81 protein-coding genes, 2 tRNA genes, 1 pseudogene and 1 riboswitch are annotated in these 84,678 nt (G+C 69.9%); of the genes and pseudogenes, 38 read left to right on the top strand and 46 right to left on the bottom strand.

Translation table 11 applies throughout. From position 1 onward, the window contains the following. Positions 1-408: 408 nt before the first annotated feature. The 6 genes from ABZX61_RS34185 to ABZX61_RS34160 all read right to left on the bottom strand — a co-directional run bounded on the left by ABZX61_RS34185 (position 409) and on the right by ABZX61_RS34160 (position 8,574). Positions 409-2,973: a valine--tRNA ligase gene (locus ABZX61_RS34185; RefSeq protein WP_355200217.1), complete on the bottom strand. Its 2,565-nt coding sequence runs from the start codon at positions 2,971-2,973 to the stop codon at positions 409-411. An 80-nt stretch (positions 2,974-3,053) separates the two neighbouring features. Then, positions 3,054-4,337, bottom strand: a complete 1,284-nt coding sequence (gene clpX / locus ABZX61_RS34180) for an ATP-dependent Clp protease ATP-binding subunit ClpX (RefSeq protein ID WP_185067261.1) — start codon at positions 4,335-4,337, stop codon at positions 3,054-3,056. A 186-nt stretch (positions 4,338-4,523) separates the two neighbouring features. Next, positions 4,524-5,147 carry an ATP-dependent Clp protease proteolytic subunit gene (locus tag ABZX61_RS34175; RefSeq protein WP_192786903.1) on the bottom strand — a complete coding sequence of 208 codons (624 nt, stop codon included), beginning with the start codon at positions 5,145-5,147 and terminating at the stop codon, positions 4,524-4,526. Between the two features lie 14 nt (positions 5,148-5,161). After that, a complete protein-coding gene (locus ABZX61_RS34170) occupies positions 5,162-5,794 on the bottom strand; it encodes an ATP-dependent Clp protease proteolytic subunit (protein WP_185078200.1) in 633 nt (210 codons plus the stop codon). A 321-nt stretch (positions 5,795-6,115) separates the two neighbouring features. Beyond that, a complete protein-coding gene (gene tig, locus ABZX61_RS34165) occupies positions 6,116-7,507 on the bottom strand; it encodes a trigger factor (RefSeq protein ID WP_350731471.1) in 1,392 nt (463 codons plus the stop codon). A 200-nt stretch (positions 7,508-7,707) separates the two neighbouring features. Continuing rightward, positions 7,708-8,574, bottom strand: coding sequence for a helix-turn-helix transcriptional regulator (locus ABZX61_RS34160; protein WP_350731473.1), 867 nt, complete (start codon positions 8,572-8,574; stop codon positions 7,708-7,710). 233 nt (positions 8,575-8,807) lie between these two features. On the opposite strand from ABZX61_RS34160, the gene ABZX61_RS34155 reads away from it, so the two are divergent. Then, on the top strand, positions 8,808-9,284 hold the full coding sequence (locus ABZX61_RS34155; protein WP_350731475.1) for an ATP-binding protein: 477 nt from the start codon (positions 8,808-8,810) through the stop codon (positions 9,282-9,284). Between the two features lie 10 nt (positions 9,285-9,294). Here ABZX61_RS34155 and ABZX61_RS34150 read toward each other — a convergent pair whose 3' ends face one another. The 7 genes from ABZX61_RS34150 to ABZX61_RS34120 form a co-directional block, all read right to left on the bottom strand. Then, on the bottom strand, positions 9,295-9,795 hold the full coding sequence (locus tag ABZX61_RS34150) for a DinB family protein (protein WP_355200216.1): 501 nt from the start codon (positions 9,793-9,795) through the stop codon (positions 9,295-9,297). 20 nt (positions 9,796-9,815) lie between these two features. Next, complete coding sequence (locus tag ABZX61_RS34145; protein ID WP_355200215.1) at positions 9,816-10,772, bottom strand: hypothetical protein; 957 nt, start codon at positions 10,770-10,772, stop codon at positions 9,816-9,818. A 5-nt stretch (positions 10,773-10,777) separates the two neighbouring features. Continuing rightward, positions 10,778-10,919, bottom strand: a riboswitch (cyclic di-AMP (ydaO/yuaA leader). A gap of 65 nt (positions 10,920-10,984) precedes the next feature. Next, complete coding sequence (galT, locus tag ABZX61_RS34140) at positions 10,985-12,064, bottom strand: galactose-1-phosphate uridylyltransferase (RefSeq protein WP_355200214.1); 1,080 nt, start codon at positions 12,062-12,064, stop codon at positions 10,985-10,987. After that, positions 12,061-12,837: a DeoR/GlpR family DNA-binding transcription regulator gene (locus ABZX61_RS34135; RefSeq protein ID WP_350731483.1), complete on the bottom strand. Its 777-nt coding sequence runs from the start codon at positions 12,835-12,837 to the stop codon at positions 12,061-12,063. The genes galT and ABZX61_RS34135 overlap by 4 nt, the downstream gene beginning before the upstream one ends. Positions 12,838-13,095: 258 nt before the next feature. Next, positions 13,096-14,406, bottom strand: coding sequence for a TrpB-like pyridoxal phosphate-dependent enzyme (locus tag ABZX61_RS34130; RefSeq protein WP_355200213.1), 1,311 nt, complete (start codon positions 14,404-14,406; stop codon positions 13,096-13,098). Positions 14,407-14,444: 38 nt separating this feature from the next. Then, a complete protein-coding gene (locus ABZX61_RS34125; protein ID WP_355200212.1) occupies positions 14,445-15,071 on the bottom strand; it encodes a uridine kinase in 627 nt (208 codons plus the stop codon). Positions 15,072-15,073: 2 nt separating this feature from the next. Next, positions 15,074-15,655: a hypothetical protein gene (locus ABZX61_RS34120; RefSeq protein ID WP_355200211.1), complete on the bottom strand. Its 582-nt coding sequence runs from the start codon at positions 15,653-15,655 to the stop codon at positions 15,074-15,076. Between the two features lie 357 nt (positions 15,656-16,012). On the opposite strand from ABZX61_RS34120, the gene ABZX61_RS34115 reads away from it, so the two are divergent. Beyond that, entirely contained in the window at positions 16,013-16,348 is a 336-nt protein-coding gene (locus ABZX61_RS34115) for a hypothetical protein (RefSeq protein ID WP_355200210.1), read from the top strand. Here ABZX61_RS34115 and ABZX61_RS34110 read toward each other — a convergent pair. Further along, a tRNA-Gly gene (locus ABZX61_RS34110) sits at positions 16,313-16,386 on the bottom strand. The two genes, ABZX61_RS34115 and ABZX61_RS34110, sit on opposite strands and share 36 nt — an antisense overlap. Positions 16,387-16,475: 89 nt before the next feature. Between ABZX61_RS34110 and ABZX61_RS34105 the strand changes: the two genes are divergently transcribed. Beyond that, positions 16,476-16,552, top strand: a tRNA-Pro gene (locus ABZX61_RS34105). Positions 16,553-16,816: 264 nt separating this feature from the next. On the opposite strand, the gene ABZX61_RS34100 is transcribed toward ABZX61_RS34105, so the two are convergent. From ABZX61_RS34100 to ABZX61_RS34090, 3 genes are all read right to left on the bottom strand, one after another. Next, positions 16,817-17,263 carry a serine hydrolase gene (locus ABZX61_RS34100; protein WP_355200227.1) on the bottom strand — a complete coding sequence of 149 codons (447 nt, stop codon included), beginning with the start codon at positions 17,261-17,263 and terminating at the stop codon, positions 16,817-16,819. Positions 17,264-17,404: 141 nt separating this feature from the next. Continuing rightward, a complete protein-coding gene (locus tag ABZX61_RS34095; protein ID WP_355200209.1) occupies positions 17,405-17,755 on the bottom strand; it encodes an MmcQ/YjbR family DNA-binding protein in 351 nt (116 codons plus the stop codon). 10 nt (positions 17,756-17,765) lie between these two features. Further along, positions 17,766-19,070: a M50 family metallopeptidase gene (locus tag ABZX61_RS34090; protein WP_355200208.1), complete on the bottom strand. Its 1,305-nt coding sequence runs from the start codon at positions 19,068-19,070 to the stop codon at positions 17,766-17,768. 156 nt (positions 19,071-19,226) lie between these two features. On the opposite strand from ABZX61_RS34090, the gene ABZX61_RS34085 reads away from it, so the two are divergent. After that, positions 19,227-19,823 carry a response regulator transcription factor gene (locus tag ABZX61_RS34085; protein ID WP_355200207.1) on the top strand — a complete coding sequence of 199 codons (597 nt, stop codon included), beginning with the start codon at positions 19,227-19,229 and terminating at the stop codon, positions 19,821-19,823. A 117-nt stretch (positions 19,824-19,940) separates the two neighbouring features. On the opposite strand, the gene ABZX61_RS34080 is transcribed toward ABZX61_RS34085, so the two are convergent. Continuing rightward, entirely contained in the window at positions 19,941-21,056 is a 1,116-nt protein-coding gene (locus ABZX61_RS34080; protein ID WP_355200206.1) for a PP2C family protein-serine/threonine phosphatase, read from the bottom strand. Between the two features lie 118 nt (positions 21,057-21,174). Between ABZX61_RS34080 and ABZX61_RS34075 the strand changes: the two genes are divergently transcribed. Together ABZX61_RS34075 and ABZX61_RS34070 are read left to right on the top strand one after the other, a co-directional pair. Then, positions 21,175-22,404 carry a GNAT family N-acetyltransferase gene (locus ABZX61_RS34075; protein WP_350731501.1) on the top strand — a complete coding sequence of 410 codons (1,230 nt, stop codon included), beginning with the start codon at positions 21,175-21,177 and terminating at the stop codon, positions 22,402-22,404. Between the two features lie 24 nt (positions 22,405-22,428). Beyond that, entirely contained in the window at positions 22,429-22,575 is a 147-nt protein-coding gene (locus ABZX61_RS34070; RefSeq protein ID WP_350731502.1) for a hypothetical protein, read from the top strand. Here the strand turns inward: ABZX61_RS34070 and ABZX61_RS34065 are convergent. Continuing rightward, the gene (locus ABZX61_RS34065) at positions 22,572-23,039 is read right to left on the bottom strand and encodes a ribose-5-phosphate isomerase (RefSeq protein ID WP_350731504.1); all 468 of its coding nucleotides are present in this window, start codon (positions 23,037-23,039) and stop codon (positions 22,572-22,574) included. The two genes, ABZX61_RS34070 and ABZX61_RS34065, sit on opposite strands and share 4 nt — an antisense overlap. A 91-nt stretch (positions 23,040-23,130) precedes the next feature. On the opposite strand from ABZX61_RS34065, the gene def reads away from it, so the two are divergent. Beyond that, positions 23,131-23,616: a peptide deformylase gene (gene def / locus ABZX61_RS34060; protein WP_192786922.1), complete on the top strand. Its 486-nt coding sequence runs from the start codon at positions 23,131-23,133 to the stop codon at positions 23,614-23,616. Positions 23,617-23,625: 9 nt separating this feature from the next. Further along, entirely contained in the window at positions 23,626-24,357 is a 732-nt protein-coding gene (locus ABZX61_RS34055; protein ID WP_355200205.1) for an SDR family oxidoreductase, read from the top strand. Positions 24,358-24,568: 211 nt separating this feature from the next. On the opposite strand, the gene ABZX61_RS34050 is transcribed toward ABZX61_RS34055, so the two are convergent. Both ABZX61_RS34050 and ABZX61_RS34045 read right to left on the bottom strand, forming a co-directional pair. Next, positions 24,569-25,972, bottom strand: a complete 1,404-nt coding sequence (locus ABZX61_RS34050) for an aldehyde dehydrogenase family protein (RefSeq protein ID WP_355200204.1) — start codon at positions 25,970-25,972, stop codon at positions 24,569-24,571. A gap of 127 nt (positions 25,973-26,099) precedes the next feature. Continuing rightward, positions 26,100-26,600 carry a disulfide bond formation protein DsbA gene (locus ABZX61_RS34045; protein WP_355200203.1) on the bottom strand — a complete coding sequence of 167 codons (501 nt, stop codon included), beginning with the start codon at positions 26,598-26,600 and terminating at the stop codon, positions 26,100-26,102. Between the two features lie 210 nt (positions 26,601-26,810). Here ABZX61_RS34045 and pepN point away from each other — a divergent pair, with 210 nt between their 5' ends. The 9 genes from pepN (at position 26,811) to ABZX61_RS34000 (ending at position 39,425) form a co-directional block, all read left to right on the top strand. Next, on the top strand, positions 26,811-29,375 hold the full coding sequence (gene pepN / locus ABZX61_RS34040; RefSeq protein ID WP_355200202.1) for an aminopeptidase N: 2,565 nt from the start codon (positions 26,811-26,813) through the stop codon (positions 29,373-29,375). 127 nt (positions 29,376-29,502) lie between these two features. Then, positions 29,503-30,702 (top strand): ROK family transcriptional regulator, encoded by a 1,200-nt coding sequence (locus tag ABZX61_RS34035; RefSeq protein WP_355200201.1) that lies wholly within the window; start codon positions 29,503-29,505, stop codon positions 30,700-30,702. After that, on the top strand, positions 30,699-31,595 hold the full coding sequence (locus ABZX61_RS34030) for a sugar ABC transporter permease (protein ID WP_355200200.1): 897 nt from the start codon (positions 30,699-30,701) through the stop codon (positions 31,593-31,595). Before ABZX61_RS34035 ends, ABZX61_RS34030 begins: the two co-directional genes overlap by 4 nt. 103 nt (positions 31,596-31,698) lie before the next feature. Continuing rightward, on the top strand, positions 31,699-32,457 hold the full coding sequence (locus tag ABZX61_RS34025) for a carbohydrate ABC transporter permease (protein ID WP_355200199.1): 759 nt from the start codon (positions 31,699-31,701) through the stop codon (positions 32,455-32,457). Positions 32,458-32,469: 12 nt separating this feature from the next. Then, positions 32,470-33,726, top strand: coding sequence for a sugar ABC transporter substrate-binding protein (locus tag ABZX61_RS34020; protein WP_355200198.1), 1,257 nt, complete (start codon positions 32,470-32,472; stop codon positions 33,724-33,726). Positions 33,727-33,744: 18 nt separating this feature from the next. After that, positions 33,745-34,887, top strand: coding sequence for a glycoside hydrolase family 15 protein (locus ABZX61_RS34015; protein WP_355200197.1), 1,143 nt, complete (start codon positions 33,745-33,747; stop codon positions 34,885-34,887). Then, the gene (locus ABZX61_RS34010) at positions 34,884-37,124 is read left to right on the top strand and encodes a TIM-barrel domain-containing protein (protein ID WP_355200196.1); all 2,241 of its coding nucleotides are present in this window, start codon (positions 34,884-34,886) and stop codon (positions 37,122-37,124) included. The genes ABZX61_RS34015 and ABZX61_RS34010 overlap by 4 nt, the downstream gene beginning before the upstream one ends. A gap of 10 nt (positions 37,125-37,134) precedes the next feature. Next, complete coding sequence (locus tag ABZX61_RS34005) at positions 37,135-38,424, top strand: protein kinase (protein ID WP_355200195.1); 1,290 nt, start codon at positions 37,135-37,137, stop codon at positions 38,422-38,424. Positions 38,425-38,474: 50 nt separating this feature from the next. Next, entirely contained in the window at positions 38,475-39,425 is a 951-nt protein-coding gene (locus ABZX61_RS34000; protein WP_355200194.1) for a hypothetical protein, read from the top strand. On the opposite strand, the gene ABZX61_RS33995 is transcribed toward ABZX61_RS34000, so the two are convergent. Both ABZX61_RS33995 and ABZX61_RS33990 read right to left on the bottom strand, forming a co-directional pair. Further along, the gene (locus ABZX61_RS33995; protein WP_350731525.1) at positions 39,422-39,784 is read right to left on the bottom strand and encodes a DUF5130 family protein; all 363 of its coding nucleotides are present in this window, start codon (positions 39,782-39,784) and stop codon (positions 39,422-39,424) included. The two genes, ABZX61_RS34000 and ABZX61_RS33995, sit on opposite strands and share 4 nt — an antisense overlap. Before the next feature lie 7 nt (positions 39,785-39,791). Continuing rightward, positions 39,792-40,082 (bottom strand): hypothetical protein, encoded by a 291-nt coding sequence (locus ABZX61_RS33990; RefSeq protein WP_355200193.1) that lies wholly within the window; start codon positions 40,080-40,082, stop codon positions 39,792-39,794. A gap of 256 nt (positions 40,083-40,338) precedes the next feature. Between ABZX61_RS33990 and ABZX61_RS33985 the strand changes: the two genes are divergently transcribed. Continuing rightward, positions 40,339-41,115, top strand: a complete 777-nt coding sequence (locus tag ABZX61_RS33985) for a nuclease-related domain-containing protein (protein ID WP_355200192.1) — start codon at positions 40,339-40,341, stop codon at positions 41,113-41,115. 49 nt (positions 41,116-41,164) lie between these two features. Here ABZX61_RS33985 and ABZX61_RS33980 read toward each other — a convergent pair whose 3' ends face one another. Then, positions 41,165-41,896, bottom strand: coding sequence for a TetR/AcrR family transcriptional regulator (locus ABZX61_RS33980; protein WP_355200191.1), 732 nt, complete (start codon positions 41,894-41,896; stop codon positions 41,165-41,167). Between the two features lie 96 nt (positions 41,897-41,992). Between ABZX61_RS33980 and ABZX61_RS33975 the strand changes: the two genes are divergently transcribed. Further along, positions 41,993-42,775, top strand: a complete 783-nt coding sequence (locus ABZX61_RS33975; RefSeq protein WP_355200190.1) for a thioesterase family protein — start codon at positions 41,993-41,995, stop codon at positions 42,773-42,775. On the opposite strand, the gene ABZX61_RS33970 is transcribed toward ABZX61_RS33975, so the two are convergent. Then, complete coding sequence (locus tag ABZX61_RS33970; protein WP_355200189.1) at positions 42,772-45,468, bottom strand: ABC transporter substrate-binding protein; 2,697 nt, start codon at positions 45,466-45,468, stop codon at positions 42,772-42,774. The genes ABZX61_RS33975 and ABZX61_RS33970 overlap by 4 nt on opposite strands. Before the next feature lie 145 nt (positions 45,469-45,613). Here ABZX61_RS33970 and ilvD point away from each other — a divergent pair, with 145 nt between their 5' ends. The 3 genes from ilvD (at position 45,614) to ABZX61_RS33955 (ending at position 48,983) form a co-directional block, all read left to right on the top strand. Further along, positions 45,614-47,452 (top strand): dihydroxy-acid dehydratase, encoded by a 1,839-nt coding sequence (gene ilvD, locus ABZX61_RS33965; protein ID WP_355200188.1) that lies wholly within the window; start codon positions 45,614-45,616, stop codon positions 47,450-47,452. A gap of 93 nt (positions 47,453-47,545) precedes the next feature. Beyond that, the gene (locus ABZX61_RS33960; protein WP_350731538.1) at positions 47,546-48,040 is read left to right on the top strand and encodes a WYL domain-containing protein; all 495 of its coding nucleotides are present in this window, start codon (positions 47,546-47,548) and stop codon (positions 48,038-48,040) included. Between the two features lie 67 nt (positions 48,041-48,107). Continuing rightward, positions 48,108-48,983 carry a serine hydrolase gene (locus ABZX61_RS33955; protein ID WP_355200187.1) on the top strand — a complete coding sequence of 292 codons (876 nt, stop codon included), beginning with the start codon at positions 48,108-48,110 and terminating at the stop codon, positions 48,981-48,983. A gap of 26 nt (positions 48,984-49,009) precedes the next feature. Here ABZX61_RS33955 and ABZX61_RS33950 read toward each other — a convergent pair whose 3' ends face one another. Genes ABZX61_RS33950 through ABZX61_RS33940 form a run of 3 tightly spaced genes read right to left on the bottom strand, consistent with a single transcriptional unit; the run spans position 49,010 to position 50,618 of the window. Continuing rightward, positions 49,010-49,213, bottom strand: coding sequence for a zinc ribbon domain-containing protein (locus ABZX61_RS33950; RefSeq protein WP_355200186.1), 204 nt, complete (start codon positions 49,211-49,213; stop codon positions 49,010-49,012). A gap of 26 nt (positions 49,214-49,239) precedes the next feature. Next, complete coding sequence (locus tag ABZX61_RS33945) at positions 49,240-50,064, bottom strand: GNAT family N-acetyltransferase (RefSeq protein WP_355200185.1); 825 nt, start codon at positions 50,062-50,064, stop codon at positions 49,240-49,242. 47 nt (positions 50,065-50,111) lie between these two features. Next, positions 50,112-50,618 (bottom strand): HNH endonuclease, encoded by a 507-nt coding sequence (locus tag ABZX61_RS33940; RefSeq protein WP_350731891.1) that lies wholly within the window; start codon positions 50,616-50,618, stop codon positions 50,112-50,114. A 285-nt stretch (positions 50,619-50,903) separates the two neighbouring features. On the opposite strand from ABZX61_RS33940, the gene ABZX61_RS33935 reads away from it, so the two are divergent. Further along, entirely contained in the window at positions 50,904-52,961 is a 2,058-nt protein-coding gene (locus ABZX61_RS33935; RefSeq protein WP_355200184.1) for a prolyl oligopeptidase family serine peptidase, read from the top strand. Positions 52,962-53,059: 98 nt separating this feature from the next. On the opposite strand, the gene ABZX61_RS33930 is transcribed toward ABZX61_RS33935, so the two are convergent. After that, positions 53,060-53,653: a helix-turn-helix domain-containing protein gene (locus ABZX61_RS33930; RefSeq protein ID WP_350731547.1), complete on the bottom strand. Its 594-nt coding sequence runs from the start codon at positions 53,651-53,653 to the stop codon at positions 53,060-53,062. Between the two features lie 80 nt (positions 53,654-53,733). Between ABZX61_RS33930 and ABZX61_RS33925 the strand changes: the two genes are divergently transcribed. Next, positions 53,734-54,711 (top strand): NADP-dependent oxidoreductase, encoded by a 978-nt coding sequence (locus ABZX61_RS33925; RefSeq protein WP_355200183.1) that lies wholly within the window; start codon positions 53,734-53,736, stop codon positions 54,709-54,711. On the opposite strand, the gene purU is transcribed toward ABZX61_RS33925, so the two are convergent. Beyond that, entirely contained in the window at positions 54,712-55,566 is an 855-nt protein-coding gene (gene purU, locus ABZX61_RS33920) for a formyltetrahydrofolate deformylase (protein WP_350731551.1), read from the bottom strand. A 194-nt stretch (positions 55,567-55,760) separates the two neighbouring features. Between purU and ABZX61_RS33915 the strand changes: the two genes are divergently transcribed. After that, the gene (locus ABZX61_RS33915; protein ID WP_355200182.1) at positions 55,761-56,711 is read left to right on the top strand and encodes an inorganic phosphate transporter; all 951 of its coding nucleotides are present in this window, start codon (positions 55,761-55,763) and stop codon (positions 56,709-56,711) included. Positions 56,712-56,792: 81 nt separating this feature from the next. Next, positions 56,793-57,425, top strand: a complete 633-nt coding sequence (locus tag ABZX61_RS33910; RefSeq protein WP_350731555.1) for a DUF47 family protein — start codon at positions 56,793-56,795, stop codon at positions 57,423-57,425. Here ABZX61_RS33910 and ABZX61_RS33905 read toward each other — a convergent pair. Both ABZX61_RS33905 and ABZX61_RS33900 read right to left on the bottom strand, forming a co-directional pair. Continuing rightward, a complete protein-coding gene (locus tag ABZX61_RS33905) occupies positions 57,422-58,375 on the bottom strand; it encodes an SDR family NAD(P)-dependent oxidoreductase (RefSeq protein ID WP_355200181.1) in 954 nt (317 codons plus the stop codon). The genes ABZX61_RS33910 and ABZX61_RS33905 overlap by 4 nt on opposite strands. A 53-nt stretch (positions 58,376-58,428) precedes the next feature. After that, positions 58,429-59,316 (bottom strand): TIGR03620 family F420-dependent LLM class oxidoreductase, encoded by an 888-nt coding sequence (locus ABZX61_RS33900; RefSeq protein ID WP_355200180.1) that lies wholly within the window; start codon positions 59,314-59,316, stop codon positions 58,429-58,431. Positions 59,317-59,349: 33 nt separating this feature from the next. On the opposite strand from ABZX61_RS33900, the gene ABZX61_RS33895 reads away from it, so the two are divergent. Further along, a complete protein-coding gene (locus tag ABZX61_RS33895; RefSeq protein WP_350731560.1) occupies positions 59,350-59,706 on the top strand; it encodes an ArsR family transcriptional regulator in 357 nt (118 codons plus the stop codon). A 10-nt stretch (positions 59,707-59,716) separates the two neighbouring features. Next, entirely contained in the window at positions 59,717-60,172 is a 456-nt protein-coding gene (locus tag ABZX61_RS33890; RefSeq protein ID WP_355200179.1) for an NUDIX domain-containing protein, read from the top strand. Between the two features lie 7 nt (positions 60,173-60,179). Here ABZX61_RS33890 and ABZX61_RS33885 read toward each other — a convergent pair whose 3' ends face one another. From ABZX61_RS33885 to ABZX61_RS33855, 7 genes are all read right to left on the bottom strand, one after another. Then, a complete protein-coding gene (locus ABZX61_RS33885; protein WP_355200178.1) occupies positions 60,180-60,920 on the bottom strand; it encodes an MBL fold metallo-hydrolase in 741 nt (246 codons plus the stop codon). Positions 60,921-60,986: 66 nt separating this feature from the next. Next, the gene (locus ABZX61_RS33880; protein WP_355200177.1) at positions 60,987-61,778 is read right to left on the bottom strand and encodes a hypothetical protein; all 792 of its coding nucleotides are present in this window, start codon (positions 61,776-61,778) and stop codon (positions 60,987-60,989) included. Positions 61,779-61,898: 120 nt separating this feature from the next. Next, the gene (locus tag ABZX61_RS33875; protein WP_355200176.1) at positions 61,899-62,351 is read right to left on the bottom strand and encodes a hypothetical protein; all 453 of its coding nucleotides are present in this window, start codon (positions 62,349-62,351) and stop codon (positions 61,899-61,901) included. Between the two features lie 31 nt (positions 62,352-62,382). Next, positions 62,383-64,014, bottom strand: a complete 1,632-nt coding sequence (locus tag ABZX61_RS33870; RefSeq protein WP_355200175.1) for a tetratricopeptide repeat protein — start codon at positions 64,012-64,014, stop codon at positions 62,383-62,385. Between the two features lie 276 nt (positions 64,015-64,290). Beyond that, positions 64,291-65,514: a DMT family transporter gene (locus ABZX61_RS33865; protein ID WP_355200174.1), complete on the bottom strand. Its 1,224-nt coding sequence runs from the start codon at positions 65,512-65,514 to the stop codon at positions 64,291-64,293. Between the two features lie 297 nt (positions 65,515-65,811). Further along, positions 65,812-66,300 carry a GNAT family N-acetyltransferase gene (locus ABZX61_RS33860; RefSeq protein WP_355200173.1) on the bottom strand — a complete coding sequence of 163 codons (489 nt, stop codon included), beginning with the start codon at positions 66,298-66,300 and terminating at the stop codon, positions 65,812-65,814. Continuing rightward, a complete protein-coding gene (locus tag ABZX61_RS33855; RefSeq protein WP_355200172.1) occupies positions 66,297-67,838 on the bottom strand; it encodes an XRE family transcriptional regulator in 1,542 nt (513 codons plus the stop codon). Before ABZX61_RS33855 ends, ABZX61_RS33860 begins: the two co-directional genes overlap by 4 nt. A 276-nt stretch (positions 67,839-68,114) precedes the next feature. On the opposite strand from ABZX61_RS33855, the gene ABZX61_RS33850 reads away from it, so the two are divergent. The 4 genes from ABZX61_RS33850 to ABZX61_RS33835 all read left to right on the top strand — a co-directional run bounded on the left by ABZX61_RS33850 (position 68,115) and on the right by ABZX61_RS33835 (position 71,724). Beyond that, entirely contained in the window at positions 68,115-68,399 is a 285-nt protein-coding gene (locus ABZX61_RS33850) for a hypothetical protein (RefSeq protein ID WP_355200171.1), read from the top strand. A gap of 575 nt (positions 68,400-68,974) precedes the next feature. Beyond that, positions 68,975-69,808, top strand: a complete 834-nt coding sequence (locus ABZX61_RS33845; protein ID WP_350731581.1) for a mechanosensitive ion channel family protein — start codon at positions 68,975-68,977, stop codon at positions 69,806-69,808. Positions 69,809-69,817: 9 nt separating this feature from the next. After that, on the top strand, positions 69,818-70,198 hold the full coding sequence (locus ABZX61_RS33840) for a globin (protein WP_355200170.1): 381 nt from the start codon (positions 69,818-69,820) through the stop codon (positions 70,196-70,198). A 17-nt stretch (positions 70,199-70,215) separates the two neighbouring features. After that, entirely contained in the window at positions 70,216-71,724 is a 1,509-nt protein-coding gene (locus ABZX61_RS33835; RefSeq protein ID WP_355200169.1) for a glycoside hydrolase family 13 protein, read from the top strand. A 16-nt stretch (positions 71,725-71,740) separates the two neighbouring features. Here the strand turns inward: ABZX61_RS33835 and ABZX61_RS33830 are convergent, their stop codons facing one another. Further along, entirely contained in the window at positions 71,741-72,907 is a 1,167-nt protein-coding gene (locus ABZX61_RS33830) for an MFS transporter (RefSeq protein ID WP_355200168.1), read from the bottom strand. Continuing rightward, positions 72,904-73,275 (bottom strand): thioesterase family protein, encoded by a 372-nt coding sequence (locus ABZX61_RS33825; RefSeq protein ID WP_350731589.1) that lies wholly within the window; start codon positions 73,273-73,275, stop codon positions 72,904-72,906. Before ABZX61_RS33825 ends, ABZX61_RS33830 begins: the two co-directional genes overlap by 4 nt. Before the next feature lie 715 nt (positions 73,276-73,990). On the opposite strand from ABZX61_RS33825, the gene ABZX61_RS33820 reads away from it, so the two are divergent. Continuing rightward, positions 73,991-74,242, top strand: coding sequence for an SCO4226 family nickel-binding protein (locus tag ABZX61_RS33820; protein ID WP_350731592.1), 252 nt, complete (start codon positions 73,991-73,993; stop codon positions 74,240-74,242). Positions 74,243-74,387: 145 nt separating this feature from the next. On the opposite strand, the gene ABZX61_RS33815 is transcribed toward ABZX61_RS33820, so the two are convergent. Both ABZX61_RS33815 and ABZX61_RS33810 read right to left on the bottom strand, forming a co-directional pair. After that, positions 74,388-74,657 (bottom strand): hypothetical protein, encoded by a 270-nt coding sequence (locus tag ABZX61_RS33815; RefSeq protein ID WP_355200167.1) that lies wholly within the window; start codon positions 74,655-74,657, stop codon positions 74,388-74,390. A gap of 211 nt (positions 74,658-74,868) precedes the next feature. After that, a pseudogene (locus tag ABZX61_RS33810) lies at positions 74,869-75,003 on the bottom strand (acyl-CoA dehydrogenase); the annotation flags it as partial. A gap of 118 nt (positions 75,004-75,121) precedes the next feature. Between ABZX61_RS33810 and ABZX61_RS33805 the strand changes: the two are divergent. Continuing rightward, positions 75,122-75,733, top strand: coding sequence for a TetR/AcrR family transcriptional regulator (locus tag ABZX61_RS33805; protein ID WP_355200166.1), 612 nt, complete (start codon positions 75,122-75,124; stop codon positions 75,731-75,733). A gap of 151 nt (positions 75,734-75,884) precedes the next feature. Here the strand turns inward: ABZX61_RS33805 and ABZX61_RS33800 are convergent, their stop codons facing one another. Beyond that, positions 75,885-76,397: a VOC family protein gene (locus ABZX61_RS33800; RefSeq protein ID WP_355200165.1), complete on the bottom strand. Its 513-nt coding sequence runs from the start codon at positions 76,395-76,397 to the stop codon at positions 75,885-75,887. 162 nt (positions 76,398-76,559) lie between these two features. On the opposite strand from ABZX61_RS33800, the gene ABZX61_RS33795 reads away from it, so the two are divergent. From ABZX61_RS33795 to ABZX61_RS33785, 3 genes are read left to right on the top strand one after another with little or no spacing between them, the layout of a single operon-like run. Continuing rightward, positions 76,560-77,876, top strand: coding sequence for an MFS transporter (locus ABZX61_RS33795; RefSeq protein ID WP_355200164.1), 1,317 nt, complete (start codon positions 76,560-76,562; stop codon positions 77,874-77,876). Next, the gene (locus tag ABZX61_RS33790; protein ID WP_355200163.1) at positions 77,873-78,820 is read left to right on the top strand and encodes a ribonucleotide-diphosphate reductase subunit beta; all 948 of its coding nucleotides are present in this window, start codon (positions 77,873-77,875) and stop codon (positions 78,818-78,820) included. The genes ABZX61_RS33795 and ABZX61_RS33790 overlap by 4 nt, the downstream gene beginning before the upstream one ends. Before the next feature lie 3 nt (positions 78,821-78,823). Then, on the top strand, positions 78,824-79,234 hold the full coding sequence (locus tag ABZX61_RS33785; RefSeq protein WP_355200162.1) for a hypothetical protein: 411 nt from the start codon (positions 78,824-78,826) through the stop codon (positions 79,232-79,234). A gap of 404 nt (positions 79,235-79,638) precedes the next feature. Here ABZX61_RS33785 and ettA read toward each other — a convergent pair whose 3' ends face one another. After that, on the bottom strand, positions 79,639-81,303 hold the full coding sequence (ettA, locus tag ABZX61_RS33780; protein ID WP_350731606.1) for an energy-dependent translational throttle protein EttA: 1,665 nt from the start codon (positions 81,301-81,303) through the stop codon (positions 79,639-79,641). Between the two features lie 549 nt (positions 81,304-81,852). Here ettA and ABZX61_RS33775 point away from each other — a divergent pair. Next, entirely contained in the window at positions 81,853-82,053 is a 201-nt protein-coding gene (locus ABZX61_RS33775) for a hypothetical protein (protein WP_355200161.1), read from the top strand. Positions 82,054-82,269: 216 nt separating this feature from the next. On the opposite strand, the gene ABZX61_RS33770 is transcribed toward ABZX61_RS33775, so the two are convergent. Beyond that, positions 82,270-83,421, bottom strand: coding sequence for a GGDEF domain-containing protein (locus ABZX61_RS33770; RefSeq protein ID WP_355200160.1), 1,152 nt, complete (start codon positions 83,419-83,421; stop codon positions 82,270-82,272). Between the last annotated feature and the right edge of the window lie 1,257 nt (positions 83,422-84,678).

The following is an 84,678-nucleotide window of genomic DNA, read 5'->3' as shown; positions in this document are numbered from 1 at the left end:
CAAGCAATTTCCGTCATAAATGACGGGGATATGCATGTGTATCTCATGCACTGGCTTTTAACACACTGTTGAGTTCTCAAGAAACGGACGCGTACATCCCCACCAAGATCTTGGTTAGACCCTAGCGCGGAGGCGCACATTTCATTTCCTTCAGTCTAGCAGATCCGGACGATCCTTGTCAAACCGCCCGATCCGGTAGCTTCCGGACTTGCCTCTCTTCGAGGCAACCCTGCTAACTTACTCCAACTTTCGGCGCTTGTCCAACCGTGCGGCTGGACCCGCCCGAAAACCGGGGGTAGATCAGAAGGGGTGTCAGGGCAACCGCCCTACGTTGAAAACTGTAGCAGCCCCGACGGCGTCGAAGGTCCATCTTCGGTAACGAATGGACCTTCCCCGCGTTCGTATGGTTCAAACCCCGAGCCCGGCGAGCTGTGCCTCGAGCCGCGCGATGTCCGCGGCGGCCTGCTCGGCACGGCTCCTGACCTTGGTGACCACGTCTTCCGGCGCCTTGGCCATGAACTGCTCGTTGCCCAGCTTGGCGGCCACCTGCGCGGCCTCCTTGCGGGCGACCGCCAGGTCCTTCTCCAGGCGCTTGCGCTCGGCCACGACGTCGATGGCGCCCGCAGTGTCGATCTCCACGGTCACCCCGCCCACCGTGAAGCTCGCCGTGGCGCTGAACGACTCCGCCGGCTCCGTGAGGCGCAGCAGCGACCGGATCGCGCTCTCCTGGCCGACGAGCGCAGTGCCCGCCAGCCCGAGCCGGGCTGCGACCTTCTGGCCCGGCTTGAGCCCTTGATCCGAGCGGAACCTGCGGACCTCCGTCACCAGCTCCTGCAACGCTCCGATCTCCGCCTCTGCCGAGGCGTCGGTGAAGCGGGTGTCGACCTCCGGCCACGGGGCCGCCACGATCGACTCGCCGCCCGTCACGGCCCGCCAGAGCTCCTCGGTCACGAACGGCACGAGCGGATGCATCAGCCGCAGCAACGCGTCGAGCACGTGGCCGAGCACCAGCCGCGTGTGTTCGAGCCCTTCGCCGAGCTGGATCTTGGCCAGCTCCAGGTACCAGTCGCAGACCTCGTCCCACGCGAAGTGGTAGAGCAGGTCGGAGGCCTTGGCGAACTCGTAGTCCTCGAAGGCCGCGTCGGCGGTCGCCACCACGGACTGCAGGCGCGACAGGATCCACCGGTCGGCCGCCGTCAGCTCGGCCCCTTCCAGCGATCCGACGGCCGCGCCGTTCATCAGGGCGAACCTGGTGGCGTTCCAGATCTTGTTGCAGAAGTTACGGGACCCGGCCGCCCACTCCTCGCTCACCGCGACGTCGGCGCCGGGGTTGGCCCCGCGCAGCAGGGTGAAGCGGGTGGCGTCGGCGCCGAAGCGTTCGATCCAGTCGAGCGGATCGACCACGTTGCCGAACGACTTGGACATCTTCTTGCCGTACTGGTCGCGGACCATGCCGTGCAGCGCGACCACGCGGAACGGCGGCTCGCCGTCCATGGCGTAGAGCCCGAACATCATCATCCTGGCCACCCAGAAGAACAGGATGTCGTATCCGGTGACCAGCACGGAGGTCGGGTAGAAGCGCTGCAGCTCGGGCGTCGTGTCCGGCCAGCCGAGCGTCGAGAACGGCCACAGCGCCGAGGAGAACCACGTGTCGAGGACGTCGGAGTCCTGCGTGTAGCCGGCGGGCGGCTCCTCGTCCGGGCCCACGCACACGACCTCGCCGTCCGGCCCGTACCAGACCGGAATGCGGTGCCCCCACCAGAGCTGCCGGGAGATGCACCAGTCGTGCATGTCGTCGACCCAGTCGAAGTAGCGCTTGGCCAGCTCCGGCGGGTGGATGCGGGTGCGGCCGTCGCGGACGGCGTCGCCCGCCTCCTTGGCCAGCGGCCCGACGTTGACGAACCACTGCAGCGACAGCCTGGGCTCGACCACGGTCTTGCAGCGCGAGCAGTGGCCGACCGAGTGGAGATAGGGGCGCTTCTCGGCGACGATGCGGCCCTCGGCGCGCAGCGCGGCGACGACGGCGGGCCTGGCCTCGAAGCGGTCGAGCCCCAGGAAGGGCCCGTGCGCGGTGATGACACCGCGCTCGTCCATGACGGTGATCGACGGCAGGGAGTGACGCCGTCCGATCTCGAAGTCGTTGGGGTCGTGGGCGGGGGTCACCTTGACCGCGCCGGTGCCGAAGGCAGGGTCGACGTGCTCGTCGGCGACCACGGGGATCATCCGCCCGGTGAGCGGCAGCTCCACCATCGTGCCGACCAGGTGCGCGTACCGCTCGTCAGAGGGGTGGACGGCCACGGCCGTGTCGCCGAGCATCGTCTCGGCGCGCGTGGTGGCCACCACGATCTCGTCGGAGTAGCGGATCGAGACCAGCTCGCCCTCGTCCTCGCTGTGCTCCACCTCGATGTCGGAGAGCGCGGTCAGGCAGCGCGGGCACCAGTTGATGATCCGCTCGGCGCGGTAGATCAGCCCGTCGTCGAACAGCTTCTTGAAGATCGTCTGCACGGCCCGGGAGAGCCCGGTGTCCATCGTGAACCGCTCGCGCGACCAGTCGACACCGTCGCCGAGCTTGCGCATCTGGCCGAGGATCCGGCCGCCGGACTCCTCCTTCCACTCCCAGACCCGCTCGACGAACGCCTCGCGCCCGAGGTCGTGCCGCGACTTGCCCTCCTTGGCCAGCTCGCGCTCGACGACGTTCTGGGTGGCGATGCCGGCGTGGTCCATGCCCGGCAGCCAGAGGGTCTCGCGCCCCTGCATGCGGGCGCGCCTCGTCAGCGCGTCCTGGATGGAGTGGTCGAGCGCGTGGCCGATGTGCAGGACGCCCGTCACGTTGGGCGGGGGCAGGACGATGCTGTACGGCACGCGCGAGCTGCCCGGGTCGGCGGTGAAGTACCCCTGGGATACCCAGCGCTCATAGCTCCGGGTCTCGACGTCGGCCGGGGTGTACTGGGTGGGCAGCTCTGGCGTTGTCACGGTGACCAATTCTAAGGAGGTGGGAAAGCAAAACGCCCCAGGGATCGACTCCGCCGGGGCGCTTGCCGTGGTTAAAGGGATCAGGCCGACTTTTCCCGCGGCGTGCGCTGCTGCTTGGCGGCAAGCTGGTCGCGGGGTACGAGCGTCGGGATGGCGTGTTCGAGGACGGACTCGCGGGTGATGACGACGCGGGCCACGTCTTGGCGCGACGGCACTTCGTACATCACCGACTGGAGCACTTCCTCCAGGATCGCGCGCAGCCCGCGGGCGCCGGTGCCGCGCAGGATGGCCTGGTCGGCGATGGCCTCGAGGGCGCCGTCGGTGAACTCCAGCTCCACCCCGTCGAGCTCGAGCAGCTTGCGGTACTGCTTGACCAGCGCGTTGCGCGGCTCGGTGAGGATCTGGATGAGCGCCTCGCGGTCGAGGTTGTGCACCGAGGTGATGACCGGCAGACGCCCGACGAACTCGGGGATCATGCCGAACTTCAGCAGGTCCTCGGGCATCACGTCGCCGAAGATGTCGGCCGTGTCGACCTCTTCCTTCGAGCGGATGATGGCGTTGAAGCCGATGCCCTTCTTGCCGATGCGCGACTCGATGATCTTTTCCAGACCGGCGAACGCGCCGCCACAGATGAACAGCACGTTGGTGGTGTCGATCTGGATGAACTCCTGGTGCGGGTGCTTGCGGCCGCCCTGCGGGGGCACGCTCGCCGTGGTGCCCTCCAGGATCTTCAGCAGCGCCTGCTGCACGCCCTCACCGGAGACGTCGCGCGTGATCGACGGGTTTTCGCTCTTACGAGCGATCTTGTCGACCTCGTCGATGTAGATGATGCCGGTCTCGGCCTTCTTGACGTCGTAGTCGGCGGCCTGGATGAGCTTGAGGAGGATGTTCTCCACATCCTCGCCGACGTATCCCGCTTCGGTGAGCGCGGTGGCGTCGGCGATGGCGAACGGCACGTTGAGCATCTTCGCCAGGGTCTGCGCCAGCAGCGTCTTGCCCGAACCGGTCGGCCCGAGCAGCAGGATGTTGCTCTTGGCCAGCTCGAGGCCGTCGTCTCTGCCCCGGTCACCCGACTGCACCCGCTTGTAGTGGTTGTAGACCGCCACCGAGAGGGCCTTCTTCGCCTTGTCCTGACCGATGACGTAGGCGTCGAGGAACTCGTAGATCTCCCTCGGCTTGGGCAGGTTGTCCCACTTGAGCTCGGAGGACTCCGAGAGCTCCTCCTCGATGATCTCGTTGCAGAGATCGATGCACTCATCGCAGATGTAGACGCCTGGACCGGCAATGAGCTTCTTGACTTGCTTCTGACTCTTTCCACAGAAAGAGCACTTCAGCAGGTCTCCCCCGTCGCCGATGCGTGCCACCCCAGATACTCCTTTGCGTGGGACCGCCCTGCTCCTGCGAGAGCAGTGTCTCCGGACATCCTCCGGACTTGGCCGAACCGCTCAGGTTTCGACGTTACCGTCTTCTGGGCCCTCAGTGAGCCCCCTAGCGGCGAGTCGCACCGGAACGTGCCCTATTGGGCAGCGCTCCGGTGCGTCACGTCCCGTCTAGGAAGCCACGGCCTGAGCGCGCTTCTTCCTGGACGGGATGATGTCATCGATCAGACCATACGCCTTTGCCTCGTCCGCGTTGAGAATTTTGTCGCGTTCGATGTCCTTGCGGACTTGGGCGGCGGTCTTCCCGGAGTGCCTCGCCACGATGTCCTCGAGGAGGTTTCGCATGCGAAGGATCTCGCGGGCCTGGATCTCGATGTCACTGCCCTGGCCGCCACCCTCGGTGGACGGCTGGTGGATCAGCACCCGGGCGTTGGGCAGCGCGAATCGCTTACCCGGGGTGCCGCCGGCCAGCAGCACGGCCGCGGCCGAGGCTGCCTGGCCCAGGCAGACGGTCTGGATCTCCGGCCGGACGAACTGCATCGTGTCGTAGATCGCCGTCATGGCGGTGAAGGAGCCACCCGGCGAGTTGATGTAGATGCTGATGTCACGGTCGGGGTCGAGCGATTCCAGCGTCAGCAGCTGGGCCATCACGTCGTTGGCCGACGCGTCGTCGATCTGCACTCCGAGGAAGATGATGCGGTCCTCGAAGAGCTTGTTGTACGGGTTCATCTCCTTCACGCCATATGACGTGCGCTCGACGAAGGAGGGGAGAACGTAGCGGCTCTGGATGTTCACTTCTCTGCTCCCCCTTAGGAGACCGGGCCCTGTGAGGGCACCTGCCGCGCACTGCGGACCACGTGGTCGATGAAGCCGTAATCCTTGGCTTCCTCGGCCGTGAACCAGCGGTCGCGGTCGGAATCGGCCTCGATCTGCTCCAGCGGCTGGCCCGTGTGGTGGGCGATCCGCTCGGCCAGTGTCTTCTTCACATAGAGCATCTGCTCGGCCTGGATGGCGATGTCGGCCGCGGTGCCGCCGATGCCTCCGGACGGCTGGTGCATCATGACCCGGGCGTGGGGCAGGCCATATCGCTTGCCCTTGGTGCCCGCGGTGAGCAAGAACTGCCCCATCGAAGCGGCCATGCCCATCACAACCGTGGAAACGTCGTTCGGTACGTATTCCATCATGTCGTAGATGGCCATGCCAGCGCTCACCGAGCCACCCGGCGAGTTGATGTAGAGCGTGATGTCACGGTCGGGGTCGTCGGCCGCGAGCAGCAGGAGTTCGGCGCAGATGCGGTTGGCGATCTCGTCGTTGACCTCCTGCCCGAGCACGATGATGCGCTCACGCAGCAGGCGCTGGTAAAGCTGGTCCTCAAGCCGGAAGGACGAGCCGTTCTCACGGCCTCGCGACTCAGGCTGATAGAAGGTCGGCGGGCTGGTCACAGCGTCACCTTCCGATGCGTCGTAATCGATTGGCTTTGCTTGTGACCTTAACGCGCGCCGCGCACAGCTCATGCCCGGTCCCCGTACTGTTCGCTGACGGCGCAGGTTCAGCACGCCCTCCTGCGGCGTGGCTCCCTGAAGCGCCACGCACGGCCTGCCGGCCGCGGGTCCGGCACCCAGAGGCCCGCCGAAGCCCTCCGGGTGCCCACGAGCCTTCTGAGGGCCTTACACGGCCTGCACGTCTTCTCCGGGAGCTCCCCCGGAAAGGCCGAAGCCCCCGAACCGGACGGTTCGGGGGCTTCGGAAAGAGCGGGAAGGCGGTTACGCCTCGGACTTCTCCCCGGCGGGCTCGTCCTCGGCGGCGGCCTCTTCCTCCACGACCTCCTGGCCGTTGATCTCGGCGTAGATCGCCTTGAGGTCCACCTCGTTGCCGTCGGTGTCGACGACCTTGGCGGCGTCGCCGAGCACCGACTTGGCCTTGTCGCGCACGATCTCGACCATGGCCAGCGTGAGCTGGTCGTTGTCGGCGAGGTGCTTGGCCAGCTCGTTGGGCTGCACGCCCATCTCCATGGCGCGGCGCACGACGAAGTTGGTCAGCTCCTGCTCGGAGACGCCCAGCTCCTCGGCCTTGACGATCTTGTCGAGCACGAAGCCGACCTTGATCGCGCGGGCGGAGTTGGTGTCGAACTCGGCGAAGCGCTCCTCCTCCGTCGTCTGGTAGAGACGGAAGAAGGCGTCGCGGCTCAGGCCGCTCTCGGCGATCTGGTGGTCGAGGTTGTGCTTGCGGGCGTCGACCTCGGCCTTGAGGGCGCTGTCCGGGAGCGGGATGTCGATCTGCTCCAGCAGCGTGTCGAGGGCCTTCTCGCGGGACTGCACGACCTGGTCGATCAGCTTGTTGCGGCGGGCCTGCTCGCGAATGCTGGTCTTGAGCTCGTCGAGCGTGTCGAACTCGCTGGCGAGCTGGGCGAACTCGTCGTCGAGCTCGGGCAGGACCTTCTCCTTGACCGACTTGACGTTGATGATCACGTCGGCCTCGTCGCCGGCGTTCTCGCCGCCGACGAGCTCGGTCTTGAAGCTCTTCTCCTCGCCCGCGGACATGCCCTCGAGCGCGGCGTCGAGGCCCTGGAGCACGGAGCCGGCGCCGACCTCGTAGGAGACCTCGCTGGCCTGCTGCTCCTCGATGTTGTCGCCGTCGATCTCGGCGCGCAGGTCCATGACGACGAAGTCGCCGTTGGCGGCCGCGCGCTCGACGCCGGTCAGCGTCGCGAAACGCTGGCGCAGGGAGTCGAGCTGGGCGTCGACGTCCTCGTCGGAGACCTCGGCGGAGTCGACCGTGACCTCGAGGCCCTGGTAGTCGGGCACCTCGAAGTTGGGCCGGATGTCGACCTCGGCGGTGAACTCGATCTGCTCGCCGTCCTCGATCTTCGTGACCTCGATGTCGGGCTGCGCGACCGGGAACACGTCGACCTCGTCGACGGCCTTGCCGTACAGCTTGGGCACCGCGTCGTTGAGGGTCTCCTCCAGCACTACCGCCCGGCCGAAGCGCTGCTCGATGATGCGGGCCGGAACCTTGCCAGGCCGGAACCCGGGGACGCGCACCTGCTGCGCGACCTTCTTGTACGCCGCATCCATGCTCGGGCGCAGCTCGTCGAACGGCACCTCGACAGTGAGCTTGACCCGGGTCGGGCTGAGCTCCTCGACAGCGGTCTTCACGGAATGGTCTCCTTGATCAAGCTACGAGTGATCGCGGGCGCGTCCATCGGTAACGGCACACGCGCCGCGCCCACATGTGCGGTGTTGGGCATGCTCCGCTACGGCGGGATCCAACGCCGATGGCCAGTCTAGGGCAGATGCGTACCCAACAACGACGTCCGCGCCGTCACAAGTCGCCCGCGATCATCCGTTACCGTCCGTCAGAACTCGTCCGCGATCGTCCGCAACAGCTCGACCGTCTCGTCCGGAGTGGTGCTCACGGCGCAGAGGCGCTCCATCACCTCGGTGTATCGGTCCACGTCTTCACGCTTGTCGAGGTAGAGCGCGCTCGCCAACTGCTCGACGTACACGACGTCGGGCAGATCGGTGTCGGGGAAGCGCAGGACGCTGAACGCCCCGCCTTCCGCGCTGTGCCCGCCGAAGCTGAACGGCATGATCTGAATAGTGATTTTGGGCTGGCGCATCAGGTCGATGAGGTGCTCGATCTGGGCCCGCATCACCTCGACGCCGCCGATGGGGCGTCGTAGGGCGGCCTCGTCGATCACGGCCCAGAACACTGGCCCGTCCGGCCTGTCGAACATCCGCTGGCGCTCCAGCCGGAGATCCACTCTTCTGGAGATCTCCTCGGCCCCGATTCCCGCCGATCCGGCGGTCACGACGGCCCTTGCGTACTCCTTGGTCTGCAGCAGTCCTGGCACGAACTGGACTTCGTAGGTCCTGATCCTGGCGGCGGCCTCTTCAAGGCCGACGTACGCCTGGAACCACGTGGGCAGGACATCGTTGAACCGGTGCCACCAACCAGGCTCGTTGGCGGTGGCGACCAGGTCGAGTACGGCGGAGCGGGCCTGCTTGTCGATGACCCCGTAGAGGGTCAGCAGGTCCGCCACGTCCCGTTCTTTGAACCCCACTCGGCCCAGCTCCATGCGGCTGATCTTGGATTCGGAGCCACGGATGAGATGGCCCGCCTCCTCACGAGTGACGTTCTTCGCTTCCCTGAGCTTGCGCAGCTGGGAGCCCAGGAGGATGCGCAGCGCCGTCGGTCCGGAACCCGGCTGGTTCTGCGTCACTTTGCCTCCTATCAAGGTCCGCACACACAGTGACACCACATTGCCGGGTATGACAAGGTCTCAACCCCGTGTCCGATTAGCAGAGTTATGCCCCAAAACGCCGCTTGCTACTGCACAATGCAAGTGCACGTGCATTTGGGTCTTGCAGGTGCAGCGATCGTGACCCATGATGGCTTAGTGCATATTGGGCCAAACATGCACTAAGTCGGACTGAACGGGGAGGTATCGGCAGCATGGTGGAGGATCCTCTGGCCACTGCCGATGCATTGCAAATCACCCGTGACGTGGGCTTCGACCACCTGCTGATGGGCGGCAAGCCGTACACGACCTCGTGCCCGTTGCCCTTTCAGGCCGACTCCGTGAAGACGGCCAGGGACGTGACCCGCTCGACCCTGAGGGGCTGGGGCCTGCACGAACTCAGCGACGACGCCGCGCTGGTGGTGTCGGAGCTCGTGACCAACGCGGTGCGCTACGCGATGTACGCGGCGGGACGGCGGGAGATCGAGCTCTTGCTGATGCGCGTACAGCCGCACGTGCTGCTGGCGGTGGCCGACCCCAGCGACGAGGTGCCGCGCCCCAAGGAGCCGGACTTCATCTCGGAGAACGGGCGCGGCCTCTACATCGTCGAGACCTACAGCCAGTGCTGGGGCTGGGACCCGCTGGCCCGCGGCGGCAAGGCCGTGTGGGCGCTGTTCCGCACCGAGCCCTGATCGGCCCCGGTCACTCTCCGGTCACCCCGTCGATGCGCTCGCGCAGCAGATCCGCGTGACCGTTGTGCCGCGCGTACTCCTCGATCATGTGGATGAGGATCCAGCGATGGGTGCATTCCTGGCCTCTGTGGTCACCGACGGCGTCCAGCGGCCTGGCGTCCGAGATGGCGCGGGCGCGCTCGACCTCCTCTTCCCACGTGGCGAAGGCCTCCTTGACCGAGGCGGCGTCCACTTCCTTGAAGTCGGCGTCGTTGTCGCGGTCCTTGTCCCACAGCTTGGGGAGGTCCTCGCCGTTCAGCACGCGGCGGAACCAGGATCGTTCGACGTTCGCCAGGTGCCGGACCAGGCCGAGCAGGGACATGGTCGAGGGTGAGACGGAGCGCAGGCGCAGCTGATCGTCCGACAGGCCCGCGCACTTGACGGCGAGGGTGCCGCGGTGCCATTCGAGCCAGTTGTTCAGCGTGGTCCGCTCGTCGCCGGTGAGAGCGGGCGGGATTCGGGTGTCAGTCATGATGTCCGACCTTATCCAGCTCAGTACATCGAGATGTGGACGTGGTCGTAGTGGTTCTCGGTGACGCTGCCGCGGTCCGACATGGCCCGCCAGCCCGAGCCCATGTTGATGCGCTGCTTCCAGATCACGTACTTGACGCCGAGCTTGCCCTTGTTCTTGAGCGCCCAGTCCGCGATGCGGTCGCCCAGGGCGTTGTTGATGGCCGCGGGCATCGTCCCGCCGGTGCTCATCATGAAGTCGCAGGCCCGCCCGAGCGGGTGCTCGCCGCTGGAGCCCGAGCGGAAGCAGCCCACCGTGTACGGCAGCTTGAAGTTCTTGCCCAGCTCCGCCTTCATCAGCCGCGTACGGGCCGTGATGTTGTCCGAGCCCGAGGGCAGTTCCGGTGCCCAGCTCCCGTCGGACTTGCGGCCGGGACCGAGCGGCACGAGGTCCTGGAGCTTCTTCTTGATGTCGTCGATGATGTCCTCGGCCTCGGAACGCTGTTCGGTCACGTCCTTGGCGTCCACGCCGATCTGGGTGGCCAGCGCGGCGGCCTCGTCGGAGGCCTTCTTCTTGTCGTCGCGGGCCTTGGCCACCCCCTGGACGAGGGCCTGCTGCTCGGCCGTCAGCTGTTCGAGCAGGGCGGCGCCGCCGCCGTTCTGGACCATCAGGACGGAGGGCAGCGACGGGTCGTGGTTCTGGTAGCGCATCCTGGCGAGGTCGCCGACCCGCTGCTCGGCGGCGGCCAGCGTCGTCTCCGCGGCCGCCAGCCGCTCCTTGGCCGCCTTGGCGGCGGCCTGCGCCTTGGCCAGCTCGACGCGCTTGAGGTTGTACTTCTCGATGAGCTTGTCGATCTTGCTGTTGAGCTGCTTGAGCTGGGCGCGGAGCTCGGCCTCCGACGGCTTGGGGGCCGCCGAGGCCGCGGTCGCCGGCAGGAGGGCGACGGCTGCGGCGGCGACGAGGCCGATGGCAAGAGTCGCGGGGGACGGAGCCGCCACGTGGATGTTCCTCTCCCTCTGCCGGCCGGGTTAGCTGACGGGTTCGGGCTGGGAGCTGCGTGCCCTACCACCGAAGTGGATTCACCCCAGGTGCGGATGGGTCCCCGGCTCCCGGGCGACTCGCCCGGGATTAGGCGTGTGCCTGCTGTTACGGCCAGGCACAAAAGGGATGTTAGTGGTAGATCACGAGTAACGCGACCCCCATTAGAAATCTAATAGTGATCTACCTGTGATCGAAGCATCCGCGCGGCCTCCTCCGGCAGCACGTCGTTCACGAACGCCCCCATGGCGGACTCCGACCCGGCCAGGTACTTGAGCTTGCCCGGCGCCCGCCTGATGCTGAACAGCTCCAGGTGCAGGTAGCCGAGCTCGCGGTCCTGCCGCACGGGCGCCTGGTGCCAGGCCGAGATGTACGGCATCACCACGCCGAACAGGTCGTCGAAGGCCCGCAGCACCGAGGTGTACAGGGGCGCGAACGCCGACCGCTCCTCCTCCGTCAGCGCCGCCAGATCGGGCACCTGCCGGTGCGGGTAGATGTGCACCTCGTACGGCCACCGCGCGGCGGCCGGCACGAACGCCGTCCACAACTCGTTGGAGGCCACCACGCGCGTCCCCGCGGCCCGCTCGGCGGCCAGCACGTCGGCGAACAGGTTCCCCTTCGAGTAGCGCCTGGCGGCGGCGAGCTGGAGCCTGGTCCTGGGCGTGACGTACGGGTAGGCGTAGATCTGGCCGTGCGGGTGGGCCAGCGTGATGCCGATCTCCTCGCCCCGGTTCTCGAAGCAGAACACCTGCTCCACGCCCTCGATCCCGGACAGCTCGGCCGTCCGGTCGGCCCACGCCTCCATGACCAGCTCCACCTGGCCGTCGGAGAGCTGGGAGAACGACGACGAATGCTCAGAGGTGAAGCAGACCACCTCGCACCGCCCCACTCCCGGCCGGACCTCACTCAGGCCCCCCACGTCTGTATAAGTCCCGAAATTGGTGGAGAAGGAGGGGAATCGGTTCTCGAACACCACCACGTCGTAGTCGTACGCCGGGATCTCCGACGAGCGCGTGTCCGACGACGGGCACAGCGGGCACTCGCTCGCCGAGCCGGTCGGCTGGAACGTGCGCGTCTGCCGGTGCCCCGCCATCGCGATCCACTCCTCGGTCAGCGGGTCGTAGCGCAGCTCGGAGGCCACCGGCCGGGGGTCGAGCACCCGCCGGTCGATCGCGCTCCGGTCGGCGTCGTCCCGCTGATCGAAGTAGATCAGCTCACGGCCGTCGGCCAGATGGGTGATGGTGCGCTTCACGAGCCCTCCGCGATGATCAGTTCTCCGGCCCGTTCGGCCAGCTCCATGCGTGCGTCCTCAGGCAGCCCCGCGTCGCTGACGACCACGTCGGCCTCGGTCAGCTCGGCGATGGTGCTGATGCCGACCGTGTTCCACTTCGTGTGGTCGGCGGGGATGACCAGCCGGTTGGCGGCCGCCACCAGCTCCCTGTCGGTCTCCGATTCCAGCAGGTTGGGGGTGGTGAACCCGGCCCGCACGCTCATCCCGTGCACGCCGAGGAACAGCGTGTCCACGTGCAGGCGGCGGATCGCGGCCACGGCCACCGGGCCCACCAGCGCGTCGGACGGCGTGCGCACGCCGCCGGTCAGCACGACCGTGCGGTCGGAACGCGGGTTGCGGTGGAAGACCTCGGCGACGGGGATCGAATTGGTGATCACTGTCAGCTCGGGGACGGCGATCAGGTGGCGGGCCAGCGCCCACGTGGTGGTGCCCGCCGAGAGCGCCACGGCCGTGCCCGGGCGGACGAGGCCGGCCGCGCGGCGCGCGATGGCCTCCTTCTCCTGCTGCTGGCGGGCCGACTTGGCGGTGAAGCCCGGCTCCTCGGTGGAGCCGGGGCCGAGGGCGGTGGCGCCGCCGTGCACCTTCTCCAGCAACCCGCGCTCGGCCAGCACCTCGAGGTCCCGACGGATGGTCATGTCGGATACGCCCAGCTCGCGGACCAGGTCCGCGACCCGGACGCCGCCGTTGCTGCGCACGCGTTCGAGGATCGTCTGCTGACGCTGCTGTGCGAGCACGCCCGCTCCTTCCAACAGATTCCACCAAATTATGACACGGAATTGTTGGGGAATGTTAGTTCGCGTGCTGCGCTTGCGCTGGTCAGCACGGGCGGGGAGGCTCGTGGCGTAGCCGATCATTGGCCCGATCACCGGAGGCGAGCTTATGGCCAGGCGCTCACGCAAGGGCAAGGCACGCAAGAAGAAGAAGGCGAACCACGGCAAGCGCCCCACGGCGCGCTGACCGGGTGGCCGCCTCTTTCGGCGGCCACCCCGCTTTCAGCCCGGCAGCTCGGTCAGGGCCTGCTCGATGCGGTCCTGCGGCAGCGTGTAGTCCTCCAGGTGCCCGGCCAGGTAGCGGTCGTACGCGCTCAGGTCGAAGTGGCCGTGGCCGCAGAGCGCGGTCAGGATCACCTTCTCCTCGCCGCTCTCCTTGCACCGCAGGGCCTCGGCGATCGTCTCCGCGAGCGCGTGCGTGGGCTCCGGGGCGGGCACGATGCCCTCGGTCCTGGCAAAGCGGACACCCGCCTCGAAACACTCGCTCTGGGCGCGGGTGACCGCCTCGAACAGGCCCAGCTCGTACATGTGCGACAGCAGCGGCGACATGCCGTGGTAGCGCAGGCCGCCCGCGTGGATCGGGTCGGGGATGAACGCGTGCCCCAGCGTGTGCATCTTGAGCAGCGGCGTGAGGCCCGCGGTGTCGCCGAAGTCGTAGGCGTACACGCCGCGCGTGAACGACGGGCAGGCGGCCGGCTCGACCGCCCTGAACACGGTCCGTATCCGCCCGGCCAGCTTCTCGCGCAGGAACGGGAAGGTGAGGCCGGCGAAGTTCGAACCGCCGCCGGTGCAGCCGATGACCAGGTCCGGCATCTCGGGCAGCTGTTCCAGTGCCTCCTCGCCGATCACGGTCTGGTGCAGGAGCACGTGGTTGAGTACCGAGCCGAGCGCGTACCGGGCGTCGGGCGTGGCGGCGGCCACCTCGACGGCCTCGCTGATCGCGATGCCCAGGCTGCCGGGCGAGTCCGGGTCGTCCGCCAGCACCTTGCTGCCCGAGCCGGTGATGGGTGACGGGCTGGCGTGGACGGTGGCGCCGTACACCTGCATGAGAGAGCGGCGGTACGGCTTCTGGTCGTACGAGGCGCGCACCATCCAGATCTGGCATTCGAGGTCGAACTGGGAGCAGGCGAACGCCAGGGCCGACCCCCACTGCCCGGCGCCCGTCTCGGTGGTCAGCAGCCGCACGCCTTCGCGGGCGTTGTAGTACGCCTGGGGTACGGCCGTGTTCGCCTTGTGCGACCCGGCGGGCGAGACCCCCTCGTACTTGTAGTAGATCCTGGCCGGCGTATCGAGGGCCTTCTCGAGCCGGCGCGCCCGGATCAGCGGCGTCGGCCGCCAGAGCCGGTAGACGTCGAGCACCTCTTGCGGGATCGGGACGAACCGCTCACCGCTCACCTCCTGGCCGATCAGCTCCATCGGGAAGAGCGGCGCCAGGTCGTCGGGCCCCACGGGCTCGCGCGTCGCCGGGTGCAGCGGCGGCGGAGGCGGGGCGGGCAGGTCGGGAACGATGTTGTACCAGTGACTGGGGATCATCGCCCCAGTCTGCGCCGCTCACGTTCCGTGTTCCAGCATCACGCGTCGCGGGTCATGACGGCGAGTCTGCGGGGATGATCGGCCCTGACCACGACGTCGGCCGCCCGCTGGGGGCGGGCCTCACGCTCGTAGCGCTCGTACGCGGGCAGCCGCCACCGCTCGTCCTCAGGAGTCCCGCGCTCCAGCGCCCCCGCCGACAGCCACACGTGCACGCTCACCTCGAACGCCAGCCCCCGTCCCAGCAGCAGCGTCCCGTCCACGATCAGCACGCCGCCCGGGGGCAGCTCCTCGTACGGCACCCGGTACGCCCGGTCGACGCGGCTGTCCCAGAGCCGCGGCAGCACCCGCCCCGAGCCGCCCTCGTCCAAGGGCTCCAGCACTTCCCTCCGGAGCGCCTTGACGTCGAGCCAGTCCTCGTAGAAGGCGTCCGGATCGGTCCTGCCGTGCTCCAGCCGCAGGGACGCGGGCCGCAGGAAGTCGTCCGCCGACACGCGCAGCACGGGCCGCCCGCGCAACCGGAGCGGGGCGACGAGCTCGTCCGCCAGTGTCCCGGGACGCGCCGCCGCGGCCCCGTCCACGGCCATCCGCACCCACCCCGGCCGTCCGGCGACCCGTTCGGCCAGCTCCTCGACGAGGCCATCACGGGAGATCGCTCGTGCGCGCATGCCTACGATCGCAGGCCCGCCACGAACCGGTCCATCTCCGCGGTCACGTCCCTGAGGATCTCGACCGATCGGACCGGGTCCTCGAAGGCCTCCAAGCCGTGATCGGCGCCGGGGACCTCCAGGTACGGGTGGCCCAGCCCACGCGCGGCCTCCCCGTCCCAGAGCTTGTCGGCGCTCCCGCCCACCAGCAGCGTGGGCGCCCCGGCGCGGCGTAGCGCCTCGACAACGGCCTCATGCCTGAGTAGCGGGGTGAGCCAGATCGCGGGCAGCCCCCGCTCGGCGGCCAGCGGCGCGGCGAACGTGCCGAGCGACTTGCCGACCAGGAGCAGGCGCTCGGCCCGCTCACCGTCGAGGGCCTGCCTGGCCTGCTCCATGACCCAGCCGGCCAGCTCCCCCGCGTCCTGGGTCGCCGGCGACTGCCACCAGACCTCCCGCACGGACCAGCCGTGCCGCCTGAGGACCGCGCCGGCGAAGTGGAGGAGGGGACGGGCGGGCACGTAGCCCCTTCCGGGAAGCAGCACGGCCACCCGATCAGGATCGCCGTCGTGCCGCGTCGCAGCTCCGAAGATCCTTTCTGGCACCATCCCCCAAGGATAGGCACAGACGCGAAGGGCGGGACGGCTTCAGATCTTCACCTGCACATCCAGCCGTCGTCCACGTCGGCCAGGGTGTCTCGCACGGACGCCGGCAGTTCGAAGGTCCCCGGACCGTCCAGGTACGGCGAGTCCGTGGCGATGCCCTTCGCGTGGACCCCATCGAAGACCGGCCGACCTGGCAGGACGGGGAGCCTCCGTGTGCCCGAGGTCCGGCCGCACCGTCGCCGCCTCGCGGTCCGCGGCTCGCTCCTTGTGCCCCCCTCTCACCGGCACGGCGATCAGCCACGTTTCCGAATCGTCGATCGCCCTCACGCACGTACGCCGGCCGGCCATGCAGTGGCGATCGTGAGGGCCGCAGCTGTGGGGCGGCGCGGCAAGATGACCCTCTACTGCTATGTCTGCCTGGGGCAAAAGCGAGCCGGCGAGCTGATGACCCGTATGGGGCGCTCCTCCACGCGAGCGGCGCTGATCTACCAGCACGCGACGCAGGATCGTGACCAGGCCATCGCGCAGGCGCTCGGCAAGGCGCTGAAGGGGGCACGGAAGGAGCACGGGAAAAAGACGACGGGCACGGAAGATCAAGAAGAAGTAGTCCAGATCACGAAGGCCAGGTCGCCTCATGGGGCTGACCTGGCCTTTCGCCTTTGGAGCGGACGACGGGAATCGAACCCGCGTAGCTAGTTTGGAAGACTAGGGCTCTACCATTGAGCTACGTCCGCGCGAACCGGTCGAACTCTGGTCTAGACTTCATCCGGTCGTTAGGGCGTAAGCGTACCGGAGTCCCGGAGCGCATGCGCACTCGGCTAAGCGGGGCGTGGCGCAGCTTGGCAGCGCGCTTGCTTTGGGAGCAAGAAGTCGCAGGTTCAAATCCTGTCGCCCCGACCAGCTCAGAAGGCCCTCTCCGATGTGGAGCGGGCCTTCTGCTTGACTGTCGCTCCCACGAAGTGCCGAAGACCCGCTCCACGGCCCCGGGACACACTCCCGCCGAGAGCCGCAGGCGGGCGCCAGGCAGGTGCACGCGATGCCAAGTGGCCGTAGATCAGCGGCTCCTTGCCCGCCCGGCGGCCATAGCGCGCTCGAACCTCCTCGGAGGTGAAGGCCGGCCAGCCGCCGTCAGCCCGGCTTCGAGACGTACGGGCATGATCGCTCTCATGAAGCTACCCGCGCCGGATCCGGGACTGACAGCCCGACCTGGGTGAGCAGGACTCCGGTGAGCTGGTTGGCCGGGTCGGCGTAGACGGTGGTGCCCGTTCCGCCGTCCCAGCCGAACCGGCCGATGGGCGCGTAGTCGCCACGGTAGGTGCGCATCGCCATCCCGAAACCCCAGCCACCCTGCTGCCCTTGGCCGAACGACACACGGACGTTGTTGCCGGCCAGGGCGGTTCGGGCGGCTTCCTGCGCGGGCGTGAGGCAGTTGCCGGTCATCAGCTGGACGGCGGGCCGGGACAGGATCCGTTCGCTGCCGTGCATCCCGCCATTGAGCAGCATCCGGAAGTAGGCGTGGTAGTCGTCGACGGTGGAGACCACATCATTGGCGGCCGACCGGAACTCCCGAGGTTGGCTGTAGCGTCCCCCCTTGGCCCCGTCCCATACGATGAACTTTCCTGGCTGCGGATCGGGTACGTAGCCGGTCGATCTTGTCGGCGGGCACGTGGAAGCCGGTGTCCTTCATGCCCAGCGGAACGAGGGGTGTGGGCCACCTCCACCACGGAGATGGCCTTCGGCGTTTCACGCCGGTCAGGGCATGCGGGCGATCAGCGACTTCGGGGCGATCTGGCGGTAGGCGTCGGCGACGATCTCCGCGACCTCCGTCCAGTCCACCTCCACGTCCAGGTAGACCCCCAGCCACCCCCGGTGCCCCACGTACGGCGGGCGGAAGAAGCGGTCCGGGTCCTCGGCCACGAGCTCCCCCTGCGTCCCGGGAGGCGCGGCGCACCAGAAGGCGAGCCGGTCGTCGTGGTGGTGGTCGGCGAACATCACGAACGTCTTCTTTCCACGGACGAACCAGGTCGGCTCCCCGTGGCTGGGCCGTTCGGTGACCTCCGGCAGCGCGAGGCAGAGGGCGCGCAGCCGTTCCAGGGCGTCCATGGCGGGGGCGTCAGCCGGTCAGCGTGAGCGGGTTGACCAGGTCGGCGTAGACCAGCAGGCCAGCCATGATCATCATGGCGAACGCGATCACGTACGTCAGCGGCAGCACCTTGGCGATGTCCACGTAGGCCGGCTCCGGCCGCCGCATGACCTTGGCGTAGGCCCGCTTGATGCCCTCCCACAGCCCGCCGGCGATGTGGCCGCCGTCGAGCGGCAGCAGCGGGATGAGGTTGAACATGCCGATCGCCAGGTTGAACCCGGCCAGCAGGTTGACGAAGAAGGCGACCTTGTTCGTGTTGGACAGGTCGGAGGCGAGGATCTCGCCGCCCAAGCGGCCCGCGCCGACCACGCCCACCGGACCCTCGGGGTCGCGTTCCTCGCCCGAGAAGGCCGCCTGCCAGACGCCGACCATCTTCTGCGGCAGGTTGACGATCGAGCCCGCCACCCGGCCCATCAGCCCGCCCATGTAGCCGGGGACCTGGCCGATGCTCTGCTGCTGCATGACCTCCGTGGGCCGGACGCCGAGATAGCCCACGTTCTTGTCGATCTTCTTCGGGTCCTGCGGGTTGGGCCGGTCCTGGGCGATGAGCGTGACGTTGAGGGTCATGGGCTTGCCGTCGCGGACGATGCCGAGCGCGACCGGGCCGGCGCCGTGGGAGCGGATCAGGCGGGTGGCGTCATCCCAGGAGGCGATCTTCTGGCCGTCGAGGGAGACCATGCGGTCGCCGGCCTTCATGCCCGCCTGGGCGGCCGGGCTGGGCTTGTCGGTGGGCTTGCACGTGTTGCGGTGCTCCGAGATCGGGATCACGCACGTTTCGGTTCCGGGCGACACGATCGGGGCCAAGGCGGGCAGGCCGATGCCGACCAGCAGGACGCTGAAGAAGACGAACGCGAGCACGAAGTTCATCGCCGGGCCGCCGGACATGATGATGACCTTCTGCCACCACTTCTTCCGGTAGAAGACCCGGTCCTCGTCGCCGGGGAGCACCTCCTCCTGCGCCGCTTCGCGCGCGGAGTCGATGAGGCCCTGGAACGGCCCGGTCGAGGCGCTCCTGAGCTTGGTCGGGTCGTCACCGGGGCGCGGCGGCAGCATGCCGATCATGCGGATGTAGCCGCCGAACGGGATCCACTTGATGCCGTACTCGGTCTCGCCCTTGCGCCGTGACCAGGCGGTCGAGCCGAAGCCGACCATGTACTGGGTCACCTTGACGCCAAAGATCTTGGCCGGCACGAGATGTCCTATCTCGTGCAACGCGATGGAGAACATCAGCCCGAGGAGAAAGAGGATGATCCCCACGATGTAGAGCCAGTTCATCTATGCGCGCTCCGTAGCCGACGACAGGGGTGGACGAACCGTCCGACAGCCCCAGGGTAGTCGAACAACCCCCGCTCCACGGCTTGCGTGCCATTTAGAGAGGATTGACAGTCCGCTATCAAACAATCACTCTGGGTGACGATGGAGGGGGTCGTCTTGATTCAGATTCTGATCGCCGAGCACCTGCCCTTGGTCCGCCGCGGACTGCTCGCCACCCTGGAGGCCGAGCCTGATCTGCGCGTCGTCGCCGAGGTCGGCTGCCCCGAGGCGGCGGTGCGGGCGGCGCTGGCGCACGGGCCCGACGTGGCGGTCGTCGACCTCGACCTGCCGGGGCTGCCGGTGGCCGTCCAGCTCGCCGAGCTGGCGCCGCGCTGCGGGGTGCTGATGCTGTCGGCCCGCCCCAACCCCGGGCAGGTGCGCAAGGCGCTGGCGGGGCCCGCGCTGGGGTTCATGAGCCTGTGCGTGGGGCCGGAGCGCCTCGCCGAGGGAGTGCGCCAGGTCGCGGAGGGCGGCCGGGCCATCGAGGCGGAGCTGGCCGTGGCCGCGCTCCAATGCGCGACGAACCCGCTGACCCGCCGGGAGCTCGACGTGCTGCGGATCGCCGCGGGCGGCGCGCGTTCCACGGAGATCGCCGACCAGCTCTTCCTGTCGGTGGGCACTGTGCGTAACCATCTGTCGCGGATCATGTGCAAGACGGGCGCCCGCAACCGTCTCGACGCCGTACGCATCGCGAGCGACTCCGGGTGGATCTGAGACGGGTCCGGCGGAGCCGCGCCGCTCCCCCGGGCCCGAACCCCTAGAGGATCTCAGCAGCGCGAGGACGCCGCCAGTGAGCACGATCACGACCGCCCCGTGTGAAACGTCACCGATCTAGGGCCGCCAGATCAGCACCAGCGCGCAGTCGTCGTTGTGGCCCGAGGACATGGCGTTGACCAGGGCTCTGGCGCCGTCGCGGAAACCGGACGGCAGCAGCCGCTCCGCCTCCCCGAGCAGCCGGTCGAGCCCGGCGTCGATGTCGCGGCCCGGCTGCTCGATCAGTCCGTCGGTGTAGAGCAGCAGCGCGTCACCCTTGCGCAGGGTGCCGCTGTCGGGCTCGCAGTGCAGGTCGGGGACGACGCCGAGCACGACGCCCTTGGCCGTGGCCACCTGCCAGTTTCCGGTGCCCGCGTCGAACTTCACCACCGGCGGATGACCGGCCGAGGTGATCGTGTAGTCGCCGGTCTCGAGGTCGAGGCGTACGTGCACCGCGGTCACGAAGCCCTCGTCGCCCCGCTGCCGGTGCAGGTAGGTGTTGCACGCGGGCAGGAAGTCCTCGACCGAGCCGAGCAGCCCGCCGAACGTGCCCGACAGCAGCAGCGCCCTGGTGCCCGCGTCGACCCCCTTGCCCGACACGTCGACCAGCGCGATCTCCACGGAGTTGCCGTCGCGCATGGAGACCAGGAAGTCACCGCCGAACGAGGACCCGCCCGCCTGCTTGAGCACGACCTTGCCGCCCCAGTCTTTCGGCAGCGCGGGCAGCTCGCCCTGGCTCCTGAGCCGGTCGCGCAGCTCCAGCAGCATCGCGTCGCCGCGCAGCCCCTGGACACCCAGCGTGCCCCTGGTGCGCGCCATCAGCACGGCCAGCACAGTGGTGAACCCGATCGTCACCATGAGCCCCAGCCCGACGCGGCCCACGCCCAGCGTGATCGCGATGTAGCCGAGCGCGGCTCCGACCCCCACCAGCAGTTTGACCAGGCTGCGCAGCCGGAGCTGGAGCCCGCCGATCAGGGTGACCAGGATGAGCAACGACGGCGAGAAGAATTCGGTCGAAACCTTCGCCGCCAGGAACCCGATGACGAGCGCGAGCGTGGTCAGCGCGACGAGCAGGTTGCGGTCGCGGGCCAGCGGGCCACGCCGGACGAACCGCACGGCAGCCACCAGAAACGGCACCCGCACCAAGACCGCGCGGACCCGTGGCGGGATCAGCGGCGCCGGACGGGTACTCATGATGGGCCTGACTGTATCGGTCTGACCCGTGTTTGGGCAGCCCACTTGACCAAGGCCTTGATCATTAAGCACGTATATTGGGTGGCCGTCCCCCTTTGCCCGCTCCTACCGTGGACAGATGACGTATCCGATCCGTCCGATTGACGAGTCCGAGTGGCCGGTCTATTTCCCGGTCCTCGAAGAAGCGTTCGGCTGGACTCCGCACCCCCAGCAACGGGAACGGTTCAAGGCGGAGACCGAGTTCGATCGCACGCTGGCTGCCTTTGACGGCGATGTCATCGCGGGCACCACCGCCGTCCTGAGCCTCACCATGACCGTCCCCGGCGGCCGGCTCCCCGTCGCGGGCGTGACGAGCGTCAGCGTGCTCCCCTCGCACCGCCGCCGCGGCATCCTGTCCGCGCTGATGCGCAGGCAACTCGCCGACATCCGCGAGCGCGGCGAGAGCGTCGCCGCGCTCTATGCCTCCGAGGCGGCCATCTACGGCCGGTACGGATACGGCAGGGCCTCGCACGAGCTGTCGTTCCGCATCAACAAGGCCGGCTCCGCGTTCGTCGGGAACGCCCCCGTGGACCCGTCGCTCAGGCTCAGGGTGGCCACGCCCGCCGACGTCCGCGCCGACCTGGAGCAGGTGTTCGCCTCCGTCGCGACCCGCCGCCCGGGTCGCTATGACCGCCAGTCGCACAACTGGGACGCGGTGCTGGCCGACGAGGAGTTCGACCAGCGCGGCAACGGGCCGCTGCGCTCGGTGCTCGCCGAGGACGACGACGGCGTGCGCGGCTATGCGCTGTTCCGGATCAAGGGGTCCTGGGACGCCAACGGCATCCCCGACGGGGAGCTGAAGCTGCAGGAACTGGAGGCGACCGACCCGGCGGCCTACGCCCTGCTCTGGCGCAACATCCTCGACCGCGACCTCGTCTCCAAGATCGAGGCGGGCGGCAGGCCGGTGGACGACCCGCTGATCGCGCTGATCGCCGACCAGCGCCAGCTCCGCGCGACCTGGGCGGACGAGCTGTGGGTACGCGTGGTCGAGGTCGACAAGGCACTCACCTCGCGCGCCTACTCGGCAGCGGTGGACGTGGTGATCGAGGTCGAGGACGACGTGTGCCCGTGGAACGCCGGGCGCTGGCGGCTCACCGCCGACCCGACCGGCGCCGAGTGCAAGCCGGTCGAGGACGAGCCGGACATGACGCTGCCGGTGGCCGCGCTGGGCTCGGCCTACATGGGCGACGGCCTGCTCGTGGAGTCGCTGGAGGCGGGCCTGCTGCGCGAGCACTCAAGCGGCTCGGTACGCGCGCTGGCCACCGCGATGTCGTGGAGCCCGAAACCGTGGTGCGGCCTCGTCTTCTGATGAGCCTGGCGTAAGGTCGAAGGCATGGCATTGCAGAGCCTGCAGATCACCGCGACCATCGCCATGCGTGCCCGCGACGTGTCGAAACCGTCGAAGGAGCAGCAGGAGGCCGCCGACCGGCGGCCTCTGCGCGACGAGATGCCCAAACGCGACGTCAAGCGCAAGGGCTAGGGCAGCGAGGGCAGCTGACCGATCGTCTCGTACGTGGTCAGTTGCGCGATGCGCCTGCTGTGGCGCTCGCTGCCGGTGAACACCGTGGTCAGGAAGACTTCCACGAACCTGGTGGCGTCCTCCGTGGAGTGCATGCGCGCGCCGAGGCTGACCACGTTGGCGTTGTTGTGCTCGCGGGCCAGGCCGGCCGTCTCCTCACTCCAGGCCAGCGCGGCGCGGATGCCGCGTACCTTGTTGGCGGCGATCTGCTCGCCGTTGCCCGAGCCTCCGATGACCACCCCCAGGCTGCCGGGGTCGCCCGCGACGCCCTCGGCCGCGCGCAGCACGAACGCGGGATAGTCGTCCTCGGCGTCGTAGACGAAGGGACCGCAGTCGGTGACCTCGTGACCGTGGTCTTTCAGCCAGGACACGAGGTGGTTCTTGAGCTCATAGCCGGCATGGTCGGCACCGATGTAGACACGCACCCGCCCAGTCTTCCACAGCCCCCGCGAATGAGCCTCGCTGGCTAGAGTAAGGACCTCTACCGTTGTCCAGTCCTTACGAAAGTAGATGTCCATGCGTGAGATCCGTGTCATCGGCGATCCGGTCCTGCGCACGCCCGCCGATCCCGTGACGGATTTCGACCGCGAGCTGCGCCGGCTGATCGACGAGATGTTCCAGGCGATGTACGCGGTCAACGGCGTGGGCCTGGCCGGCCCGCAGATCGGCGTGTCGCGCCGGCTGTTCGTGTACGACATCGCCGGGCGCAAGGGTCACGTGCTCAACCCGGTGCTGACCGTCGACGACCCGGAGGAGGTGACGGACGAGGAGGGCTGCCTGTCCGTGCCCGACCGGCAGACGCGGCTGCCGATCTACGCCCCGGTGGCGCGGGCCGCGGGCGTGACCGTCGAGGGGATCGACAGGCTCCAGCGTCCGGTACGGATCAAGGCCCGCGGCTCGCTCGCGCGCTGCTTCCAGCACGAGACCGAGCACCTCGACGGCAAGCTGTACGTCGATCGCCTGCCGCGAAACGAAGCCCGCAAGATCATGCTCCGAGCATAGGTTGGGCGCATGAGCATACTTTCCGGGAAAGGCGCGTTGGTCACAGGAGGATCCAGGGGAATCGGCAAGGCCATCGTGGAGCGGCTGACCGCCGACGGGGCAGAGGTCGTCTTCTGCTACGAGCGCTCGACCGAGGCCGCGGAGCAGGTCGCCAAGGAGACGGGCGCGCACGCCGTACAGGCCGATCTGGGCAGCAAGGAGGATCTGGCGCGGCTGTTCGACGAGGCCGGGTCGCGGCTGCCCGGGCTCGACATCCTGGTCAACAACGCCGCCGCCGTGCTCGGGCAGAAGCCCATGGCGGAGATCACGGATGAGGAGTACGAGCGGGTGTTCGCGGTCAACACCCGGTCGGTCTACCTGGCCATGCAGTGGGCCGCGCGGGTGATGCGCGACGGCGGGCGCATCATCAACATCTCCACGCTCAACACGCAGGTGCCCGCTCCCGCTCTGACGCTCTACTGCGGCAGCAAGGGGGCCGTCGAGCAGTTCGCCAAGGTGGCGGCGCGGGAGCTGGGCGGGCGCGGGATCACCGTCAACGTGGTCTCGTCCGGCGCCACCGACACGGACATGCTACGGGGGACCAACCCGCCGGAGGCGCTGGAGCAGACGGCGGCGATGACGGCGCTGGGACGGCTCGGGCAGCCCGGCGACATCGCCTCCGTGGTCGCCTTCCTGGCGGGGCCCGACTCGCGCTGGATCACCGGCCAGAACCTCAACGCCACGGGCGGCCTGCTGGTCTGACCCACCTCTCTTCCCGTCGGCGCCGCCCCTCACCCACGCAACCGGGGGGCGGCGCCCCTCATGGATGCCACACCCGGCGCGGCTCTCGGAGCGCGCCTTCACGGCGGTGTGGTTGGCCGGGCGGAAGTGCAGGGTCGCCGGGGCGTTCGTCGGGCCGCGGGCCGTGGGCAGCCCCACGACCCGATGGGCCGACGGAGCCGCCGGCACGGCGTTACAGCTGCATCGCCTTGGTCTCGAGGTATTCCTCCAGGCCCTGCTCCCCCAGCTCCCGCCCCACCCCCGACTGCTTGTAGCCGCCGAAAGGCGCCAGCGGGTTGAAGCGGCCGCCGTTGATGGCCACCTGCCCCGTGCGCAGCCGCCGGGCGACGGCGATCGCGCGGTCCTCGGTGGCCGCCCAGACCGCTCCGGCCAGGCCGTATTTCGTGTCGTTGGCGATCGCGACGGCCTTGTCCTCGCTCGTGTACGGGATCAGCGACAGCACCGGGCCGAAGATCTCCTCCTGCTCGATCGTCATCCCCGGCTCCACCGCCGCGAACACGGTGGGCTCCACGTAGTAGCCCCGATCGAAGGGCCGCTCGGTGCCGCCGGCCACCAGCCGGGCGCCTTCCTCCTGGCCCCGGTTGATGTAGCGGACCACGCGGTCGCGCTGGGTGGCGGAGACCAGCGGGCCGATCTTGGTGGACTCGTCGAAGGGATCGCCGACGGTGTAACCGCGCGCCGCCTCGACGGCCAGGCGGACGGCCTCGTCGTACTGGTCGCGGTGGACGATCATGCGGGTCCACGCCGAGCAGGTCTGGCCGGCGTTGACGAAGCAGTTGGCGACGCCGACCTTGACGGCCAGCGCCAGATCGGCGTCGGGGAGGATGATGTTCGCCGACTTGCCCCCGAGCTCGAGCGCGACCCGCTTGACGGACTCGGCGGCGAGCGCGGCCACCCTGCGCCCGGCGGCGGTCGAGCCGGTGAAGGAGACCATGTCCACCTCGGGGTGGGCGGCCATGGCCTCGCCGACGACCGGGCCGCGCCCGCTGACCAGGTTGAACACGCCCGGCGGCAGGCCCACCTCGGCGAAGATCTCCGCCAGCGCGTACGCCGCCAGCGGCGCCACCTCGCTCGGCTTGAGCACCACGGTGCAGCCGGCGGCCAGCGCGGGGGCCACCTTGCAGATGATCTGGTGCAGCGGATAGTTCCACGGCGTGATCGCGGCGACCACCCCGATGGGCTCCTTGACCACCATCGAGTTGCCGACGCGCGACTCGCGGGGGTGGGTCTCGGCGAGCTGCGCGTAGGAGGACAGCACGGTCGCCGGCATGAGCGTCTGCACCCTGCGCGCGAAGCCCAGCGGTGCGCCCATGTCGGTGGCGATCGTCTTGGCGATCTCCTCGGAGCGCTGCTTCAGCAGCTCGGCGGCGTCGCCGAGCAGCTTGCCGCGCTCCGAGGCGGCCGTTTCGGACCAGCCGGGGAAGGCCTTTCGAGCGGCGCCCGCGGCCGACTCGACGTCGTCGGGAGATCCCGCGGGCACGCGGTCGATGATCTCTTCCGTGGCCGGGTTGACGACGTCGATCGGCTCGTCCGACGCAGAAGCGGTCCAGGAGCCGCCGATGTACAGCTGACGCATAGCCACCATCCTGTCAGGAGCTCAGGTGGCGGTGAGAGGCTTGTCCTGATGCAGGGATAAGTCTTCTACACCGCAAGCAGCGTTCTTCCGCCAGCGTACGATGATTGACCCCTGTAAAATGAGAGAGTTAGTCGAATTCGGGGCGCCTGGTCCGACTGCGCTTCAGCTCGAAGAAATCCTCGAAGGACGTGACGGCGAGCACGCCGTCCCAGAGCCGGCCCGCGTCCTCACCCCTGATGATCTTGGTGATCACCGGTCCGAAGAAGGCGTTGGCGCCGACCCGGATGACCGGGGTGCCGACCTCCTGGCCGACGAGGTCGATGCCCTCGTTGTGGGAGGTGCGGATGGCCTCGTCCCATTCGTCGGAGTCGACGGCCTCGATGAGCTCCTTCTCGAGCCCCGTGGCCTCGAGCGCGCTCTCGATGACCTCGCGCAGGCGCTCCGGCTCCCTACCCAGGCCCTGGTTGTGCAGGCGGGTGCCGAGCTCGGTGTAGAGCGGGCCGAGGATCTGCTCGCCGTGCTTGGCGGCCGCGGCGGCGACGACCCGGACAGTGCCCCTGGCCCGCTCGGTCGACTTGCGGTACTCATCCGGGATGTCCTTGTCCACGTTGAGCACGTAGAGGGACATGATGCGCCAGCGAGGCTCGATGGGACGGACCTTCTCAACTTCGAGAAGCCATCGTGACGTGACCCATGCGAAGGGACAGGCAGGATCGAACCACAGATCCACGGGAATCTTTTCGCTCATGTGGACCCGTAACCTGAGGTGGATCGGGTCCTATTCCCAGCGTGGCACGATACGGACAAAGTTCGATGAAGTGGTGAAAAGGAGCGCAACTTGGCAGGCAATCTGACCCGGGACGAGGCTCGTGAGCGCGCCCGGTTGATGAAGGTCGAGTCGTACGAGGTCGCACTCGACCTGACCGAGGGAGAGGAGCGCTTCGAGAGCGTCACCACAGTCCGTTTCACCAGCGCCCGGCCGGGCGCGTCCACCTTCATCGACCTGCACGGCGCCCACGTGCGCAAGGTGACGCTCAACGGCGAGGACCTCGACGTGTCCGCCTACGACGAGGAGAAGGGCCGCTTCCCGCTCCCGTCGCTGGCCGCGGCCAACGAGCTGCGCGTGGACGCCGACTGCAGCTACATGCGCACCGGCGAGGGCCTGCACCGCTTCGTCGACCCGGTGGACAAGAAGGTCTACCTGCACAGCCAGTTCGAGACGGCCGACGCGCACCGCATGTACGCCTGTTTCGACCAGCCCGACCTCAAGGCCACCTTCCAGCTCACCGTGCTGGCCCCGGCCGACTGGGAGGTCGTCTCCAACGCGGCCGCCTCGGCGGTCGAGGAGCTGCCGGAGCAGGGCGGCAGGCACGGGGCGGTGGCCCCGGCCAGGCGGTGGGAGTTCCCGCCCACGGCGGCCATCTCGACGTACATCACCGCGCTGGTGGCAGGGCCGTACCACAAGGTGACCTCGGAGCACGACGGCATCCCGCTGGGGATCTACTGCCGGGCCTCGCTGGCCGAGCACCTCGACGCCGACAACATCCTCGAGGTCACCCGGCAGGGCTTCGACTTCTTCCACAAGGTGTTCGGGGTCCGCTACCCGTTCGGGAAGTACGACCAGTGCTTCGTGCCCGAGTTCAACGCCGGGGCCATGGAGAACGCGGGCTGCGTGACGTTCCTGGAGGACTACGTCTTCCGCTCCCGGGTCACCGACGCGGTGGTCGAGCGGCGCGCCGAGACGATCCTGCACGAGATGGCGCACATGTGGTTCGGCGACCTGGTCACCATGCGCTGGTGGGACGACCTGTGGCTGAACGAGTCGTTCGCCACCTACATGTCCGTCCTGGCCCAGGCCGAGGCCACCAGGTGGGGCAAGGGCGCGTGGACCACGTTCGCGAACGTGGAGAAGGCCTGGGCCTACCGCCAGGACCAGCTCCCCTCGACCCACCCCATCGCCGCGGACATCCCGGACATGCAGGCGGTCGAGGTCAACTTCGACGGCATCACGTACGCCAAGGGCGCCTCGGTGCTCAAGCAGCTCGTGGCCTACGTCGGCCTGGACAACTTCCTGGCCGGCGTACGCGACTACTTCGCCGAGCACGCCTGGGGCAACACCGAGCTGAAGGACCTGCTCAGCGCCCTGGAGCGGACCTCGGGCCGCGACCTTTCGTCCTGGTCGAAGGAGTGGCTGGAGACGTCCTGGGTCAACACGCTGCGCCCGGAGTTCGAGGTGTCCGACGGGCGGTTCACCGGCTTCGAGGTGCTGCAGGAGGCGCCCGCGGAGCACCCGACGCTGCGTTCGCACCGGGTCGCGGTCGGCCTCTACTCGCTGGTGGACGGCGAGCTGAAGCGGACCAAGCGGGTCGAGCTGGACGTGGTCGGCCCCCGTACGAGCGTGGCCCAGCTGGTCGGCGAGGAGCAGCCGGACCTGGTGCTGCTCAACGACGACGACCTCACCTACGCCAAGATCCGCCTCGACGACCGCTCGATGCGGACGCTGGTCGACGGCGGCATCGCGGCGTTCACCGAGTCGCTGCCGCGCGCCCTGTGCTGGTCGGCGGCCTGGGACATGACCCGTGACGGCGAGATGGCCACGCGTGACTACGTCAGGCTGGTCGTCTCGGGCGCCGGCACGCTCAAGGACATCACGGTCCTGCAGGCGGTGCTGCGCCAGGCGCGCATGGCCGTCCAGCAGTACGCCGACCCGGCCTGGCAGGCCGAGGGCCTGGCGCTGCTGGCCGCGGAGCTGCGCAAGCAGCTCGGCCAGGCCGCGGGGGGCTCCGACCACCAGCTCGCGTTCCTGCAGGCGTTCGCGCCGGTGGCCACCTCCGACGCGGACCTCGACCTGCTGCAGCGCATCCTCGACGGCTCCGAGGTGCCCGAGGGCCTGAGCGTGGACGCCGACCTGCGCTGGTCGCTCGTGCACGCGCTGGTCGCCGGCGGCCGGCTGGGCGAGGCCGACATCGACGCCGAGCTCGAGCGGGACCCTACTGCCACGGGTGAGCGGTCGGCGGCGCAGTGCCGGGCCGCGATCCCGACGGCCGAGGCCAAGGCCGCCGCCTGGGAGCGGGTCGTGGGCGGCAAGCTGGCCAACCACATCGCCCGTACGACGATCTCCGGGTTCCAGGACCCGCACCACACCGAGCTGCTGGCGCCGTACCGGGAGAAGTACTTCGCCGAGGTGGGGCGGATCTACCGGGAGTGGACGTTCGACCAGGCGTCGACGTTCGCGGTGGGGTGCTTCCCCGCGCTGCTCATCGAGCCGGAGACGGTGCGGGCCGCGCAGGACTACCTGGAGGCCGAGCAGCCGCCGCAGGCGCTGCGGCGGCTGATCCTGGAGGGCGCCGACGGCGTCAGCCGGGCGCTGCGCAACCGGGAGAAGGACGCCGCGTCCGCCTGACGCGCCGTTTCACGGAGGACCCCTGCCACCGGCGGGGGTCCTTTCGCGTGTCCGAGGGTTGACAGGCACGCGAACCAGGGGGGATATTTCGGGACTAACTTTACTTCTGAAGAAAGTCCCTCATCGCATGGTAAGCACCGATCGCGGAGACCTCACCCGGACGGCGATCCTCGCCCTGCTGGGCACGGTCGGGCCGCTCAGCCGCAGCGAGATCGCGCGCCGGCTCGACCTCAGCCCGGCCACCGTCACGCAGCTCACGCGGGAGCTCATGGGGCACGGGATGCTCGAGGAGCTCGATCTGACGCCGTCGCGCGGCGGGCGGCCCGCCGTGCGGCTGGGGCTGGTCGGGAGCGCGGGGCGGGCGCTGGGTGTCAAGGTGACGGCCGAGCACCTGGTGCTCGTCGACGTGCGGCTCGACGGGGAGGTGCTCGGCTCGTGGGAGCGGCCCTTCGACCCGTCCGCGCCCGACGCGCTCGACTCGCTGGCGGGGGCGATCTCGTCCGTGGTGGCGGAGAGCTCGGCCGATGAGCGGACGCCGCCGCTGCTCGGGATCGGGGTCGGGGTGCCGGGCAGCGTGGACGACCAGGCGGCCGGGACGGTGAACGCCCCCACGCTCGGGTGGCGGGCCATGGCGGTGGGCGGCTGGCTGCGGCGCCGGCTCGAACTGCCGGTGCTCGTGGAGAACGACGTGAACGCGCTGGCGGCGGCCGAGCGGCTGTACGGGCGGGGGCGTACGCACCGGGACTTCCTCGTGGTGACGATCGGGCGCGGCGTGGGCGCGGCGATCGTGGCGGACGGGCGGGTGTACCGGGGGGCGCGCGGCGGCGCGGGCGAGTTCGGCCACCTGCCGGTGGACCCCGGCGGGCCGGTGTGCGGCTGCGGGGCCCGGGGCTGCCTGGAGGCGTACGTCGGCGCCGCCGGACTGCTCGCCGCGGCCCGGGCCAAGAACGTCCATCTCGATCTGCCGGCGCTCGGCCGGGCCGCCGCCGGGGGCGACGCGGCGGCGCGGGAGGTGTTCGCCGAGGCCGGGGCCATCCTGGGGCGGGCCACCGCCGGGCTCATCAACGTCGTCGATCCCGAGGTCGTGGTGGTGCTCGGCGAGGGGACGGCCGACTGGCCGCTCTGGCGGGCGAGCTTCGACACGGCACTCAGGGCGCAGCTCTACCCGGGCCGGCGCGACATCTCCGTCGAGGTGGAGAGCTGGGACGACACGAGCTGGGCCCAGGGCGCGGCGGCCCTGGTGCTGGCCACCCCGTTCGACGCGGCGGGGGCGGCGGGCGAGCAGGGCCGCCTGGTGCGGGCCCGCCTGATCGGGGCGACGCCGTGACCCCCATCCAGGGCCCGCCCAGGAAGGGCTGGCGGTACGGGGTCACCGTCGCCGTGTTCCTGCTCCCCAGCCTCGTCCCCCTGACCCTCTACACGCTCATCCCGATGCTGGGCTCGTTATGGACGAGCCTGCACGAGTGGGACCTCATCACCGACATGCGCTGGGTCGGCCTGGACAACTACGCCGAGCTGATCGGCGACCCCGAGACCCGGGCGGCCTTCCTGCACACGCTCTCCTTCATCGCCGGCTATCTGCCGCTCGTCTACGTCGGCGGGCTGGGCCTGGCCGTGCTGCTGAACCGGGCGATGCGGGGCCGGAGCCTGCTGCGCGGCATCTACTTCCTGCCGGTGATCACGAGCTGGGTGGTCGTCGCGCTGATGTGGAAGTGGCTGCTCAACCCCGCCAGCGGCGTCGTGAACTGGGCGCTCGGCCTGCTCGGGATCAGCGGCCCCGGCTGGTGGACCGACCCGGACTGGGCGATGCCGTCGATCATCCTGGCCTCGGCCTGGAAGGACCTGGGCTTCGTGATGATCATCCTGCTGGCCGGACTGCAGGCGATCCCCCGCGAGTACCAGGAGGCCGCCATGGTGGACGGCGCGTCGGCCTGGCGCAGGTTCCGGCACATCACGCTGCCGCTGCTGTCGCCCTCGACGTTCTTCGTGGTCGTGATCTCACTGATCAACGGCTTCCAGGTCTTCGACCAGGTCAAGATCATGACCGGCGGCGGTCCCGGGGGCGCGACGCAGGTGGTGGTGTCGCAGATCTACGACCTGACCTTCAGGTACGGCAGGGCGGGTGCGGCCTCGGCGCTGTCCTGGCTGCTGTTCGCCGTGGTGCTGCTGGTGACCGTCGTGCAGATCCGAGGCCAGAAGCGGTGGGTGACCTATGGGTAGCCGAGGATGGATCCGCAGCGAAGCGAGGACATCCATCCGAGTCCGCCGAGCGGAGCTCGGCCAGATAGCACGCTACCTGCTGGTCGGGCTGGGTGCGCTGGCGATGTTGTTCCCGTTCGCGTGGGCGGTGATCACCTCCGTCACGCCCGGTGACGCGGTGCTGGCCGTGCCGCCCGACTTCACGCCCGGGGGCGCGAGCCTCGACGCGTACGGCAAGCTGCTGGAGACGTTGCCGTTCTGGCGCATCGTGCTCAACAGCGCCTGGATCGGCGCCGCCTCCACCGCGCTGCAGCTCGTCACGAGCGCGATGGCGGCCTACGCGTTCGCCCGGCTGCCGTTCCCGGGCAGGGGCGCGCTGTTCGCGGTCTATCTCGCGACGCTGATGATGCCGCTGCCGGTGCTGGTCGTGCCGCTGTTCATCGAGATGCGCACGTTCAACCTGGTCGACACGTATTTCGCGCTGCTCGCGCCGACGATCGCCTCGGCGTTCGGGGTGTTCCTGCTGCGGCAGGCGGTCAATCAGGTGCCGCGGGAGTTCGACGAGGCGGCGGTGCTGGACGGCGCCGGACATTTCAGGATCTTTCTGTACGTGGTGCTGCCGCTGATCCGCCCGGCACTGGCCACGTTCGCGATCTTCGGCTTCATGGCCAGCTGGAACAGCTACCTCTGGCCGCTGATCATCATCAAGTCGCCCGAGTTCATGACCCTCCCCCTGGGCCTGGCCACGCTGCACGGCCAGTTCACCACCGAATGGGACGTGGTCATGGCGGGCTCGGTGGTCAGCGTCGTACCGATCCTCATCCTCTACGTCTTCGCGCAGAAGCACGTCATCGCCAGCGTCGCGCAGAGCGGGCTCAAGTAAAGGAATCCCCCCATGTCCAGATATTTCCTCATCGTCGCGGCGGCCACGGCGCTGCTCGCCTCCGCCTGCTCCCAGGGCTCGGCCACGAAGGCCACGACCGGCGCGGACGGCAGGGTGACCCTGCGGTACTTCACCTTCTCGGCGGCCCCCGACCACGTCAAAGACCTGGACAAGATCGAGAAGGCCTTCGAGAAGGAGAACCCGAAGGTGGACGTGGTCGTCGAGACCGCGCCCTTCGACCAGTACTTCACCAAGCTCCAGACCAGCATCGCGGGCGGCACCGCGCCGGACACCTTCGAGCTCAACTACGAGAACTTCGTCACCTACGCCAGTGCCGGCTCCCTGCTCGACCTCGGCGGCGTGGCGGGCGACGGCGACACCTCGGTCTACGCCCAGGAGTCGCTCAACGCGTTCAAGCGCGACGGCAAGCAGTACGCCCTGCCCGCGTCGTTCTCGACGGTCGTGCTCTTCTACAACAAGGACCTGTTCGAGAAGGCCGGGGTCGCCCCACCGACGGCGGACTGGACGTGGGCCGACGAGCAGGCCGCGGCCGCGAAGCTGACGGACCGGAAGAAGGGCGTGTACGGCGACTTCCAGCCGGTGCAGTTCTTCGAGTTCTACAAGACGCTCAAGCAGGCGGGCGGCGAGTTCCTGTCGGCCGACGGGAAGAAGGCGGCCTTCGACAGCCCGCAGGGCGTCAAGGCGGCGCAGTGGCTGGTCTCCAAGGTGGGGAAGACCATGCCGACCGAGGCGGAGATCGGCGGCACCGCCGACTACGACACGAACCTCTTCAAGTCCGGCAAGCTCGCCATGTGGCACAACGGCATCTGGCAGTTCGCGGGGCTGAAGGACGTGCCGTTCGCGTGGGACGTGGTCGTCGAGCCCGGTGACGCCGCCAAGGCCAGCGCGGTCTTCCACAACGCGGTCGCCGCCTCCGCCACCACGAAGCACGCCAAGGAGGCGTGGGCGTGGGCCCGCTTCCTGTCCTCGTCGGACACCGCGGCCACCACGCGCGTCGAGTCCTCCTGGGAGCTGCCGCCGGTCGCCGACCAGCAGGTGCTCGCCGGCTACCTCAAGGACCCGAAGCCGGCCAACCGGCAGGCCGTGTTCGACTCGCTCAAGTCCATCGCGCTGCCGCCGGTCATCAAGCGGCAGCAGGAGATGCAGGACGCGGTGACCAAGCAGCTCGGCGAGGCCGCGGCCGGGCGCAAGCCGGTGGCGGACGCGCTCAAGGCCGCCGCCGCCGACGTGAACGCCCTGCTCGGCTGATCATTAGGAGAGTTCTCGTTGTCCCTCGTCGCGCACAGCCTCGACGTGATCAAGAGGTTGCAGTCCCCCACCGGGGCCTATCCGGCCTCGCCCACCTTCTCCGCCTACCGCGGCTACTCGTGGCTGCGGGACGGGGCCTTCATCGCCGAGGGGGTGAGCAGGCACGGCGACGTGGCCGGGGCGGACGCCTTCCACGCCTGGTGCGCCCGCACGGTCGGCGACCGGGCGGGCCAGGTGGACGCGCTGGTCTCGCGGGCCGCCCGGGGCGAGGCCGTACCGGTCGCGGAGATGTTGCCGACCCGCTTCACCCTCGACGGGGTGGACGGGGCCGACGACTGGTGGGACTTCCAGCTCGACGGGTACGGGACGTGGCTCTGGGCGCTGCGCGAGCACGCCGCGCGGCACGGCAGGGCGGTCCCCGGGGTCGAGAAGGGGGTCAGGGCGACCGTCCGGTACCTGACGGCGTTCTGGCACCTGCCCTGCTACGACTGGTGGGAGGAGCACGTCGAGCAGCGGCACGTGGCCACGCTCGGCGCGATCCACGCGGGCCTGCGGGCCGCCGCCGCGCTCGGCGTGCTGAGCGCGGCGGAGGAGGCGTCGGCCGCCGAGGCGGTCGAGGGCATCGCGGCGCTGGTGGAACGCGACGGCCTCATCCAGGACGGGTCCGTCGCGGCGCCGGTGGAGCGGGACGGCCTCACCCGGGACGGGTCCGGCCCGCCGCGGCTGCGGAAGTGGCTCGGCGGCGACGCCGTGGACGCGAGCCTGCTCGCGTGCGTGGAGCCGTTCGGCCTCTACCCGGCCACGCACCCCGTCGGGGCGGCCACGGTCGCCGAGGTGGAGCGCGTGCTCGCCAGGGACGGCGGGGTGTACCGCTACCTCGCCGACACCTTCTACGGCGGGGGCCGGTGGGTGCTGCTGGCCGGTTTCCTCGGCTGGAACCACGCCCGGGCGGGACGCCCCGCCGAGGCCCGGCGTTACCTGGACTGGATGGCCGCCCAGGCCACCCCCGGCGGTGACCTGCCCGAGCAGGTGTCCGACCTGCTGCTGGCGCCCGGGCGGCGGCAGGAGTGGCTCGACCGCTGGGGGCCCGTGGCCACGCCGCTGCTGTGGTCGCACGGCATGTACCTGATCCTCGCCGACGAACTGGGAGTACACGCATGATCCGGCATCGGCCGCACGGCTCCGGGCACCCGTACGCCGAGACCGAGGACCAGCGCGTCCCGGCCAGACCCGTGGACGGGGAGCCGGTGGAGCTGCGGGTGCGGGCCTCGGCGAACGTGACCGGCGTGGTGTGCGAGTGGGCCGCCGACGGCGCGCCGCCGATCGAGCTCCCTCTGACCAGGAGCGACGGCGGTACGCGGGCCGGCGCGGGCGTGGACGGCGGCCATCTCGCCGCCGCCCAGACCAGGGCCACGCGGGCCGCCGCCGGGTCGTGGGCCGTGCGGACGCCCGCGCTGCGGGCCGGGCACCGCTACGCCTACCGCTTCCGCGCCACGGCCGCCGGCGGCGGGACCCGTACCGGCAGGTGGTTCGAGGTGTCGGCGGCGAGCTGGTCGGACGACGGCGGGAAGCTCGACGTCACCGGCGCCGACCGGATCGTCCCGGGGAGCGTGCGGTGGCTGTCGGACGGTGACGGGCCGCTGCGGGTGCGCTTCGAGCTGGAGCTGGGGCCGGAGGAGCACGTCGTGGGGTTCGGCGAGCGGTTCGACTCCGTGGACCAGCGCGGACGCGAGCTCGACGCGGTCGTCTTCGAGCAGTACAAGGCGCAGGGGCGGCACGGCCGCACCTACCTGCCGATGCCGTTCGCGATGGTCGTGGGCGGGCCCGCGAGCTGGGGCTGGCACGTGCGGACCTCGCGGCGCACCTGGTACGACGTGGGAGCCTCGACGCCCGGCCGGGTGCGGGTGGAGGCCGAGGTGGGCCGGGACGGCGAGCTGGGCGTGCGCTTCCACGACGGCGCCGCGCCCGCCGACGTCCTGCGCGGCTTCCTCGACGACGTCGGGCGGCCCACGGAGCTGCCGCCGTGGGTGTTCCGGCTGTGGGCCAGCGGCAACGAGTGGAACACGCAGGAGCGGGTGCTGGCCGAGATGGACCGCCACCGCGAGCACGGCATCCCCGTCGGCGCGCTGGTCATCGAGGCGTGGAGCGACGAGAGCACGTTCACGGCGTTCAGGGGGGCCGAGTACGAGCCCTCCCAGGAGCCGCACCGCCTGGCCGACTACACCTTCCCGCCCGACGGGCCCTGGCCCGACCCCAAGGGCATGGTGGACGAGCTGCACCGCAGGGACATCAAGGTGCTGCTCTGGCAGATCCCGCTGCAGAAGACGCGCCCCCACCCGCGGCACCAGGCCGCCGTGGACGCCGGGCAGCTCGTCGAGCGCGGGTACGGCGTGCGCGAGCCCGACGGCCGCCCCTACCGCAACCGGGGCTGGTGGTTCCCGCTCGCGCTCATGCCCGACCTGTCCTCCCAGGAGGTACGCGACTGGTGGACGGCCAAGCGCCGCTACCTGGTCGAGGAGGTGGGCGTCGACGGCTTCAAGACGGACGGCGGCGAGCACGCCTGGGGCCACGACCTGCGCTACGCCGACGGGCGCGACGGCGCGGCGGGCAACGGGCTGTTCCCCGTCCACTACGCGCGTGCCTTCGGCGACCTGCTGCGGTCGTGCGGCAAGGCGCCGGTGACGTTCAGCCGGGCCGGGTTCGCCGGGTCGCAGCCGCACGGCGCGTTCTGGGCCGGGGACGAGGACTCCACGTGGGAGGCGTTCAGGTCCTCGATCAGGGCCGGGATCACGGCCTCCGCCTGCGGGATCGTCTACTGGGGCTGGGACCTGGCCGGCTTCTCCGGCGAGGTGCCGGAGGCGGAGCTGTATTTGCGGGCGGCGGGGGCGGCGGCGTTCATGCCGATCATGCAGTACCACTCGGAGTTCAACCACCACCGCGCGCCCCTAAGGGATCGCACGCCGTGGAACGTCGCCGCCCGGACCGGGGACGAGCGGGTGATCCCGGTGTTCCGGCGGCTGGCCGAGCTGCGCGAGCGGCTGGTGCCGTACCTGGTGGAGCAGGCCCGTACGGCGGTCGGCGGCGGCGCGCCGCTCATGCGCGGCCTGTTCTTCGACCACCCGCGCGACCCGCGGGTCTGGCGCCACCCTCTGCAGTACAAGCTCGGGGACGCGCTCCTCGTGGCCCCCGTGACCGAACCCGGCATTTCAGAAATTTCGGTCTACCTTCCGGACGGCGACTGGATCGACGTCTGGACCGGGCGCGACCTGGCGGGCGGCCGGGAGGTGACACTGCCCGCCAGCCTCGATCACCCGCCCGTCACCTGCGCGAAGGAGCACTGGACACGCCTCGCGGAAGTGTTCACCGACTTGCCAAAAGCACGCCGGACACGATGTTAGCCTCGGTAGCGTGCTAGGGGCCGGGACCACTCTCAATGATCGCTACGTGCTCGCCGACCGCCTCGGCGGCGGTGGCATGGGCGAGGTGTGGCGTGCCGACGACACGGTTCTCGGGCGCGCGGTGGCGGTCAAGGTGCTCATGCCCGCGTTGTCGGAAAGCCCGGCGTTCATCCAGCGCTTCCAGAACGAGGCCCGCGCCATGGCCACGCTCCGGCACCCCGGCGTGGTCGACGTCTACGACTACGGCATCTGCGAGGTCGAGGGCCGCCAGGTCAGCTTCCTGGTGATGGAATATGTGCGCGGCGAGTCGCTCGACCGCGTCCTGCGGCGCGGCCCGCTCGGCGCCGAGGCCACCATGCGGCTGATCGCGGAGGTCGGCGACGCGCTGGCCGCCGCGCACGCGCAGGGCATCGTCCACCGCGACGTCAAGCCCGCCAACCTCATGATCAGGACCGACGGCGGCGTGGTGCTCACCGACTTCGGCATCGCCCACTCGGCCTCGGCCGGCCATCTGACGGCCACGGGAACGATGCTCTGCTCGGCCGGCTACTGCGCCCCCGAGCTGGCCACGGCCAGCGACGTGACGCCCTCGGTCGACGTCTACGCCCTGGGCGTGGTGGCGTACGAGTGCCTGACGGGAGAGCTCCCGTTCCAAGGCGACACACCCGTACAGATCATCTTCAAGCACCTCAACGCCCCCATCCCGCAGCTGCCTCACGACGTGCCTCCCGGGCCGCGCCAGGTGGTGGCGCGGGCGCTGGAGAAGACGCCCGACCGGCGCTGGCCGTCGGCCGCCGTGCTGGCGGAGGCCGCGCGCAAGGCGATGGACGCCCCAGACCGGCCGCTCGACCGGCCGCTCGTGCCGCGCCGCCACCGCACACTGCGGGCGGTGCTGACCGCGGCCGTCGCGGTGGTCGTCTCGGGGGTGGTGGCGGGGTCCGTCTGGCTGCGCCCGGCCGGCCCGGCGACCACCGTCGACGAGGTGTCGCCCACCGTGGACGCCACCTCGGTCACCGCCACCCCGCCCACGCCGAGCACCAGGAGGCCGTCCACGCCTCCGGCCAGGCGCGCGCCGACCCCCAAGCCGACGGCGACCGGCAGCGTGACGCACGTGCCGAGCCCCAGCGCCTCGGTCTCCGCCACCCCGACCGTGACGCCCACCCCCTCGCCGACCACCTCGGAGCCCGAGCCCACGGCGGAGCCGACCACGGCCGGTCCGGAGGAGCCCCCGACCGCCGATCCCACGATCAGCCACTCTTCCGGCGAGATCCAGTGCATCCGCTCCCCTTGCCCGGGATGACGGTCTTTTGCGTGTCCTCAGCCGCTCGCCGATCGTGAGAGAGTCGTCGGGTGGACTCGACTCGTGACCTGCTCGTCGCCCTGGCCCGCCGCTATGCCTTCGCCGATCTCGGCGCGCTCGCGCCGGCCGCGGAGATCGCCGAGGTCTGCGAGTTCGGTCACCGGTTGCTCTCGCTCGACGCCGAGGACTTCGCGGCCGAGGCGAAGGGCGTCCCGGCCGACCTGCGGCGGCGCGCCCGGGCCTGTCACATGCCGCAGACGCCGCGCGAGCAGCCGCGTGGGGCGCTGGAGTCGCTGCGGCCCGCGTACGGCCTGCTGCTCGAGGTGATCGCCGCACGGTGGCACCGGCGCGAGCTGAGCCCGATGATCGCCGCGGTCCACATCGCCAGCGAATACCTGCCGCTGCTGGCCTTCGAGCCCCAGCTCGGCCACGCCGGCGACCCGGCCCGCTGGCCCGAGGGGCTGAGCGCGCCGGGCAGCCGTTTCGGCGTGATCGGCGACCGGGAGTGCGACCACACCAAGTCCGAGCAGTCCGCCACCAACCGGACGCTGCGGGTGTCCCTGGAGCCGGGCGAGGGCTGGCGCGCGTACTTCGACCGGCAGCACAGCCAGGTCGCCGGGGCGCTCGCCGTCTGCGTCGCCACCTGCCGCAACCCCTGCACGGCCATGGACTGGATCGCGCCCGAGCCACGCGCCGACCTGCATGTCCGGGCCCGCACGGCGCTCACCTTCGCCGACACCCCCCTCGTCCGGCTGCGGCACGCAGCCCCGGTGGGGCACGGGTTCGGGGTGCCGTCGCCCGAGGAGGTGCTCGACGCGTGGGAGCGCAGCCGCGCCGCCCTCGACAAGAACCCCGTCGGGGCCGCGGCCATGCAGGACGACGGGTTCCCGCTGCCCGGGCTGCCCTCGCTGTTCTCGGCCGTCGCGACCGCGCCCATCGAGCCCGCGACGCTGCTGAGCGGGGTCAGCGAGCACATCGTCGACCTGCTCCAACGCCTCTAGCGGCGGGCGGTGGCCTGCTCCCCCAGGGCGCCGATGCCGTAGAGGAGGCCGCCCACCAGATCGCCCACGCTGAACGCGGTCGCCATCGACATCGCCGTGAGCCGGCAGGAGCCGTCCGTCAGTCGCCTGCGGGCGTTCTCGCCCGTCACGATCTCCAGCGCGCGGCCCTTCAGATCGACGAGGAGCACCACGGCGTCGCCGGCCTCCTCGCCCAGGGCCGCGTGCAGGCGTTCGGCGAAGTGGCGGCGCGAGCCCACCGGATCCCCCAGGAACACCCCGAACCGCAGCCCGCTGCGCCGCTCGGCGGTGTGCAGGGCGCGCCTGACGTCGTCGGCCTGTGCGGCCGTCAGTCCTCGCATCGTCACATCACCATCCCGCAGAAGCCCCGCCGAGGTGTCCGCCGGGCTCGGCCGTCTCGGCGGCGGCCACCCAGTCGCGCTCCGGGACGTCCGCCCAGTGCGCCACCCGGTCGGCCAGCACCAGGTCCGAGGTGCTCACGCCACGCTCGCTCCTGGACGGGCCGCCCAGCCACACCGGGCCGGACTCCACCCGGCGCTGCGTGCTGCGCCCCGGCAGCAGGACCAGCAGGCTGATCACGATGAACAGCCCGAACGACACCCCGATGAGAAAGAGCAGAATCTCGCCTGCGCTGTGCACACCTTGAACGTAATCCCGATGTGAGCAGCGGGCCAGACCCCACCTGGGAGTGTCCACCAGGTAAGATCTTTTTTGAGACGACATCTCTAGAGAAGAACGTAGAACATACCCCGAAAACATGCGTGGAACACGATGAGCTGGGCCATAAAACTATGGACAGGGCAACACTAGGAATCGTTCCGATCTCCGAGCTACGGTGAGTTACGTGGACTCCGACATCCAGCGTGAAGACGGTCACAATGCGTCACCAATCTGGGTGAACGACCGGCCAGAGAGCGAGCAGACCGCTGCCGCGAAGCCTTCGGCGCCCACCTCCACGTACGCGCCCGTCGAGCGCGCGTCCGTGCGTAGCCTGCTGCAACAACCGCAGTTCCACCGCCTGCGCAACCGCGCGCTGGTGGGGATCGGCGTCGCGGTGGTGGTGGGCTTCCTCGTGAGCGACTGGCGGCTGGGCGTGACCGCGGGTGTGATCGCGGCCGTCGCCGAGGCGGTCTATCGCTCGCGATCCCATTCGTCCGTGCCCGCCTGGCGGCGCACATCCGTGGCGGAGCGCCGCACCGAGGCGCAGCTGCGCAAGCTCGAACGCAGCGGCTATCGCACGCTCCACGCCAGGGCGATCCCCAACAGCGAGGCCCAGATCGACCATCTCGTGGTGGGCCCGACCGGCGTGTACGCGGTCGACTCCGAAAAGTGGGACAAGCGGCTCCCGGTGCGGGTGCAGATGGGCAAGAAGCTCTTCCACGGCCCCTTCGACAAGAAGGCCCGCCTCACCGAGGCGAAGTGGGAGGCGTCGCAGGCCAGCGAGCTGATCACCGAGTCGTTCGGCCGCGAGGTCTCGGTCGTGCCCTCGCTCGCCATCTACGGCCCGCCGGTGCCGTGGAAGATCATGACCATCCGCGGCGTGGACGTCTACCAGGGCGACCGCGCACGCAAGTGGATCACCAAGCGGGAGCGGGCCCTGACCGACGGCGAGATCGACCGGATCTTCGACATCGCCGCCCAGGTCCTGCCCGCCCGCTACGGCGAAGACTAGGCCCCGGCCCGGGCATACCCGTTCGATATGGCGGGGTCCGGGCCGACGGTCATTCCCCAGCCCCGCCGGGCTCGTCCCCGCGGGGCTTCTCCACGCCTGAGGCCACGCCCGAGGCCAGGCGCGCGCCGAAGTCGTCCAGGGCCACGGCCAGGTCCGCGCTCGGCGGGAGCGTCTGTGGCAGGCGCGAGTACAGCGCGGTGCCGAACCCGGCGACGCGGACGATGTGGTCGATGAGCGCCTCCCTGTCGCGCGGCCACGGGAACGACGGCTGGGCGATCAGCAGCGAGACGCAGCCGTGCACGGCCGACCACATGCCCAGCGCGAGCTCCTCGGGGTCGCCCTCCAGCACCCGTGTCTCCACGCAGGCCGAGACCGCGTCGACCATGTGACGGAAGCACTCGGCGGCGGCCGGCGGCACGCCCGGCCCGGCCGTGGCCCGCATCATCAGCACCCGGTACTGCACCGGATGTTCCAGGGCGAAGCGGGCGTAGGCGCGCCCGCACCTGCCCAGGGCGAGGAACGGGTCGCCGCCCAGGTTCTCCCTGAACATCCGGCCGAACTCGCCCCAGACCCGCATGCAGACCGCCTCGACCAGCGCCTCCTTGTCGGCGAAGTGCAGGTAGACGGAGGGCGTGGAGACGCCGGCCCGCAGGGCGACCGCGCGTAGCGTGAGCGCGTCCTCGCTGCCGGACTCGGCCAGCAGGTCCTCGGCGGCCCGCAGGATCTCCTCGCGCAGCAGCGCTCCCTCTCCGCGCCTGGCGCGTACGCGTCTGGTGGTCATGGGTCTCAGGTTGACGCCGTCAGGTTAACGATGTCAATCTGAGACCCTGGGGAAGGGATTTACTGAAAAATGGGGAATTTTAGCGAAGCGACCGCCTTGACCGATCGCGGCGAAGGCGAGTTCGGGGCCGTGCTGGACGCCCAGTGGAGCGTCGGCAACCGGCTGCACGGCGGCTACCTGCTGGCCGTGCTCGCCAGGGCCGCCTGTGAGAGCCCGGCGGGCGCGAGCCACCCGCACGTGACGGCTGTCAGCGGCTCCTTCATCGAGCCGCCCGAGCCCGGCGAGGCCGTGGCCCGGGTGGAGACGCTGCGGGTCGGCAGGAGCGTGGCCCAGGTCAGGGCCGCGCTGGTGCAGGAGGGCCGCATCCGCGTCGAGTCGCACATCACACTCGGCCTGCTGGACGACACCGGCCCCTGGTGGTCGTCGCAGGAGCCGGTCGAGCTGCCGCCCGAGGAGAACTGCTTCCTCGCTCCCACCGACCCGCCTGGCACGGACCTCACGGTGCCGCTGATGGCCGTGGTCGAGGAGCGCATCGTCCCCGAGCACCTGTCCTTCGCGTTCGGCGCCCCCACCCGGGCCGGCGTCATCGCGAGCTGGCAGCGACTGGCGGACGGCTCCGACTGGGACCCGCTGAGCCTGCTGGTGGCGCTCGACCCGGTGCCGCCGGTGTCGTTCGACCTGGGCCTGTCCGGGTGGGTGCCGACGATCCAGCTCTCGGCGTACATCCGCAGGCTGCCCGCTCCCGGCCCGATCAGGGTGCGGCTGGCGGCCACGGACGTCGGCGGCGACCGGATGGACGAGGTTGCCCACGTCTGGGACGACAAGGGCCGCCTGGTGGCCCAGGCGACCCAGCTCGCCGCCGTACGGCTGCCGTCCTAGCGGTAGATCTCCGGGACCGAGGCGCACCACGGAAAGATCTCGCTCCGGCTGGAACGGGTGACGTCGCCGCACAGGCCGACCTGGGTCGGCCGCTCGGCCCCCTTGGCGTGCAGGATCAGCACCGCCTTGTCGAGGGGGTACTGCCGGGGTGAGTCCGCGCCGAAGTCGAGCGCGCCCGTGGCGCCCTCGATGGCGTGCCCGCTCTGGTCGGGCGTGTAGAGCGTGCCGAGCTGGCGCCAGACGGTGTACGAGTTCACCGGCACGCGGTGCCGCTCCCTGCCGAGCCGCCGGATGGCGGTGATCATCGTCTCCGTGGCGTCGTAGGCCAGGGCGGCGTGCCCGTCCAGCGTCCGCCCCGGCCCCGGCTCCTCGCACTCGAAGGGGAACGTGGCGAACAGGGCCGCGTAGAAGTCGTGCCGCTGCGGCTCGCCGCACTTGTTCGGCGCGGCGGCGAACGACTCGTAGTAGTAGCCCACGCCGCTGACGGCCGACCTGATGCGCACGTCCGCGGCGTACCTGGTGACGTCGTCGCCGCCGAGGATGGTCGGCGGCGCGTCCGCGCACTTGTCGGCCACCCCCTTCACGAACTCGGCGAAGTCGGGAATCCCGCGCCCGGCGAAGTACACCAGCCCGTCGAACCCGCACGCCGACACCCCCGCGTTCCTGGGGTCCCCCGCGTAGGGGTCGTCGCTGCGGTCGTCGGGGCCCGGCTTGGCCCCTCCGACGGGCGTGAACCTGAGCCCCTCCACCGCGAACCCGCGCTCCTCCATCCGGGCGATGACCCGGGCCTTGAGGTTGGAGGCGTAGTAGTCGGTCACGTCGTGCGAGTAGTAGACCCGGGCCCGCCGCTTCACCTCGCCCTTCTTGACCAGCGAGTCGGCGAAGGCGGCTGCCATCCACGCCTGGCGGGAGTTCTGCGGGGCGACCTGGAAGTAGAACGGCGACTCGTTCACGAGGCGGTCGGCCGACAGCGTCGAGGCCACCATGGGCAGCCCGGCCTTGCCCAGCTCCTGGATGGCCGCGACGGTCTCCTGGCGGCTCTGGTCCAGGCCCACCACGCCCACGATGGGCGCCTCCTCGTCGCGGTAGCGCAGCAGCAGCCGGGCGATGCTCGAGCCGTGCTCCATCCTGCCGCCCGCGTTCGCCAGGAGGATGCGGACCAGCGGCTCGCTGGCGCCGGCGGAGTTGTTCTGCCGCTTCTGCGCGATGGCGACGCCCGCCAGGCCCTCGCGGGCGGCGGCCAGCGTGTCCCGGTCCGTGGAGGTGAGCGCCGCGAGGTAGGCGATCGTCACGTACGGCCGGTCGCCGCCCTCGTGCAGCTTCGCGGCCCGCTCGTTCTCCTGCTGGAGCACGGCCTGGACCTGCCGCATCTCGGTGTTGCCCGGCGAGAACAGGTAGTCGGGCTCGGCCACGCCCACGCACTCGGTGCCGGCCAGCTGCCTGCCGCTCTCCGTCCACGGCGTCCACAGGCCGGTCGCGCAGGCGTTGCGGTGCCAGGCGGCGGTCTGGCCCGCGTACGCGCCGACGGCGCCCGCCAGGGCCATCCAGAACAGCGCGATGGCCGTCCAGGACGACCACCACGGCGCCACGCGGGCGAGCGGCACGAAGGCGGGGTCGGCGACGTCGTACCTGGTGAGGTCGGCGGGCACGGGCGGCGCCGAGATGGTGAGCGGCGTGTCCAGCACCCGCCGCCACGTGTCGCGGTCCTCGGCCGTGACCAGCTCGCGGCGCCAGCGGATGAGCCGCCACACCGAATCCTCGTCGTCCTCCAGGAGCACGGCGTCCGGCGTGTAGGAGACCACCACGACCGGATCGAACCTGCCGAGGTCCGCGCGCCGCTCCTCGACGAGCTCGACGAGCGCCTCGCCGTGCTCGTTGAGCAGCAGGAGCGGGTAGAAGACGTGGCCCGCGCCCCGCACGTGCAGCGGGGAGCGCCGGTACTGCCCGCTCAGGTCGTCCATGAACGCGCGCAGCAGCAGCCGCGCGACGCCCGGCTCGTCGGCCGGGTCCAGGTCGGCCAGCAGGGCGGCGACGCCGGGCGCCTTGGAGCCGTCGTCCGACAGCGCGCGCCGCAGCCAGCGGAACCGCCCGCCGAGTCCGGGCACGCGCCCGCTGAGCCGCAGGTCGTGCACGAAGCCGGGTAACAGCTTGAGCAGCAGGTTGAGCGGGAACGGGACGTGTTCGGCGCCCCTGCCCGCGGTGTCGACGCCCCACCCCCAGTTGCGGTCGGACTCGCGCAGCACGCGGCGGGCCTGGTCCTCCTTGCCGTGCGACTCGGCCAGCCGCTCGACGATCTGGGCGGTCAGCTGATAGCGGGGGAAGCGCAGCCTCGTGCCGCGCAGGGCGGACACGATCCGGGAGAGGATCTTCGGCACCCCTTCGCCCGGCTGGATGTCGGGGCGGGCCCGCGGGATCCCCCGCGAGATGACGGGCGTGGCCTGCCTGTCCTGCGGCGCCAGGATCTCCGGCCAGGCGCCCGCCTCGCTCAGCTGGACCAGCGGGATGCCCATCCGGTCGACGTGCTGCTTCTTGTCCTCTTCCCCTCGCCACCTGGCCAGCCGTGGCTGCCTGGCCACGTGCGGCGAGTCCTGCACCCCCTCGCCCCTGGCCGGTCTGCGGCACAGGCGGTCTATGGTGTGGATGAAGTTGCCGACCCTGGCGGGGTCGTCGAGCATGACTGCCCCGTTGCTCATCTGATCTCTGTAACACGAGTCCGGGTGCGGACGGCTGCTTTTCGGGCTCGATCCGGTAACCAACCGTCCGATGTGTGGACACGTGTCTCAGTTGCCGGGCAGTGGCCGTAACATGTGAAGACTCGCTAGCGATGGGAGATGCCCAATGCCCGCCCTCAGGTCACGTACAGTCACCCACGGCAGGAACATGGCCGGTGCCCGGGCCCTGCTCCGGGCGACCGGCGTAGCCGGGAGCGACTTCGGCAAGCCGATCATCGCGGTGGCCAACAGCTACACCCAGTTCGTGCCGGGTCACGTGCATCTCAAGGACGTCGGCGAGGTGGTGTCGGCCGCGATCCGGGAGGCCGGGGCGATCCCGCGGGAGTTCAACACGATCGCCGTGGACGACGGCATCGCGATGGGCCACGGCGGCATGCTCTACTCGCTCCCGTCGCGCGAGCTGATCGCCGACTCCGTCGAGTACATGGTCAACGCGCACTGCGCGGACGCGCTGATCTGCGTCTCCAACTGTGACAAGATCACGCCGGGCATGCTGCTGGCCGCGTTCAGGCTGAACATTCCGACGATCTTCGTCTCCGGCGGGCCCATGGAGGCCGGCAAGATCTCCGGCAAGAAGCTCGACCTCATCGACCCGATGATCGCCGCCGCCGACGACTCCGTCTCCGACGCCGCGCTGCTGGAGATGGAGGAGAGCGCCTGCCCGACCTGCGGCTCGTGCTCCGGCATGTTCACCGCCAACTCCATGAACTGCCTGGCCGAGGCCATCGGCCTCGCGCTGCCCGGCAACGGCACGATCCTGGCCACGCACAAGGCGCGCAAGAAGCTGTTCGAGGACGCGGGCCGCCAGCTCGTGGAGATCACCCGCCGCTACTACGAGGACGACGACGCGTCGGTGCTGCCGCGCTCGATCGCCACCCGCGACGCGTTCGAGAACGCCATGACGCTCGACGTCGCGATGGGCGGCTCGACCAACACGATCCTGCACATCCTGGCCGCCGCGCGCGAGGCCGGCGTCGACTTCGGGCTCAAGGAGATCAACGAGATCTCGCTGCGGGTGCCGTGCGTCTGCAAGGTCGCCCCGGCCACGAACAAGTACCACATCGAGGACGTCCACCGCGCCGGCGGCATCCCCGGCATCCTGGGCGAGCTCGACCGGGCCGGGCTGCTGCACCGCGACGTGCCCACCGTGAACGGCGGCTCGCTGGCCGACATGCTGACCGCCTGGGACGCGAAGTCGCCGACGGTGCTGCCCGAGGCCGTCGAGCTCTGGCACGCGGCCCCCGGCAACGTGCGCACGGTCAAGCCCTACTCGCAGGACAACCGCTGGGACGACCTCGACCTCGACCGCGCGGCCGGGTGCATCCGCGACCTGGAGCACGCCTACACCGCGGACGGCGGCCTGGCCGTCCTCTACGGCAACATCTCGCGCGACGGCGCGGTGGTGAAGACGGCCGGCGTGGACGAGTCGATCTGGAAGTTCAGCGGGCCCGCGGTGGTGTTCGAGTCGCAGGACGACGCGGTCGAGGGCATCCTCGGCGGGCGCGTCAAGGAGGGCGACGTGGTGGTCATCCGCTACGAGGGCCCCAAGGGCGGTCCCGGCATGCAGGAGATGCTCTACCCGACGTCCTTCCTCAAGGGCAGGGGGCTCGGCAAGGCCTGCGCGCTGGTCACCGACGGCCGCTTCTCCGGCGGCACCTCCGGCCTGTCCATCGGCCACGCCTCGCCCGAGGCCGCCGAGGGCGGCGCGATCGCGCTGGTCGAGGACGGTGACATCATCGACATCGACATCCCCGGCCGGTCGATGGAGCTGCGGGTGCCCGAGGCCGAGCTGGCCGCGCGGCGCGAGCGGCTCCTGGCCGACCTGGGCGGATACCGGCCGCGCGACCGCAACCGGCCGGTGAGCGCGGCCCTGCAGGCGTACGCGGCGATGACCACGTCCGCCTCCACGGGCGCCTCGCGCGACCTGTCCCAGCTGTCGCGGTGATGCAGTAAGAGAGACCTGTGCGGTAGGTGACAAGGACCTTGCCTGCCGCACAGGTTTTCGAAAAATGTCGGTCGTCATCTCTAATATTGGGGTATGACGACAGTCGTGAAGCACGATACTCGCCCGCTGACGACCGCCGAGATCGCCGCCCTCGCCCTCTCCCTCGCTCACCTCGGATCGGGCCCGCAGGCCGTCACCGCACGGCGTGGCCTGCAACACGCACTCGAGCACCTGGAGCTCGACGACGACGTCATCGCCACCACGCTCACGACCCTGACCGAGCCGCTGCCCGTCGAGGTCGCCTCCAGAGCCAGGCTCATGGCGGACGCCATCACCAGCCGTCTCATGATCCGCCTCCACTACCGCGACGCCTCCGGCATCATCACCTCGCGCGACGTCGAGCCGGTGACGTGCCTGGTCCACCGCGAATACTGGTATCTGGTCGGCGTGTGCAGGATGCGCCGGGGGATCAGGGCGTTCCGGTTCGACCGGATCATCGCGGTCGAACCCACGCTCACGCCGTCCCGTCCGCACCTGGCCGACCGGTTCCTCCCGTTCCAGCGCCGCAAGCGCCCCAGGGCCGCCTAGGAAACTGACCGGCGTTTGACCTTCCGCGCCCCCGGCCTTTGGGGTGGCGGCTGGCAGGCTCCCGCACATGCGCGTTCGGGGGATCTCGCTCGTCGTTGCCCTGCTGGCCGTGGCCGGCTGTGCAAACCCGTCAACCGTCGTCCCGCCTCAGGCCGCCTCCTTCGGGCAGCCGGGCGGGGTGGTCGTCGAGAGCGTGCTGCCTGTTGCCGCGCGGCGCGCTCTCGACCGCACGCTGGACCAGTATCTGCGCGAACGCCCCGGGCGCGCGGCGCTGGCCGTCTATGACCGCACGACCGGCGCCAGGTATTCCTACCGCGAGCGCACGCCGTTCGTGCTGGCGAGCGTGGCGAAGGTGGACATCCTGCTGGCGTTCCTGCTGGGCAAGCAGGGCGAGCTGAGCGCGTACGAGCGCACGCTCACCTCCAAGATGATCCGCGAGAGCGACAACGACTGCGCTCACGAGCTCTACCTGACGGTCGGCGGCCAGAAGGGGCTCACCAGGGTCCTGCGCCGGCTCGGCGTCGAGCAGACCTGGCCGGGGCCCGGGCTGTACTGGGGAACGACCCGCAGCCGGCCGTCCGACCAGATCAAGGTGCTGGAGTGGCTCACGGACCCCGCGGGGCCGCTGCCGGCCTCCGACCGGCGCTACGCGCTGAAGCTCATGTCGTCCGTGGAGCCGTCGCAGGCGTGGGGGGTCAGCTCGGCCGGGGGCGACGTGGCGCTCAAGAACGGCTGGCTGCCCGTGGACGCGCACGACGGGCTGTGGACGATCAACAGCGTGGGCCGGCTCGGCGTGGACGGGCACGACGTGCTCATCGCGGTGCTGTCAGAACGCAGCCCGACCATGGAGACGGGGATCGCCACGGTCGAGCGGCTCGCCAAGCTGGCGGTGGAGGAGCTGACGCGTTCGCAGGCGACCTTCACCGCCGCCCAGGTGTTCTAGGCCGTCACAGGCCGTCACAGGCCGTTCTAGGAGCAGCACCCTCCGCCGCAGCAGCCGCCCCCGCTCGCCTTCGGAGCGGCCGCGCCGCCCGTCATCGACACCGTGGACAGCAGCTTCACCGTGTCGTCGTGGCCGTCGGGGCAGGTGGCCGGGTCGTCGGAGGCCGACATGGGACGGGAGACCTCGAACGTGGAGCCGCAGGCGCGGCAGCGGAAGTCGTAACGCGGCATGGCCTAAGCGTAGCCGCAGATCCCTGCTAGCTGCGATGGCCCGCTGAACGCGGGCCATCGTAGGTCATGTGCTCGTAGTCGGACACGGGCACGTAGCCGATCGACTGGTAGACGGCGTTGCTCGTCGGGTTGCCGAGGTCGGTGAAGAGCACCACCTGGTCGCAGCGCTCGGCCAGGCCGACCTGGCTGGCGTACGCGGTGACCGCGGCGCCGTAGCCGTTCCTGCGGCACGACGGCGGCGTGTAGACGGGCCCGATGCGGCAGACCCCGCCGACCGCCGGGGAGAGCGCGGCCAGCGAGACCGGCGCCCCACCCGCCTCCCACACGAACAGCTCGCGGGCCGCCAGCCGCCGCGCGACCGACTCGACCACGTCGTCGCCCATGCCCATCCGCACCTCTTCGGCGAACGCCTGGTACCAGCTGACCAGCAGCGGGAAGTCGGCGGGGGCGGCGAGCCTGCCGCGTCCGGGCGTGCCGGGGACGGCGAGCGCCCCCAAGCGGTAGAGCCGCTCGGGCACCAGCCGGCCAGGCTCCCCCAGCAGCCGCTTGACCTCGGAGGTCAGCTCCACCCTGCCCACGACCTCGGCGGGGTCGCCGAGCGCGGCCAGGAGCGGCTCGACGGCCTCCAGGGGCATGTCGGCGAGCCCGACCGGGTGCGGCGGGGTGTGGAAGACCGCGCCCCGAACCTCGCCGTCGACCGTCCACCAGCCGAACCGGGGACCCTTCGCGGGCATGCCGGCGCGCAGGTTGGCGAGGACGGTCAACGCGACCGTGTTGCGCACCGGGTCGCCGAGCAGGAAGGGCTCGGCGACCGCGGCGTACTCCTCAACATCTGAGGTGAAGGTCCACATGCCTGCTCATGGTGTCAGGCGGTGGCCACCCCTCACAAAGCGATATCTCAGGCCGCGGCCTCGAGGTAAGGCGCCCATTGGGGGTCTCCGATCAGCGACGCGCCGATGAGCCTCCAGTGAGCGCCCCGTGGCACCGCGGGGCTGAAGCGCAGCGTCCACCCCAGCTCCTCCAGGTACTTGTCGGCCTTCCTGTGGTTGCACGTGGTGCAGGAGGCGACACAGTTTTCCCAGGTGTGGGTGCCGCCCCGGGACCGCGGGATGACGTGGTCGATGGTCTCGGCCCGCTGCCCGCAGTAGGCGCAGCGGTAGTCGTCGCGCCTCATGAGGGCGGCCCTGGTCAGCGGGATGCGGGACCGGTAGGGGATGCGGACATATCTTCGCAGCCTGATCACCGAAGGGACGTCGAGCGTGTGGCTGGCGGAGCGCAGCACGGCGCCCCTGCCGTCGCGGTGGACGACGTCGGCCTTCTCCCGCAGCACCAGCACGACGGCCCGGTGCAGGGAAAGGGTGGTCAGCGGTTCGTAGGTGGCATTCAGCAGCAGGACCTGGCGCATCATGGAGCCTCTCCCTGCTGCGCGCGTATCAAAGGGGACATGCCGTGGCATGTCCCGACTGTCGGCCCCTCCTGGGGCACTTGTGCTTCCGTCACGTGGACCTCCGCCGGACGGTCCAGCGGATGGTCACCACGGCACCGTCCTGTCACCAAGTCTGGCGTTTGCACCCCGGTCCCCGCCACCCCAAATATCCTCCAACCGGAATGGACCAGAGGGACACACGTTACGTTTTATGCCCGCTTCACCAGCGCTTTACGCATGTCCTTTGGCAGTAGGGTTCCCAGCATGAAGCTGGAGCCGTACCCGACCGCACGCCGCGAAGCCACCGTCGACACCCTGCACGGCACGCCCGTGCCAGATCCTTATCGATGGCTGGAGGATCCCGACAGTCCCGAGACGAAGGGGTGGCTGCTGGAGCAGGCCGAGCTGTTCAGCAGGGGCAGCGGGCCGCAGCGGTTCAAGAGCCGCATCGCCGAGCTGCTCAGGTCCGGCTCGGTCGGCGCGCCGGCGTGGCGCGGTGGCCGCCACTTCTTCAGCCGCCGCACGCCCGACCAGGAGCACGCCGTCTACTACGTCGTCGAGCCCGACGGGACCGAGCGGGCGCTGATCGACCCGATGGAGATCGACCCGTCGGGGTTGACCACGCTCGACGCCGTGCAGCCCGACAAGGAGGGGCGCCTGCTGGCGTACCAGATCTCCGTGGGCGGCAACGAGGAGTCGATCCTCTACGTCATGGACGTCACCACGGGCGAGCGCGTCGAGGGGCCGATCGACCGCTGCCGCTACTCCCCCATCGCGTGGCTGCCCGGCGGGGAGGCGTACTTCTACGTCCGCAGGCTGCCCAGCACCGAGGTCCCGGAGAACGAGACGCAGTTCCACCGCCGCGTCTACCTGCACCGCGTCGGCACCTCCACCGAGGACGACGTGATGATCTTCGGCCAGGGGCTGAAGATGACCAACTACTACGGCGTCTCGGTCTCGCGTGACGGCCGCTGGCTGCAGGTCTCGGCGCACGAGGGCACCGCGCCGCGCAACGACCTCTGGGTGGCCGACCTGGCCGCGTCCCCGGCCGACCGGCCGGACCTGCGGGTCGTGCAGGAGGGCGTGGACGCGCAGGCGGGGCTGGTGTTCGGCCGCGACGGCAGGCTCTACGTCCACACCGACCGCGACGCGTCCAGGGCCCGGGTGTGCGTCACCGACCCGGCCGAGCCGGGCTTCGAGACCTGGCGCGACCTCATCCCCGAGGACCCCGAGGCGGTGCTGAACGACTTCGCGATCCTCGACGACCTGGAGCGCCCGGTCATCCTGGTGGGCTGGACCCGCCACGCGATCAGCGAGATCACCGTCCACGACCTGGAGACCGGCGAGCGCGTCGGCGAGGTGCCCACGCCCGGGCTCGGCTCCGTCGGAAGCCTCTCCGAGCGCCCCGAGGGCGGCTACGAGGCGTGGTTCGCCTACACCGACAACACCAGGCCGCCCTCCGTCCAGCGCTACGACGCCAGGACGGGCGAGACCACGCTCTGGGCCGCCTCCCCGGGCGCGGTCGAGGTGCCCCCGGTGCGCACCTCGCAGGTGGTGTACCAGTCCAAGGACGGCACCGACGTCCGCATGCTGATCATCTCCCCCGCCGACGACACGCCCGGGCCGCGCCCCACCATCCTGTACGGCTACGGCGGCTTCGGCCTGTCGATGACCCCCGGATACTCCGCGTCGATCCTGACCTGGGTCGAGGCCGGCGGGGTCTACGCCATCGCCAACCTGCGCGGCGGCGGCGAGGAGGGCGAGGAGTGGCACCGCGCGGGCATGCTCGGCAACAAGCAGAACGTGTTCGACGACTTCCACGCGGCGGCCGAGCACCTCATCGCCACCGGCGTGACCACGCCCGAGCAGCTCGGCATCTCCGGCGGCTCCAACGGCGGCCTGCTGGTGGGCGCCGCGCTGACGCAGCGGCCCGAGCTGTACGCGGCCGTGGTCTGCTCGGCGCCGCTGCTCGACATGGTCAGGTACGAGCAGTTCGGGCTCGGCGCCACCTGGAACGTCGAGTACGGCACCGTCGAGGACCCCGAGCAGTTCGGCTGGCTGCTGGGCTACTCGCCCTATCACCACGTCCAGGAGTCGGTGAACTACCCCGCCACGCTCTTCACCGTCTTCCAGTCCGACACGCGCGTGCACCCGCTGCACGCGTGGAAGCTGTGCGCGGCGCTGCAGCACTCCTCGACCGGCGACCGCCCGGTGCTGCTGCGCAACGAGACCGAGGTCGGGCACGGCGCCCGGTCGGTGAGCAGGTCCGTCGATCTGTCGGCCGACACGCTCACCTTCCTCGCCCGGCACACCGGTCTGTAGCCTCGACGGCATGAGCGCGCTGGGGCCGGCCATGGTCGAGGCCGCCCCGGCGCCGGGCCGCAGCCCTGCGTGACGCCTGCCGCGAGCGCCGGGCGGCCTCAGCCGGGGGTCAGGGAGTCGGGGGCCGGGACGGGCAGCGGATGGGCACCCTCGGGACGCAGCCCGTCGAAGATCATGCTCAGGTAGCGCCGCCAGAGCCCCGGAACCGCGTCGCCCAGCGGGGCCACCGCCTGGCAGGCGGCATTGATCAGCAGCACGACGTCGTGCCCCGTGACGTCGTGCCGTACGAACCCGTCGCGGCAGGCCCGGTCCGTGAGCGACCGGGCGACCGCCACCAGCCGATCGCTCGCGGCCCTGATCTGCGGATCCTCGCGCATGGCCGGGGTGAACGCCTGGCAGAACGAGCGCAGCTCGACCCCGGCGGCCATGAACTCCAGCAGCGCCGCCCCGGAGTCCGCCCCCTCGCGCAGCGCCTCTCCCCTGGCCACCAGCGACTCCAGCTGGTCGCTGAAGATCGCGGCCATGAGCTGCTCCTTGGTGGCGAAGTGCCGGAACACGGTGCCCTTGCCGATCCCGGCCCGCGCCGCGATGCGCGCGATCGAGACCTCCGTGCCGCGCTCCGCGAACTCGGCCGCCGCCGCGTCGAGCAGCAACCGCCTGTTACGCACCGCGTCCGCCCGCACATTCGCCACATCAGGACCCTACCGTAACCGGACCGCGCGGTCATATTATGCTCAACCTGACCGAGCGGTCCGTTTAGTTGGAGGTTCCCATGAAGGCACTGGTGGCGAGGGGCTACGGCGGGGTGGAGGTCCTGGAGGTGGCGGACGTACCCGTCCCGCTGCCGGGCCCCGGCCAGATCCAGGTCCGCGTCGCGGCGGCCGGGCTCAACCCCGCCGACATCCGGCTCGTGAGCGGGGTGTTCAGAGAGATGGCCCCGCTGGAGTTCCCGCACGTCCTCGGCAGCGACTTCGCCGGCACGGTCACGGCCGTCGGGCCGGACGTGGCCCGATTCTCCTCGGGTGATGAAATATTCGGACTCGGCCTGGCGCGGGCCGCCGGGAGCATGGCGAGCCTGACGTCCTCGCCGCCGTCGTTCACGACGGGCACGATGGCCGAGTACGCGATCTTCGACGCCGACACGCCCGCCCTCGTGCACCGGCCGACCGGCCTTCCCGTCGAGCACGCCGCCGCCCTGCCCATCGCCGCCCTGACCGCCCTTCCGCTGCTCCGCGCGGGGACCTTCGCGCCCGGCACGAAGGCGCTGGTCATCGGGGCGGCCGGCGGGGTGGGCGGAGCCGTCGTGCCGCTACTGGCGGACCGGGGCGTACACGTGATCGCCACCGCGATCCCGTCGGACGAGAGCTACGTACGCGGTCTGGGAGCCGCGGAGACGATCGACCACAGCTCCGCGGACACCGCCGCCGAGACCCTGCGCCGCCACCCCGGCGGCGTCGACGCCCTGGTCAACCTGGTGCTCCCCGGCCCGGCCCTGGCCGAGCCGGCACGGGTCGTCCGTCCGGGAGGGCCGCTGCTGACCGTCGCCTTCCCCAGCCCCGACCCGTCCACCGGCTTCAAGACCGTCTACACCCACGCCCGTCCCGGCGATCTGGACGAGGTGGCCGCCCTCGCGGTGAAAGGCACGCTGCCTTCCACCGTCAGCCGCCGCTACCCGCTGGCCGAGGCGGCGCGGGCCTACCGGGATCTGGTCCACGACCACGTGCGGGGCAAGCTGGTGATCACCGGGTAGCTAGCGCGGGAAGACGATCGTCTTGTGCCCGTCCAGCAGGACCCGCTGCTCGGCGTGCCACTTGACCGCCCTGGCCAGGGCCAGGCACTCTACGTCGCGGCCGATCGCCACGAGGTCCTCCGGAGAGTGGCTGTGGTTGACCCGGGCCACCTCCTGCTCGATGATCGGCCCCTCGTCCAGGTCGGAGGTCACGTAGTGGGCCGTGGCGCCGATCAGCTTGACGCCGCGGTTGTGGGCCTGGTGGTACGGCTTGGCGCCCTTGAACGACGGCAGGAACGAGTGGTGGATGTTGATCGCCCGCCCGGCCAGCTTCTCGCACAGCTCGCCCGAGAGCACCTGCATGTAGCGGGCCAGCACCACCAGGTCCGCCTGGTAGTGCTCCACCAGCGCCAGCACCTCGGTCTCCTGCCTCGCCTTGGTCTCGGGGGTGACCGGCAGGTGGTGGTAGTCGATCCCGTTGGACTGGGTGAGCGGCCGCAGGTCGGGATGGTTGGAGACGACCGCGACGATCTCGATGTCCAGGGCCTTGGACCGGACGCGGTAGAGCAGGTCGTTCAGGCAGTGGTCGAACTTGCTGACCATGATCAGCACGCGCGGCTTCCTGGCCACGTCGCGCACCTTGAACTCCATGGCGAAGTCCGGCGCGAGCGTCGCGAAGGCGCCGTTGAGCTCGTCCTCGCCCAACGGCCCCGCGAACTGGACACGCATGAAGAAGCGCTGCCCGGCCCGGTCGCCGAACTGCTGGCTCTCGATGATGTTGCATCCGTGCCGGGCCAGCAGGCCGGAGACGGCGGCCACCACACCGGGCCGGTCGGGGCAGGACAGCGTCAGGATGTATTCGGCGGGGCTGGTCATGCCTTCACTCTCGCGGGCGTGGGATCGGCGGTCACCGCAGGGCTGATCCTGGCCGGTGACCATCACAGAGAGTACCCGACACACGTTACGCGTCCGATCGTCCATCATCCATGCGATCCCGGGTAGTTAAGGGGGAACGCGGATTCGGGAGGGGCAACCCCGGGTTGTCTCGCGGCTTGGATGGAGCGCGGTCCTTGGACGTCGCCGTACTGATCGTGGTCGCCGGCCTCTTCGCCGTCGTTTCCGGGGTCAACGACGGGGGCGCCCTCCTCGCCACCGGGCTGAAGCTGCCCTCGGTGCGCCCGGCCACCGGCGTCCTCGTGCTCGTGGTGCTGACGGCGGTGGTCCCGCTGGTCACGCATCAGGTGGCGGTGACGTTCACGACCAGGCTGGCCTCGTTCCACGCGCCGGGCGGCAGGATCGCGATGACCGTCGCGGTGATCTCGGCGCTGGCCGTGGTGACCGCGCTCAGCATGAAGGGCCTGCCGACCAGCCTCACGCTCGCCGTCGTGGGCGGGCTCACCGGTGCGGGGCTGGGCTGGGGGCTGCCGGTGTCGCCGGGCTCGGTGCTGCTGGTGCTGGCGTTCGGGGTGGCGGCGCCCTTCGTGGGCGGGCTGCTGGGCTGGGTGCTCGTCCGGGTGCTCCTGATCACGATCACGGCCCGCGGGCTGCGGCGCTGGCACCAGGTGGGGTTCCTCCTGCAGAGCCTCGCCTACGCCGCCAACGACGGGCAGAAGATGCTGGCCGTATTCATGATCATGTTCGGCTTCTCGGGCGCGCTGCTCCCGTACACGTCGCTGGTGGCCGTCCTCTTCGGGCTCGGCACCATGTACGGGCTCCCCAAGGCGGGCCGCACGCTGGGCCGCGAGCTCATCGCCTCCCGGCCTCCGCACGGAGTCGCGGCCGAGCTGGCCGCGGGCACGGCGGTGATCGCCTGCGCGGCCGTGGGCATGCCGGTGAGCATGACCCAGGCCATCGCCGGCGGGCTCATCGGCGCGGGCGTGGCACGGGGCGGCGGCCGCGTCCGCTGGTACGCCACCGGCAAGATCGTCGCGGCCTGGCTCCTGACGCTGCCGGCCGGCGCCCTGCTGGGCGCGGGGCTGGCGGCGCTGGTGAAGGCGATCGCGAGGGTTGAACTCGCATGAAGGGACGGCGAACGTGCAGCACTCTTCGAGGGCGGCTCCGCCCATGACGCGCCGCCCCGGCTCCGCGAAGGCGGCCGGACCATGAAGCGGCTGCGGCGGATCCGCAACCTCATGACCGGCCGCATGGACAGCGCGCTCACGGAGGCCCTGCTCGGCCAGCTCCGGGCCACCAAGGAAGGCGCGTGGCTGGCGATGGCCATGATCGGGGGCGAGGTGGGCAGGACGGGCGCGCACGAGCAGATGCGCTCGATCGAGCACATAGGCGACGAGGAACGCGCCTGCCTCGTCGAGGAGCTCAAAACGGCCCTGGTCACCCCGATCGACCCGGAGGACCTGTTCCGGCTGTCCCGCGCCATCGACGACGTGCTGGACTCCTTGCGGGACTTCGTCCGCGAGTCCCACCTCTACCGAGTCCCCGACCAGATCCGCTTCACTCCCCTGCTCGACCAGGTCATCGTCGGCATCGAAGCGCTGGAGAACGCGGTCCGCGACCTCGCCTCCCGCCCCTCCGCCGTGGTCCAGGACGCGCTGGAGGCGAAGAAGGTGGGCGGGTCGATCCGGCGGATGTACCAGTACGAGATCTCGCGCATCTTCTCGGGCGAGGTGACCGCGGAGGCGCTGAAGAGGCGGGAGCTGGTACGCCGCCTCGAGATCGTCGGAGTCGCCATCGGCGATGCCGCGGACGCCATCGCCGACGGCGCCATGAAGCGCTAGCCGAAGGCGTTGACCCCGGTCAGCTCGGCGGACAGCGCCCACAGCCGGGCGGCCTGCTCCGGGTCGATCGCATAGTCGCGCACCCCGGGCCCGACGGCCTCCGTGGTCGGCTCGGCGAGGTCGCAGTCTTCACAGTAGACGCCGCCCATGCCCGCCAGCTGCGGCGAGGTGGCCGCCCACACCTGGGTGGCCGCGCCCTGCTCGGGGGTCTTGAACATGGGGTCCAGGGCGTTGCCCTCCTCGTCGATCCACCCCGCGGCGACCATCTCCTCCTTGCGGAGGTGGCGCTGCAGCGGCGTGAGGATAGCGCCCGGGTGCAGCGCGAACGCCCGCACCCCCGCGTCCCGGCCGAGCGCGTCGAGCTGGACGGCGAACAGGACGTTGGCGGTCTTCGCCTGCCCGTAGGCCTGCCACTTGTCGTAGCCCCGCTCGAACTGGACGTCGTCCCACCGGATGCCCGCATGCCGGTGCCCGGCGGACGAAACGGACACGACCCGTCCCCGGCCCTGGGCGACGGCCGGCCAGAGGCGGTTGACCAGCGCGTAGTGGCCCAGGTGGTTCGTGGCGAACTGCGCCTCCCACCCGGGGCCCACCCTCGTCTCCGGGCACGCCATGATCCCGGCGCTGTCGATGACGATCTCGACGCTGCGGCCGGTGGCCAGGAAGCGCTCGGCGAACTGCCGTACGCTCTCCAGATCGGCGAGGTCGAGCTCGTCCACCTCGACCCCGCCGATGCCCCCGACCGCCTCCTCGGCGGCCTGGCGACGGCGCGCGGGCACCACGACGTGCGCTCCGGCTCGGGCGAGCGCCCGCGTGGTCTCCAGGCCGATGCCCGAGTAGCCGCCGGTGACGATCGCCAGCTTTCCTGAGAGATCGATCCCGTGGAGCACGTCGTCCGCGGTGCTCCTGGCCCCGAATCCCGACCCGATCTTGTGTTGCGGCGTTGTCATGCGACTCACGCTACGAGTTGGAGCCCACTCGAGGTCAAACGCTCCGACGGGCGTTACAGGCCGAGGGGCTGGGTGAGGTCGGTCAGCTGGGTCAGGGCGTGGGCGAGGTCCGGGACGTCCGGGGAGAGGGGCTGGATGACGACGTGGTCGGCCCCCGCGTCCAGGTGGGCGCGCACGCGCTTGGTGATGGCGTCGGCGTTGCCCCAGGCCACGATGGCGTCCGCGAGGCGGTTGCTGCCGCCGTCGGCGAAGTCGTCGTCCGTGAAGCCCAGCGTGCGCAGGTTGTTGAGGTAGTTGGGCAGCGTCAGGTAGTAGGACATGTGGGCGCGGGCGATCTCGCGGGCGCGGGCCGGGTCGGACTCCAGGACGACCGCCTGCTCGGGGATCAGGAGCGGGCCCTGGCCGAGGATCCGGCGGGCCTGCGCGGTGTGCTCCGGCGGCACGAAGTAGCTGTGGGCGCCGTCCGCCAGGTCCCTGGAGAGCTCCAGCATCTTGGGCCTCAGCGCGGCGAGGACCCTGGGAGCCGGGACCGGGGGCTCGGGCAGCGTCCGGCCGGCCTGGTCCATGGCCTCCAGGTAGGTGCGCATCGCGGCCAGGGGCTTGGCGTAGTCGTGGCCGCGGCCGGTGACCAGCGGGGCATGGCTGACCCCTATGCCCAGCAGGAACCGGTCGGGAAAGGCGTCGCCCAGCGCGGCCGCGCCCGCGGCCATGGCCGTGGCGTCGCGCACCCAGATATTGGCGATGCCGGTGCCGACCGCGATGCGCCGGGTGGCCGCCAGCAGGACGGCGGACATGACGAGCGGCTCCTTGCTGCTCTTGCCCTCGTTGACCCAGAGCGAGCCGTAGCCCAGCGACTCGATCGTGGCCGCCGCACGACGCGCCTCCTCGGCGGGAGCCGTGCCGATCATGGGATGCCACACTCCGACGCGCCCGATGTCCACGGCCGCTCCCCTCGCATAGAATGTTCGATCGAGATGGAACACTACAACAATGTTCGATCGCAGTCGAACAGGACGCGCGGTCTGACGCACACATCCCCGATCGAGGTCTCGCTGCAGGCCGCCCTCGACGCTCTGGGCGATCCGATCCGGCGCCGCATCGTGCGGGAGCTGGCGGACGTCCCCGACTGGACGCGCGCCTGCGGCACGTTCTCCCACCTGCCGGTGGCCAAGTCCACGCTCAGCCACCACTTCTCGGTGTTACGCAACGTGGGGCTGCTGGAGCAGCGCGACGAAGGCGCCCGGCGGCTCAACCGCCTGCGCCAGGAGGAGTTCGATCATCGCTTCCCCGGCTTGCTGGGGCTCGTGCTGGAGGAGGAGCGGCAGGAGTAACGTCGGGCTGGTGGGTGCCATAGAGGGGCAAGCGGGCATCAGCGACCGGCCTGCGGCTCGGGTCGTCTGCCTGGATCGCGACAGCAGGGTGCTGCTCATGCACTGGTACGACCCCGTCAGCCGCATGGACATCTGGGAGCCGCCCGGCGGCGGGATCGACCCCGGCGAGACGGCGCTGGAGGCGGCCAGGCGCGAGCTGGGCGAGGAGACCGGGCTGCCGGGCTCGGCGGTGCGGGAGCGGTTCGTCGAGGTCGAGCGCGACTTCTCATGGCTGGGAGTGCGGTATGTGAAGACCGAGCCGTTCTTCCTGGCCACCTTCGAGGAGGCGCGGCCGGAGGTGGATCCCGGGGAGCTCACCGAGGAGGAGCGAGTGGCCTACCGTGGCTACGCCTGGGCCGAGGAGCTGCCCGGCAACGTGGAGCCGCCCGAGCTGGCGAAGGTGATCGAGCGGCTCACGGCGCGGTGAGGCGTCATCACAGGTCCAGCGTGATGCCCTCGGAGGCGACCTCCAGCGTGCCGTCATAGGACTTCGCGGCGGCCAGCAGCGCGAGCCCCGGGGACGTGTCGGGCCACAGGTGGGTGAGGAGCAGGCGGCCCACACCCGCCGAGGCCGCGGTGCGGCCCGCGTCCAGGGCGCTGGACAGGTAAGGCGCGTCCTCTTCGGGGATCCGTTCCGGATAGGTCGCTTCGGCCACCAGCAGGTCCGCTCCCTCCGCCAGCACCGCCAGCTCGGGGGACGGCCCCGTGTCACCGGTGTAGGCGATCACGTGATCTCCGGCGCTCAGCCGCAGGCCGGCGTTGGGCACGTGGTGCGGCAGGTCGAACACGTCCAGGCGGAACGGACCGATCTCGTACGGCACGCCGGGCGCCAGATCGCGCGTCACGAAGCTGCCCGCCAGCATGCGCGGCTTGTCCAGCGCCAGGACGGCGTCCAGCGCGCCCGGCGGCGCGTACACCGGCAGGGCGGGAGCGGGGACGTCGGCGAGGGCGCGGGCGCGCAGCAGCGGGTTGAGGTCGGCACAGTGGTCGGGGTGGCCGTGGGTGACCAGCACCGCGTCCACCTCGTCGGCCCGCATGCGCCCGAGGAGCCTCGGCAGCGTGGCATAGCCGGGATCGACGAGGACGCGGAACCCCTCGGCCTCCACCACGTACCCGCTGCACGCCTGCCCCGCCGCAGGCCAAGCCCCACATCCGCCCAAAACAGTAAATTTCACACTAACCCCAGACAAAATAGGAAAAGTCGGCAAAGATCCAGGACGCGAGCGGGAGCGCGCGGGCTCTCACACGTGGGGGCCGTCGCGGAAATGGCCGAGTTCGTCGAGCGTCGTCACCAGGAGCCCGCGTAGCAGCCGCCCCGCCACCTTCTCGTGATCGGGCTCCACGGGCACGCCCTTGCCGACCTTCTCGACGTACGCCTCGCGCTCCCGCAGGTCGGTGTACGGCAGCGCGGTCATCCCCACGGCCACCGCGACCCGGGTGCCGCCCCGGGGCAGCACGGCCACGGTGTGCGTACGCAGGCAGGTCTCGTCAGGAGCGCCGTACCAGCCGCTCTTGACCCCGGCCCCGGGCGAGCGGATCGCCTCCCGGACCCCGAACGCCTGCGACGCGCTGACCTGCCGCATCCACGCCAGGATGGTCTCCGCGACCGGGTCGCCGGCTACGGCGGCCTGGGCGAGCACCGCGTACGCGATGGCGACCTCGTCGGCCGCCACCTCGACGGAGCCGAACCGCGAGGGGTCGCCGTTGGGCGGCGACCAGGCGATGCCGGTGCGGCTGCGGAGGTCGTCGAGGATGACCCGGGGGCCGACGGCCAGCCAGAGGTTGAGCGTGTCGGCGTTGGAGGACACGACCACGGCGGGCTCGGCGTGCCGCCGCCACCGTTCGGCGTCGGGGATGTGGGCCGCGCTCACCCATGCGTACAGGGGCTTGAGCAGCGAGGCGCAGCGCAGCCGCGCCAGCCCCACGGTGACGCCCACCGTGCGGGCGGGCGGCCCGCCGTAGCCGCGTCTGATGCCCGCGGCCTGGACGCTGGCGCTGTCATCGAGGTCTTTGAGCAGGTCGTTGAAGCCCACGCCCCCACCGTAGACCTACGAAGGGCTCCCCCAGCGGCCTTCGTACCACTCCGTGCTCGGCGGGTCGCCGGGCAGCTCGGTCGCCCCCGGCGCGCGCAGGCCGTCGAGCGCGATGGTCAGCTAGGCGCCGAACCGCGCCCACGACACGACGAGCGCGGCCGGCACCAGCGCGACCACCCCCAGCGCGGTCGCCACCTTCCATCGCCGCGCCACCCCCGGCTCCGTCACGAACGCCGCCACGGCCCCTGCCCCGGCGAAGACCGCCCCGACCGTGACAGCGTGCGCGAGCGAGGACGTCCACGACGGCAGCGCCTCGCCGACGAGCCTGAACACCACCAGCACCCCGCCCGCCACCAGCGCCACCCGCCGCCCCGGCCGTACGTCCACCCGCTCCAGCGCGAGCGCGGACCCGGCGATCAGGGCCAGCGTGATCACCACCACGACGCCGACGGCGGGTGCCAGGCACCCCCAGTCCTCGCAGCCGATGCCCACCCAGGCCAGGCGCACGCTGGCCCACCACAACACCCCCAGGGCGGCGCACACCGCGGCCGCCCGCCCCATTCGCCCCCGCATCACCCAATAATCCCATCGCGACAGGCGGTCGTCAGGAGAGGCGATCGGCCCGCCGCTCGTCCGCGTCGGCCTCGGCGGCACGGCCGAGCGCGCGCAGGGCGACGGCCCGGTTGGTGTACAGGTCGGGCTCGGGCTGCAGCTCGATGGCCCGGCTCAGGTCCTCGACCGCCCCCTCCAGGTCCCCGGCGGCGTACCGCAGCACCCCCCGGTTCCCCCAGGCGGCGGCGAGCCCGGGCGCGCGCTCCACCGCGCGGTCCAGCGCCTCCCCCGCCGCCGCCAGCCGTCCCGCCGCCGTCTCCAGCTGCCCCAGCACCGTGAGCAGGTGGGGGTTGCCCGGCTCCAGGACCAGCCCGGCCACGACGTCGGCCAGGGCCTCCTCGTCCCGGCCCGCCGCGGCCAGCAGCCCGGCCCGGTTGATGTACGCGTCCAGGTAGGACGGGTCCAGCTCGATCACCCGTCCCAGGTCGGCCAGCGCCTCCTCGGTGTCACCCCGCACGGTGTGCAGCTCCGCCCGGTTGTAGTACGCCTCGGGCAGCGGCGGCCCGGCCCGCATGGCCCGTTCGAAGTCGGCCAGCGCCTCCTCGTGCCGCCCGAGCCTGAACAGCAGGTTCCCCCGCTCCAGGTAGTAGTCGGGAAAGGCCGGGTCCAGCGCGATCGCGGCCGCGTAGTCCTCCATCGCCTCCTTGACGTGACCGAGCGCGGCCAGCAGTTGGGCCCGGTTGGCCAGCAGCACCATGCGGTGCAGCGGATGCCGCTCCCGCAGCTCTCGCGCCAGCTCGACGGCCGACTCGACCAGCGACAGCGCCGCGCCCGGCCGGCCGTGCCGCAGCTCGATCAGCGCCAGGCCGTTGAGGTCGAAGCCCAGCTTGAACGCCCGGTCCAAGGGCTCCGGCAGCAGGGTGGAGATGGCGATGGCCTCGTTGATCCAGCGCCGGGCCCGGCCCAGGTCACGGCGTGCGGGGTCGGGGTGGCGGGCGTCGAGCATGGCGGTGCCGTACGCGCTGGCGGCGTGCATCGCCGGATCCTGGCTGGCCGCGCGCACCCCGTCCCAGATCGCCTGGGCGTCGTCGGTGCGGCCGAGGCCGCCCAGCGCGGTCGCGGTGCGCTGCGCGAAGCGCCACCAGTGCTCGCCGCCCGGCTCGGTGCGCGCCATGCCGCGCTCCCCCAACTCGACGGCGGCGTGCAGGAATCCGTCGCGCATGCACCGGTCCACCAGGGTCCAGAGCTCGTCCGCGCTCCGGGTGTCGGGCGGCGGGTCGGGGCCGCCGGAGTACAGCATGATCGTGAGGAGGTCCGGCGGGATCCGCCGCATCATGACGTCCAGCAGTTCGGTGTCCGTCGGGTCGGCCTCGGCGCCGTTGCACACGGCGATCGCCCGCCCGGGGCGTACGGCGTCCCTGATGAACTCGGCCAGCCCGTTGGCCAGCCGCAGCGTACGGCGGGGCGCGGGCACGAGGATGCGCTCGTCCTCAGGCAGCCCGGCGTCGATCGTGGCCCGCCGGAGCGGCACGAGGGGGGCCAGTTCGGGCGCGGCGGCACGGATCTCGATGTCGTGCGCCGCCACCAGGTCCCCGTCCCGTTCCAGAGCCTGCGGCACCAGGTGACGCAGCAGGGCGGCGGCGACAGTGTAGGGGCCGCGCGGCCGGCGATGTCCGTCGATCAACGGTGTCAGCAGCCGGGCGGCCCCCCATTGAGCGGGCGCTTCGCCCTCAACTCTGAGATGGGACCTTGCCTCGGTCACCCCTTGTGAAGGACGCTGGAGGTCCCCGCCAGCCTCGCGGTTCCAGGCTTGCGGACAATGATGCGCTTCATGACATACCTCTCCCACTGGGGCTATTTTCCCATTATTAGTGCGCCCCGCCGAATATCAAGATTTATGGTGAATAAGTGGGAGGTTACACCGCAAAAAAGCGGTTGCCTTTTGATTGACACCAGTACGCTATTGGGACCGAAACCAACGTGGGAGGGCTTTCGTCCGAGCCTGCTCGGCTTCCTCCATCAGATCACACAGGCACCGGCCGAGCAGGGTGACCGACCGGCAGCACCCCGGCCCCGGCAGATTCCTCGCCCGGACGATGACCGTGGCCCGCTCGATCAGCCGCTCCAGGCTGGGCTCCCCGCCGCCCTTGAGCGAGCGCGTGTGCCAGGGGCACGTCTCAGCGTTCACACAGGCTCCTCTGTCGAGATACGGCGTCTGGCTGCCGCCGAGCGGCAGCGGATCCTCACGTTTGATCCTCAGGTCGGCCAGCGTCCTGGCCGCCCGTGCGGCGACGATGAGGAGGGCGTGGTTGGCGCGGGGGCGCTCCTTTCCCAGCGCGGCGGTTCTCGCGGGAAGCGCGAGCAGCATCGCGCCGGCCATCAACCCCCCGCCGACGACCATGCCCCAGCCGATCGGCTCGTGGAACCAGATCACCGAGATCGCGGCCACCCAGAGCGGCTGCGACGACATGAGGATCGCGCTCGGCACGGCCGTGACGTGCGCCTGGCCGTACGAGCGGGCCAGGAACCCCAGCGCGCACGACACCACGGCCAGGTGCCCCAGGATCAGCCAGTCGGACCCTCCCGACGGCAGCACGACCCCGTCGCGGACGGCGACGACCCCGGTGAGCAGCCCGATGGTGAACAGCTGGATCACCGTCAGCGCGTACGCGTGGAAGGTCTCACCCCGCTTGGACAACTGCGCCAGCAGCAGCGTGTGGCCGGAGTAGAGGGCGGCGGCGGACAGCGTGACCCCGAGCGCCAGCACCGAGACCTCGTGGTCCTCCATCCCCCTCAGCAGCGTGAACACGGTCATCCCGGCCAGCGCGAGCACCACCCCCGCCCAGATCCGGCGCGGCACTTTCACCTTGAACAGGACGAGCGCCAGGATCGGCGTGATCACCACGCTGCAGCCGACGGCGAAGCCCGACAGCGAGGACGGCAGGCCGTGCAGCGCGACGGCCTGACCGGCCTGACCGATCCCGAACATGACCCCGAGAACGACCCCGTAGATCCAGGTCCTGCGCGGCAGCCCCCGAAAGCAGCGCGGCCTGATGACGAGGAGGGTGAGCGCGGCGATCAGGTAGCGCTCGGCGAGCAGATCCTCCACCGGCAACCGGTGGATGAGGTCCTTCATCAGCGGGAACGCCGACCCCCAAGCGGCGCTGACGAACAACAGAAGCACGGCTCCCAGGAGGGGTCGGGGAGCGGGCACGACTGCCATGGCAAAAGCATCTCACTACTATTCGCAGCCACTGATGTACAGGGAGCAGCCGGTGAGGTTCCTCTACACCTCGGTGTTAAGAGCCTCACCCGCGGGTTTGTACATCCATACCGCGGACGCCAGAACCGGCGTCGTCGCGTACTGCGGGTGACGGAAGGAATGTCGGCGGTGAAGTCACGCCGGGAGCCCGGGGAAGATCACCGGGGAGGGGAGGAAGCGGCCCCAGGAGGGGTTGGGTGGGGCCGTACGCCGGGAGCCTCAGAGCTCGATGACCGCCGGAGGGGCCAGGCGTTTTTCGAGGTAGACGACAGTGTGGTCGCCGACTCGCTGTCTGGAGAGCTCGCGCCATCCCTCTCGATCGTAGAGCGCCAGGGCGGCCTCCTGGTTGAGCGTGGTGTCGCCTCTGACGCGTTCGAAGCCGAGCTCCACCGCGCGCCGTTCGAGTGCGAGCAGCATGGCCGCACCGTAACCGCGCCGCTGGAACTCCGGGTGCACTCTCAGCCGGCACATCTCGGCCGTGGCCGTGTCGACGGGTTTCAGCCCGCCCATCGCGACGACCCGCCTGTCCACCTCGCCGACCAGGAAGTCACCGCCGCAGCCCAGGTAGATCTCCTGGATGCGCGGGAAGTCGTCGTCGTAGTAGACGCCGTCGCCCGGCACCAGTCCCACCTCGGCGAGGGAGATCCGGTGGAGTGCGAGGATGGTGTCGAGATCTGACCACCTGTAGCGCCGGATCTCCACGTTCATGCACCGCCGCCTTTCGTCGGGACCCTCGGCCGGCGCAGTTCGGCCCTGTACTCCTCGAGTTTCGAGTTGTTCGCGTCACGGGCCATGATCGCCTGTTCGAGCGCCAGGGCGGGACGCATGATGAAATCGGTCATGTACTCGTCGCCGAGCATCCGCAGCGCCCTGGTGCCGATGTCCAGCGCGGAGTCGAGCTCCCCGTCGATCATGCGGCACTGGGCCTGGTCGAGCCTGATCAGCGTCTGGTCGAGGATGTGGTCCTCGTACTTCTCCAGCGCCTGGTCGAGCACCACCTCGGCCTCCAGGGTCTGGCCGAGCTTGGTGAGCACGTCACCCTGGTAGAAGTAGAGCTGCTTCTCGGTGTAGCCGAAGGCCATGTCCGCCTGGTGCTCGGGCCGCATGTGGGAGAAGGCGTTCCTGGCCCTGGCCAGCGCGCGTTTCGCCTGGTCGACGATCTCCTTCTTGTTCTCGGCGCCCGAGAGCATGGCCAGCGCCCGCGCCTCGACGACCGGTGCCATGGCCTGCGCGGGACAGGGCATGGTGCCGGCCAGGTCGCGGCTCTTCTTCGCCAGGTTGAGCGCCTCCCGGGCGTCCCCGAAGTAGAGCGGGACGAGCGACTCGCGGGCGGTGATCCACGCGCGCAGGGCGCGGTCGCCCGTCTCGTCGGCCGCGGTGCGTCCGGTCCTGAAGAAGGAGCGGGCCAGCCGGTGGTCACCGAGATTGATCATGATCATGCCGCTCAGCCCCGCCAGCTGGGCCGCCATCCGCAGAAGGCGGTCGTGCAGGTCGATGGGCTGACGGTGGGTCAGCGCCGCGCGTACGGCGCTCATCTCGAGCATCACGTCGCACAGCAGGCGCAGCGGGGCCGTCGTCGTGTACTGGCGGCCGAAGCTCTGCGTGGCCTCTTCCCACTGGTCGAGCATCGCCGCCGACACCGTGGCCGCGACGAGCGTCTCGTCCATCCGGCGCCTGATGCCCTCGCACGCGCCGAGCACCGGCCCGTCGAGCTCGGTGGCGGCGCTGGTCCCGGGGTTGAGCAGGTTGAGCATGGTGCGCCGGAGGATGTTCTCGTCGGCCTCTGTCTCGGGCTCCGGGGGCGACCCGGTCTCACGCTCCGCCTGCGCTAACGGCCGCTCGGTGCTGTCTCCCAGCAGCACGCCCGGCGTGCGGTGCCCGTGGCCGCAGATGCACGGCCCGTCGAAACCGAGCTCCAGCGGCTCCACCCGATAGACCGTGCACAGGTAGTGCATGTATTCGGGTCCTGGGCGCTTGAGCCCGCTCTCGTAGGCCGACAGCAGGGTCTCTCCGATGCCGGGCATCGCCTTGTTGTCACGCTCGAACAGGGCTCTGATCTGCTCGATGACATCCGCCAGCGCGATGCCGTAGGAAAGACGGTGGGATTTGACGCGGCTGGTGCCGAATTGCGGAGTGCACTGCTCATGGATCTCGTCAGCTATCTGGGCCGAAGTGCGCCCGGCGGCCAGGCCCTTGGCTCTGATCCGCCTGGCGATCTCCGTTTCCCTGTGCTGCCTGCCGGACATCCCGGCCCCTCTCGCGCGTGTCTCGACCGGTCCATATCTGGTGACTCAGCGTAGCGTCCATGTAGCTGTGCGCCTACCCAAGAGTGTGAACCAATGTCGCCAGCTTGAAAACGCCCGGCATCAAGCCTACGGATAAGGATCGTCCTCCGAGGGACTGTTTCTTACATCCCACGAGGGAGAAGCAACTCCCCGTGACCGGGGAAGCGGCATTGCGCCCGCCCTTGACATGAGCCATGTTTGGCCCACCAGCCGATTCCCAAAAGGAGGGGACGAAAGGTGGGGGACGACAACTTCGAGCATCTGAAGCGTCTCGTATCCGAACTCGACGCTCACGGGTTGCTCGCGAGAGTGGTCCAGACCCAGGGCGGGCGCATGTTCGCACGGGTCATCAACCCGAACGCGACCAGCCTGTCGGAGAACGTCACCTGTCGGTCGACGAGCGCATCGGATGTACCGGACTGGTGGTACTGCTGGTCCTGGGGTGAACGGATGCACAAGGCCGACGACCCGGCTGGAGCGGCCACGAAGGTCGCACGCGTACTGGCCGCCGTGGGCGAGTGACAAAGCGGTGACCCGGGTGGAGCGCAGCCACCACGGCTCACCGCACCCACGGCGGCGTCAACGGAGCCGGCGGGGTGGCCGGTGCGGAGGGACTCCCGTATGCCGGAGCCCTTGGTCGCCCCGCCGGTTCCGGCCCAGGCACGGTCTCGCATGCCGTGCCTGTCCACAGCCACCCGCCCGGTCTTCCCTGGCGGGTGTTCGGGGGATCCCTCCCGGAACCGGCACGGGACACGCTTCCGGGTGCGCGTCCCGTTACGAGCCGTCCGTCATCGGAGCGTCCGCTCTCTCCCTCCGCGGCCCAGAGAGCAGGCGTCCCCGTCTTCCCCGGCGTGATGTGACGGCGGGCGGTCCGGTCGGCGGTATTTTGGATCGAATCGGTCCAAAGCAGCCGACCGAACCGCTTCCGGAGGGGGATCTACCCAGTGTTACTGCTGGTGACAGCGTCGCAACCACCCGCTTCTCAGTTGGACTTCGAGAAGTTGACCCAGCAAATGGCTGGGAGCTGCGAGAACGACCCGGCGGGCATTTGCTCTACCCTTGTCGGGATGTTCCAGAATGCGACCTGGGCGCCCTTGGTGGCTAGTCTGATCACAATCGTCCTGATCCTCGTGCTCGCGATCGTGCTTCGCAAAGTCGCGCACCGGGTCATCACGAGAGTGGTCAACCGCGCGGCCACGGGTGGTTCGATAACCAGCAGGTTCCGCAAGAACGCGGTGCCCGACAGCATCGACGCGCTGCTGCACGAGCGCCGCAAGCAGCGCGCCGAGACCATGGGCTCGGTGCTCAAACACGTCGCCTCGATCGTCATCCTCGGCACCGCGGTGCTGACCGTGCTCGATCGGCTGACGATCCCGATCGCACCCCTGCTCACCAGCGTCGGCATCCTCGGCGTGGCCATCGGCTTCGGCGCCCAGGAGCTGGTCAAGGACTTCATCGCGGGCATGTTCATGCTGCTCGAAGACCAGTACGGCGTGGGCGACGTGATCGACGCGGGCGCCGCGGTCGGCACGGTCGAAGCGGTGACCCTGCGCGTCACCAGGCTGCGCGACGTCGACGGCCGCGTCTGGTACGTCCGCAACGGCACCATCACCCGGGTCGGCAACGAGTCGCAGGGCTGGTCGCGGGCCTTCATGGACGTCCCGGTGGCCTACGACGCGGACATCATGTCCGTCCGGGTGCTCCTGGAGCACGTGGCCGAGGAGATCTGGGCCGACGGCGAGTTCCGCGAGACCAAGATCGTGGAGCAGCCGCAGGTGTACGGCGTCGAGCAGATGTCCGACAGCTCGCTGGTGTTCCGCATCAGCGCCAGGACCCTGCCCTCGGCGCAGGCCGAGGTGTCCAGGGAGCTCAGGTTCCGGGTCAAGTCCGCACTCGACTCCGCCGGCATCCCCATGGTCGCCACCGCATAGGCTGAGAACGTGAGTGAGACCTCCTTCTACGACGCCGTCGGGGGCGACGAGACCTTCCGGCGCCTCGTGCACCGTTTCTACGAGGGCGTCGCGGAAGACCCGTTGCTGCGGCCGCTCTACCCGGAGTCCGATTTCGAGGGCGCCGAAGAGCGGCTGCGGGGCTTCCTGATCCAGTACTGGGGCGGGCCCAACACCTACAGCCAGCAGCGCGGCCACCCGAGGCTGCGCATGCGGCACATGCCGTTCGTGATCGGCGAGCCGGAGCGGGACGCCTGGCTGCGGCACATGCGTGACGCGGTCGACTCGCTCGACCTGCCGGAAGAGCTGGGGACCAGGCTCTGGGACTATCTGGTCTACGCGGCCCACAGCCTGGTGAACTCCCCGACATAGCGGGCATGACACGCCACATGGATATCCCCTGGTGGCGTGATGCCATCGTCTACGAGATCTACGTTCGCAGCTTCGCCGACGCCTCGGGAGACGGCGTCGGCGATCTGGCCGGGGTGCGCGAGCGCCTGCCGTATCTTCGGCGGCTGGGGGTCGACGCCATCTGGCTGACGCCTTTCTACCCCTCCCCCATGGCCGACGGCGGCTATGACGTGGCGGACTACCGGGGTGTCGATCCGTTGTTCGGCACGCTGGCCGACTTCGAGTCGCTGGTCGCGCAGGCGCACGAGCACGGGCTGCGGGTGCTGGTCGACATCGTGCCCAACCACAGCTCATCCGAGCATCCCTGGTTCCAGGCGGCGCTGCGGGGCGAGCGGCGCGACCGCTACATCTTCCGCGACACCACCAACAACTGGCAGTCCACGTTCGGCGGGCCCGCCTGGACGAAGGTGGCGGACGGGCAGTACTACCTGCACCTGTTCGCTCCCGGGCAGCCCGACTTCGACTGGCGCAATCCCGAGGTGCACGCCGAGTTCCTGGACATCCTGCGGTTCTGGCTGGACCGGGGCGTCGACGGGTTCCGCATCGACGTGGCCATGGGGCTCTACAAGGCCGAGGGGCTGCCCAACGTGGGCGACCAGTCGTTCATGTCGGTCTCGCCGGTGTGGGGACAGCCGGAGGTGCACGACGTCTACCGCGACTGGCGTCGGCTGCTGAACGGTTATCCGGGCGAGCGGATGGCCGTGGGCGAGGTGTGGACGGACAGCTCCGAGGACCTCGCCCGCTACGTACGCCCGGACGAGCTGCACCAGAGCTTCAACTTCGCCTGGCTGCAGGCGCCGTGGTCGCCGACGGCGTTCAAGAAGGTGATCGACGACACCCTGACCGCCGTGCCGTTCGCCACGTGGGTGCTGTCCAATCACGACGTCGTACGCCACCGCACCCGCTACGGGACCGCCGACCCCGGCACGGGGCTCGCGCGAGCCAGGGCGGCGCTGCTGACGATGCTGGCCCTGCCCGGGTCCGCCTACCTCTACCAGGGCGAGGAGCTCGGGCTGCCCGAGGTGACCGACCTGCCTGACGAGGCCAGGCAGGACCCCGTCTTCTTCCAGTCGAAGGGCGAACTGCCCGGGCGCGACGGGTGCCGGGTGCCGATCCCGTGGACGGTGGACCCGCCTTCCCACGGGTTCTCTCCCGGCGGGGTGGAGCCGTGGCTGCCGCAGCCGGCCACGTTCGCGGAGCTGAGCGTGGAGAAGCAGGAAGGGGACGCCGGCTCGACGCTGGAGTTCTACCGCCGGGCCCTGGCCTGCCGCCGTGACCTGGTCGGATCAATTCCTTATACCTTGGAGTGGCTGGACTCACCCGAGGGTGTGCTTTTCTTCACCCGCGGCCCGCTGACCTGCGCCATCAACTGCGGACTCCGGCCGGTACACCTGCCCGAGCACGACACCGTGCTCCTGTCGAGCGGTCCGCTCAAGGGGGACCTGCTGCCGCCCGACACCGCGGTGTGGCTCCGGCACGAGTCATAGCCGTGTGGCTCTGGCGCTAGTCATGCCTTCGCGAGCGCTCGCCGCGGAAGGGGATGACGGGCAGCGAGAGCAGCGCGCAGGCCAGGCCCCCCGCGAACCCCGCCCAGAACCCGGCGTGCTCGATCAGCACGCCGGCGAGCGGCGTGATGACGAGGGAGACGGTGTTCTGGACGGTGTTGTGGGTGGCCAGCACCCTGCCGGCCCAGGCGGGTCCGGCCAGCTCTCCGGCGGCGAGATAGGCGAGCCCGTTGCCGGCCACGGTCATCACCGCGGCGAGGGCAAGCATGACGGGTCCGAACTCGCCGCCGGTGATCGTGCCGACGACCAGCAGCACCAGCACGCCGAGGGTGGCGAGGGTGATGAGCAGCAGGGGCCGCATGCGCAGGCCGGTCCTGTCGGACCAGCGCCCGACCGCGATGCGCACCGCCGCCCCGCCGATCGCCGCCACCCCGAACAACTGCCCGGCCGCCACGCTGTCCCAGCCGTACAGGTGCACCAGGCAGGTCACGCCGTACGTGCTGACCACCATCTGGGGCACCACGTGCAGGGCGCTGGTCGCGTGCACCCGCCACAGCGCGGGCTGCCGGTACGGCGTGCCCGCCGGCGCGCTGCCCGGCGCGGAGATCGTACGCGGTGGCTCGGCCAGGAAGAGCGCGGCCAGCACGGCGGCCACCAGGCTGACGGCGGCACAGACGGCGAGCACGCCGGGCAGGCCGTGCGCCCGGGCGACCGGCGGGAGGACGAACGCGCCGATGGCCATGCCGAGGGTGAAGGAGACCTGGCGCACGCCCATCGCGACGCCGCGTTCGGGCGGTTCGAACCAGCGCAGGACGATCCGCCCGCCGCCGACCAGCGCGGCCGAGCCCGCCGCGCCCGCCAGGGCCAGCAGCGCGATCACCGCCCAGGTCCGGTCGACGAACGCGACGGCGGCGAACAGCACGGCCGCCAGGCCCACTCCGGTGCCCAGGACCACGCGTTCGCCGTGCCGGTCGGCCAGCGCGCCCCAGGCGACCAGCGCGAACAGGATGCCGATGGCCGGGGCGTTCGCGATGATCCCCGCGACCGGCAACGAAACTTCGAAATGTCGCTGTATTTCGGGCAGGATCAGGGGCAGTCCGCCCAGGCCTAAGGTGACGCTGGTGTGCGCGTTTACGCCCAGCGCCAGCATCAACCACCGCTTCACGAGAAGCGTTTGAGATAGGCCAGTTCGCTCTCGGTGAGCCTGCGCGGTGCCGCCCGCTCGACGTCGTAGGCCGCGAGGACCGAGGTGGCGGTGACGTACACGTCGCTGTCGTCGAGGATCTCGTACTGAATCGTGAACCGCACCGACCTGATCTCGGTCACCCACGTCTCGACCCGCACCGGCTCGGCACGGAAGCCGAGGGGGCGGCGGTAGTCGATCTCGTGGCGGGTCACCACCAGCCCTTTGAACGGCTCCTCGCCCGCGTTGTACGGATCAATGTGGAACATGCCGAAGCGGGCGTCCTCGAGGTAGTCGAGGAAGCGCACGTTGTTCACGTGATCCTGGGAGTCGATGTCGGCAAATCTCACCGTTCGGAGGTATACGTGCCGCTGGGCTTGGGAGCGTTCAACCACGTCCGCCACCGTACCCGCCCGGGCCTGGTGTCCTTGCGTCAGGTCTGTTCTCGTGGTCGGAGGTGTCGCGCGAGCGGGCTGGTCAAAGGCCGCGCGATGATCGTCCCGGGGGTGGGCAGGGGGATCGAGCGCAGTCACAGGCGCAGTCACAGGCACGCGCGCAGTCACAGGCACGGGCACGGGCACGGGCGCAGGCACAGGCGCGCCCGGGCGCAGGATCAAGTCCACCGGACAAGGGGATCAGGCGCGGGCGCCCGCACCGGGAGCCGCCTCCTGCCGGGGGCGCGCGAACCACGCCCCCGGGTGACGGGGGTATACGGGCCACCACCCACCCTGACAGCTTTCGATTACTCAGCGTAATCATCGCCCGGGGCTGCCACCACCGGGCCCACTCAGCGCCCGACCCCCTCAGCGCCCGGTTTCCCCGCCACCTGACCGCCCATTACCCGTGTCGGGGGGCGTTCATGGGGTGGCGGTGCTGGTGGCGCCCGGGGGCCGAGGGCGTTCATGGGGTGGCGAGGCTGATGTGCCGGGGCTGTAGGCGCTCCTGGAGCGGGCTCGGCTGATGCCGGCTTGGTTGGGTGGCAGTGGCACGGGGATGGCACACGATGGAACGCCTTTTCCTCAGAGGGCACACGACGTACCGGATGGTGCGGGAGGAGAGGACGCGATGGCGAAGTTCATGGACGTGCACAGCGGGTTCGTGGGGGTCACGGAGGAGCAGTTGCGTGCGGCGCATGAGCGCGACCTGGCGATAGAGGAGTCCGAGGGCGTGCACTTCGAGCGCGCCTGGCTCGACCCCGAGTCGGGCAAGGTGTTCTGCCTGTCGTCCGGGCCGTCCAAGGAGGCGGTGCTGCGCGTACACGAGAAGGCCGGGCATCCCACGACGGAGATCTACGAGTTGCCGGTCGAGGTGGAGTAGGCGGATACGACAGTAGGAATGGGCGGCAGCCCGTCGCCCATTCTTACTAAATGATCTCGCGCTGAGTCTGTAGTGCTTTTAGGGGACTGGTCGGCCCTGCATGCCCATGCTCACCCTCGCCGGCATGCCGCCACGTTCACAGCCCTCAGGGGAACACGACGTGATTCGCATCGCGATAATCGACGACCACGAGCTCATCCGCCATGGCCTGGAGTACCTCCCCCGCTTCGATGACCTCGAAGTCGTGCTCCAAGGCTCGGGGATCGGTGACCTGCGCGGCTCCGGCCTGGATCACGACGTGCTGATCCTCGACCCGTACCTGTCCACCGGCGACCGAGGCCAGGGAGCGGTCGGCGACCACCAGGGTCCTGGCCATCTCGGCCTCGGGTCGGCCCGCCGACGTGCTGGCCGCCATCCACTCAAACGCCAACGGGTACGTCACCAAGGCCCCCCGCGGGCCTCATCGTGAACCCCGTGCGTCCGGTGGCTTCTACCTGTCGGCCTGGCCGGCCGACATCCTGGTCTGCAGAACGAGTTCGATTCCCCGACCTCCGAGGCGAGCCCACCGCGTCTGTCGGCGCGAGAGATGGAGACGCTCGCGTACATCGCCCAAGGGGTCACCCATGCTCGGCGATCGAGGAGGCGTGCCGGGCATCCATGCCTTCCCGCACCCGCCAGGCCGCGTGCAACGGCAGCCACTTAGCCGCCTCGATCTTCACCAGGGAGTCGGCGGCCATCCACTGGATGGCCAGATCGTCTGCCCCATGGACTCGCGGATCTTGAGGTAGGCGAGAAGTCCGTCAGCCGCCTCCCCGACCATCACTGTTGCGCGGTGTCAAGAACCTGATTCTAGAATCGGCCAGGTCTATACTCTGCCGCGTGGCACGTAAGTCCTCGTGGGAGTGGAGTCGTACGGCTCAGACCCGTAAAACCATGCTGCAGGCGGCTCGCGAGGTCTTCGGCGAGCACGGCTTCGCCGAGGCCAGCGTCTCCGAGGTGGTCGCCCGCGCCGGCTCCAGTGTCGGCAGCCTCTACCACCACTTCGGGGGCAAGACCGAGCTGTTCCTGGCCCTGTATGAAGACCACCAGGCAGCGCACGAGGAGGCGTCGGCCGCCAGTGTGGCCAAGGCCAAGAAAGCGGGCGTGGATGATCCCGTCGAGCTGCTGATCGCCGGGGCTCGCGCGTACCTCGCCGGGGCCTGGGACCGGCGCGATCTGGTGCGGCTCTTCATCGATGGGGACGGGCCGCCGGGGTTCGAGCTGATCCGCCGTACGCGGGGGCGGGAGTGGGTACGCCAGAACGCGGTGCTGCTGAGGGCAGGGGATGATCCACTCGATCGGTTCACCGTGGCCGTGCTGACCAGCATCATCGGTGAGGCTGCCCGGGAGGTCGCCACCTCGGACACAGAGGAGGAGGCGCAGGAGGTCATCGAGGCGGCGATGACCCTGATCCGGCGCCTCGACCCCCTCCAGGTCCTCGAAGAGGGGTGACCGGGACCTGGCGGTTGGCGCTCCGATCCGCACCTTGCTCCGACACTGGCCGGGGGCGATCGCGCCGAAGCGGGAAAGCCCTCCGGCTGTCTGCGCAGCCCCACTGGATTCTCCTCTCCCGCCTCGAACGGCTCCCCGCGAACTCCAAGCGTCAAGGGCTGGGTACGCCGTTGCCATTCCACCCGCGGCCGGCCAGCACCTCCTCCACCGTCGGCCGGACGTCGCCCGGCTCGTGCGGACCCGGCTGGGCCAGTTGGATCAGGACGCCGTGGGCCTCCTTGGGGTGCAGGAAGACCTCGCGCCAGCGGGGATCCGCCTGGTTGAGGCCGTGCAGGCGGTAGCCGCGGGCGGTCAGCAGGGCCACCGCGGCCGTCAGGTCGTCGACGTGGAAGTTCAGGTGGTGGACGCCGCCCCGCCCTCTGCTGAGCTCGAAGAAGCTGTCGAAGAACGTCGATCCGGCCAGGGGCTCCATGAGCTCGATCTTGCTGCCGTTCGCATATGTGAGCTGTAACGTGCGGAAACCGACGGCCCGGTTGTCGCCACCGCCGCCCAGGTGCCGGCCGCCGAGCAGGTCGAGGTAGATCGGCAACAGATCCCTGATCCGGGGAGCGGCCACGGCCGTGTGGTCGAAGGTGACTTCGAGGCCGTCGAGTTCAAGGTCCAACACACGACTCCTTACACCGGGCGATCCTAGAATCGGATTCTAGCCAGGGATGAACATCTCACCCTTGACGACGGGCACACTGAGGAGCAACATCACAGAAATGAATTCTAGAGCAAGCTTCTAGAACGCTTGACGGGGGTCCAGCCCACAGAAAGGCAAGCCATGAGGCTGTCCTACGTCCGCGAGCTCGACGAGTACCCGACCGGCGCCCGCCGTATGAAGATCCTCACGATGGCCGTGCTGGCCATCCTCATCGGCTCCTACGAAGGGCAGATCGCCCCCGTCGTACCCCTCCTCCTCAAAGATCTACACATGTCGCTGGCCACGTACGGCGCAGTCTCAGGCGCCGCGGCGGTGGCCGGGGCGATCGCCTCCATCCTGGGCGGCAGACTCACCGACCGGCTCGGCCGGGTGCGGCTGCTCATCCCGCTCATGGGCCTGACGGCCGTGTGCTGTTTCGCCATGACGCTCGTGCACAACCCGCGCGACCTGTTGATCGCCCGGATCGTGCTGGCCTTCGTGGACGGCGTGGCCATGGCCAGCACCGCGCCGCTGATCAGGGACTTCTCACCACGCCTGGGGCGGGCTCAGGCGTTCGGCTTCTGGACGTGGGGACCCGTCGGCGCGAACTTCCTGGCCGCGGCCATCGCCGGCTGGACCCTGCCGATCTTCAACGATTCGTGGCGCTCGCAGTTCGTCATCATGGGGTGCTTCTCGCTCGTCATTTCGGCGGTCATCGCATTCAACATCGCAGACCTGTCGCCCGAGTTGCGGGCCCGGATCCAGCACACCGAGCAGGCGGCGGCTCAGGTGGTGGATCTCGGGAGGCCGGCGCGCGTGCGCTCGCTCTTCGTCAGGCGGAACATCTGGGCGCACGTCATCGGCATCTCGCTGTGGCTGGTGCTCTACATCACGCTGTCGCTCTTCGGGCAGACGATGCTGGTCGATGCGCTCGGTATCAGCAGTGCTCAGGCTTCGACGATCATGGCGGCGTTCTGGAGTCTCAATCTGCTCACGCTGATCGTAACAGGCCGCCTGTCCGACCGGACTCAGCTGCGTAAGCCGTTCTCCCTCGGCGGAACCATCGCGGCCGTCCTCGTCACCGCCTACCTCGCCGTCTCCCTGGGCCAGGAAGACGTCTCGACCGGCACGCTCATGGTGGTCGGCGCGCTGCTCGGCGGCTCGCTCGGAGTGGCGTACGCGCCCTGGATGGCCAACTACTCGGAGGACGCCGAGGACGCCGACCCGCGGCTGCAGGGCACGGCGTGGGGGCTGTTCGGGTTCCTGACCAAGGCTATCGCGGTGGTCGGGCTGCTGGTCATCCCGCGAGTCGTCGCGGCGACGGACTGGCAGACGTGGCTGTTCGTGGCGTTGGGGTGTCTTGTCCTGTTCATCCCTGCGATCGTCATGTTCAACGGGCCGTGGCGCCGCCCCGCCCGCACGCCTGTCACAGTCGCCCTCGGGGAGGCCGAAGGATGACCGAACTGCCCGACGTCGCCGGCTCCGACCTGCGCGGGATCCGTCACCTCGACATCGACGACGTGCTCGCGTACGTGCACCGCGACCTCAAGCGGCTGCCCGACTACACCGAGCTGTACAGGCGTTACCTGCGCCAGCGCTGGGACGTCTACGAGCTGGACTTCTCGCAGGACATCGTCGACTGGCGCGAGCGCATGTCGCAGGAGGAACGGGACGCGTTCATCGGGATCTCCGCCGGGTTCCACCATGGGGAGCGGCAGGTGGAGGTGGAGCTGCCGGTGTTCATGCTGGGCGGCTCCGAGGAGTCCAAGATCTACATGTCCAGCCAGATCGAGGACGAGGCCCGGCACACGGTGTTCTTCGACCGTTTCTACCGCGAAGTGGTCGGCATGCCGGGCGACTCGGTGCAGGATGTGCTGGACGCGTCGTTCGAGCACGTGTCGGAGACGTTCGTGGGGCCGTTCGGGCTGCTCGCCTACCAGGCCGACCAACTGCGGAAGGACCCCGAAGACCCCGCCGCCCGGGCGCGCTACGGCACGACGTACTTCCTGTGGATCGAGGGCGTGCTCGCTCTTTCCGTCATGAAGATCACGCTCACGTACTGCCGGGAGCGGGGGTTCCTGCCCGGCTACTACACCGGCTTCACGGCCACGTGCCGGGACGAGGCCAGGCACGTGCAGTTCGGGATGCGGTTCCTGCGCGACTCGGTGCAGGAGGATCCGCGGCTGCTGCTCCAGATCCACGAGACGCTCCGTACGATCCTCGCCATGAACAGCGCCACCAGCCGCAGGCTCGCCCTCGAGTCTCTGGGCTGGTCGCCGGAGGAGGTCAGGCGCCTCATGATCCGCCAGCTCCACATGAAGCTGGTGGACGTGGGCATCGCGCTCCCTCCGGACATCCAGGACATGGTCGCCCGCATCGAACCAGAGCTCGCCGGAGGCTGACGCATGCGCTTCTTCACCCCGGAATGGGCCGAAGCCGCCCGCGCCGCCGTGGACACGGGGCCTCCTCAAGAGGGCAAACTGCCGTCGTACTGGAGCTGGATCGACCGCGCCCGCGCCGGCTACACCGCCACGTGGGCGCTGGGCGTACGCGAGACGGGGGCTTATCTGGTCCTGACCTGGGAAGACGGCAAGTGCGCCGAGGCGGTGATCACCTCCGACCCGGCGGCCGCCGACTATGTGCTGGCGGCCGGGGAGTCGACGTGGCGGGAGCTGCGGGAGGGAGCCGATCCCGGACGGGTGGTGATGTATCGGGGGTTACGCCTGGAACGCGGGGATGTGCTGGCGTTCTTCCGGGTCATCTACTTCTTCGTGGAATCTCTCGCCGCCCTGTCCCAGGTCCCCGTCGAGCCCTGAACGAACACTGCGGCCGATCGGCGCTGTCTCCTGCCCGGCGCGCCCATCACGTCACCGGGCCCCATCCGCCACCGAGCTGACCGTCGGCCGCGGGCTGATCACCAGCCCCGACACCCGCCCTCCACCGAGCTGATCGCCGGTCCCGGCACCCGTACGCCACCGAACTGATCGCCGGTCCCGGCACCCGTACGCCACCGAACTGATCGCCGGTCCCGGCACCCGTACGCCACCGAACTGACCGTCGGCCCCGGCATCCGTACGCCGCCCGACGATCCCGGCACCCGTCCACCATCCGGCCGGTCGACGGTCCCGGCGACCGGCCATGTGCGTCAGGCAATGTCACTCGCGCCCCGCCGTACCCGAAGGGGGTTCCCTCCGGGACGGCGGGGCGCGTGCGCATCAGCTCAGTCGCGGTGGAGCTTCCGGTAGGTGACGCGGTGCGGACGGGCGGCGTCGGCGCCCAGCCGCTCGATCTTGTTCTTCTCGTAGTCGGCGAAGTTGCCCTCGAACCAGAACCAGTTCGAGCCTTCCTCCCACGCGAGGATGTGGGTGGCGATGCGGTCGAGGAACCACCGGTCGTGCGAGGTGATCACCGCGCAGCCCGGGAAGTCGAGCAGCGCGTTCTCCAGCGACGACAGCGTCTCCGTGTCGAGGTCGTTGGTGGGCTCGTCGAGCAGCAGGACGTTGCCACCCTGCTTGAGGGTGAGCGCGAGGTTGAGCCGGTTGCGCTCGCCGCCCGACAGCACCCCCGCCTTCTTCTGCTGGTCAGGCCCCTTGAACCCGAACGCCGCGATGTACGCCCTGGACGGCATCTCCACGTTGCCGACCTTGATGTGGTCGAGCCCGTCGGAGACGACCTCCCAGACGTTCTTGTTCGGGTCGATGCCGCCGCGGCTCTGGTCGGCGTACGAGATCTTGACCGTGTCGCCGACGGTGATCGAGCCGGTGTCAGGCGTCTCGCTACCGGTGATCATGCGGAACAGCGTGGTCTTGCCGACGCCGTTGGGGCCGATGATGCCGACGATGCCGTTACGCGGCAGGTCGAACGTCAGCCCCTCCATCAGCAGCCGATCGCCGAAGCCCTTCGTCAGCACGTCGGACTTGATCACCGTGGTGCCCAGACGCGGGCCCGGCGGGATCTGGATCTCGTCGAAGTCCAGCTTGCGGAACTTGTCCGCCTCAGCCGCCATCTCCTCGTACCGCTGGAGTCGGGCCTTGCTCTTGGTCTGGCGGGCCTTCGGGTTGGACCGAACCCAGTCAAGCTCGTCCTCCAGGCGCTTCTTCCGCTTGACGTCCTTCTGCCCCTCGACCTTGAGGCGCTGCGTCTTGGCCTCCAGGTAGGTGGAGTAGTTGCCCTCGTACGCGTACGCGCGGCCGCGGTCGAGCTCCAGGATCCAGTTTGCGACGTTGTCGAGGAAGTAGCGGTCGTGGGTGACGGCCAGCACCGTGCCGGCGTACTTCTCCAGGTGCTGCTCCAGCCACTGCACGCTCTCGGCGTCGAGGTGGTTGGTGGGCTCGTCGAGCAGCAGCAGGTCGGGGGCCTCGAGGAGCAGCTTGCACAGCGCGACCCGGCGACGCTCACCACCGGACAGCTTCGTCACCTCGGCGTCGGGCGGCGGGCAGCGCAGCGCGTCCATGGCCTGCTCGAGCTGACTGTCCAGGTCCCACGCGTTGCGGTGCTCGAGCTGGTCCTGGAGCTTGCCCATCTCCTCCAGCAGCTCGTCGCTGTAGTCGGTGGCCATCTGCTCGGCGATCTCGTTGTAGCGCTGGAGCATCGCCATCGTCTCGGCGACGCCCTCCTGCACATTGCCGAGAACGGTCTTCTCCTCGTTGAGGGGCGGCTCCTGCTGGAGCATGCCCACCGTGAAGCCCGGCATCAGCTTGGCATCACCGTTGGACGGCTGCTCCAGGCCGGCCATCATCCGGAGCAGCGTCGACTTCCCGGTGCCGTTCGGGCCGAGAACGCCGATCTTGGCTCCGGGCAGGAACGACAGCGTGACGTCGTCAAGGACAACCTTGTCGCCGTGCGCCTTGCGCACGCGCTGCAGGGTATAGATGTACTCCGGCATGCCCTCTAGCTTAGGGGCTCTCCACCCAGGCTTCCGCCGCTCCTCCCGGTAAGACCCGAAAGACCAGGCGGTTCCCCACACGCCCACCCCTACCGTGCACGGGCGCATTCCGAAGCCGATGCGGGCCGCCCACGCGGCCAGCCCCCACCCCTGGCGTACACGGGCGCATTCGTGCGGTCGTCGCAACACCATGATCACTGACCGGCGACGGCCAGGACAGCGAGGCAACCGGGTTTCCGCGTTTCTTCACGCTGGCGGAACGCGCAAACCCATAGCCGAGAAAGCTGTGGTGCCAGCTCGCCTGCAGGGCTTCCGCCCTCAGGGTCGGCACCGACGGGTGACTGAGCGGTCGCAGGTAGACGATCGCGAGGTCTGCTCCGGCTTCGGCGAACGCGCGCGGCGGCCGCTGAGCAGGAACGGCTTGGCCTCGATCCAGGAGCCCGCCGCGCCGAAGGCATCAGGGGCGAGGGCCGAACACCGGGGTCCAGGCGGTGTGCAGGTGGCCGTCGCGGCCGGGTCGCCGTCGTGGCACACCTGACAGGAGAAGCCGTGGCGCACCTGACAGGAAAATCGGATGCCGGACGGGTCCCGCCCCACATCAGCGCAGTGGGAATGAAGCACCTCGCGTACGCGGCGAAACTGCTCGATCGGGCCGATATCGAAGTTCCAGTGCTGGGCATGGCGCGCTGCGGTACGCAGCATGCGCCTTCGCCGCTGCCACCAATATCGAGCGGCGGATGGGACCGCTGAACCGACATCGCAGCCAGAGCCGGCAGCCAACCCAGTGGGGCGGATGGGGGCGCCGAACCGGCATCGCAGCCAGAGCCGGCAACTAACCCGTTGGGGCGGATGGGGCCGCCGAACCGACACCGCACGCCAGAGCCAGCAGTCAACCCAGTGGGGCGGATGGGACCGCCGAACCGGCATCCCAAGCGGAGCTTGGCCAACCCGGTGGAGCTCAGTAGGTCAGGAGTTGTGATCGTCGCTGGGGAGGGAGCGTGGAGGAGGGGGTGATTGGACGACGGGAATGCAGACACGGTCCCGCCCCAGCTCCTTCGCCCGGTAAAGCGCCAGGTCAGCGGCCGCCAGCAGGTCGATCAGGTCGTCCCCGTGCACGCTCATCAACGCGACCCCCGTCGAAATGGTCACCCTGACCAGGGCGTCGTCGACGGGGATGGCCATGTGACCGATGCGGGTGCGGAGGCGTTCGGCCACCTGGCGGGCCTCGTGGATGTCGGCGCCAGGCAGGAGGACCACGAACTCCTCGCCCCCGAACCGCCCCACAACGTCGTAGTCCCGCAGCTGGCTGCGCAACGTGGACGCCACACCCACCAGCACCTGATCGCCGACCAAGTGTCCGTAGGCGTCGTTGACCCGTTTGAAGTGATCGATGTCGATGATCAGGAGCGCCAGGGTTTCGCCCGTCCGGCGGGCTCGGACGATTTCGGTGTCGGCCTCGCGCTGCCAGGCGGCGGCGTTCAGCAGGCCTGTCTTGGCGTCTGTACGGGCTGCGGCCTGGAGCTGGGCGTGGAGGAGGCTGCGCTGCAACAGCACCACCGGCGGCAGCGTCAGGATCAGCAGGGCCAGGTTGAGTCCGCAGCAGATCGAGACCGTCACGCCCAGGCAGAGCTCGACGATGTCCAGCAGCACGCTCTCCCTGTCCCACAGGACCTCCCGCCACGGCATGTCGGGGTCTGCGGTGTGGGCGGCGATGGCGATGAGAGCGATGTTGAGCAGGGAGAACAGCACAGCCGCCCCGACCGCGCAAAGGATCGGCGGTCCGCTCCCGAGCGACAGCACCCACGGGTCCTCGATCACCCAGTGGAACGTGACGGACGCCGCGCACCCGGCCAGACCGATGGCGGCCGCGCTGAACACCCGCCGGTAGAGAACGGTCGCGCGCACGCGTACCTGGAGCAGAATCTGCAGGACGATCGGCGCGAAAATGGCGTAAAGCGGCGGCAGAAGCAGCGCAACCGGCAGCCACCACGCCGACAGCAGGTCTCGCGAGACGCCGGCGGGCATGCCCAGCCGCCGACTGGCCTCGATGCAGACCGCGCCGCACGCCATGAGAGCGCTGAACGTGACCAGGTCCCACCATTGGAAGACGGTGGTCACCGCGAACACCATGATAGCGGCAAGGTCGAGAGCGACGATCGCACACAAATAGATCACGAGCGGGCGACGTTGCCCGAGCAACGGCCAGCGGCCGGCCAAAGTTGACACACCGTCGCGAGATCCGATCGAGGCGTGACTGGTCGCCGCCATCTCGTCTCCTCCCTAACTAACGATGTGTAACACAATAATTGCGGAGTGTGCGATGTGCGATGGGAACGGATACGTTGGCACTGACTACACACACCTGCTCATGCCGCGAGTGGGTCGTGTTGGACAGCCGTGCCGGAAAGGAGCAGCCATGGTGCGGGGCGTGACCTGGACCTGACAGATGCTCTAGCCATCTGCCGCGGACAACACACCATCGGCCGCCCTCGGGGGCGCCAGTCAAACGGGCCACGGCCGGTGCCCCTCCCCCCTCCTTCCCCTCCCCCCTCCTTCCCCTCCACCTCAGCTTCCTCCTACACCTCAGCTTTCCCCTTCGCCTCGGTTTCCCCTTTCACCACCCCCTTCCTCCACCTCAGCTTCCCCTTAGACCTCAGCTTTCCCTTCGCCTCAGTTCTCCCCTTCGCCTCAGCTTTCCCCTTCACCACGCCCTTCCCCTACACCTCAGGCTTCGCCTGCTCCCTCTTCGCTCGCCTGACTCTCCAGTGCCCTTCCCCGTTGCATTTCTCGCTCCGATAACCGCGTCCCGGTTTTCTCCAATCGCGGCCATGGCCTCGGCATATGCCAAGGCGCTGTCCTTCTCCGGTTACTGCCATCGCAATCCACTCGCGAAGGCTTTCCCTCTGTCGCTGCAGCCGCCACTCCGCTCACTAGGTATCGCCCCTATGGCTTCTGTCGCAGCAGCTCCACTCGCGAGGACGTCTCCTGCCGCAGCTCCGCTCACGCAGACCTCGCCTTCTGCGGTTGCTGCCTCGTGGCTCGCTCTTCGGGAGTCGCTCGTCTTCGGATTCTCCAGTCGCGCCATCCCTTCGAGAAGCCCTCGCCTTCCGCTCCCTCTTTCTGAGGACCGGCTGCCTCGATGCTGTCCGTTCGAGGGGCCTTCTTCCCTTCCACCTTCCTTTCGCGCCTGCGCCCGATGGCGCTGGTGCTGCGGCGTCTTGCGGTCCCGGCCGTGGCGTCCGCATATGCATAGGGAAGCGCGTTGGCCGGTCGGTGTCCGCCCCCTGGGCGTGAGGGACACCGGTGGCACCGCAAACCGTCGACCTCACCGCCGAGTCCGCCCCCCTGGGCGTGAGGGACACCGGTGGCACCGCA

Source organism: Nonomuraea sp. NPDC003709 (assembly GCF_040610775.1).
Classification (GTDB): Bacteria; Actinomycetota; Actinomycetes; order Streptosporangiales; family Streptosporangiaceae; genus Nonomuraea; species Nonomuraea angiospora_A.
Note: the sequence above shows the minus strand (reverse complement) of the source record. Positions and strands in the feature narration are given on the sequence as shown.

Bases quoted from the DNA above. Each gene is read 5' to 3' on its own strand.
- ABZX61_RS34155 (WP_350731475.1), top strand. From the start codon at position 8,808: ATGGTGGAGGATCCTCTGGCCACTGCCGATGCATTGCAAATCACCCGT.
- ABZX61_RS34150 (WP_355200216.1), bottom strand. From the start codon at position 9,795: ATGACTGACACCCGAATCCCGCCCGCTCTCACCGGCGACGAGCGGACC.
- ABZX61_RS34130 (WP_355200213.1), bottom strand. From the start codon at position 14,406: ATGATCCCCAGTCACTGGTACAACATCGTTCCCGACCTGCCCGCCCCG.
- ABZX61_RS34125 (WP_355200212.1), bottom strand. From the start codon at position 15,071: ATGCGCGCACGAGCGATCTCCCGTGATGGCCTCGTCGAGGAGCTGGCC.
- ABZX61_RS34120 (WP_355200211.1), bottom strand. From the start codon at position 15,655: ATGGTGCCAGAAAGGATCTTCGGAGCTGCGACGCGGCACGACGGCGAT.
- ABZX61_RS34095 (WP_355200209.1), bottom strand. From the start codon at position 17,755: ATGGACGCCCTGGAACGGCTGCGCGCCCTCTGCCTCGCGCTGCCGGAG.
- ABZX61_RS34090 (WP_355200208.1), bottom strand. From the start codon at position 19,070: ATGAACTGGCTCTACATCGTGGGGATCATCCTCTTTCTCCTCGGGCTG.
- ABZX61_RS34080 (WP_355200206.1), bottom strand. From the start codon at position 21,056: ATGAGTACCCGTCCGGCGCCGCTGATCCCGCCACGGGTCCGCGCGGTC.
- ABZX61_RS34075 (WP_350731501.1), top strand. From the start codon at position 21,175: ATGACGTATCCGATCCGTCCGATTGACGAGTCCGAGTGGCCGGTCTAT.
- ABZX61_RS34070 (WP_350731502.1), top strand. From the start codon at position 22,429: ATGGCATTGCAGAGCCTGCAGATCACCGCGACCATCGCCATGCGTGCC.
- def (WP_192786922.1), top strand. From the start codon at position 23,131: ATGCGTGAGATCCGTGTCATCGGCGATCCGGTCCTGCGCACGCCCGCC.
- ABZX61_RS34055 (WP_355200205.1), top strand. From the start codon at position 23,626: ATGAGCATACTTTCCGGGAAAGGCGCGTTGGTCACAGGAGGATCCAGG.
- ABZX61_RS34050 (WP_355200204.1), bottom strand. From the start codon at position 25,972: ATGCGTCAGCTGTACATCGGCGGCTCCTGGACCGCTTCTGCGTCGGAC.
- ABZX61_RS34045 (WP_355200203.1), bottom strand. From the start codon at position 26,600: ATGTCCCTCTACGTGCTCAACGTGGACAAGGACATCCCGGATGAGTAC.
- ABZX61_RS34035 (WP_355200201.1), top strand. From the start codon at position 29,503: ATGGTAAGCACCGATCGCGGAGACCTCACCCGGACGGCGATCCTCGCC.
- ABZX61_RS34025 (WP_355200199.1), top strand. From the start codon at position 31,699: ATGTTGTTCCCGTTCGCGTGGGCGGTGATCACCTCCGTCACGCCCGGT.
- ABZX61_RS34020 (WP_355200198.1), top strand. From the start codon at position 32,470: ATGTCCAGATATTTCCTCATCGTCGCGGCGGCCACGGCGCTGCTCGCC.
- ABZX61_RS34010 (WP_355200196.1), top strand. From the start codon at position 34,884: ATGATCCGGCATCGGCCGCACGGCTCCGGGCACCCGTACGCCGAGACC.
- ABZX61_RS33995 (WP_350731525.1), bottom strand. From the start codon at position 39,784: ATGCGAGGACTGACGGCCGCACAGGCCGACGACGTCAGGCGCGCCCTG.
- ABZX61_RS33980 (WP_355200191.1), bottom strand. From the start codon at position 41,896: ATGACCACCAGACGCGTACGCGCCAGGCGCGGAGAGGGAGCGCTGCTG.
- ABZX61_RS33970 (WP_355200189.1), bottom strand. From the start codon at position 45,468: ATGAGCAACGGGGCAGTCATGCTCGACGACCCCGCCAGGGTCGGCAAC.
- ilvD (WP_355200188.1), top strand. From the start codon at position 45,614: ATGCCCGCCCTCAGGTCACGTACAGTCACCCACGGCAGGAACATGGCC.
- ABZX61_RS33960 (WP_350731538.1), top strand. From the start codon at position 47,546: ATGACGACAGTCGTGAAGCACGATACTCGCCCGCTGACGACCGCCGAG.
- ABZX61_RS33955 (WP_355200187.1), top strand. From the start codon at position 48,108: ATGCGCGTTCGGGGGATCTCGCTCGTCGTTGCCCTGCTGGCCGTGGCC.
- ABZX61_RS33950 (WP_355200186.1), bottom strand. From the start codon at position 49,213: ATGCCGCGTTACGACTTCCGCTGCCGCGCCTGCGGCTCCACGTTCGAG.
- ABZX61_RS33945 (WP_355200185.1), bottom strand. From the start codon at position 50,064: ATGTGGACCTTCACCTCAGATGTTGAGGAGTACGCCGCGGTCGCCGAG.
- ABZX61_RS33940 (WP_350731891.1), bottom strand. From the start codon at position 50,618: ATGCGCCAGGTCCTGCTGCTGAATGCCACCTACGAACCGCTGACCACC.
- ABZX61_RS33935 (WP_355200184.1), top strand. From the start codon at position 50,904: ATGAAGCTGGAGCCGTACCCGACCGCACGCCGCGAAGCCACCGTCGAC.
- ABZX61_RS33925 (WP_355200183.1), top strand. From the start codon at position 53,734: ATGAAGGCACTGGTGGCGAGGGGCTACGGCGGGGTGGAGGTCCTGGAG.
- purU (WP_350731551.1), bottom strand. From the start codon at position 55,566: ATGACCAGCCCCGCCGAATACATCCTGACGCTGTCCTGCCCCGACCGG.
- ABZX61_RS33910 (WP_350731555.1), top strand. From the start codon at position 56,793: ATGAAGCGGCTGCGGCGGATCCGCAACCTCATGACCGGCCGCATGGAC.
- ABZX61_RS33905 (WP_355200181.1), bottom strand. From the start codon at position 58,375: ATGACAACGCCGCAACACAAGATCGGGTCGGGATTCGGGGCCAGGAGC.
- ABZX61_RS33895 (WP_350731560.1), top strand. From the start codon at position 59,350: ATGGAACACTACAACAATGTTCGATCGCAGTCGAACAGGACGCGCGGT.
- ABZX61_RS33875 (WP_355200176.1), bottom strand. From the start codon at position 62,351: ATGCGGGGGCGAATGGGGCGGGCGGCCGCGGTGTGCGCCGCCCTGGGG.
- ABZX61_RS33860 (WP_355200173.1), bottom strand. From the start codon at position 66,300: ATGAACGTGGAGATCCGGCGCTACAGGTGGTCAGATCTCGACACCATC.
- ABZX61_RS33855 (WP_355200172.1), bottom strand. From the start codon at position 67,838: ATGTCCGGCAGGCAGCACAGGGAAACGGAGATCGCCAGGCGGATCAGA.
- ABZX61_RS33835 (WP_355200169.1), top strand. From the start codon at position 70,216: ATGGATATCCCCTGGTGGCGTGATGCCATCGTCTACGAGATCTACGTT.
- ABZX61_RS33820 (WP_350731592.1), top strand. From the start codon at position 73,991: ATGGCGAAGTTCATGGACGTGCACAGCGGGTTCGTGGGGGTCACGGAG.
- ABZX61_RS33815 (WP_355200167.1), bottom strand. From the start codon at position 74,657: ATGGCGGCCAGCACGTCGGCGGGCCGACCCGAGGCCGAGATGGCCAGG.
- ABZX61_RS33795 (WP_355200164.1), top strand. From the start codon at position 76,560: ATGAGGCTGTCCTACGTCCGCGAGCTCGACGAGTACCCGACCGGCGCC.
- ABZX61_RS33790 (WP_355200163.1), top strand. From the start codon at position 77,873: ATGACCGAACTGCCCGACGTCGCCGGCTCCGACCTGCGCGGGATCCGT.
- ABZX61_RS33785 (WP_355200162.1), top strand. From the start codon at position 78,824: ATGCGCTTCTTCACCCCGGAATGGGCCGAAGCCGCCCGCGCCGCCGTG.
- ettA (WP_350731606.1), bottom strand. From the start codon at position 81,303: ATGCCGGAGTACATCTATACCCTGCAGCGCGTGCGCAAGGCGCACGGC.